The organism is Delftia sp. UME58, from assembly GCF_014170385.1.
In the GTDB taxonomy this organism is placed as follows: Bacteria; Pseudomonadota; Gammaproteobacteria; order Burkholderiales; family Burkholderiaceae_C; genus Comamonas; species Comamonas acidovorans.
The window spans coordinates 57672-173014 of sequence record NZ_LZZV01000013.1 but is presented as its reverse complement, the minus strand read 5'-3'; the positions used below and the strand labels follow the sequence as shown (position 1 = coordinate 173014).

At 67.0% G+C, this 115343-nt stretch carries 98 protein-coding genes, 1 pseudogene and 1 riboswitch (2 of these 100 cut by a window edge); of the genes and pseudogenes, 57 read left to right on the top strand and 42 right to left on the bottom strand.

The window, feature by feature from the left end; translation table 11 throughout:
- Nucleotides 1-1328: the 3' portion of an IPTL-CTERM sorting domain-containing protein gene (locus A9976_RS04235; RefSeq protein WP_232245825.1), read on the top strand. Its footprint begins 940 nt before the window's first position; 1328 of the gene's 2268 nt are visible here — the last part of the coding sequence; the start codon falls outside the window, past its left edge; its stop codon occupies nt 1326-1328.
- A gap of 82 nt (nt 1329-1410) precedes the next feature.
- Here the strand turns inward: A9976_RS04235 and A9976_RS04230 are convergent, their stop codons facing one another.
- A complete protein-coding gene (locus A9976_RS04230) occupies nt 1411-2169 on the bottom strand; it encodes a hypothetical protein (protein ID WP_183017949.1) in 759 nt (252 codons plus the stop codon).
- 186 nt (nt 2170-2355) lie between these two features.
- Between A9976_RS04230 and dusA the strand changes: the two genes are divergently transcribed.
- The 3 genes from dusA (at nt 2356) to rsxB (ending at nt 5651) form a co-directional block, all read left to right on the top strand.
- Complete coding sequence (dusA, locus tag A9976_RS04225) at nt 2356-3366, top strand: tRNA dihydrouridine(20/20a) synthase DusA (RefSeq protein ID WP_183017948.1); 1011 nt, start codon at nt 2356-2358, stop codon at nt 3364-3366.
- A 168-nt stretch (nt 3367-3534) separates the two neighbouring features.
- Nucleotides 3535-4908 carry a polyhydroxyalkanoate depolymerase gene (locus A9976_RS04220; RefSeq protein ID WP_183017947.1) on the top strand — a complete coding sequence of 458 codons (1374 nt, stop codon included), beginning with the start codon at nt 3535-3537 and terminating at the stop codon, nt 4906-4908.
- Between the two features lie 23 nt (nt 4909-4931).
- The gene (gene rsxB / locus A9976_RS04215) at nt 4932-5651 is read left to right on the top strand and encodes an electron transport complex subunit RsxB (protein ID WP_183017946.1); all 720 of its coding nucleotides are present in this window, start codon (nt 4932-4934) and stop codon (nt 5649-5651) included.
- A 64-nt stretch (nt 5652-5715) separates the two neighbouring features.
- Here the strand turns inward: rsxB and A9976_RS04210 are convergent, their stop codons facing one another.
- Nucleotides 5716-7254 carry a methyl-accepting chemotaxis protein gene (locus tag A9976_RS04210; protein WP_183017945.1) on the bottom strand — a complete coding sequence of 513 codons (1539 nt, stop codon included), beginning with the start codon at nt 7252-7254 and terminating at the stop codon, nt 5716-5718.
- A 188-nt stretch (nt 7255-7442) separates the two neighbouring features.
- Here A9976_RS04210 and dapC point away from each other — a divergent pair, with 188 nt between their 5' ends.
- From dapC to A9976_RS04155, 11 genes are all read left to right on the top strand, one after another.
- Nucleotides 7443-8648: a succinyldiaminopimelate transaminase gene (gene dapC / locus A9976_RS04205; protein ID WP_183017944.1), complete on the top strand. Its 1206-nt coding sequence runs from the start codon at nt 7443-7445 to the stop codon at nt 8646-8648.
- 51 nt (nt 8649-8699) lie between these two features.
- Entirely contained in the window at nt 8700-9524 is an 825-nt protein-coding gene (dapD, locus tag A9976_RS04200) for a 2,3,4,5-tetrahydropyridine-2,6-dicarboxylate N-succinyltransferase (protein WP_183017943.1), read from the top strand.
- A 180-nt stretch (nt 9525-9704) separates the two neighbouring features.
- Nucleotides 9705-10874, top strand: coding sequence for a PilT/PilU family type 4a pilus ATPase (locus A9976_RS04195; protein ID WP_183018162.1), 1170 nt, complete (start codon nt 9705-9707; stop codon nt 10872-10874).
- A gap of 86 nt (nt 10875-10960) precedes the next feature.
- Nucleotides 10961-12121 carry a succinyl-diaminopimelate desuccinylase gene (dapE, locus tag A9976_RS04190; RefSeq protein ID WP_183017942.1) on the top strand — a complete coding sequence of 387 codons (1161 nt, stop codon included), beginning with the start codon at nt 10961-10963 and terminating at the stop codon, nt 12119-12121.
- Nucleotides 12122-12141: 20 nt separating this feature from the next.
- On the top strand, nt 12142-13119 hold the full coding sequence (prmB, locus tag A9976_RS04185; RefSeq protein ID WP_183017941.1) for a 50S ribosomal protein L3 N(5)-glutamine methyltransferase: 978 nt from the start codon (nt 12142-12144) through the stop codon (nt 13117-13119).
- A 1-nt stretch (nt 13120) separates the two neighbouring features.
- Nucleotides 13121-14119 carry a LysR family transcriptional regulator gene (locus A9976_RS04180; protein ID WP_183017940.1) on the top strand — a complete coding sequence of 333 codons (999 nt, stop codon included), beginning with the start codon at nt 13121-13123 and terminating at the stop codon, nt 14117-14119.
- A gap of 183 nt (nt 14120-14302) precedes the next feature.
- Complete coding sequence (locus A9976_RS04175) at nt 14303-15907, top strand: class I adenylate-forming enzyme family protein (protein WP_183017939.1); 1605 nt, start codon at nt 14303-14305, stop codon at nt 15905-15907.
- A 1-nt stretch (nt 15908) separates the two neighbouring features.
- Nucleotides 15909-17132 (top strand): acyl-CoA dehydrogenase family protein, encoded by a 1224-nt coding sequence (locus A9976_RS04170; RefSeq protein ID WP_071955718.1) that lies wholly within the window; start codon nt 15909-15911, stop codon nt 17130-17132.
- A gap of 41 nt (nt 17133-17173) precedes the next feature.
- Complete coding sequence (locus A9976_RS04165) at nt 17174-18193, top strand: tripartite tricarboxylate transporter substrate binding protein (protein WP_183017938.1); 1020 nt, start codon at nt 17174-17176, stop codon at nt 18191-18193.
- Nucleotides 18194-18287: 94 nt separating this feature from the next.
- Nucleotides 18288-20351 (top strand): ABC-F family ATP-binding cassette domain-containing protein, encoded by a 2064-nt coding sequence (locus A9976_RS04160; protein ID WP_183017937.1) that lies wholly within the window; start codon nt 18288-18290, stop codon nt 20349-20351.
- Nucleotides 20352-20416: 65 nt separating this feature from the next.
- Nucleotides 20417-20566, top strand: coding sequence for a hypothetical protein (locus A9976_RS04155; protein ID WP_232245826.1), 150 nt, complete (start codon nt 20417-20419; stop codon nt 20564-20566).
- Between the two features lie 717 nt (nt 20567-21283).
- Here the strand turns inward: A9976_RS04155 and phbB are convergent.
- The 3 genes from phbB to A9976_RS04140 form a co-directional block, all read right to left on the bottom strand.
- Nucleotides 21284-22021 carry an acetoacetyl-CoA reductase gene (gene phbB / locus A9976_RS04150; protein ID WP_183017936.1) on the bottom strand — a complete coding sequence of 246 codons (738 nt, stop codon included), beginning with the start codon at nt 22019-22021 and terminating at the stop codon, nt 21284-21286.
- 212 nt (nt 22022-22233) lie between these two features.
- Complete coding sequence (locus A9976_RS04145; protein WP_013802555.1) at nt 22234-23415, bottom strand: acetyl-CoA C-acetyltransferase; 1182 nt, start codon at nt 23413-23415, stop codon at nt 22234-22236.
- A 123-nt stretch (nt 23416-23538) separates the two neighbouring features.
- Nucleotides 23539-25431, bottom strand: coding sequence for an alpha/beta hydrolase (locus A9976_RS04140; protein WP_183017935.1), 1893 nt, complete (start codon nt 25429-25431; stop codon nt 23539-23541).
- A 141-nt stretch (nt 25432-25572) separates the two neighbouring features.
- Between A9976_RS04140 and A9976_RS04135 the strand changes: the two genes are divergently transcribed.
- Nucleotides 25573-25908 carry a hypothetical protein gene (locus A9976_RS04135; protein ID WP_183018161.1) on the top strand — a complete coding sequence of 112 codons (336 nt, stop codon included), beginning with the start codon at nt 25573-25575 and terminating at the stop codon, nt 25906-25908.
- Here A9976_RS04135 and pgeF read toward each other — a convergent pair.
- Together pgeF and maiA are read right to left on the bottom strand one after the other, a co-directional pair.
- Nucleotides 25828-26685 (bottom strand): peptidoglycan editing factor PgeF, encoded by an 858-nt coding sequence (gene pgeF / locus A9976_RS04130; RefSeq protein ID WP_183017934.1) that lies wholly within the window; start codon nt 26683-26685, stop codon nt 25828-25830. The genes A9976_RS04135 and pgeF overlap by 81 nt on opposite strands.
- Nucleotides 26682-27347 (bottom strand): maleylacetoacetate isomerase, encoded by a 666-nt coding sequence (gene maiA / locus A9976_RS04125; RefSeq protein ID WP_013802559.1) that lies wholly within the window; start codon nt 27345-27347, stop codon nt 26682-26684. The genes pgeF and maiA overlap by 4 nt, the downstream gene beginning before the upstream one ends.
- A gap of 133 nt (nt 27348-27480) precedes the next feature.
- Between maiA and A9976_RS04120 the strand changes: the two genes are divergently transcribed.
- The 3 genes from A9976_RS04120 to A9976_RS04110 all read left to right on the top strand — a co-directional run bounded on the left by A9976_RS04120 (nt 27481) and on the right by A9976_RS04110 (nt 31986).
- Nucleotides 27481-28176, top strand: coding sequence for a fumarylacetoacetate hydrolase family protein (locus A9976_RS04120; protein ID WP_183017933.1), 696 nt, complete (start codon nt 27481-27483; stop codon nt 28174-28176).
- A gap of 147 nt (nt 28177-28323) precedes the next feature.
- Entirely contained in the window at nt 28324-28887 is a 564-nt protein-coding gene (locus A9976_RS04115; protein ID WP_183017932.1) for an NUDIX hydrolase, read from the top strand.
- A gap of 252 nt (nt 28888-29139) precedes the next feature.
- A complete protein-coding gene (locus A9976_RS04110; protein WP_183017931.1) occupies nt 29140-31986 on the top strand; it encodes a chemotaxis protein CheW in 2847 nt (948 codons plus the stop codon).
- A 53-nt stretch (nt 31987-32039) separates the two neighbouring features.
- Here the strand turns inward: A9976_RS04110 and A9976_RS04105 are convergent, their stop codons facing one another.
- The 5 genes from A9976_RS04105 to A9976_RS04085 form a co-directional block, all read right to left on the bottom strand.
- The gene (locus A9976_RS04105; RefSeq protein ID WP_183017930.1) at nt 32040-33047 is read right to left on the bottom strand and encodes a patatin-like phospholipase family protein; all 1008 of its coding nucleotides are present in this window, start codon (nt 33045-33047) and stop codon (nt 32040-32042) included.
- Nucleotides 33047-35158 (bottom strand): NAD-dependent DNA ligase LigA, encoded by a 2112-nt coding sequence (gene ligA / locus A9976_RS04100; RefSeq protein ID WP_183017929.1) that lies wholly within the window; start codon nt 35156-35158, stop codon nt 33047-33049. Before ligA ends, A9976_RS04105 begins: the two co-directional genes overlap by 1 nt.
- A gap of 47 nt (nt 35159-35205) precedes the next feature.
- A complete protein-coding gene (locus tag A9976_RS04095) occupies nt 35206-36552 on the bottom strand; it encodes a cell division protein ZipA C-terminal FtsZ-binding domain-containing protein (protein ID WP_183017928.1) in 1347 nt (448 codons plus the stop codon).
- A gap of 58 nt (nt 36553-36610) precedes the next feature.
- Complete coding sequence (smc, locus tag A9976_RS04090) at nt 36611-40138, bottom strand: chromosome segregation protein SMC (RefSeq protein ID WP_183017927.1); 3528 nt, start codon at nt 40136-40138, stop codon at nt 36611-36613.
- Between the two features lie 133 nt (nt 40139-40271).
- Entirely contained in the window at nt 40272-43529 is a 3258-nt protein-coding gene (locus A9976_RS04085; protein WP_259649098.1) for an EAL domain-containing protein, read from the bottom strand.
- A gap of 549 nt (nt 43530-44078) precedes the next feature.
- Here A9976_RS04085 and A9976_RS04080 point away from each other — a divergent pair.
- The 3 genes from A9976_RS04080 to prpF are packed head-to-tail and all read left to right on the top strand — an operon-like array spanning nt 44079 to nt 48988.
- Complete coding sequence (locus A9976_RS04080) at nt 44079-45059, top strand: tripartite tricarboxylate transporter substrate binding protein (RefSeq protein ID WP_183017925.1); 981 nt, start codon at nt 44079-44081, stop codon at nt 45057-45059.
- A 49-nt stretch (nt 45060-45108) separates the two neighbouring features.
- Nucleotides 45109-47775: a Fe/S-dependent 2-methylisocitrate dehydratase AcnD gene (gene acnD, locus A9976_RS04075; RefSeq protein WP_183017924.1), complete on the top strand. Its 2667-nt coding sequence runs from the start codon at nt 45109-45111 to the stop codon at nt 47773-47775.
- Nucleotide 47776: 1 nt separating this feature from the next.
- Nucleotides 47777-48988 (top strand): 2-methylaconitate cis-trans isomerase PrpF, encoded by a 1212-nt coding sequence (gene prpF / locus A9976_RS04070; protein WP_183017923.1) that lies wholly within the window; start codon nt 47777-47779, stop codon nt 48986-48988.
- 34 nt (nt 48989-49022) lie between these two features.
- On the opposite strand, the gene A9976_RS04065 is transcribed toward prpF, so the two are convergent.
- Nucleotides 49023-49955: a pyridoxal-phosphate dependent enzyme gene (locus A9976_RS04065; RefSeq protein WP_183017922.1), complete on the bottom strand. Its 933-nt coding sequence runs from the start codon at nt 49953-49955 to the stop codon at nt 49023-49025.
- 67 nt (nt 49956-50022) lie between these two features.
- Between A9976_RS04065 and A9976_RS04060 the strand changes: the two genes are divergently transcribed.
- Nucleotides 50023-50961 carry a LysR family transcriptional regulator gene (locus tag A9976_RS04060; protein WP_183017921.1) on the top strand — a complete coding sequence of 313 codons (939 nt, stop codon included), beginning with the start codon at nt 50023-50025 and terminating at the stop codon, nt 50959-50961.
- Nucleotides 50962-51069: 108 nt separating this feature from the next.
- Nucleotides 51070-51573 carry a GNAT family N-acetyltransferase gene (locus A9976_RS04055; protein WP_183017920.1) on the top strand — a complete coding sequence of 168 codons (504 nt, stop codon included), beginning with the start codon at nt 51070-51072 and terminating at the stop codon, nt 51571-51573.
- A gap of 34 nt (nt 51574-51607) precedes the next feature.
- Here the strand turns inward: A9976_RS04055 and A9976_RS04050 are convergent, their stop codons facing one another.
- A complete protein-coding gene (locus A9976_RS04050; protein WP_183017919.1) occupies nt 51608-52636 on the bottom strand; it encodes a hypothetical protein in 1029 nt (342 codons plus the stop codon).
- Nucleotides 52637-52991: 355 nt separating this feature from the next.
- On the opposite strand from A9976_RS04050, the gene A9976_RS04045 reads away from it, so the two are divergent.
- A complete protein-coding gene (locus tag A9976_RS04045; RefSeq protein ID WP_259649097.1) occupies nt 52992-53825 on the top strand; it encodes a hypothetical protein in 834 nt (277 codons plus the stop codon).
- A 15-nt stretch (nt 53826-53840) separates the two neighbouring features.
- Here the strand turns inward: A9976_RS04045 and prpR are convergent, their stop codons facing one another.
- Nucleotides 53841-55838 (bottom strand): propionate catabolism operon regulatory protein PrpR, encoded by a 1998-nt coding sequence (gene prpR / locus A9976_RS04040; RefSeq protein ID WP_183017918.1) that lies wholly within the window; start codon nt 55836-55838, stop codon nt 53841-53843.
- 219 nt (nt 55839-56057) lie between these two features.
- Between prpR and A9976_RS04035 the strand changes: the two genes are divergently transcribed.
- Genes A9976_RS04035 through A9976_RS04025 form a run of 3 tightly spaced genes read left to right on the top strand, consistent with a single transcriptional unit; the run spans nt 56058 to nt 59028 of the window.
- Complete coding sequence (locus tag A9976_RS04035) at nt 56058-57068, top strand: tripartite tricarboxylate transporter substrate binding protein (protein WP_183017917.1); 1011 nt, start codon at nt 56058-56060, stop codon at nt 57066-57068.
- 44 nt (nt 57069-57112) lie between these two features.
- Complete coding sequence (locus A9976_RS04030; protein ID WP_183017916.1) at nt 57113-58123, top strand: tripartite tricarboxylate transporter substrate binding protein; 1011 nt, start codon at nt 57113-57115, stop codon at nt 58121-58123.
- A gap of 44 nt (nt 58124-58167) precedes the next feature.
- A complete protein-coding gene (locus A9976_RS04025) occupies nt 58168-59028 on the top strand; it encodes an oxaloacetate decarboxylase (RefSeq protein ID WP_063326258.1) in 861 nt (286 codons plus the stop codon).
- Between the two features lie 63 nt (nt 59029-59091).
- Here A9976_RS04025 and A9976_RS04020 read toward each other — a convergent pair whose 3' ends face one another.
- Entirely contained in the window at nt 59092-59688 is a 597-nt protein-coding gene (locus tag A9976_RS04020; protein ID WP_183017915.1) for a TetR/AcrR family transcriptional regulator, read from the bottom strand.
- Between the two features lie 122 nt (nt 59689-59810).
- Here A9976_RS04020 and A9976_RS04015 point away from each other — a divergent pair, with 122 nt between their 5' ends.
- The gene (locus tag A9976_RS04015) at nt 59811-61031 is read left to right on the top strand and encodes an MFS transporter (protein WP_012205411.1); all 1221 of its coding nucleotides are present in this window, start codon (nt 59811-59813) and stop codon (nt 61029-61031) included.
- A 34-nt stretch (nt 61032-61065) separates the two neighbouring features.
- On the opposite strand, the gene A9976_RS04010 is transcribed toward A9976_RS04015, so the two are convergent.
- A complete protein-coding gene (locus tag A9976_RS04010) occupies nt 61066-61947 on the bottom strand; it encodes a LysR family transcriptional regulator (protein WP_183017914.1) in 882 nt (293 codons plus the stop codon).
- 113 nt (nt 61948-62060) lie between these two features.
- Here A9976_RS04010 and A9976_RS04005 point away from each other — a divergent pair, with 113 nt between their 5' ends.
- Nucleotides 62061-63605: an MFS transporter gene (locus tag A9976_RS04005; RefSeq protein ID WP_259649096.1), complete on the top strand. Its 1545-nt coding sequence runs from the start codon at nt 62061-62063 to the stop codon at nt 63603-63605.
- A 92-nt stretch (nt 63606-63697) separates the two neighbouring features.
- On the opposite strand, the gene A9976_RS04000 is transcribed toward A9976_RS04005, so the two are convergent.
- A complete protein-coding gene (locus tag A9976_RS04000; RefSeq protein ID WP_183017913.1) occupies nt 63698-64279 on the bottom strand; it encodes a Fe-Mn family superoxide dismutase in 582 nt (193 codons plus the stop codon).
- Between the two features lie 318 nt (nt 64280-64597).
- On the bottom strand, nt 64598-65935 hold the full coding sequence (xseA, locus tag A9976_RS03995) for an exodeoxyribonuclease VII large subunit (protein ID WP_183017912.1): 1338 nt from the start codon (nt 65933-65935) through the stop codon (nt 64598-64600).
- 395 nt (nt 65936-66330) lie between these two features.
- Between xseA and A9976_RS03990 the strand changes: the two genes are divergently transcribed.
- The 6 genes from A9976_RS03990 to adk all read left to right on the top strand — a co-directional run bounded on the left by A9976_RS03990 (nt 66331) and on the right by adk (nt 70481).
- A complete protein-coding gene (locus A9976_RS03990) occupies nt 66331-66963 on the top strand; it encodes a MotA/TolQ/ExbB proton channel family protein (RefSeq protein ID WP_012205406.1) in 633 nt (210 codons plus the stop codon).
- Nucleotides 66964-66994: 31 nt separating this feature from the next.
- The gene (locus A9976_RS03985) at nt 66995-67420 is read left to right on the top strand and encodes a biopolymer transporter ExbD (protein ID WP_183017911.1); all 426 of its coding nucleotides are present in this window, start codon (nt 66995-66997) and stop codon (nt 67418-67420) included.
- A gap of 13 nt (nt 67421-67433) precedes the next feature.
- Nucleotides 67434-68450 carry a tetraacyldisaccharide 4'-kinase gene (gene lpxK / locus A9976_RS03980; RefSeq protein WP_183017910.1) on the top strand — a complete coding sequence of 339 codons (1017 nt, stop codon included), beginning with the start codon at nt 67434-67436 and terminating at the stop codon, nt 68448-68450.
- 64 nt (nt 68451-68514) lie between these two features.
- On the top strand, nt 68515-68697 hold the full coding sequence (locus A9976_RS03975; protein WP_012205403.1) for a Trm112 family protein: 183 nt from the start codon (nt 68515-68517) through the stop codon (nt 68695-68697).
- A gap of 67 nt (nt 68698-68764) precedes the next feature.
- Nucleotides 68765-69562 carry a 3-deoxy-manno-octulosonate cytidylyltransferase gene (gene kdsB / locus A9976_RS03970; protein ID WP_183017909.1) on the top strand — a complete coding sequence of 266 codons (798 nt, stop codon included), beginning with the start codon at nt 68765-68767 and terminating at the stop codon, nt 69560-69562.
- A gap of 262 nt (nt 69563-69824) precedes the next feature.
- Nucleotides 69825-70481 carry an adenylate kinase gene (adk, locus tag A9976_RS03965; protein WP_012205401.1) on the top strand — a complete coding sequence of 219 codons (657 nt, stop codon included), beginning with the start codon at nt 69825-69827 and terminating at the stop codon, nt 70479-70481.
- Between the two features lie 92 nt (nt 70482-70573).
- Here the strand turns inward: adk and A9976_RS03960 are convergent, their stop codons facing one another.
- Complete coding sequence (locus A9976_RS03960; protein ID WP_183017908.1) at nt 70574-71569, bottom strand: asparaginase; 996 nt, start codon at nt 71567-71569, stop codon at nt 70574-70576.
- Between the two features lie 98 nt (nt 71570-71667).
- On the opposite strand from A9976_RS03960, the gene lexA reads away from it, so the two are divergent.
- From lexA to A9976_RS03945, 3 genes and pseudogenes are all read left to right on the top strand, one after another.
- The gene (lexA, locus tag A9976_RS03955; RefSeq protein ID WP_183017907.1) at nt 71668-72342 is read left to right on the top strand and encodes a transcriptional repressor LexA; all 675 of its coding nucleotides are present in this window, start codon (nt 71668-71670) and stop codon (nt 72340-72342) included.
- Nucleotides 72343-72504: 162 nt separating this feature from the next.
- A complete protein-coding gene (locus A9976_RS03950; protein WP_183017906.1) occupies nt 72505-72927 on the top strand; it encodes a hypothetical protein in 423 nt (140 codons plus the stop codon).
- A gap of 138 nt (nt 72928-73065) precedes the next feature.
- Nucleotides 73066-73224: pseudogene (locus A9976_RS03945) on the top strand (sigma factor); the annotation flags it as partial.
- 162 nt (nt 73225-73386) lie between these two features.
- On the opposite strand, the gene A9976_RS03940 reads toward A9976_RS03945, so the two are convergent.
- Both A9976_RS03940 and crcB read right to left on the bottom strand, forming a co-directional pair.
- On the bottom strand, nt 73387-73944 hold the full coding sequence (locus A9976_RS03940) for an ATP-binding protein (RefSeq protein ID WP_183017905.1): 558 nt from the start codon (nt 73942-73944) through the stop codon (nt 73387-73389).
- A gap of 178 nt (nt 73945-74122) precedes the next feature.
- A complete protein-coding gene (gene crcB, locus A9976_RS03935) occupies nt 74123-74509 on the bottom strand; it encodes a fluoride efflux transporter CrcB (RefSeq protein ID WP_183017904.1) in 387 nt (128 codons plus the stop codon).
- Between the two features lie 81 nt (nt 74510-74590).
- A riboswitch (Fluoride riboswitch) is annotated at nt 74591-74654 on the bottom strand.
- A 110-nt stretch (nt 74655-74764) separates the two neighbouring features.
- Between crcB and A9976_RS03930 the strand changes: the two genes are divergently transcribed.
- The 3 genes from A9976_RS03930 to A9976_RS03920 all read left to right on the top strand — a co-directional run bounded on the left by A9976_RS03930 (nt 74765) and on the right by A9976_RS03920 (nt 77339).
- Complete coding sequence (locus tag A9976_RS03930; protein WP_183017903.1) at nt 74765-74968, top strand: hypothetical protein; 204 nt, start codon at nt 74765-74767, stop codon at nt 74966-74968.
- A 107-nt stretch (nt 74969-75075) separates the two neighbouring features.
- Entirely contained in the window at nt 75076-75606 is a 531-nt protein-coding gene (locus A9976_RS03925; RefSeq protein WP_183017902.1) for a DUF4124 domain-containing protein, read from the top strand.
- A gap of 749 nt (nt 75607-76355) precedes the next feature.
- The gene (locus tag A9976_RS03920) at nt 76356-77339 is read left to right on the top strand and encodes a hypothetical protein (protein WP_183017901.1); all 984 of its coding nucleotides are present in this window, start codon (nt 76356-76358) and stop codon (nt 77337-77339) included.
- Nucleotides 77340-77424: 85 nt separating this feature from the next.
- Here the strand turns inward: A9976_RS03920 and A9976_RS03915 are convergent, their stop codons facing one another.
- The gene (locus tag A9976_RS03915) at nt 77425-77706 is read right to left on the bottom strand and encodes a hypothetical protein (RefSeq protein ID WP_183017900.1); all 282 of its coding nucleotides are present in this window, start codon (nt 77704-77706) and stop codon (nt 77425-77427) included.
- Between the two features lie 208 nt (nt 77707-77914).
- On the opposite strand from A9976_RS03915, the gene A9976_RS31840 reads away from it, so the two are divergent.
- Together A9976_RS31840 and A9976_RS03905 are read left to right on the top strand one after the other, a co-directional pair.
- The gene (locus A9976_RS31840) at nt 77915-78724 is read left to right on the top strand and encodes an IPTL-CTERM sorting domain-containing protein (protein ID WP_183017899.1); all 810 of its coding nucleotides are present in this window, start codon (nt 77915-77917) and stop codon (nt 78722-78724) included.
- Between the two features lie 512 nt (nt 78725-79236).
- Nucleotides 79237-79683, top strand: a complete 447-nt coding sequence (locus A9976_RS03905) for a hypothetical protein (RefSeq protein WP_183017898.1) — start codon at nt 79237-79239, stop codon at nt 79681-79683.
- A gap of 55 nt (nt 79684-79738) precedes the next feature.
- Here the strand turns inward: A9976_RS03905 and A9976_RS03900 are convergent, their stop codons facing one another.
- A complete protein-coding gene (locus A9976_RS03900; RefSeq protein WP_310889365.1) occupies nt 79739-80278 on the bottom strand; it encodes a hypothetical protein in 540 nt (179 codons plus the stop codon).
- Between the two features lie 799 nt (nt 80279-81077).
- Nucleotides 81078-81770 (bottom strand): Arm DNA-binding domain-containing protein, encoded by a 693-nt coding sequence (locus tag A9976_RS03895; protein ID WP_220808497.1) that lies wholly within the window; start codon nt 81768-81770, stop codon nt 81078-81080.
- 188 nt (nt 81771-81958) lie between these two features.
- Here A9976_RS03895 and A9976_RS03890 point away from each other — a divergent pair, with 188 nt between their 5' ends.
- A complete protein-coding gene (locus A9976_RS03890; protein ID WP_183017897.1) occupies nt 81959-82975 on the top strand; it encodes a D-2-hydroxyacid dehydrogenase family protein in 1017 nt (338 codons plus the stop codon).
- Between the two features lie 41 nt (nt 82976-83016).
- Here the strand turns inward: A9976_RS03890 and A9976_RS03885 are convergent, their stop codons facing one another.
- The 3 genes from A9976_RS03885 to A9976_RS03875 are packed head-to-tail and all read right to left on the bottom strand — an operon-like array spanning nt 83017 to nt 85908.
- Complete coding sequence (locus A9976_RS03885) at nt 83017-83850, bottom strand: hypothetical protein (protein WP_183017896.1); 834 nt, start codon at nt 83848-83850, stop codon at nt 83017-83019.
- Between the two features lie 3 nt (nt 83851-83853).
- On the bottom strand, nt 83854-84285 hold the full coding sequence (locus A9976_RS03880; protein WP_183017895.1) for a DNA polymerase III subunit chi: 432 nt from the start codon (nt 84283-84285) through the stop codon (nt 83854-83856).
- 45 nt (nt 84286-84330) lie between these two features.
- Entirely contained in the window at nt 84331-85908 is a 1578-nt protein-coding gene (locus tag A9976_RS03875; protein WP_183017894.1) for a leucyl aminopeptidase, read from the bottom strand.
- 23 nt (nt 85909-85931) lie between these two features.
- Between A9976_RS03875 and lptF the strand changes: the two genes are divergently transcribed.
- The 7 genes from lptF to A9976_RS03840 all read left to right on the top strand — a co-directional run bounded on the left by lptF (nt 85932) and on the right by A9976_RS03840 (nt 94152).
- Nucleotides 85932-87059, top strand: coding sequence for an LPS export ABC transporter permease LptF (lptF, locus tag A9976_RS03870; RefSeq protein WP_183017893.1), 1128 nt, complete (start codon nt 85932-85934; stop codon nt 87057-87059).
- Nucleotides 87059-88168, top strand: a complete 1110-nt coding sequence (gene lptG / locus A9976_RS03865; RefSeq protein WP_183017892.1) for an LPS export ABC transporter permease LptG — start codon at nt 87059-87061, stop codon at nt 88166-88168. Before lptF ends, lptG begins: the two co-directional genes overlap by 1 nt.
- 10 nt (nt 88169-88178) lie before the next feature.
- Nucleotides 88179-88592 carry a sirohydrochlorin chelatase gene (locus A9976_RS03860; protein ID WP_183017891.1) on the top strand — a complete coding sequence of 138 codons (414 nt, stop codon included), beginning with the start codon at nt 88179-88181 and terminating at the stop codon, nt 88590-88592.
- A gap of 64 nt (nt 88593-88656) precedes the next feature.
- Nucleotides 88657-89598: a CysB family HTH-type transcriptional regulator gene (locus A9976_RS03855; protein ID WP_183017890.1), complete on the top strand. Its 942-nt coding sequence runs from the start codon at nt 88657-88659 to the stop codon at nt 89596-89598.
- Nucleotides 89599-89656: 58 nt separating this feature from the next.
- Nucleotides 89657-90823, top strand: a complete 1167-nt coding sequence (locus A9976_RS03850; RefSeq protein WP_183017889.1) for a pyridoxal phosphate-dependent aminotransferase — start codon at nt 89657-89659, stop codon at nt 90821-90823.
- A gap of 84 nt (nt 90824-90907) precedes the next feature.
- Complete coding sequence (locus A9976_RS03845) at nt 90908-91855, top strand: helix-turn-helix transcriptional regulator (protein ID WP_183017888.1); 948 nt, start codon at nt 90908-90910, stop codon at nt 91853-91855.
- A 77-nt stretch (nt 91856-91932) separates the two neighbouring features.
- Nucleotides 91933-94152 (top strand): TonB-dependent siderophore receptor, encoded by a 2220-nt coding sequence (locus A9976_RS03840; RefSeq protein WP_259649095.1) that lies wholly within the window; start codon nt 91933-91935, stop codon nt 94150-94152.
- Here A9976_RS03840 and A9976_RS03835 read toward each other — a convergent pair.
- The 4 genes from A9976_RS03835 to A9976_RS03820 form a co-directional block, all read right to left on the bottom strand.
- Nucleotides 94149-95390 carry a RhtX/FptX family siderophore transporter gene (locus A9976_RS03835; RefSeq protein ID WP_409049532.1) on the bottom strand — a complete coding sequence of 414 codons (1242 nt, stop codon included), beginning with the start codon at nt 95388-95390 and terminating at the stop codon, nt 94149-94151. The genes A9976_RS03840 and A9976_RS03835 overlap by 4 nt on opposite strands.
- A gap of 65 nt (nt 95391-95455) precedes the next feature.
- Nucleotides 95456-95866, bottom strand: coding sequence for a cupin domain-containing protein (locus A9976_RS03830; RefSeq protein ID WP_183017885.1), 411 nt, complete (start codon nt 95864-95866; stop codon nt 95456-95458).
- Nucleotides 95867-95896: 30 nt separating this feature from the next.
- Nucleotides 95897-98110, bottom strand: coding sequence for a TonB-dependent siderophore receptor (locus A9976_RS03825; protein ID WP_183017884.1), 2214 nt, complete (start codon nt 98108-98110; stop codon nt 95897-95899).
- Between the two features lie 161 nt (nt 98111-98271).
- Complete coding sequence (locus tag A9976_RS03820; RefSeq protein ID WP_183017883.1) at nt 98272-99159, bottom strand: AraC family transcriptional regulator; 888 nt, start codon at nt 99157-99159, stop codon at nt 98272-98274.
- Nucleotides 99160-99394: 235 nt separating this feature from the next.
- Between A9976_RS03820 and A9976_RS03815 the strand changes: the two genes are divergently transcribed.
- The gene (locus A9976_RS03815; RefSeq protein WP_183017882.1) at nt 99395-100387 is read left to right on the top strand and encodes a tripartite tricarboxylate transporter substrate binding protein; all 993 of its coding nucleotides are present in this window, start codon (nt 99395-99397) and stop codon (nt 100385-100387) included.
- Here the strand turns inward: A9976_RS03815 and A9976_RS03810 are convergent.
- The 9 genes from A9976_RS03810 to A9976_RS03770 all read right to left on the bottom strand — a co-directional run bounded on the left by A9976_RS03810 (nt 100323) and on the right by A9976_RS03770 (nt 110570).
- Entirely contained in the window at nt 100323-101552 is a 1230-nt protein-coding gene (locus tag A9976_RS03810; RefSeq protein WP_183017881.1) for an NAD(P)/FAD-dependent oxidoreductase, read from the bottom strand. The two genes, A9976_RS03815 and A9976_RS03810, sit on opposite strands and share 65 nt — an antisense overlap.
- Nucleotides 101553-101561: 9 nt before the next feature.
- A complete protein-coding gene (locus tag A9976_RS03805) occupies nt 101562-103466 on the bottom strand; it encodes a LodA/GoxA family CTQ-dependent oxidase (RefSeq protein ID WP_183017880.1) in 1905 nt (634 codons plus the stop codon).
- Between the two features lie 180 nt (nt 103467-103646).
- Nucleotides 103647-105134, bottom strand: a complete 1488-nt coding sequence (gene rng, locus A9976_RS03800) for a ribonuclease G (protein ID WP_183017879.1) — start codon at nt 105132-105134, stop codon at nt 103647-103649.
- Nucleotides 105135-105295: 161 nt separating this feature from the next.
- Nucleotides 105296-105910: a nucleoside triphosphate pyrophosphatase gene (locus tag A9976_RS03795; RefSeq protein ID WP_183017878.1), complete on the bottom strand. Its 615-nt coding sequence runs from the start codon at nt 105908-105910 to the stop codon at nt 105296-105298.
- Between the two features lie 127 nt (nt 105911-106037).
- On the bottom strand, nt 106038-106505 hold the full coding sequence (gene rlmH, locus A9976_RS03790) for a 23S rRNA (pseudouridine(1915)-N(3))-methyltransferase RlmH (protein ID WP_012205361.1): 468 nt from the start codon (nt 106503-106505) through the stop codon (nt 106038-106040).
- Nucleotides 106506-106526: 21 nt separating this feature from the next.
- Nucleotides 106527-107327, bottom strand: coding sequence for a ribosome silencing factor (gene rsfS / locus A9976_RS03785; protein ID WP_183017877.1), 801 nt, complete (start codon nt 107325-107327; stop codon nt 106527-106529).
- Between the two features lie 249 nt (nt 107328-107576).
- A complete protein-coding gene (gene hemF, locus A9976_RS03780) occupies nt 107577-108566 on the bottom strand; it encodes an oxygen-dependent coproporphyrinogen oxidase (protein WP_183017876.1) in 990 nt (329 codons plus the stop codon).
- A 4-nt stretch (nt 108567-108570) separates the two neighbouring features.
- Entirely contained in the window at nt 108571-109854 is a 1284-nt protein-coding gene (gene purD / locus A9976_RS03775; protein WP_183017875.1) for a phosphoribosylamine--glycine ligase, read from the bottom strand.
- Nucleotides 109851-110570, bottom strand: coding sequence for a YebC/PmpR family DNA-binding transcriptional regulator (locus tag A9976_RS03770; RefSeq protein WP_012205357.1), 720 nt, complete (start codon nt 110568-110570; stop codon nt 109851-109853). The genes purD and A9976_RS03770 overlap by 4 nt, the downstream gene beginning before the upstream one ends.
- A 78-nt stretch (nt 110571-110648) precedes the next feature.
- Here A9976_RS03770 and A9976_RS03765 point away from each other — a divergent pair, with 78 nt between their 5' ends.
- From A9976_RS03765 to upp, 3 genes are all read left to right on the top strand, one after another.
- Nucleotides 110649-112175 carry a helicase HerA-like domain-containing protein gene (locus A9976_RS03765; protein ID WP_183017874.1) on the top strand — a complete coding sequence of 509 codons (1527 nt, stop codon included), beginning with the start codon at nt 110649-110651 and terminating at the stop codon, nt 112173-112175.
- A gap of 147 nt (nt 112176-112322) precedes the next feature.
- Nucleotides 112323-113300, top strand: coding sequence for a threo-3-hydroxy-L-aspartate ammonia-lyase (locus tag A9976_RS03760; RefSeq protein ID WP_232245829.1), 978 nt, complete (start codon nt 112323-112325; stop codon nt 113298-113300).
- A gap of 56 nt (nt 113301-113356) precedes the next feature.
- The gene (gene upp, locus A9976_RS03755) at nt 113357-113986 is read left to right on the top strand and encodes a uracil phosphoribosyltransferase (RefSeq protein ID WP_012205354.1); all 630 of its coding nucleotides are present in this window, start codon (nt 113357-113359) and stop codon (nt 113984-113986) included.
- A gap of 72 nt (nt 113987-114058) precedes the next feature.
- Here the strand turns inward: upp and A9976_RS03750 are convergent, their stop codons facing one another.
- Nucleotides 114059-114760, bottom strand: a complete 702-nt coding sequence (locus A9976_RS03750) for a YebC/PmpR family DNA-binding transcriptional regulator (RefSeq protein ID WP_012205353.1) — start codon at nt 114758-114760, stop codon at nt 114059-114061.
- Between the two features lie 227 nt (nt 114761-114987).
- On the opposite strand from A9976_RS03750, the gene A9976_RS03745 reads away from it, so the two are divergent.
- Nucleotides 114988-115343, top strand: partial view of a PQQ-dependent sugar dehydrogenase gene (locus tag A9976_RS03745; RefSeq protein ID WP_183017872.1) — the start only. Its footprint extends 790 nt past the window's final position; 356 of the gene's 1146 nt are visible here — the first part of the coding sequence; the start codon lies at nt 114988-114990; its stop codon lies beyond the right edge, outside the window.

Sequence of the window (115343 nt, the reverse complement as noted above, 5' to 3'; positions counted from 1 at the left end):
CGGTCAAACCCCCGACTATTGTATTTACCCCGACCAGCCTGCCCAACGGTACCGTCGGTTCAAGCTACAGCACCACCGTGTCTGCCTCCGGTGGCATGGCGCCCTACTCCTACACCATTACCGCCGGCACTCTTCCCATCGGGCTGAGCCTGAACACCTCCACCGGAGTGATCAGCAACACGCCCTACTCCAGTGGTACCACCGACCTGACCATCACGGCCACAGATACCAACGGTGCCACCGGATCAAGAGCCTACACATTTACAATCAATGCCCAAGCGCCCGTCGCCGGCGCCGTCAGCGCCACGGTTGCTGCCAACAGCAGTGCCAACCCCATCACATTGAACCTTAGCGGTGGCGCCGCCACTAGCGTGGCCATCGCCAGCGCAGCCAGCCACGGCACTGCCACGGCCAGCGGGACCAGCATCACTTACACACCCACGGCAGGTTATTCGGGCCCAGACAGCTTTACCTATACCGCCACCAATGCCACAGGCACCTCCAGCGCGGCCACGGTATCCATCAACGTCAGTGCCCCGACTTTGGCTGTGGCGCCTGCTTCCCTGAACGCAGGGCTCCAAGGCACCACATATAGCGCCACGGTCAGCGCGTCGGGTGGCACCGCTCCCTACAGCTACACCATCAGCTCAGGCAGCCTTCCAGCCGGTCTGACTCTCAATACATCGACCGGCAACATCAGCGGAATCCTTTCCGCCAGCGGCACCAGCAGCTTCACGGTCACGGCCACGGATGCCAACGGTGCCAAAGGCTCACGAGCCTATTCAGTAGCTGTGACAGCACCGGTCGCCGAAACCGTACCGCTGCCCGGCAACGCAGGCAATGCGTCCGTACTGGTCACCAGCACCCAGGCGGGTTGCACGGTGTCCCCCGGAACCCTTCGCATCAGTGCGTCGGGCATTCCCAGTTCACCGGCGAATGCATCCTTCCCAGTGGGTGCGCTGTTCTTCAGTACCACCGGCTGCGCAGGCGCCAAGCTCCAGGTGCAGGTGGACTACCCTGCCGGCAGCCTGGCGGGGTTGACGATGCAAAAATATGGCCCCCACGGCCAGCCGCCCATGCAGGTCGGCTGGTTCACCCCGCCGGACCTGGCTGTCAATGGCAATTCGGTGAGCTACAGCGTCACGGATGACGGCGAGGGCGACAACGAGACCACCGTGCCGGGCGTGATCACGGATCCTTTCGCGCCCATGTTGCTGGCGGCACCTGCAGCCTCGCACGCAATTCCCACGATTTCTGAGTGGGGCCTCATCGTGTTGTCGGCGCTGATGTCAATTTTCGGACTGGCAAGAATGCGGCGACAAGTCTGAAACACAAGCCACCTAAGGGTGGCTTTTCCTTTTGCCCGCCCGCGCGCTTGTCAACGCGACGTGTTGGGCCAGGAATCACTCATCAGGGCTGCATCAGCTGCATGCCCATCAGCCTTTGCTGCCATATCCGCATACGCTGCGCGGCAGTCTTCAAATATGACTCCGAGGGCAGTGGCGTACTCAAGGACGGCGGCGGGGGGAGCGTTGACACGTCGGCAGGCCGCATCTGCGGATTGCTCGCGCAGGCTGTCAGAGGCAGCGCGCAGTTGGTCCAGAGGTCCAGATCACGGCGCAGAATGGATGCCCGGCCGTCGCGGCTGGCAAAGTGCTCCAGCAGCTTGGACTCTTCTTCCGGCAGTAGCCGGCGCGAGCGCCGGGCCGGCTTTGCGATCACATGCGTGCGCAGCAGCTCGGACTTGGCACGGTCCAGCATCTGCAGCGGCGCATCGACGCCGCGCGCAGCCGAAGCATGCAGGAAGACCTGGCGCAGCCACACCATGTCATTGAGCACGGTGGCGGGGCCGGCCTCGTCTTCCATGCGCCGCTTCTTGGTGTAGCCCATCAGATCCTGCACCGTGAGCCTGGTGGCCTGTAGGTCGGCCCGACCAGAGGCCTGCAGGCGCGCGATGTCGGCCTTTTTGCTACGGCCCCACTCAGTCACGTTTTCAGCCGCACTGACATAATCCCGCAGTGGCTCCCCCACTGAAATTTTCTTGTACACAGCCTGACCGGAAGCGCGCTCCTGGTCCATTTCGTACTCGCGCCTGCGCAGCCACTCGTTGGCCAGCACTTTCCGACGGTAGGTCTGGCTTTCGCGGTGGACGAACGTGCCGTTCTCCATCAGCCGGATCTTTGCGGTGCAAGCAAGCGAGCAAGCAAGCCGTGTGCTCGCTTGCGTGAAGTGATGGTCCCATCTGTTTTGCTACCGGTGAAGGATGTAGCAAAGCCAGCGAGAAAATCAGCGAAAACGGGGTTGAATGGCGAAGAATCAGGCAGCGACGCCAGAGCAAAAAACCCAATCAGATCAATGACAAACGTAGAAAATCAAGCACCGGCCAGCATGTGGCGCATGTCCGTTGCGCCCATGATGGACTGGACCGACAAACACTGCCGCTACCTGCACCGGCTTCTGAGCCGCCACACCTTGCTCTACACAGAGATGGTGACGACGGGCGCGCTGCTGCATGGGGATGTGCCGCGGCATCTGCGTTTCGAGGCCGAGGAGCATCCGGTGGCGCTGCAGCTCGGTGGCAGCGAGCCTTCCGATCTGGCGCAGGCCGCGCGGCTGGGGGCGCAGTGGGGGTATGACGAGATCAACCTCAATTGCGGCTGCCCCAGCGAGCGGGTGCAGCGCGGCGCATTCGGCGCCTGCCTGATGAACGAGGCGCCGCTGGTGGCCGATTGCGTGAAGGCGATGGTCGATGTGGTGGATGTGCCCGTCACGGTGAAGCACCGCATCGGCATCGACAAGGATGAGAGCTACGGGTTCGTGCGCGATTTCGTGGGCACGGTGGCAGATGCGGGCTGCCGCGTGTTCATCGTGCATGCCCGCAATGCCTGGCTCAAGGGCCTGTCGCCCAAGGAAAACCGCGAGATCCCGCCGCTGCGCTACGAGATCGTGGCCCGGCTCAAGCAGGATTTTCCGGAACTGACCATTGCCATCAACGGCGGCATCAAGGCCGATGCCACGGTACAGGAACTGCTGCAGCAGGTCGATGGCGTGATGGTGGGCCGCGAGGCCTATCACAACCCCTGGTGGCTGGCCTCGTGGGATGCGCTGTACTACGGCGATGCGAGCGTGGAACGCACGCGCGAGTCCATCGAGGAGCAGATGGTGGCGTACATGGAGCGCGAGGCGCGCACGCATGGCACTCACTGGTACTCCATCGCGCGGCATATGTTGGGGTTGCGCAACGGGCTGGCGGGGGCGCGCCGCTGGCGCCAGGTATGGAGCAATCACCAGCTCAAGCTATTGCCGCCTTCAGAAGTGATGCGGCTTGCGCGCACCAAACCGGCCGAGGCGGCGCTTGCCGCCTAGTGCCGGGGACTGCATTGCAGGATGGCCAGGGCTGAGGCGACCGCCCACCCAGGCCTATCGGTGAAAACTATCACTTACGCGACAGCATCAGAGGGGTTTTACTACCAATTTTCTTAGCTTGCTGCTGATATATTGCACTGCAACATTTCCAAACAACCCCTTGTATCCATGCTCTATCAGCTCTACGAAATCCAGCGCGCCATGGTCGAGCCCTTTGCCGATTTCGCGCAAGCTGCAGCCAAGCTCTACAGCAACCCCCACTCGGTGCTGAGCCAAGGTCCGATGTCCCAGCGCATGGCCGCCGGGTTCGATCTGTTCTACCGCCTTGGCAAGGATTACGAGAAGCCCGAATTCAACCTGCACAGTGTGGATGTGGGCGGCGTTGACGTGACCATCCGCGAGCGCGTCGAAGTGGACAAGCCGTTTTGCGAGCTGCGCCGCTTCAAGCGCTTCTCCGACGACACCGACACGCTGCAGACCATGCTGAGCCAGCCCGTGGTGCTGATCGTGGCACCGCTGTCGGGCCACTACGCCACGCTGCTGCGCGATACGGTGCAAAGCATGCTGGGCGGCCACAAGGTCTACATCACCGACTGGAAGAACGCCCGCCTGGTGCCTCTGGCCGATGGCGAGTTCCACCTCGACGACTACGTGAACTATGTGCAGGAGTTCATCCGCTACCTGCAGGGCAAGTACGGCCAGTGCCACGTGGTCAGCGTCTGCCAGCCCACGGTGCCGGTGCTGGCTGCCGTGTCGCTGATGGCCAGCCGCGGCGAGACACCCCCGCTGTCCATGACCATGATGGGCGGCCCCATCGACGCGCGCCGCTCGCCGACCTCGGTGAACAACCTGGCGCAGAACCGCAGCTTCGAGTGGTTCGAGAACAACGTGATCTACCGCGTGCCCGAAGGCTATCCAGGCGTGGGACGCCGTGTGTACCCCGGCTTCCTGCAGTACTCGGGCTTCGTGGCCATGAACCCGGACCGCCACGCCAAGAGCCACTACGACTACTTCAAGGACCTGATCAAGGGTGACGACGCCAGCGCCGAGCACCACCGCAAGTTCTATGACGAGTACAACGCCGTGCTCGACATGGACGCCGACTACTACCTCGAGACCATCGCCACGGTGTTCCAGGACTACAAGCTGGTCCATGGCACCTGGGAAGTGCGTTCGCCCGAAGGCCAGGCCGAGCTGGTGCGCCCGCAGGACATCAAGGGCAGCGCCCTGCTGACCGTGGAAGGCGAGCTGGACGACATCTCCGGCTCGGGCCAGACGCGCGCAGCGCACGATCTGTGCACGGGCATCGCAGCCGAGCAGCGCAAGCACCTTGAAGTGCCGGGTGCGGGCCACTACGGGATTTTCAGCGGGCGCCGCTGGAGAGAGATCGTCTACCCGCAGGTGCGCGAGTTCATCAGTGCCCACCAGCCCGAAAGCGCCACGGCCGCCAGCGCGGCCGGTCACGCCAGCAGCCTGAGCGATGACGGGCCCTCGGCCGCCGAGCAGCCGCGCAAGCGCGGTGCCAAGGTGCAGGCAGGCTGAGCACCGAGCAAACCCGGCACGCCATGTCCGCCTTCGCAATCCTTGCCCGCGACGATCTGGCAGCACGCATAGACGCGGCGCTGCCGCAGACGCAGTGCACGCGTTGCGGCTACCCAGACTGCGCCAGCTATGCCCGGGCCGTGGCCTCGGGCGAGGCCGGCATCAACCAGTGCCCCCCGGGCGGCGCTGCGGGAGTGGAGCGGCTGGCTGCACTGACGGGCCGGCCCGCTGTTCCCCTGAGCGCCGAGCACGGCACGGAAGCCCCGCGCACCGTGGCCGTGATCGACGAGGCCTGGTGCATAGGTTGCACCCTGTGCATCAAGGCCTGCCCCACGGACGCCATCCTGGGCGCAAACAAGTTCATGCACACGGTGATCGCCGCCCACTGCACGGGCTGCGAGCTGTGCATTCCGGTTTGTCCCGTGGACTGCATCGAGCTGCACAATGCCAGCGGACCGGCCACAGGCTGGTCTGCCTGGAGCCCGCAGCAGGCCGAGCACGCGCGCCAGCGCTATGTGCTGCGCCGCGAGCGTGAACTGGAGCGCGAGCGTCTGGGTGCAAGCCGGGCGCAGGTGCCTCATGCATCGGCAGGGCAGGACGCCGCCGCCGACAATGCCAGCCCTTCCACACCCTGCCCCGCGCCACCCGTGGCCGACAACAGCAAGCAGGCCACCATCGCCGCCATCATGGCCCGCGCACGAGCCCAGCGCGCGGGCGGCGACGCATTGCCCAACACGCACTGAACAGTGTGCGTGCCAAGGCAGGCGAGCCACCTGTCGCATTTGCCCCCTGTGGGCCTGCGCAGGCCTACGCAGCCAGCGCCAGGCTTTTGTAAACGCCGCAGCCCCAGTACAGCCCGCCATGCTTGCAGACGAAGGACATCTTGGTCTGTACCTGTTGCGTGGCGGGGTTTCTGAAGTCGTACTCCACCCAGCCTGGGCCGCGCTCGGCCTGGGCAATGATGTCGCTCAGCAATTGCTCACCCCGCACGCCTGGCAGCTCCTGCACGCGCACGCCCACGCGCGCAGGGTTGCCGCCAAAGGCGCGGTAGCTGCCGTCGGCGGCCAGGGCGAACACATACATGTCACGGTCATGGAAGGGCTGGCCGGGGTCGTTCACGGCGGCCAGCAGTGCTTCGGTGGCCACGCCGCGCCGCGCCAGGCCCAGGGCGGATTCGACCAGCGCCACGGCCTCTTCTGCCGTACCCTGCTGCAGCCGAAAGCGCGACACCGCCCCCGACAGCATCTGCGCACGCTGCTGCAGCGCGCGCGCCTGGTCCAGCGCGTGGCCCACCATCTGCGCGTTGTGCTGGGTGATCTCGTCGATCTGGTGCACGGCGCGGCTGATCTCGGCCAGGCCCGTGCTCTGGCTGCCGGTCGATTGCGAGAGCTCGCCCATGTGCTCGGCCACCTGGCGGATGCCTTCGGTCACGCGCTCCATGCCGCGCCCGGCCGTGCGGATCAACTCGGTGCTGTGCTCCACCTGGGTCAGCGCATCGCCGATCAGGTGGCGAATCTCGCGCGCCGCCTCGGCCGAGCGGCCGGCCAGGGAGCGCACCTCGCTGGCCACCACGGCAAAGCCCCGGCCCTGCTCGCCAGCCCGTGCAGCCTCCACTGCGGCATTGAGCGCGAGGATATTGGTCTGGAAAGCAATGCCGTCGATCACGCCGATGATCTCCCGCATGCGTCCGGCGCTGCTTTCGATGGTCTCCACCGACTCCACGGCGCGGCCCATGGCCACCACGCCTTCATCGGCGGCGCCGCGCACGGCGCTGGCCTGGTGGTGGACCACGCCCACCACATCGGCGTTGTGCTGCACGGCGCTGCTCAACTGCTCCACGCTGACCACGGTCTGGGCCAGATTGGTGGCCTGCAGCTCGGTGCGGTCGGACAGCGCCTGGTGCTCGTTCACCAGTTGCTGCCCGGCCTGCGCCACCAGGGCCGCGTTGCTGCGCACATCGGCCACCATGCCCGACAGCGAGGTGACCATGCCTCCCAGCAGTGCCTTGGGCGTCTGGACGGCGCCAGCGCCCTCCTGCGAGGCGGCCGCCTCCACGGTCACGCGCTGGCTCAGGTCGCCCTGGGCGATGCCCTGCATGGCCTGCTGCAGCAATTCGCGCTCGCCGATCACCCGCGACCAGAGCCTGTGCATGCCGCCCAGCAGCAGCCCGGCCCACAGCAGCACGCCCCCCCAAACCCAGGGGCCCATGCCCGCCGAACCGGCCACCAGCGCCAGCGGCGGCCCGGCCAATGCCCACACCGCGCATACAAGGAAGCCGGCCCCGGGGCCGGATGTATGCTTACGATGCCTGTTTCCCACTTTTTCCATGCCAGCGCCTGCCTGCATAGCTGATTGCCTCTCTAGTCATTGGTATCTGGAATTCACCGTTCGCGAGGCCCCGCCACACGAGATGGCATGGCCCCAGTCGAGACCATGCCAGAATAGGTAACAGAATGCAAAAAAGCCAGCGTGCAGACCCGCAGTCCCCTGTGACAACGGCATGCCGAAAGCGCATCAATCCATAATGCGAGCCCATGAATCCCCTGCTCTCCCGACTCCAGCCCTACCCGTTTGAGCGTCTTCGCAAACTGTTCGCCGGGGTCCAGCCACCGGCGGGTGTGCGCCCCATCAGCCTTGGCATCGGAGAGCCCCGCCATGCCACGCCGGCGTTCATCGAACAGGCATTGAGCGCCGATCTCGGCGGCCTGGCCAAGTACCCGGCCACGGCCGGCGAGCCCGCGCTGCGCGAGGCCTGCGCCCAATGGGCTCGCCAGCGCTACGGCATTGCCCTGGACGCCGCCACCCAGGTGCTGCCAGTCAACGGCTCGCGCGAGGCACTGTTTGCCTTCACCCAGGTGGTGGTGGATGCCAGCCAGGACGGCGCGCGCGTGATCTGCCCCAACCCGTTCTATCAAATCTACGAAGGCGCCACCCTGCTGGCCGGCGCCCAGCCGTACTACGCGCCCAGCGACGCTGCGCGCAACTTTGCGGTGGACTGGGACAGCGTGCCCGCCGACGTGTGGGAAAGGACCCAGCTGATCTTCGTGTGCTCGCCCGGCAACCCCACGGGCGCGGTGATGCCGCTGGCCGAGTGGGAAAAGCTGTTTGCCCTGTCCGACCGCTACGGCTTCGTGATTGCCAGCGACGAGTGCTACAGCGAGATCTACTTCGACGGCACGCCCCCCCTGGGCGGACTGGAGGCCGCACAGCGCCTGGGCCGCACGGACTACAAGAACCTGCTGATGTTCACCAGCCTGTCCAAGCGCAGCAATGTGCCGGGCCTGCGCAGCGGTTTCGTGGCGGGCGATGCGGCCCTGATCAAGGCCTTCCTGCTGTACCGCACCTACCACGGCGGTGCCATGAGCCCCGTGGTGCAGACGGCCAGCATGGCGGCCTGGGCCGACGAGGCCCATGTCGAGGAAAACCGCCGCCTGTACCGCGAGAAGTTCAACCAGGTCACGCCCGTGCTGGCACGCGTGATGGATGTGCGCCTGCCCGATGCAAGCTTCTACCTCTGGGCCGGCATTCCCGAATCGCTGGGCCTGGACGACGCCGACTTTGCCCGCGAGCTGTATGCCGCCACCGGCGTGACCGTGCTGCCCGGCAGCTACCTGGCGCGCGAGGCCAATGGCCGCAACCCCGGCGCCGGGCGCGTGCGCATGGCCCTGGTGGCCGAGACCGCCGAATGCCTGGAAGCGGCCCAGCGCATTGCACAGTTCATAGAATCGCGCCAGCGCTGAGACAGCCCTGCGCTCCCCTTTCCTCACAAACCCTTTGATCACCAAAGCCATATGACGCAACAGCTGCAATCCATCATCGACACCGCATGGGACAACCGTGCCAGCCTCTCCCCCGCTGCCGCTCCCAAGGAAGTGACCGAGGCCGTGGACCACGTGATCGATGCCCTGAACAACGGCCAGCTGCGCGTGGCCACGCGCGAAGGCGTGGGCCAGTGGACCGTGCACCAGTGGATCAAGAAGGCCGTGCTGCTGTCCTTCCGTCTCAAGGACAACGTGCTGATGCAATCCGGCGACCTGAACTTCTTCGACAAGGTGCCCACCAAGTTCGCCGGCATGACCGAGGCCGAGATCGCCGCCACCGGCGTGCGCGTGGTGCCCCCGGCCGTGGCCCGCCGCGGCAGCTTCGTCGCCAAGGGCGCGATCCTGATGCCTTCCTACGTGAACATCGGCGCCTATGTGGACGAAGGCACCATGGTCGACACCTGGGCCACCGTGGGCTCCTGCGCCCAGGTCGGCAAGAACGTGCACCTGTCCGGCGGCGTGGGCCTGGGCGGCGTGCTGGAGCCGCTGCAGGCCAACCCGACCATCATCGAGGACAACTGCTTCATCGGCGCGCGCTCCGAGATCGTCGAAGGCGTGATCGTGGAAGAGAACTCCGTGATCTCCATGGGCGTGTACATCGGCCAGTCCACCCCCATCTATGACCGTGCGACCGGCGAGACCAGCTTTGGCCGCGTGCCTGCCGGCTCGGTGGTGGTGTCGGGCAACCTGCCCAAGGACAACGGCCGCTACAGCATGTACGCCGCCATCATCGTCAAGAAGGTCGATGCCAAGACCCGCTCCACCACGAGCCTGAACGACCTGCTGCGCGATTGACCCGCATCCGCACCGCGCCAAAGGCGTGGTTGCGGCGCCAAAACATCCCCTGTTCAGGGGATGGAGCAAGGCATACTCTCGAGGGCGTCCCCGGCCACCAGGCAGCGGACGCCCGTTTCACGTCACAAGAGCGTGCAAACGATCCAAGAACAGCGGCAGTACACGAATCTGGGGGAAAACATGGGCACGATGGAGAGGATTTTGCGCCTGATGGGCGAGAAGCAGGCGTCCGACGTCTACCTGGCGGTCAACGCGCCGGCGCTGATCAAGATCAACGGCGAATGCGTGCCCATCAACAACCAGCTGCTGCCGCCCGACGCGCCGCGCAGCCTGCTGGCCGAGATCGTGCCGGCCGAGCGCCTGCAGGAGCTGGACGAAACGGGTGAGCTCAACATGGGCGTGCCGCTGCGCGGCGTGGGCCGTTTCCGCGTCAGTGCCATGCACCAGCGCGGCAGCTGCGCCGTGGTGATCCGCTTCATCGCCCAGCACATTCCGGCCATGGACACGCTGAACCTGCCGCCCGTGCTGGGCGAGCTGATCATGCAAAAGCGCGGCCTGCTGCTGGTCGTGGGCTCAACGGGTTCGGGCAAGAGCACGACGCTGGCCTCGATGATCGATGCGCGCAACGAAAGGCTCACGGGCCACATCCTCACCATCGAGGACCCCATCGAATACCAGTTCCGCAACAAGCGCTCCATCGTCAACCAGCGCGAAGTGGGCTCGGACACGGCATCGCTGCAGATCGCGCTCAAGAACGCGCTGCGCCAGGCGCCCGACGTGATCCTGATCGGCGAAATCCGCGACCGCGAGACCATGTCCTCGGCCATGGGCTTTGCGCAGTCGGGCCACCTGTGCCTGGCCACGCTGCACGCCAACAACAGCTACCACGCGCTCAACCGCATCCTGTCCTTCTTCCCCGAGGAAATCCGCCCCACCATGCTGGGTGAGCTGTCGGCCGCGCTCAAGGGCGTGATCTCCCAGCGCCTGGTGCGCACCGTGGACGGCGGCCGCATGCCTGCCGTCGAGGTCATGCTCAACACCAAGCTGATCGCCGACCTCATCGAGCGCGGCAACTTCTCGGGCGTCAAGGAGGCCATGGAAAAATCCATGGCCGAAGGCTCGCAGACCTTTGAAGAGGCGCTGGCGCAGCTGGTCCGCTCCGGCCGCATCGACCGCGCCGAAGCCCTGGCCTTCGCCGATTCGCCCACCAACCTGATGTGGCGGCTGGAAAACGACGTGGTCAAGGCCAGTCATGCCGCGCCATCCAGCCAGTTCGCCGAACTGGCCACGCCCGGCGAGGACGACATGCCCTCGTTCACGGAAATCATGCTGGAAGTCAAGCCGAACTGATCGGCCAGCCCCGCAGCGTTCACAATGTCGGAGCACGCTGGCGGCAGCCGGCCCTCCGACTTTTTTGTTTTTTGATCCCACCCACCATGTCCCGCACCCTGCAACTGACCGAGCAGCTGATCAGCCTGCCCTCCGTCACTCCCGAAGACGCCGGCTGCCTTGAACTCCTGGCCGATGCCCTGCAGCCCATGGGCTTTGCCTGCGAGCGCATCGACAGCGGCCCCGGCAGCTTTCGCGTGCGCAACCTCTGGGCCCGGCGCTCCGGGACAGGCGCCGACCGGCCCGTACTGGTCTTTGCCGGCCATACCGACGTGGTGCCCACCGGCCCGCTGGAGCAGTGGAGCAGCCCGCCCTTCGTGCCCACGCACCGCGACGGCAAGCTGTACGGCCGCGGCGCCAGCGACATGAAGACCTCCATCGCCGCCTTCGTCGTGGCGCTGGAGGAATTCCTGGCCGAGACACCGGCCCCCTCCTTCGACATCGCCCTGCTGCTGACCAGCGACGAGGAAGGCCCTTCGGTGGACGGCACCAGGGTCGTGGTCGAGCTGCTGCGCGAGCGCGGCGAGCGCCTGGACTGGTGCATCGTCGGCGAGCCCACCTCGGTGGAGCGCACGGGCGACATGATCAAGAACGGCCGCCGGGGCACCATGAGCGGGCGCCTCACGGTCAAGGGCATCCAGGGCCACATCGCCTACCCGCAGCTGGCGCGCAACCCCATCCACCAGGCCCTGCCGGCCCTGGCCGAACTGGCCTCCACGCGCTGGGACGAGGGCAATGCCTTCTTCCCGCCCACCAGCTGGCAGATCAGCAACATGCATGGCGGCACGGGCGCATCCAACGTCATCCCCGGCCATGTGACCATCGACTTCAACTTCCGCTTCTGCACCGAGTCCACGGCCGAGTCGCTGCAGCAGCGCGTGCAGGCGGTGCTGGACCGCCACGGGCTGGAGTACGAGCTGGCCTGGACCATTGGCGGCCAGCCCTTCCTGACTACGCCGGGCACGCTGGTGAATGCCGTGCAGGCCGCCATCCGCACCGAGACCGGCCTGGAGACCGAGCTGTCCACCACGGGCGGCACCAGCGACGGCCGCTTCATCGCCCAGATCTGCAGCCAGGTCGTGGAAGTGGGCCCGCCCAACGCCAGCATCCACAAGATCGACGAGCACATCGTGGTGGCCGACATCGAGCCCATCAAGAACATTTACCGCCGCACGCTCCAGGAGCTGCAGCGCCAGCAGGCGGCCTGAACGCGACCAAGGAGCCGACGATGACATCCGCCCCCACCCCTGCCAATACTCCCGCCATCTCGGGCAGCACCATCGCCGACCTCGTGGCCTCGGGCGCCGCAGCGCTCACGGCGGCCGGCGTGGCCTTCGGCCACGGCACGGCCACGGCCGAAGACGAAGCGGCCTGGCTCACGCTGTGGAAGCTGGGCCTGCCGCTGGACAGCGAACTGGCGCCCGGCGCGCCCGAATCCCTGGCCGACCAGGCCGTCAGCGCCCAGCAGCAGGCCGAAGTGGCCGAGCTGTTCGCAGAGCGCATCCGCACGCGCAAGCCCGCCGCCTACCTCACGCGCGAGGCCTGGCTGCAGGGCGTGCCCTTCTACGTGGACGAGCGCGCCATCGTGCCGCGCAGCTTCATCGCCGAGCTGCTGGCCGACGGCAGCATCGACGGCTGGCTGTCCGACCGCACGCGCCGCGTGCTGGACCTGTGCACGGGCAACGGCAGCCTGGCCTGCCTGGCGGCCATGGCCTGGCCCGAGGTGGAGGTCACGGGCGCCGACATCTCGGCCGACGCGCTGGCCGTGGCACGCATCAACGTGGACCGCCATGAACTCGCCGAGCGCGTGCAGCTGCTGGAAAGCGACGGACTGGCCGCCCTGCCCGGCCCCTGGGACCTGGTGCTGTGCAACCCGCCCTATGTGAACGCCGACAGCATGTCGCGCCTGCCCGCCGAATACCAGGCCGAGCCCGAACTGGCGCTGGCCGGCGGTGCCGACGGCATGGACTTCATCCGCCGCCTGCTGCTGGACCTGCCGTCGCGCCTGGCCAAGGAAGGCGTGGTCGTGCTGGAAATCGGCAATGAAAAGGACTTCTTCGAAGCCGCCTTCCCCGACCTGCCCGTGTTCTGGCTGGACACCAGCTCGGGCGACGAGCAGGTGCTGCTGATCACCCAGGAGGCACTGCGCGCCTGGACCGAAGGCGACATCGAGGCCCTGCGCCCCACCTACCGCCCCCTGGGCTGAGATGGACCTGCGGGCGCTGCGCTACTTCATCGCGGTGCTGGAGGCGGGCAGCCTCTCGCGCGCCGCGCACTCGCTGTACGTGGCCCAGCCTGCGCTCACGGCGCAGATCAAGAAGCTGGAAGGCGAGCTGGGCGCCCAGTTGCTGGAGCGCAGCCACGCCGGCGTGACCCCCACGCCGGCCGGCGCCCAGCTGTACGAGGACGCACGCCGCCTGCTGTCCGACGCCGATGCCATGCGCGAGCGCATACAGCGCCTGCCGCAGGGCCCCGAAGGCTCGGTCACCCTCGCCCTGCCCTTTTTGCTGACCAGCCTGCTGGCCGGCCCCGTGATCGCCAGCCTGCGCAACAGCCACCCGCGCATACGCATCTTCGTGCTCGACGACCTCAGCCTCATGGTGCAAAAGGCCATGCTGGACCGGCGTGCCGACCTGGCCATCCTCGTGGACACGGCCAGCCTGCACGACATGCAGGTGCAGCCCATGGCCGAGGAATCCATCTACGTATGCGGCCAGGATGTCGATGGCAGCGTGGCCCCGCTGCTGCGCCCCGCGCCGGACGGCGGCCTGCCGCGCATGGACTTTGCCCACGCCTGCCAGCTGCCGCTGGTGCTGCAGTCGCGGCGCTTTTCCATCCGCCAGACCGTGGAGGCCGCGGCCGACGCACGGGACTTGCGGCTGAACATCGTCCACGAACACGATTCCGCCCGCGTCATCCGCTCGCTCTACCACTGCGGCGCGGGCTTCACCTTCACGCCCGCCTGCTCGCTGAGCGATGCGCCCGCCTGGCTGCGCGAGGAAGCCAAGGCTGCGCCCACGGCCATCCAGCATGGCTGGATCGTGGCCCAGGTCACGGCGCCCGAACTGCTGCGCCGCTACTTCCTGGCCGTGCAGGCCAACCGCAGCAGCGACCCGGCGCTGCAGGTGGTCCAGCAGGCGCTGATGGCACAGGCCCGGCAACTGATCACGGCCGGCATCTGGCAGGCACGCTGGCAGCAGGCATGACGGCATGACGGCATGACCGCAGGGGTCTGGGCACGGGCCATCAGCAAATACCGCAAGGGTTGATCTGGACATCAATTTTTCTGATGCGCCTGAATCACTAAACGGTATTTCCCCGCTCCAGGCCTCTTCTGCAACAGTGCATGGCACGCCGCGCAAAACGCGCGGCTTCAGCCAAGGAATGCCATGCACGAGACATCCCGGCCCACCGCAGGCCACCCCCATTCACCCCCCCACTCCCTTCCCATCCCCAATGTCGGCGAACTGGTCGCGCGCAGTTGCAAGGCCTACGGCGCGCAGCCGGCCGTGACCAGCGCCGCGCGCAGCATCAGCTATGCCGAGCTGGAGCAGCGCTCCAACCGGCTGGCCAATGCGCTGACGGCGCTGGGCCTGGCCCGTGGCGACCGCGTGGGCATCTACCTGCCCAACTGCGTGGAAATCGTCGAGATCGAGATCGCCTGCTACAAGGCCGGGCTCATCAAGGCGCCCTTCAACGCACGCCTTTCGCCGCGCGAGGTGGGCGATATCGCGGCCAACAGCGATGCCGCCGTCATCGTGACCACCGCAGCGCGCGCCGAGGCCTTCAAGCCGCACCTGCAGTCCGCCGATGTGCGCCTGCTGCTGCTGGACGGCCCCGCCGGCGAAAGCTACGAGGCCCTGCTCGCCCGCGCCAGCGACCGCTTCCAGCCCGTGGTCGTGCACGAGCACGAGGTGGCCGTGCTGCACTACACCTCGGGTTCTTCGGGCGTGCTCAAGGCCGCCATGCAGACCTTCGGCAACCGCCTGGCCCAGCTGCGCAAATTCCTGATGCGCGGCGAGGGCATGCAGGCCGGCCATGTGCTGGGCCTGGTGGGGCCGGTCACGCACGCCTCGGGCATGCAGATGGTGCCGGCGCTGTGCACGGGCGCCACCATCCACCTGTTCTCGGGCTTCGAGCCGGGCGCCTTCATGGCCGAGATGCAGGCGCGACGCGTGACCCACACCTTCATGGTGCCCACCATGATCAACATGCTGCTGGCCGAGATCGGCGGCCGCTACCGCCCCCTGCCCGACCTGCTGCGCCTGGGCTACGGCGCAGCGCCCATGGCGCCGGCGCGCATCCTGCAGGCCATGGACGTGTTCGGCCCCATCCTGTCCCAGGGCTACGGCGCGGGCGAGACCACCTCGGGCGTCTGCGGCCTGAGCGTGCAGGACCACCTGCAGGCGCGCGCGTCGCGCCCCGAGCGGCTGGCTTCCTGCGGACGGCCCTTCCTGGAATCCCTGGTCGAGGTGCTGGACGACGAGGGCCGCCCGGTGCCCGAGGGCGAGATCGGCGAGATCGTGGTCAGCGGCGCCGATGTCTTCGCGGGCTACTGGCGCGCGCCGGAGCTGACGGCCGAGGTGCTCAGGAACGGCCGCTACCACACGGGCGACCTGGCCCGCATGGACGAGCAGGGCTTTGTCTACATCGTGGACCGCAAGAAGGACATGGTCATCAGCGGCGGCTTCAACGTCTATCCGTCCGAGGTGGAGTCCGTGCTCTACGAACATGCCTCGGTGGCCGATGCCTGCGTGTTCGCCATCCCCGACGACAAATGGGGCGAGGCCGTGGCCGCCCACATCGTGCTCAAGCCCGGCCTGGCCGGCGACAGCGCCGCGCTGGACCGCTTTTGCGCGGAGCGCCTGGGCGGCTTCAAGCGCCCGCGCCACATCGAATTCGTGCAGCAGCTGCCCAAGAACCCCAACGGCAAGGTCATGCGCCGCGCCGTGCAGGCGCCCTACTGGGCCAACCACGCCCGCAAGGTGAACTGAGATGAACGCCAAAGACACTCTCCCCGCCGCCAACGCTGCCCTGCTGGAAATGCCTTTTGAAGGCTCCGAGCGCGCAGCCGGCCTGATCGACGCGCTCAACGCATTCATCCACGGCGAACTGGCCGACCTCGCCCGCGCACATGGCGTGGACCATGAAAACAGCGCCTCCACCGAACTGCTGCGCCAGGTCTGGAAGCTGTCGCATGCGCGCGGCTTCTACGGCATGACCCTGCCCGAGGCCATGGGCGGTGCCGGCCTGTCCGTGCTCGACCAGGTGCTGGTCAAGGAGGCCATCTACGCCACGGGCTCACCCTTCGCGCCCCATGTGCTGGGCGAACTCAGCGGCCCGCCGCGCATAGGCGCCTTGATCCGCAAGGCCACGCCGCTGCAGATGGAGCAGTTCATCCTGCCCGTGGCGCGCGCAGAGAAATCCATCTGCTTTGCGCTGACCGAGGCAGCGGCCGGCTCGGACGCGGGCGCGCTGGAGACTCGCGCCGTGCTGGAGGGCGACCACTACGTGCTCCACGGCCGCAAGCGCTTCATCTCGGGCTCGCCGTTCGCCGACTTGGCCGTGCTCATGGCTTCGACCGCGCCCGAGGGCAGCCCGCAGCGCGAGATCAGCGCCTTCTTCGTGGACCTGCATGCCCCGGGCGTGCAGGTGGTCAGCGGCTACAAGACCATGGCCGGGCAATCGAGCACGGGGGACATCGTGCTCGACGGCTGCCGCGTGCCCGCCGCCCAGTTGATCGGCGAGCCGGGCCGGGGCCTGGCCCTGGCGCTGGGCCGCATCACCGTCAACCGCCTGCTGCACTGTCCGGCCATGCTGGGCCTGGCCCAGGTGGCGCTGCGCGATGCGCGCGACTATGCGCTGGGGCGCCAGCAATTCGGCCGCAGCATTGCCCAGTTCCAGTCCATACAGCACATGCTGGCCGACATGGCCACCGAATGGATGGCGGCGCGCGCACTGATGGTGCAGACGGCCCGCGCCATCGACGCCGGCATCGATGCGCGCGCCCAGGCCTCGATGAGCAAGCTGTTCTGTTCGGAGACGGCGTTCCGCATTGCCGACCGCGCCGTGCAGATCCATGGCGGCGAAGGCATCGTCCAGGGCCGGCGCGTGGAATTCCTGTTCCGCATGCTGCGCATGTACCGCGTGCTCACGGGCACCAGCGAGATACAGCGCAACACCATCGCCAAGGAACTGCTGGAGCGGGCCGGCGCCTGAGGCTGGCCGGCATGAAAGCGAAAAGACAAGGAGACAACGCCATGCAAGACAATCCATCCCAAAGGCCGGACCGACGCCGATTCCTGCGCGCTGCGGGCGCCGCATCGCTTGCCGCAGGCCTGCCCTGGGCTGCCACAGCCGCCACAGCCACCGCGCACGACAGCGCCTGGCCCACGCGCCCCATCAAATGGGTGGTGCCCTACCTGGCCGGCACCAGCCCCGACACGGCCGCGCGCATCGTGGCCGAGGCGCTGTCGGCCCAGCTGGGCCAGCCCGTGGTGATAGACAACCGCGCCGGCGCGGGCGGCAACATCGGCGCACGCCAGGTGGCCAAGGCGCCGGCGGACGGCTACACCCTGCTGTACTCGGGCTCGCCCATGGCCGCCGCCATGCGCATGTACAAAAGCCCGGGCTACGACGTGTTCAAGGACTTCCGCCATGTGCTGGGCATGTCGCGCTCGGACATCCTGGTCGTCGTGCATGCCGACTCTGGCATGCGCACGTTGGACGACCTGGCCGCACGCGCCAAGGCCAGGCCCGGCGCGCTGGACTATGCCTCGGGCGGCGTGGGCACGCCATCGCACCTGGGCGTGGAGATGCTGGCCTCCAGCATGGGCCTGCAGGTCAACCATGTGCCCTACAAGGGCGCCTCGGAACTGGTCAATGCCGTGCTGGGCCAGCAGGTGGCCTTCGGCGCCCCGCTGTTTTCCGTGGCCTATCCCCAGGTGCTGGCCGGCAAACTGGTGCCACTGGCCATTGCCGGGCCGCAGCGCAATGCCAAGCTGCCCCAGGTGCAGACCCTGGCCGAGCTGGGTGTGCCCAACGTCAACCTCACGTCCTGGGGCGGCGTGTCCGTGCCGGCCGCCACGCCCGAGCCCATCGTCCAGCGGCTGCGCACGGCGCTGGAGGAGGTGCTCAGGCAGCCCAGGGTCATCGCCTTGCTGGAGCAGGAAGGCGGCAAGGTCGCCATCACCAGCGCCGACGCCTATGCCAAGGGCTTCGAGCGCGAGATCCAGTTCACCCAGTCCATGATGCAGCGCGTGGGCATACAGCCGATCTAGGGCCCGGCGCCAGGGCTTTGCACCGTGGCCGGGCACGGGCATGGCGGGCGGCAATCCTGCCCTGGCGCAATCGCTGGGATAATCCTGCCCATTCATGATCAGCCTTCGCAACATTACCCTGCGCCGCGGCACCCGCGTGCTGCTGGACAGCACCTCCGTCTCCATCAACCCCGGTGAAAAAGTCGGCCTTGTCGGACGCAATGGCGCCGGCAAGTCCAGCCTGTTCGCCCTGCTCAACGGCAGCCTGGCCGAGGACGGTGGAGAGTTCTCCATTCCTTCGCAGTGGCGCCTGGGCCAGGTCGCGCAGAACATGCCCGAGACCTCGGAGACGGCCACCCAGTTCGTGCTGGACGGCGACACCCGCCTGAGCGAGCTCAATGCCCAGCTCGCGGCCGCCGAGGCCAGCGAGGACGGCATGGCCATCGCCCATGCCCACGTGGACCTGGCCGATGCCGGTGCGCACGATGCCGTGCCGCGCGCCCAGGCCCTGATCCTGGGCCTGGGCTTCAAGGTCTCCGAGCTGGAGCACCCCGTCAACAGCTTCTCCGGCGGCTGGCGCATGCGCCTGCAGCTGGCGCGCGCGCTGATGTGCCCCTCCGACCTGCTGCTGCTGGACGAACCCACCAACCACTTGGACCTGGACGCCCTGGTCTGGCTGGAAGCCTGGCTCAAGCGCTACCCCGGCACCCTGGTCGTGATCAGCCATGACCGCGAATTCCTGGACGCCATCACCAACACCACGCTGCACATCGAAAACGCGCAGGTCACGCGCTATGGCGGCAACTACAGCAAGTTCGAGGAACTGCGCGCCCAGCAGATCCTGCTGCAGCAGGCCTCGTTCGAGCGCCAGCAGGACAAGATCGCCCACCTGCAGAAGTTCATCGACCGCTTCAAGGCCAAGGCCTCCAAGGCCAAGCAGGCGCAAAGCCGCGTCAAGCAGATCGAGCGCATGGAAAAGGTCGCACCCATGCTGGCCAGCGCCGATTTCACCTTCGAGTTCAAGCCGCCGGCCAACCTGCCCAACCCCATGCTGGCGATCACGGACGCCGCATTCGGCTACCGGGACGACGAAGGCCAGGCAACCACCATCCTGCGCGGCGTCAACCGCTCGGTGCTGGCGGGCCAGCGCATCGGCATCCTGGGTGCCAACGGCCAGGGCAAGTCCACCCTGGTCAAGACCATTGCGCGCGAGATGAAGGCCCTGGCCGGCACCGTGACCGAAGGCAAGGGCCTGAACATCGGCTACTTCGCACAGCAGGAACTGGATGTGCTGCGCCCCGGCGAGAACCCGATGGAGCACATGATCCGCCTGGCACGGGACACCGGCGCCACCGGCCCGCAGGCCCGCGAGCAGGACCTGCGCAGCTACCTGGGCACCTTCAATTTCAGCGGCGACATGGTCAAGCAGGCCGTGGGCAGCATGAGCGGCGGCGAAAAGGCCCGCCTGGTGCTGGCCATGATCGTCTGGCAGCGCCCCAACCTGCTGCTGCTGGACGAGCCCACCAACCACCTGGACCTGGCCACGCGCGAGGCCCTGGCCATGGCCATCAACGACTTCGACGGCACCGTCATGCTGGTCAGCCACGACCGCGCGCTGCTGCGCTCGGTCTGCGAGGACTTCTGGCTGGTCGGCCGTGGCGTGGTCGGCCCCTTCGACGGCGACCTGGACGACTACCAGCGCTACCTGCTGGAAGAATCCCGCCGCCTGCGCGAAGAGGCCCGCAAGGCCGAACAGGCGGCTGCGGCCACCAGCAAGGCGGCAGCGCAGGTGGAGCCTGCAGCACATGCAGCACCTGCAGTGCAGGCCCCCGTGGCTGCTGCGCTGGCCCCGGCTCCCGCTGCCCCGTCCACGCCGCCTGCCGCCAGCGCCGGAGACCAGCGCGAGCAACGGCGCCTGGCCGCCCTGGCCCGCCAGCAAATGGCCGAGAAGACCCGGCCGTTCAAGAAGGAACTGGAACAGCTGGACAAGCGCCTGCCCCAGCTGCAGGCCGAGCGCACGCGGCTCGAAGGCCTGCTGAGCCAGCCCATCTCGCCCGCCGACATGGCCGAGACGGGCCGCAGCCTCAAGGCCTGCAACGACGAGATCGACAGCCTGGAGGAGCGCTGGCTGGAACTCAGCGAGCAGATCGAGCAGTTGTCGGCCGCGATTTCCGACTGATTCCAGGCGTTGCCGAAAAGCACGCCTACCTGGAGCAAAGCCGGGAGCTCGCAGCCCACGCCACAGTGCAGGACACCCTGGCCCACATCGGCGGCCAGGGCGGCGTGGCGGCCGTGGACAGGCAGGTACGCGTGCACTGCCCCTTCAACAGCGCCGGCATGTACCGCGGCTGCATCGTGGACGATGCGCCTGCCGTGCCCCTGATCTTTGCCTGATCGGCATTTCGCCCCGGGTTGACCTGCGCCCATGCGTTGCGGGCAACGAGGCGTAACAGCCTCGTCCCCGGCTCGTCGCGCCCGCAAGCCTCTGTCAGGAAACGGATTTTTCCCCAACACGCCAGAAATCTGTCTTCAAACTGACAGGTCATCACCTCCAGGCTTGCAATTGCTTGCGTCCTGGGGCAATCCCTGAGTCAACCCGCAGCCACTCGCCCGCGTTGAACACGCAACAAAGGAGTGATTGCACATGACCGACATCTTTTCCCACACCGCCCTGCAGACCCGCTTTGCAGCCGCTGCGCTGGCCCAAGCTGTCTGGCCATGGGATGACCGTGACCGCAAGCGCGGCCCCCGCAAGGCCTGAAAACCGGGTCACGAAAAAGTTTCGACTTCCTTCGAAAATTTTTTGAAAACCTGTCAACCAGCTGAATCCGGCCCGCGTTAAGAGAGCAATACAGGAGAAAGTTTTCATGCAAACGACTGCCATCATGTCCATCTGGCCCGAAGACGAACGCGATCGCAAGCGCTGAGGCGCTGGCTGGCGCACACGGTGCCCCAGCCCCTGACACCACCGGTCTGACGGTCTTCCGTGCAGACCCCCTCTTCCACAAAACCCGCTTCGGTGGGTTTTGTCATTTCCGGGCCCCCTGCAATAGGGGGTTCTCAACGAAAAAGGGGCCCGAAGGCCCCTTTCCTGCGTGAACCCTTGCAGGCTCAGTGCATGTGCAGACCACCGTTGACCGAGAAATCGGCGCCGGTGGAATAGCCGCCTTCTTCCGAAGCCAGCCAGGCGATGATCGAGGCGATCTCGCTGGGCTCGCCCAGGCGCTTGACGGGGATGGTGCCCACGATCTTCTCCAGCACGTCGGGACGGATGGCCTTGACCATGTCGGTGCCGATGTAGCCGGGGCTGACGGTGTTCACGGTCACGCCCTTGGTAGCCATCTCCTGCGCCAGCGCCATGGTGAAGCCGTGCATGCCCGCCTTGGCGGCCGAGTAATTGGTCTGCCCTGCCTGGCCCTTGGCACCATTGACCGAGCTGATGTTGATGATGCGGCCCCAGCCCTTTTCCACCATGTCGCCCACGACCTGCTTGGTCACGTTGAACATGGAGTTGAGGTTGGTCTCGATGACGGCCTGCCAGTCTTCCGGCGTCATCTTGATGAACATGCGGTCACGCGTGATGCCGGCGTTGTTGACCAGCACATCGATGTTGCCGTGCTCGGCCTTGGTCTTGTTGAAGGCCTCGACGGTGGAAGCCCAGTCGCCCACATTGCCGACCGATGCATGGAAGGTGTAGCCCAACGCCTTTTGTTCGTCCAGCCACTTCTGGAAGTCGCGCGACGGACCGCAACCTGCGATGACCTTGAAGCCTTCCTTGTGCAGACGCTGGCAGATAGCCGTTCCGATGCCTCCCATTCCCCCTGTGACATACGCTACTTTTTGAGCCATTCTTCTCTCCTGTCAATCAATGGTTGCTTCAGATCAATCTATCCACGACAACCGGGACATTGACTCCGGTTATCACCAAGGGTGCCTGAACCTCTGGGCCCGGCATCCCCGTATGGCTAGTATGCAGCGCGTGCGCTGCGCCTCTCTTCGGGCAGGCCCTAGGCAGACCTAGGATCTACCCTGAAAGCTTGCTAACGTTTTCCCGGAGCCTTTCAGACGCGCTCCACCGCCATGGCCACGCCCATGCCGCCGCCGATGCACAGGCCGGCCAGGCCCTTCTTGGCGCCGCTGCGCTGCATCTCGTGCAGCAGGGTCACCAGGATGCGGGCGCCCGATGCGCCGATGGGGTGGCCGATGGCAATGGCGCCGCCGTTGACGTTGACCTTGGCCGGGTCGATGCCCAACTCCTGGTTCACCGCACAGGCCTGGGCCGCGAAGGCTTCGTTCAGCTCGAACAGGTCCACGTCCTGCGCGGTCCAGCCCGCACGCTCCAGCGCCTTGCGCGAGGCGAACACCGGGCCCAGGCCCATGGTGGCGGGGTCCAGGCCGCTGGTGGCGTAGGAGACGATGCGCGCCAGCGGCGTCAGGCCCAGGGCCTTGGCCTTGGAGGCGCTCATCACCACCACGGCGGCCGCGCCGTCGTTCAGGCCCGAGGCGTTGCCGGCCGTCACCGAGCCGGCCTTGTCGAAGGCCGGGCGCAGGCCTGCCAGGGCGTCGGCATTGGTCTTGCGGTTGATGTACTCGTCGGCAGCGAACACCACGGGATCGCCCTTGCGCTGGGGAATGCTGACGGGAACGATTTCGTCCACGAACTTGCCTGCGTCCTGTGCGGCCGTGGCCTTTTGCTGGCTGGCCAGGGCCAGGGCATCCTGCTGCTCGCGGCTGACGCTCTTTTCCTTGGCCACGTTCTCGGCCGTGATGCCCATGTGGTACTGGTTGTAGACGTCCCACAGGCCGTCCACGATCATGGTGTCGGCCATCTTCCAGTCGCCCATGCGCTGGCCGTCGCGCGAGCCCGGCAGCACGTGGGGCGACAGGCTCATGTTCTCCTGGCCGCCGGCCACGACGATCTCGCTGTCGCCCGTGGCCACGGCCTGGGCTGCCAGCATCACGGCCTTCAGGCCCGAGCCGCAGACGGCGTTGATGGTGAGGGCCGGGGTTTCCTTGGCAACGCCGGCCTTCATCATGGCCTGGCGTGCGGGGTTCTGGCCTGCGCCAGCGGCCAGCACCTGGCCCATGATGACTTCACCGACCTGGTCGGTGCCGACCTTGGCACGGTTCAGTGCCTCGCGGATCACGATGGAGCCCAGTTCGGTGGCGGGGATCTTGGCAAGGGTGCCGCCAAACTTGCCAACGGCAGTACGGACAGCGGAAACGATGACGATGTCTTCCATGATGACGGACCTTTCTTTGGACTCTTGAAGGGATGCCTGGGCGCACGCGGCCGCAGTCGCGGCAGCGGCACCCTGCATTCAAGCCACAGCGTTATTGCACTGCAGCATCGAAACGATTGTGCCTCAGGCCTTGACCAGTACGTAGCGGCCCGGGGCCGGCTCGATGGCCGTGTATTCCCTGCCCTTGCCGTACTGCTTTGGCGCCGCGACCAGCTTGCCGCCGTGCTCGGCCAGCCAGGGGCTCCAGTCGGCCCACCAGCTGCCCGGGTACTCGTCGGCGCCGGCCTGCCACTCCTTGAGCGTGGCGGGCAGCTGGCCGTCCTCGCGCAGCCAGTAGCTGCGCTTTTTCTTGGCCGGCGGATTGATCACGCCCGCGATGTGGCCCGACGCGCCCATCACAAAACGCTTGTCGCCGCCCAGCACCTGGGTGGACGCATAGGAGCCGCCCACGGGCACGATGTGGTCCTCGCGCGAGCCGTAGATATAGGCCGGCAGGCGCAGCTGGTGCATGTCGATGCGCTCGCCGCAGACGGTCAGCGCGCCGGGCTGGGCCAGCCTGTTTTCCAGGTAGAGGTTGCGCAGGTACCAGGCGTAGTAGGGGCCGGGCAGGTTGGTTGAGTCGCTGTTCCAGTACAGCAGGTCGAACGGCGGGGGCGTCTCGCCCTTGAGGTAGTTGCCCACCACGTAGTTCCAGACCAGGTCGTTGGGCCGCAGAAAGCTGAAGGTGGACGCCAGGTCCTGGCCCTTCATGAGGCCGCCCTCGCCCATTTGCATCTCACGGAAGCGCACCACGGATTCGTCGATGAAGACATCGAGGATGCCGGTGTCGCTGAAGTCGATGAAGGTGGTCAGCAGCGTGACGCTGGCCACGGGAAACGGCACGCCGGCCGGCGCCGTGGCGCGGGCTGTGGATGTGCGGGTGGCGCTGCGGCTGCCAGCCGCGCGCTTGGCCGCAGGCGCCTTGGCCGCCGGAGCAGCAGCTGCGCCATGCTCGCGGTCGTGGCGCGCCTGCAGCACCGCCAGCGCAGTGGACAGCATGGTGCCGCCCACGCAAAAGCCCAGCACATTGATCTGCTCGGCTCCCGCGATCTCGCGCGCCACGCGGATGCCGGTGAGCACTCCGTCCTCGATGTAGTTGTCCCAGGTCTTGCGCGCCAGGCTTTCGTCGGGGTTGCGCCAGCTCATCACGAAGGTGCGATGGCCCTGGCTGACGGCGTAGCGGATCAGCGAGTTGTCAGGCTGCAGGTCCAGGATGTAGAACTTGTTGATGCAGGGCGGCACCATGAGGAAGGGCCGTTCGTGCACCTTGTCCGTCAGCGGCTTGTATTCGATGAGCTGGAACAGCTCGTTCTCGAACACCACGGCGCCTTCGGTGGTGGCGACGTTCTTGCCCACGGTGAACAGGCTCTCGTCGGTCATGGACACATGGCCCTGGCGCATGTCGGCCAGCAGGTTGGCCACGCCCTGGGCCAGGCTCTCGCCCTGGGTTTCGATGGCTTTCTTCTGGGCCTCGGCATTGAGTGCCAGGAAGTTGCTGGGCGCCATGGCCGCCAGCCATTGCTCGATGGCGAAGCGCACGCGGTTGCGCGTCTTGTCATCGGCCTGCACGGCATCGGCCAGGCCCATGAGCATGCGGCTGTTGAGCAGATAGGTGGCGGCCGTGGCCGCCGTCAGCGGGTTGCCGGCCCACGATTCGGTGTTGAAGCGCTTGTCCTTGGCCAGCAGCGCCTGGGCGCCGCCCTGTTCGGCCATGGCCTTGGCGCCATCCAGGTACTGGCGCTGCAGCTCCAGCAGCTTTTCGGGGTCCAGCGACAGCGCGTTCTCGGGCAGGGCGCCGGGTTCGGGGACGGCCGCTTTCCAGGCCTGGGCCATGTCCGGCATGCCTGGCATGCCCTGGATTCCCGGAAGGCCTGGTTGCCCCATCTGCTGCAGTGTCTGCAGCGTGCGGCTCCATTGCTCGTTCCAGAATTGCTGGACGGATTGGCCTGACAGGCCAGCGAGTGGGTCAAAATTCATGCTGCATCCTTGTTCGTGGATGCCATGCAATAGCCTGGGGCTTGCGGGGCATCCGTTTTGATTGTGACCCAGGCGAGCCCCGCCTTGCCCGGCACAGACCTCCACGAAAACCCGTGCCCCGCTCGTTTTTTTGGTTCGACCATGTATCTCGTTGTTATCGCCTGGCTGTATGTCACTCTGATGATGGCAGTGGCCGAGGCCGCCAGCCCCACGGGCAGCATACTCGGCGCCGTGATCACGTTCGCACTCTACGGACTGCTGCCGCTGTCGATCGTGATCTACATCATGGGCACGCCCGCGCGCAAGCGAAAACGCCATGCACGCGAATTGGCCGAGCGCGAGGCCTGGCTGGCGCAGCAGCAGGCCTCGCAAAACGGCCCCGGCACGCAGGCGCGCTCAGTCCTTCCAGATGCAGGCGGCGAACCGCCCGCTGCTGCCCAGGCGGGCAGCGTCGCGCCGGTGCGAAAAGAACCGTGAGCCGTTGAGCACCGTGCACCATGCGTCGCCGCCGTCATTGCCGTAGATGGCGGTGATGCCCAGCGCCGCCAGGCGCTGGCGCGCAAGCCCGGCCAGGTTGGCCAGGTACTTGGGTGCGCCCCCGCCCTCTTGCGCCACGGCGGTGAAATGCGCCCCGGCCGCCGCGTCATGCGCGATGAAGGCCGCGCGCACCTCGGCTCCCACTTCGAAGGAGCGCGGACCGATGCAGGGTCCCAGCCAGGCCAGGGTCTGCTGCGCCGCTTGCCCGGGCGGTGTCTGGATCTGGCCTGCAAAGCGCTCGAACAGCGTCTCCAGCACCCCGCCCGCCAGCCCGCGCCAGCCCGCATGGGCCGCGCCCACCACGGCACCGCTGCGATGGGCCAGCAGCACGGGCAGGCAGTCGGCCACCATGATGGTGCAGACCACGCCCGAGGCGCTGGCCACGCAGGCATCGAAGGCCTGGCCCTGCGCGCTGCCTGCATCCAGGGCCACGACATCCACGCCATGCACCTGCTGCAGGAACACCGCGCAGGCGCCCGGCGTATGGGCACGCACGATCTCCTGCAGCCGCTGGCGGTTGGTGCGCACGGCCCGCGGGTCATCGCCCACATGGTCGCCCAGGTTCAGGCTGCCCCAGGGCGCCGTGCTGACGCCGCCTTCGCGCGAGGTGCACAGCGCGTGCACGCCGGGCGGCGCGGGCCACTCGGGCACCAGCCAGGATGCGGGGATGTTGCCGGGGAGGTTGCCGGGGATGGAGTCAGGCCGGGCCGCGCTCATTCCGCGTCGGGGCAGGCCGAGGGATGGGCCTTCTGGAAGGCCGGCAGCGCCTCGCAGCGATCGACGATGGCCGCCAGGCGTGGCAGGCCGTCCAGGCTCACGTTGAAGCGGCGGCCGTTGAAGATCTGCGGCACCAGGCAGCAGTCGGCCAGCGTGGGCGTGTCGCCCCAGCAAAACAGCGAAGGCGCCAGGCCGGCGGCCTCGCGCTCGGCGGCCAGCAGGTCCAGCTGGCGCTCGAAGGCTTCCAGGCCGGAGCGCACCCAATGCACGTACCAGCCGCTCTTGGCCTCGTCGGAGACACCCAGGTTGCGCACCAGGTACTTGAGCACGCGCAGGTTGTTCAGGGGATGGATCTCGCAGGCCACCATCTGGGCCAGCGCGCGCACATGGGCACGGCCCAGGGCGTCGCGCGGCAGCAGCGGTATTTCGGCATGGGTCTCATCGAGATATTCGATGATGGCCATGGACTGGGTCAGCCAGTGGCCGTCCTCGGTTTCCAGCGCCGGCACCAGTGCATCGCCGACATGCTGGGCATAGGCCGGTGCCCTGTGGTCGCCGCGCAGCAGGTGCACGGGTACGGATTCATAGTCCAGGCCCTTGATCTGCAGCGCAATGCGCACGCGGTAGGAGGCCGACGAGCGGAAGTAGGTGTGGAGCTTCATAGACCGCAAAGCATACCGTGCAGCCCGGGGTCTGTTCATGCTCGTGCGGCGATCGCGTTGCGCCGCTGCGGGGCCACAGGCATGGCACACTTGCGGCGGCGCCAACGAGACAAGGCGCCAGAGGAACACCGACATGAGCTACGTTTTCAACCCTCCCGCCGTGGCCAGCGTACCCGTCCTGGGCCGCCCCGAGCGCTTTCCCGTGCACCGCATCTACTGCGTGGGCCGCAACTACGAAGAGCACGCCAAGGAGATGGGCTTCACAGGCCGCGAGCCGCCCTTCTTCTTCCTCAAGCCTGCCGACGCCATCGTGCCCGTCGAGGCCGGCACCACGGGCACCATGCCCTACCCCACGCTGACCGCCAACCTGCACCACGAGATCGAGCTCGTCGTGGCCATCGGCAAGGCGGGCAAGAATATCAAGGCCGCCGACGCGCTGGACTACATCTGGGGCTACGCCGTGGGCCTGGACATGACGCGCCGCGACCTTCAGAACGACATGAAGAAGCAGGGCCGCCCCTGGTGCATAGGCAAGGCCTTCGAGCATGCCGCGCCAATCGGCTCCATCACCCCGGCAGCCGAGGCCGGCGACATCGCCAAGGCCACGATCTCGCTGCAGGTCAATGGCGCCGACCGCCAGCGCAGCGATATCGGCAAGCTGATCTGGAACATTGCCGAGACCATCGAGCACCTGTCGGCCGCCTGGGAACTGCAGCCCGGCGACCTGATCATGACGGGTACGCCCGAAGGCGTGGCCGCCGTGGTGCGCGGTGACCTGCTGGAAGGCCGCATCGATGGCCTGAGCCCCTTGAGCGTCAAGATCGCCTGAGATCCCTCTGCCTGGCGACAGGCCGGCAAGGCAGCGGGGAGCGCGTTCCCCGGCCTGCCGGCCTTCGTTTTTCTGAACCCACAGTCCGCTGCACGGAAAGCCTTCCTGCCTTCCGTCTGGCGGCGCTTTCACTTCCATGGTGTCGGCATGATTTTTCGCAGCCCCATCAAGTTCTGCCGAGCCTGCGGCACGGCCGTGGTCTACCGCATTCCCGACGATGGCGACACGCGCGAACGCGCCGTGTGCCCGCACTGCCACACCATCCATTACGAGAATCCGCTGAACGTGGTCGGCACCATCCCCGTCACCGACGACGGCCGCGTGCTGCTGTGCAAGCGCAACATCGAGCCGCGCCGGGGCCTGTGGACCCTGCCCGCAGGCTTCATGGAGCTGGCCGAGACCACGGCGCGCGGCGCCCAGCGCGAGACCGATGAGGAAGCCGGTGCCGACATCGAGATGGGGCCGCTGTTTTCCATCGTTGACGTGCCCAAGGTCAGCCAGGTCCACCTGTTCTACCGCGCCCGCCTGCGCAGCGAGCAGTTCTATCCAGGCCCCGAGACCATGGAGGCCGCTCTCTTTGCCGAGGCCGAGATTCCCTGGGAGGAACTGGCCTTCCGCACCGTGCGCGTGACGCTGGAGCGCTACTTCGAGGACCGTGCGGCCGGCCTGCTTGATGCGCACCGAGTGCACTCCATCGACCTGAGCCTGTAGGCACATGCACCGCCGTCCGGCACCACCGCGCTGCACGGTGCTGCCGGAAGCACCCCGGTGATGCCAGGCCATGCCGCGGCGTGGCGCCGATGGGGCTGCGGGTGGGGCTGTGGATGGGGGGCTGTCATCCATGTGTCACCCTGCAGACACATTTAGTCACAAGCTGGCCTCCTTCTTGCTCGTTGCATCAGGCTTTTCCCTGATCGGGGAAAGCGGGTTTCACCCAGCCTGAACCTGACTGCGGAGCGCTCCATGGCCACATCCCTGCCAACCGACCTGATTCTTCCCCACCTGCGGGAACTCAACCGCAACGCCGCCGACCTGCGCGAAATACGGCTCATGTGGCGGCTCATCGAAGCCTCGGCCCGCATGCAGGCCTCGCAGCAGGGGCAGGCCCTGGTGTCCATGCTCACCGACACGCGCCAGGGACTGGAGCAGCTGGAGCAAGGCCTGCTGCAGTCGCAGCTGGTGCAGTCCGCGCAGGAGGCCATGGCCCAGCTGGGCATGCAGTCCGCCCATGCCATCGACCTGCTGGTGCGAAGCCTGTACGAGCGCACGGCCGATGTCGGCTTTCTCGCCGCCGATACCGTGCTCTGCGAGGCCATGGCACGGCTTGACGATGGCGATGGCGATGACTGCGGCCTGCCCGACATGGCGGCCGGCGGCCTGCGCGCATGGCAGGCACCGCTGCAGGCCCACCTCCAGAGCTACCGAGCCAAGTACACGGTGTATGACGACATCCTGCTGCTGGACACGCAAGGCCAGGTCTGCGCCCGTGCCCAGGCACAGGCAGGCCGCAAGCAGCCACCGCCCTGTGCCGAGGCCTGGTTCCAGCAGTCCCTGCAACAGGCGGGCCATGTCAGCCATTTCGGCGCCAGCTGCGTACTGCCCGGCGCAGACCGCCTGATCTACGCGCAGCGCCTGCTGCACCCACGCACCATGGCGGTGCTCGGCGTGCTGTGCCTGAGCTTCGACTTTGCCGCCGAGATGCAGGCCATCTTTGCCTCGGGCGGGCCGCGCGCCCAGGTGGGGCTGCTGCTGGACGACGGCGGACTGGTCATCGCCAGCAGCGACGCCCACTGGATCGCCCCCGGCAGCCGCGTGCCCATGCACCATGGTGATGCCTTGCAGCCGCTGATCCATGCAGGACGCACCTACCTGGTGCGCACGGCGCGCGCCCTGCCCTACCAGGGCTATGCGGGGCCGCAAGGCTGGCAGACCCAGGTGATGGCACCGCTGGACCTGGCCTTCGCCGCGCAGCAAAGACCGCAGGTCCTGCAGGCGCTGGAGCCGGCCATTGCCGAGGGGCTGATGGCCCAGGCGCGCGGCTTTTGCCCGCCGCTGCACGCCATGGCCCGCGCGGCCGACGACATACGCCGCGTGGTCTGGAATGGCCAGGTGCTGGCGGCCAGCCAGGCACCGGAGTCCCCCGTGCAGGGCACGGCCCACCCGGACCCGCTGCAGGCCGTTCTGGAGCAGATGGGCGAGACCGGCGACCTCACCCATGCCGTGTTCACACGCGCCATTCACGGCCTGCACGAGACCGCGCTGTCCACCCGGCTGCAGGAACACAGCACGCTGAACCGGCTGCTGATGGACCTGCTGGAGCGCAATCTCTATGAACGTGCCAACGACTGCCGCTGGTGGGCCCTGACGCCCGGCCTGCAAAAGGTGCTGGCGGACAACAGCGGCTGCCTGGCCCTGTCGGTACAGGCCCACGACAGCGCGCAGCGGCTGCTGGAGCAGCTCAATGCGCTGTACACCGTCTATGCGCGCATTGCGCTGTACGACGCCCAGGGCCTGGTGCTGGCCTGCAGCCATGAGAGCGAGGCCGGCCTGCCCCTGGCTCCCGGCACGCGCGTGCAGGCATCGGCCCTGCAGGCCACCGTGCTGCTGCGCGATGCCCAGGCCTACCACGTGCAGGAGATGGACGATGGGGGCCTGCCCGTCCATGTCTACCATGCCGCGCTGCGCGCGCCATCGCCTGGGAGTGAACAGGCGCACGGACATGCACACGGCGGCGATCAGGGCCCCGTCATCGGCGGCATCGCCCTGCTGTTCCACACGCGGCGGGAGCTGCAGGCCATGCTGCAGGCCGCAGCGCCACAGCAGGCAGCAACGGCAGAGCAGGCCGCAGCCACCGATCCCGAAGACAGCGGCCTGCCGCGCCTGCCGATGGAAGCCTTCTACGTGGCGCGTGACGGGCGCATCGTCGCCGCCAGCCATGGCGGGCGCCCGCTGGGCAGTTGCATCGCAGGCGTGGCCGGCCTGGCATCGCTGGCCGATGGCGAGGTGCGCAGCAGCATCGAGGAGATCGAAGGCCACTACTGCATCGTCGGCATGGCCGCCGGGCGCGGCTACCGCGAGTTCCGGCTGGACCAGGGCGCGGCACGCGATGCAAAAGAAAGCGCAACGGACGACACGCTGGCCGGCCTCGTCAGCCTGAGCCTGCAGCGGCTGGGCCCCGTGCATGCCGATGCGCGCAACCGCGCGCTGCGCCTGGCGTCGGCCACCCGCCTGGATGGCGCCCGGCCCGCTACGCACGGGCATGGGCACGGGCGCGCCGTGCATGGCAGCGGCGACGCGCCTGTGGAACTGGCCAGCTTCTACGTGGGCGCCAGCCTGCTGGCCCTGCGCGCGGGCGATGTCTGCGAGGCCCTGCCCGCCAGCGCCATCTCGCCCGTGGCGGCAGGACGGCTGCCGTTTTGCGTGGGCGCGCTGGCACGGCGCAGCCAGGGCAGCGTCAGCGGCTATGTCTGGGTGTTCGACCTGGCCGCGCTGCTGCAGGACCAGCCCGGCGTGGTCACCGAGCAGTCACAGGTCATCGTGGTCCAGCATGGCGGCCTGCGCGTGGGCCTGCTGGTCAGCGCGCTGCAGGGCGTGCACCGGCTGCCAGCCAGCGCGCTGGTGGATTCGCCCATGCTGAACGCGGCCGACACCGCGACGGCCCTGGTGCGCAAGCTGGTGCATGCCGATTCGGGCCTGCCGCTGATCCAGTGCCTGGACCCCGCCGCGCTGATGCGCAGGCTGCAGCCTTCGCGCGTTGCCGCGGCCAATGCCGACCGCAATGCGGTCAGCGTGGAAAGGGAGGCGGCGTAGCCCGGGCCTATCAGGCATACAAGGCGTGCCGGGTGTGCCGCGCCTGTAACGCCTCAAAGGCCCCAGTGGCGCAGGCCCGGCAACGCGGCCTGCGCTGCCTCGTAGCCTTCGTCGATGGCCTCGCGGGCGCGGTGGAAGTCCAGCAGGCCCAGGTGGGACAGGCGCGGCGCGATCACCAGCTCGGGCGGGTCGCCCGCCATGCGGCTGCGCGTGATGCGCATCTGCATGATGTTGACGCTGGTCATCACCACGTCCAGCAGCGAGGGCGGCCGGGGCGGGGGCTCGGTCTCGCGGCCTGCCTCGTCGCGGTGGTGGCCGGGCATCCACCCCATCACGCCGCGCTGCAGCCTGCGCACCCAGGCCGTGCCGGCCACGGCGCTGGCCTGGCCGGCCAGGTCCTCGGGCGCCACGCCCTGCTCCGCGGCAGGCGGGGCTTCCTCCAGCGACGGCGCGGCAGCCATGGCGGCGGAGGGAGCCAGCGGCCGCATGTGGCGCCGCATGATGTCGGCATTGAGATCGACCGCGATCACGATGTCCGCGCCCATGGCACGTGCCAGCGAGGCGGGCACGGGGTTGACGATGCCGCCATCGACCAGCAGCCGCCCCTCGCGCTGCACGGGCGTGAACAGGCCGGGCAGCGCGATGGAGGCACGCACGGCATCGGCGATGGAGCCCTTGCGCAGCCAGACCTCGGCGCCCGAATGCAGGTCGGTGGCCACGGCGCCGAAGGGAATCTTCAGGTCCTCGATGGCCGAGTCCACGAAGTGCTCGCGCCAGAACGCGATCAGCTTCTCGCCCTTGAGCATGCCGCCCGTGATGTTGAAGTCCATGAAACCGAACACCTTGCGCATGCCCAGTCCCAGCACCCATTCCTCGAAGCGCTGCATCTCGCCAGCCGCATAGGAGGCACCGACCAGGGCGCCGATGGACGAGCCGCAGATGATGTCGGGCCGCAGGCCCGCATCCTCCAGCGCGCGCAGCACGCCGAAATGCGCCCAGCCGCGCGCCGACCCGCTGCCCAGCGCCAGGCCGACCACGGGTTTGCGCGGACTCAGCGCCATCAGCGGTCCCCGCCTGCCAGCAGGGCCAGCATGCCGGCCTCGTCCAGCACGGTCACGCCCAGCTCCTCGGCCTTGGCCAGCTTGCTGCCGGCCTCGGCACCGGCCACCACATAGCTGGTCTTCTTGCTGACCGAGCCGGAAACCTTGGCGCCTGCGGCCTCCAGCATCTCCTTGGCCTGGTCGCGGCCCAGCGTGGGCAGCGTGCCCGTGAGCACCACGGTCATGCCGGCCAGCGGCTGGGCGGTCTGCTCGCGCGCCGCGCCCTCTTCCCAGTGCACGCCGCAGGCACGCAGTTGCTCGACCACCTCGCGGTTGTGGGGCTGGGCGAAGAAGGTGTGGATGCTCTCGGCCACGATGGGCCCCACGTCGCGCACCTGCAGCAGTTGCTCGACGCTGGCGTCCATGATGGCGTCCAGCTGGCCGAAGTGGCGGGCCAGGTCCTTGGCCGTGGACTCGCCCACCTGGCGGATGCCCAGGCCGAAGAGAAAGCGCGCCAGCGTGGTCTTCTTGGATTTTTCCAGCGCGTCCAGCACGTTCTGGGCCGACTTCTCGGCCATGCGGTCCAGCGATGCCAGGGCCACCAGGCCCAGGCGGTAGAGGTCGGGCAGCGTGCGCACCACGTGGCCGTCCACCAACTGGTCCACGAGCTTGTCGCCCAGGCCCTCGATGTCCATGGCGCGCCGCGCGGCAAAGTGCAGGATGGCCTCCTTGCGCTGCGCCGGGCAGAACAGGCCGCCCGTGCAGCGGTGGTTGGCCTCGCCCTTGGGGCGCGACACCGCGCTGCCGCAGATGGGGCATGCAGCGGGCATGCGGAAGTTGGGCACATAGGCCGGCCGGTCGCCGGGCACGCGGCCCACGACCTCGGGGATCACGTCACCGGCGCGGCGCACGACCACGGTGTCGCCGGTGCGCACGCGTTTTTTGCGGATCTCGAACAGGTTGTGCAGCGTGGCATTGGTGACGATGACGCCGCCCACCGCCACGGGCGCCAGGCGCGCCACGGGCGTGAGCTTGCCCGTGCGGCCGACCTGTATGTCGATGCCTTCCATGCGCGTGGGCATTTCCTCGGCCGGGTACTTGTGGGCCACGGCCCAGCGCGGCTCGCGCGAGACAAAGCCCAGCTGGCGCTGCTGGGCCAGGCTGTTGACCTTGTAGACCACGCCGTCGATCTCGTAGGGCAGCGTGGCGCGCTCGGCGCCCATGCGCTGGTGGAAGGCCACCAGCTCGGCCGCGCCCTTGGCGATGCAGACCTGGGGCGCCACCGGAAAGCCCCAGTCGCGCAGCGCCTGCAGCATGGCGTAGTGGGTGACGAAGTCGGGGCCGCCCTGGGCAGCCGGCGTGATCTCGCCCAGGCCATAGGCGAAGAAGGACAGCGGGCGCTGCGCCGCAATGCCCGAGTCCAGTTGGCGCACCGAGCCTGCCGCCGCATTCCGCGGATTGGCAAAGCTCTTGCCGCCGGCGGCCTGCTGGCGCTCGTTGAGCTTGACGAAGTCGGCGCGGCCCATGTAGACCTCGCCGCGCACCTCGACCACGGGCGGCACGCCCTTGCCTTCGGGCAGGGACAGCGGAATCTTGCGGATGGTGCGGATGTTGTGGGTCACGTCCTCGCCCACCTCGCCGTCGCCGCGCGTGGTGGCCTGCACCAGGCGGCCGTTCTCGTAGCGCAGGTTCATGGCCAGGCCGTCGAACTTGGGCTCGGCCACGTACTCCACGGGCGGCGCGCCTTCGGCCAGTTCCAGCTCCTTGCGGATGCGTGCGTCGAAGGCCTCGGCTCCCGTGGCCTCGTTGTCGGTCTCGGTGCGGATGCTGAGCATGGGCACGGCATGGCGCACGGGCATCAGGCCGTCGAGCACGGCGCCGATCACGCGCTGCGTGGGCGAGTCCGGGGTGACCAGTTCGGGGTAGGCACCTTCCAATGCCTGCAATTGCTGGAAGACGCGGTCGTACTCGCCGTCGGGCACGGTGGGCGTGTCCAGCACGTAGTACTCATGCGCCCATTGGTTGAGCTGGGCGCGCAGCGCCTGCACCTTGGCCAGCACCTTGTCGGGGGCGGCCCCGGACTCCGGCGCCGCAGGGGCTGCGCCGGAGAAAAGATCCAGATTGTCATTCATGGGGTTGAGGCCAGGAGCCTGTTGTGCACCAGGGGCACCGCGCCGCGTCAGCTGAACAGTCGCCGCGCCAGCATGGAGCCCGCCGACAGCTCGCGGCTGTCGAGCTTGTCATAGAGATGTTCCAGGTCGTGCTGGATGGGGTCCAGCGCCATGGCCGGCAGCAGGTAGCCGTTCTGGTCGCAGAGCACGCCGTCCATGGTCTGGCACAGGCGCTCGGCCACCTGGCGCAGCTGCACGAAGGCCTGCTCGCCGCGCGGCACCTGGGGCACGTCCAGGCTCAGCAGGAACTCGCGCACCACCGAGGTGTCCAGGTCGTCGGCCATCGCCGCCTGCGGGTCGTAGTTGAGCACCAGCACCGGCGGCATGCCGGGCGTGGGCGAAGGCAAGGCCATGCGCCCGGGCATGGAGCCCGGCAGAAAGCCCTGGCGCGATGCGTTCTGCTGCACATAGCCCGCGCTCCAGGAGGCCTGGCGTGCACGCAGCATGAAGGTGAGCTGGGCGTCGTGCTCGCTGGCGAACTGGTCGAGCTCGCGCGCTCGCGCCACTTCCTGCAGCATGTCGGGCACGTCGGGCGTGGCGCCCAGCGCGTCGGCAAAGCGCTGCACCTTGGCAACGAACTCGGAGAACTCGATCTCGTTGAGCGCACCCGTGCGGTTGGCCAGTTGCACGCCGGCCTGAAAACCCAGGTAGCGCTGGCCGGGCTGCAGCGGCTCCCACTGGTGGGTGGACTGGTTCATGCCCTCGATCGCAAAGGGCTTGTTGCCCGCGCGCCGCGTGGCGGGCTGGGCCTGCAGCGCCAGTTCGCCGGGCACGGCCTGGCCGACCTGCACGGGGGCAATGGCGTCGATCAGCGCATCCAGACCCGGGCGGCTGGCGGCAGCGCTGGTCAGGGCCGCGTCGTTGAGGGAAGGCTCGATGGACTGCGGTGCCGACGGGGACGCCGCAGACGCGGACACAGATTCAGATGCGGGTGCCGAAGCGCTGGCGTCTTCGCCCGCCTGCAGGGCATGGGCTGCCTGCGCGGACTGCACTGCCTGGGCGGCCTTGGCCGCCAGCGCAGCCTGGGCCGCGGCCTGGCGCTGCTGCTCTTCGAGCTGGACCAGATGGGCCAGCTCGGCGTCGGTTTCGGCAAAGCGGTCCGCGGAGGCCGGGCTCTGGCCCGGCGCGGCGGTGCCGAAATCGCCCAGCACGGGCTCGCGCAGGCTGTGCGTCAGGTCCGGGCCGTGGCCCACGGTGTCCATGCCGGGCTCATGGCGCGAGGGATCGCGCTGCGCCTCTTCGACGGGGTCGGCGCGCTTGGGTGCATTGCGGCGCGCGGACCAGCTGTTGTAGGCAAGGATCAGGGCCAGCACCACAAAGCCCAGGACGGCCAGACTGATTTGCAGGTTACTCATGGAATGAAGGAGTGAAACGTCGTTCCAGCAAATGGGGTTCGGAAGGAGGCGGACATGCTCAGGATAGCTCAGCCATGGACAGCGCGGACTCCATGTCCACGGCCACGATGCGGGACACGCCCTGCTCCTGCATGGTCACGCCGATGAGCTGCTGCGCCATTTCCATGGCGATCTTGTTGTGGCTGATGAACAGGAACTGCGTGCTCTTGCTCATGCTGGCCACCAGCTTGGCATAGCGCTCGGTGTTGGCATCGTCCAGCGGCGCATCCACCTCGTCCAGCAGACAGAACGGGGCCGGGTTGAGCTGGAAGATGGCGAAGACCAGCGCGATCGCCGTCAGCGCCTTCTCGCCACCGGACAGCAGGTGGATGGTCTGGTTCTTCTTGCCGGGCGGCTGCGCGATCACCTGCACGCCCGAGTCGAGGATTTCATCGCCGGTGATCACCAGCTTGGCCTGGCCGCCACCGAACAGCTCCGGGAACATGCGCCCGAAATGCCCGTTCACGGTCTCGAAGGTGCCCGACAGCAGCTCGCGCGTTTCGGCATCGATCTTGCGGATGGCATCTTCCAGCGTGTTCATGGCCTGGGTCAGGTCCTCGGTCTGCGCGTCGAGGAAGGTCTTGCGCTCGCGCGCCAGCTTCAGCTCGTCCAGCGCCGCCAGGTTGACCGCGCCCAGGGCCGCGATCTCGCGGTGCAGGCGGTCGATCTCGCCCTGCAGGCCGTGCATGCGCACATTGGCCTCGGCAATGGACTGGGAGACGGCGGCCAGGTCGGCGCCGGCCTCCTCCAGCAAAGTGGAGTACTGCTCCAGGCCCAGGCGCGCGGCCTGCTCCTTGAGCTGGAATTCGGTGATGCGCTGGCGCAGCGGGTCCAGCGCCTTTTCCAGTTGCTGGCGGCGTTCGTCGCTGGCGCGCAGCTTGTTGGTCAGGTCGTCATATTCGCTGCGGCGCGCGGCCACGGCCTGCTCGCGCTGCATCTTCAAATCCAGCGCATCCTGCAGGCCGCCCTGGGCCGCGGCATCGGTCAGGCGCGTGAGTTCGTCCTGCGCGCGCTGCTGCTCATCGGCCAGGGAGCGGGCCTGCTGGCTGGCCGTCTCTATGGTGCGGCTGAGTTCGCCCCGGCGCGCCTCCAGGCTGCGCCGCGAGAACGTGGCCTCCTGGGCCTGGCGTTCCAGGGTGCGCAGTTGCTCGCGTGATTCGTTCAGGCGCCGCTCGGACTCCAGCACCTTGTCGCCGAGCTGGGCATGGCGCTCCTGGCTGTCGGCCAGTTGCATGTCCAGTTCTTCGAAGCGGGCCTCGGCCGCCACGCGGCGCTCCTCGATGTCGGACAGCTGGGCCTCGACCTCGGCCAGGTCGGCGCTGATCTGGGCATTGCGCGCGCGGGCCTGCTCGGCCAGCTGCGACAGGCGCAGGGTCTCGACCTGCAGCTCGTGGGCACGGCTTTGCGATTCGCTGGCCTCGCGCCGGGCGCCGACCAGGCGCTGCGAGGCCTCGGCATAGGCGCTTTCGGCACGCACCAGGGCCGTGCGCGATTCGTCGGAGATCAGCGCCTGGGCACGCACTTCCTTTTCAAGGTGCTCGATTTCCTGGGCGCGTGCCAGCAGGCCGGATTGCTCCGAATCCTGCGCATAAAAGCTCACGCTGTGGCTGCTGACGGCATGGCCCGTGGGCACGTAGACGGTTTCACCGGGCCGCAGTTCGCTGCGGCGCGACAGCGCCTCTTCCAGCGTGGGCGCCGTGTAGCAGTCCTGCAGCCAGTCGCCGAGCACGGCGCGCAGGCCGGCATCGTTCACGCGCAGCAGGTCCGACAGGTGTTGCCAGCGGCCGGCGGCCGGCGCGGGCGCGCCCTGCGGGGGGCTGAAGAAGGCCAGGCGCGCGGGCGGCGCATCGTGCCCGCCTGAGCCCAGAAAGCCACGCACCATGTCGAGCCGGCCCACTTCCAGCGCGCCCAGGCGCTCGCGCAGCGCGGCCTCCAGCGCGTTTTCCCAGCCGGGCTCGATGGCAATGCGGCTCCACAGGCCCTGCATGCCGTCCAGGCCGTGCTTGGCCAGCCAGGGCTGGAGCTTGCCGTCTGTCTTGACCTTCTCCTGCAGGGCCTTGAGCGCTTCCAGCCGCGCCGACAGGTCCGCGTGGCGCGCGGCCTCGGCATTGACGGCCTGCTGGCGCGTGCGGCGGTCCTCGTCGAGCTGGGGCACGGAGTCCTGCAGCTCGTTGAGCACGGCATCGGCCATTTCGGCCAGTTCGCGCGCCTCTTCCAGCTGGGACTGCAGATTGTTCAGGCGGGCCTCGTCGGGCGTCTCCAGCGCATTGCGGTCGGCGCGCAGGCGCTCGAAGCGGGTCTCGAACTGGCGGCGCTGCTCGTCCAGGCTGCGCTGCTCGGCGGCCAGCACCTGGATCTGCTGCTGCACCTGCACCACGCTGGCGCGCTGGTCGGCGTCGGCCTTCTGGGCATTGCGCAAGGCGTCCTCCAGGTCGGGCAGGCGCATGCCTTGCTCCTCGACCTGGGCGGCCAGCATCTCGGCCTGTTCCTCGGCGTCCATGCCGGCGCCTTCGAGGTTCTCGATCTCGGCTTCGGCTTCCTCGCGGCGGCTGTTCCACAGCAGCACCTGCTCGGACAGCTGCTGCAGCCGCTGCTGCACGCGCTGGCGACCTTCGAGCACGTAGCGTATCTCGGCCTCCAGCTTGCCGACCTCGGCCGTGGATTCGTAGAGCTTGGCCTGGGCCTGGTTGACCTGGTCGCTGGCGTCGTAGTGCGCCTGGCGCAGGGTTTCGAGTCCGCTTTCGTTGTTGCGGATGTCGGCCATGCGCTCTTCGAGCTCGTTGACGGCCTGCAGGCCCTCCACGCGCACGCGGTCCTGCTCGGCCTCGGCCTCGGCCCGCTTGAGGAACCACAGCTGCTGCTGCTTGAGCGTGACCTGGGACTGCAGCGCGTTGTACTGGGCCGCCACCTCGGCCTGCTTTTCCAGCCGGTCGAGGTTGTTGTTGAGCTCGCGCAGGATGTCTTCCACGCGCGTGAGGTTCTCGGTGGTGGCCGAGAGCCGGTTCTCGGTCTCGCGCCGGCGCTCCTTGTACTTGGACACGCCTGCGGCCTCTTCCAGGAACAGGCGCAGTTCCTCGGGGCGCGACTCGATGATGCGGCTGATCGTGCCCTGGCCGATGATGGCGTAGGCGCGCGGGCCCAGGCCCGTGCCCAGGAACACATCCTGCACATCGCGGCGGCGCACGGCCTGGTTGTTGATGAAGTAGCTGCTGTTGCCCTCGCGCGTGAGCACGCGCTTGACGGCGATCTCGCCGAACTGGCCCCACTGGCCGCCCGCGCGGTGGTCACTGTTGTCGAACACCAGCTCCACGCTGGAGCGGCTGGCCGGCTTGCGGTGCGTGGTGCCGTTGAAGATCACGTCCTGCATGGACTCGCCGCGCAGCTCGCTGGCCTTGCTCTCGCCCAGCACCCAGCGCACCGCATCCATGATGTTGGACTTGCCGCAGCCGTTGGGGCCCACCACGCCCACCAGTTGCCCCGGCAGCATGAAGTTGGTGGGCTCGGCGAAGGACTTGAAGCCGGACAGCTTGATGGAATTCAGGCGCACGATGCAGGCAGATGGCGGTCCGCGGCGAACGGACGAATGAGGACGTGGGGGAACAACAGGGAAGCTTGGGATGATACCGCGCGCCACCCCTGCTCAAGAATGGAAAGCGGCCCGCGCGGGGCCGGGTCGAATGTCAAGAATGGTTCGAGGGGGCGTCCGGCACCCCGCTGCCATCCGTGCACTCCACCACCACGGGCCGCTCTTGCGCCTCCTGCGGCAGGCTCGCCGGGCTCAGGGCCGGAGGGCGCGACACGATGGCCTGGCGCACCAGGGCCTCGAAGCTGCGCACGGGCACGGGCGGGCTGAGCAGGTAGCCCTGCCAGGCATGGCAGTGCTGGTCTTCGAGGAACTGGCGCTGCGCCTCGGTCTCCACGCCCTCGGCGATGACCTGCAGGCCCAGGCTGGTGCCCAGGGCGACGATGGTGCGCGCAATGGCCGCGTCGTTGGGGTCGCTGAGCACGTCGCGCACGAAGCTGCGATCGATCTTGAGCTGGTCCAGCGGCAGGCGCTTGAGATAGGCCAGCGAGGAGTAGCCGGTACCGAAGTCGTCCAGCGAGAACCCCACGCCGTGTGCCTTGAGCGTGGCCATCTTGGCCGCCGTGTCGTCCACGTCGGCCAGCAGCAGGCTTTCGGTCAGCTCCAGCTTGAGCAGGCGCGGGTTGGCACCGTGCTCCTTGAGCGCCTGCAGCACCTGCTCCACGAAGCGCGCCTGGTGGAACTGGCGCGGGCTGACGTTGACGGCCAGCACCAGGCAGGCCATGTCCGGCTCCGCCGCCCATTGCGCCAGTTGCCGGCAGGCCTCGCCCAGCACCCATTCGCCCAGTTGCTGGATCAGGCCCGTTTCCTCAGCCAGCGAGACGAAGAGCGACGGAGGCACCAGCCCTTCGCGCGGGTGGTTCCAGCGCAGCAGGCCCTCGGCGCCGACGATGCGCCCGTTCGCCACCTGCGGCTGGTAGTACAGGACGAATTGCGAGCGCACCAGGCCCTCGCGCATTTCCTGCTCCATGGCCGTGCGCGATCTGAGCACGGCCTGCAGTTGCGGATCGAAGAACTGCAGCGTGTTGCGCCCCATGCCCTTGGCCTGGTACATGGCCATCTCGGCACGGCGCAGCACCTCGTCGGCACTGAGTTCCTGCTCGCCGAACAGGCTGGCGCCTATGCTCAGCGTGATGTGGCAGGACTGGCCACTCAGTTGCAGCGGTTGCAGCAGCAGCGAACGCATGCGCTGGACCTCGCCTTCGAGCTTGGAGGCGGCGTGCATGGAGTCCTTGCCCAGGTCCTCCAGCAGCACGACGAAGTCATCGCCGCTGTGGCGGGCCAGCGTGGCTTCGCGGCCCAGGGATTGGGCCAGTCGCTCGGCAATCATGCGCAGCAGCACATCGCCCAGTTCCAGCCCCAGGCTGTCGTTGAAGGCCTTGAAGTTGTCCACGTCCAGCAGCATGACGGCGCCACAGCGCCCGCGACGGCGGCTGGAGGCCAGCGCCTGCTGCAGCCGGTCCACCAGCAGGCGGCGGTTGGGCAGGCCGGTGAGCGCGTCGTAGAAGGCCAGGCGGCGGATTTCCTCTTCGGCGGTCTTGCGCTGGCTCTGGTCCTGCAGGATCAGCAGGCAGCCTTCGTCCAGCAGCATCCCGCCGATGGATACGGAGCGCGTGCAGCCGTCGCTGCCTATGAGTTGGTACTCCTCGGAGTTGAGGGTACCGCAGCTGTCGGACTCGCTACCATGGGGGCTTTGGGCAACGCGCGCCCGCGCCTGCGCGGCTTCGAAGCGGCGCTGCATGCGCTGGCGGCGGGCTTCGTCCGGGCACATGTTGCGCCACCATCCGTCGCCATCCATGCCGGCCGTCGCGCCATGGCCTGCCAGGCGCATGAATTCCTCGTTCCAGTAGGCGAAGCGGCCATCCTCCTGCAGCATGGCCAGGCCCAGGGGCAGGCGCTGGATGACCATGCGCAGGTGGCGCGATCCGTCGCGCTGCATTTGCTGCAAGTGGCGGCGTGCGCTGATGTCCTGCACCAGGGCCATCAGCCGCAGCGACGGGCCTTGGCCCAGCGCGGAGATGTGCAGTTCCACCCAGACCAGGCTGCCGTTGCTGCGCCGCAGTTGCCGCTCGATCTGCAGGGCGCCGCGCTGGCCCGCAGCCAGCTCCTGCAGCAGCAGCCGGTCACCCTCCACCGTTTCGGCGGCGACCAGGGCCAGCAGGGGACGCTGGCACAGCTGCGGCGCCTCATGGCCGGTGATGTCGCAATACCTGCGGTTCACATGCAGGACATTGCCGCTGGCCGCGTCGATCTGCACCACGCCCACGGCGGCCTGCTCGAACAGTGCCTGAAAGCGGGCATCGCTCTCGCGCATGCTGCGGGAAGAGGCGCGCAGCTGGGCCCAGCTGGACGGATGGCGCCGCCACCAGGCTGCCGCCAGCGAGGCCAGCAGGGCCGACACCAGCATGCCCAGCGCAAACAGAACCAGAGGCTGGGCACGCTCCGCCCAGGACAGGGCCGTACTCACGGGAATGAAGTTCAGCCGCCACAGCCGGTCCTGGGCCTGCAGCGTCTGCTCCAGCACCACCTGGCCGGTATCGCCAAGGCCTGCTGCCTCGTGCCCGCGCTCGGGCCAGGCAGCGCCCAGATACAGCGGCAGCGGCGATACGCCTGCCGGTGGCAGGGGCGAGACCGGGCCTGCGTCATGCATGGCCAGCGCAAGCCGGCCCAGGAAGCCGCGCTCATGCAGGTCCTGCACCAGGTCGTGCACACGTATGCTGACGTCGGCCGTTCCAAGGAACAGCGGATGCGCGGCCGTGCCATCCGGGGACTGGTGGTCGGCAAGCGCAAAGACCGGCGCGCGCACCAGCACGGCGGTGGCATGCTCGCCGGGCTGCTTCATTGCAAATGGCGCCGATACCACGGCGGCCGCGCTGTCCCGGCTGCGCAGCATGCTGGCCATGAGACTGGGGCGGTCGTGCATGTCCAGGCCGGCGATGGATTCATTGCCTTCCAGCGGCCAGAGATAGTCGATGAAGAAATAGTGGGGATCGGGCCTGAACGAGGCTGGCGGATCCTGGCTGCCCGGGCCGCGCTCCGTTGCAGCCCGCGTAAAGGTCAGCGCCTGCATGCCGGGCTGTATCTGTATGCGCAGCGCCTGCGCAATGCGCGCAAAGGCCTGCTGTCCCATCTCGGGAGAGGCGGCCAGCTGGTTGGCCACATGCTGGACCATGACGGCATAGGCATCCAGGCGCATCTCCAGCGCCTGGCGGGCAGACTGGGCCTGTTGCGTGTGGCGTTGCAGGTCGATGCGCTCCAGCGCCCGCTGCTGCTGCAGAGCGAGCGCTGCGCTCAGGCACATGCCCACCGCCATGACGGTGGCGGCTGGCCAGGCGGTCCGGATGGCTACAAGCATGCGCTGGGCAAAAGCTGACATGGAGCGGCTAAGGCTGAATATGCAGTCACGGGGAATCGGTCCAGGAGCACGGAACCACTCGTTGCCAGCCCCATGGCCAGCCACCCGAAAAGGCCGGGCAGGCCATGTGGAGCAGAGAGCGAGGATAAATGGATTTCGGCACCCGGCCGGCAAATCATATGTAAGACCAATCCTACAAACGCCTTTGCTCTATCGTCGGGATACGCTCTTGCTGAAGACCTCCACGGGCAAACCCTAGACTGCAGGCGGCAAGGTGCTTGCACCCGAGCCCATGTGCCGGGCCTGCCGAGACTTGCCGCGCCAGGGGCGAAGGGCGAGGCATTGCACAAGCCCTCATCCATGAAATCAAAGGCAGCAGTTTTGAAACATCAGTGAAACGAATTGTGCGGCGGCAGACGGCGTCACAGTCTCCGGGCCTCTGGCAGCAGGCTGCGGGGCTTGCACGGGTTTCCCCTTGAGCCGGATGGCATGGTGCTTGCAACAAGCCTGGCGCACTGCCAACCATAACTCTGCAGGAGACACAAACCCATGAGCATCAACCGCCGCCGCTTTTGCGCCGCCCTGCCCGCCCCGCTGGCCGGCCTTGCGCTGCCGCACCCGGGCCTGGCCCAGGAGGCCTTTCCCAGCAAGTCGCTGAAGATCGTCTGCCCCTTCGCGCCCGGCGGCGGTTCGGACTTCATTGCGCGCGTGGCCTCCAATGTGCTCAACGACAGGCTGGGCCAGCCCGTGGTGGTGGAGAACCGGCCTGGCGCCGGTGGCACGCTGGGCACCGAGTACGCGCTGCGCTCGGCGGCCGATGGCTACACGCTGCTGCTGGTGGCGGGCAGCTATACGGTCAACCCTTCGCTGTACAAGCTGCGCTTCGACCCCGTGGCCGACATGACGCCCGTGATCCAGCTGTCCAAAGGCGCCTACGTGGTCTGCGTAAGCCCCCGCGTGCCCGCCAGAAACCTGCAGGAATTGCTGACCTATGCGCGTGAGAACCCGGGCAAGCTGACCTTTGCCTCGGCCGGCAATGGCAGCCATCTTCACATCGTGACCGAGTACCTGTTCGGCATGGCCAAGGTCAAGGCCACGCATGTGCCCTATCGCGGCACGGGCCCGGCCGTGACCGATCTGCTGTCGGGCAATGTGGACATGCTGGTGGCCGGCACCGAGGCGCTGATGCAGCATGTCAAGAGCGGCAAGCTGCACGCCCTGGCCGTGACCACGGCCCAGCGCCTGCCCGCCTATCCCGGGATTCCTTCGGTGGCCGAAAGCGGCCTGCCGGACTATGACGTGGTGGCCTGGCACGGCCTGCTCGCGCCCAAGGGCCTGCCGCCCGCCGTGCTGTCGCGCATCAATGCGGCGTTGGATACCGGCCTCAAGGCACCGGCACTACTGGCCCAGCTGGAGCCCACGGGCGTGTCCCCGGCAGGGGGCACACCGGCCCAGTTCGGCGCCCTGATCCAGTCCGAGATTCCACGCTACGCCAAGGTGGTGAAAGACAACGAAATCCGCGCACAGTAGTCCGCGCACAGTAATCGGCTCACCTCGGCCCGAGAATCCATCCGCCCCCATGACCCTTCGCTACAAGAAACCCCTGCCCGGCACCAAGCTGCACTACATCGACGCCCGCGCCGCCGTCGATGCCCTCTCGCCCGGTGCCTGGGCGCGCCTGCCCTACACCGCCCGCGTCCATGCCGAAAACCTCGTGCGCCGCGCCGATCCCGAGCAGCTGGACGGCTACCTGCTGCAGCTCATCGAGCGCCGCCGCGACATCGACTTCCCCTGGTACCCCGTGCGCGTGGTCTGCCACGACATCCTGGGCCAGACCGCCCTGGTGGACCTGGCCGGCCTGCGCGATGCCATTGCCGCCGAAGGCGGCGACCCCGCCCAGGTCAACCCTGTCGTTCCCGTGCAGCTCATCGTGGACCACTCGCTGGCCGTGGAGTGCGGCGGCTTCGATCCCGACGCCTTTGCGAAGAACCGCGCCATCGAGGACCGCCGCAACGAGGACCGCTTCCACTTCATCGAGTGGACGAAGAAGGCCTTTGCCAACGTGGATGTGATCCCTGCAGGGAACGGGATCATGCACCAGATCAATCTGGAGAAGATGTCCCCCGTGGTCACCGTGCAGGATGGCCTGGCCTTCCCGGACACCTGCGTCGGCACCGACTCGCACACGCCCCATGTCGATGCCCTGGGCGTGATCGCCGTGGGCGTGGGCGGGCTGGAGGCCGAGAACGTCATGCTGGGCCGTGCCTGCTGGATGCGCCTGCCCGACATCGTGGGCGTGCGCCTCACGGGCCGGCGCCAGGCGGGCATCACGGCCACCGACATCGTGCTGGCCCTGACCGAATTCCTGCGCCAGCAAAAAGTCGTCGGAGCCTATGTGGAATTCTTTGGCGAAGGCGCCGACAGCCTGAGCATCGGCGACCGCGCCACCATCTCCAACATGTGCCCCGAATACGGCGCCACGGCGGCCATGTTCTCCATTGACGACCAGACGCTGGCCTACCTGCGCCTGACCGGCCGCGACGAGGCCCAGGTGCGCCTGGTCGAGGCCTATGCGCGCACCGCAGGCCTGTGGAGCGACACCCTGGCCGGGGTGGAGTACGAGCGCGTGCTGCAGTTCGACCTGTCCACCGTGGTGCGCAACATGGCCGGCCCCTCGAATCCGCACCGGCGCCTGCCCACCTCGGCCCTGGCCGAGCGCGGCATTGCCGATGCCGCAAAACTGCAGGCCGCCCGCACCCAGGAGGCGCAAGGCCTGATGCCCGATGGGGCCGTCATCATCGCGGCCATCACCAGCTGCACCAACACCAGCAACCCGCGCAACGTCATCGCCGCCGCCTTGCTGGCGCGCAATGCCAATCGCCTGGGCCTGGCGCGCAAGCCCTGGGTCAAATCCTCGCTGGCGCCGGGCTCCAAGGCCGTGGAGCTGTATCTGAAGGAGGCCGGCCTGCTCAGCGAGCTGGAGCAGCTGGGCTTTGGCATCGTCGCCTTTGCCTGCACCACCTGCAACGGCATGAGCGGCGCGCTGGACCCCGCCATCCAGCAGGAGATCGTCGAGCGCGACCTCTACGCCACGGCCGTGCTCTCGGGCAACCGCAACTTCGACGGGCGCATCCATCCCCAGGCCAAACAGGCCTTCCTGGCCTCGCCGCCGCTGGTCGTGGCCTATGCGCTGGCGGGCACCATCCGCTTCGACATCGAGCAGGACGTGCTGGGCGTGGTGGACGGCCGGGAGATCCGCCTGAAGGACCTGTGGCCCGCCGACGAGGAGATCGACGCCATCGTTGAACAAGCGGTCAAACCTGCGCAGTTCCGCGCCGTCTACGAACCCATGTTCGCCATCCGCTGCGACGATGGCGAGCGGGTATCGCCCCAGTACGACTGGCGCCCCCAGTCCACCTACATACGCCGCCCGCCGTACTGGGATACCGAAGGCGTGGGCGCGCTGGCGGCCTTCCCGCGCACGCTGCGCAACATGCGACCGCTGGCCCTGCTGCCCGACAACATCACCACCGACCACCTCTCGCCCTCCAACGCCATCCTGGCCGACAGCGCGGCGGGCGAATACCTGGCGCGCATGGGCCTGCCCGAGGAAGACTTCAACTCCTACGCCACCCACCGCGGCGACCACCTCACCGCCATGCGCGCCACCTTCGCCAACCCGCAGCTGGTCAACGAGATGGCCGTCATCGACGGCGTGCAGCACAAGGGCTCGCTGGCGCGCATCGAGCCCGAAGGCCGCGTGGTGCGCATGTGGGAGGCCATGGAAACCTACCTGAACCGCCGCCAGCCGCTGATCATCATCGCGGGCGCCGACTACGGCCAGGGCTCCAGCCGCGACTGGGCCGCCAAGGGAGTGCGGCTGGCCGGAGTCGAGGCCGTGGTGGCCGAAGGCTTCGAGCGCATCCACCGCACCAACCTCATAGGCATGGGCGTGCTGCCGCTGCAGTTCCTGCCGGGCACCGACCGCAGAACCCTGGGGCTGGACGGCACGGAAGTCTATGGGGTGGAAGGCGAGCGCACGCCGGGCGCCCAACTCACGCTGGTGATCGAACGCCGCAACGGCCAGACGCTGCGCGTGGCCGTGACCTGCCGGCTGGACACGGCCGAGGAGGTGTCGGTGTACGAGGCCGGCGGGGTGCTGCAGCGCTTTGCGCAGGACTTCCTGGCGCAGTCACCGCAAAAACAGACACAGATACAAGCACAAGCAGCAACACAGGAGGCCTGAGATGGGCGCGATCCCCGAAACCTTTCTTCCCCAGATCCGCATTCCCGCCACCTACCTGCGCGGCGGCACCAGCAAGGGCGTGTTCTTTCGCCTGCAAGACCTTCCGGAGGCTGCGCAACAGCCGGGCCCCGTGCGCGACGCCATCCTGCTGCGCGCCCTGGGCAGCCCCGACCCTTACGGCAAGCAGATCGACGGCATGGGCAATGCATCGTCGAGCACCAGCAAGGCCGTGATTCTCTCGGCCAGCACGCGCGAAGGCCATGACGTGGACTACCTGTTCGGCCAGGTCGCCATCGACCAGCCCTTCGTGGACTGGAGCGGCAACTGCGGCAATCTCTCGGCCGCCGTGGGGCCCTGCGCCATCCACATGGGATTGATAGCCCCGGCGCGCATCCCGCGCAACGGCACGGCCACCCTCCGCATCTGGCAGGCCAATATTGCCAAGACCATCGTGGCCCATGTGCCCATCACGAACGGCCAAGTGCAGGAGACGGGCGACTTCGAGCTCGATGGCGTGACCTTTCCTGCGGCCGAGGTGGCGTTGGAGTTCCTGGACCCTGCCGATGAGGGAGAGGACGGAGGAGCCATGTTCCCGACGGGCCACCTCGTGGACCGGCTGGATGTTCCCGGAGTCGGCAGCTTTGCAGCCACGCTGATCAATGCGGGCATTCCGACCATCTTCCTGAACGCAAAGGAACTGGGCTACACGGGCTGCGAGCTGCAGGACGCCATCAACGGCGATGCCGAGGCGCTGGCGCGCTTCGAGGCCATACGCGCCCACGGCGCCCTGCAGATGGGCCTGATCCAGGAACTGTCCGAAGCCGCCAGGCGCCAGCACACGCCAAAAATCGCCTTTGTGGCACCGCCAGCGCCCTACACGGCCTCCAGCGGCAAGCGCATCGAGGCAGGCGATGTGGACCTGCTGGTGCGCGCCCTGTCCATGGGCAAGCTGCACCACGCCATGATGGGCACGGCGGCGGTGGCCATAGGCACGGCGGCAGCGGTGCCGGGCACGCTGGTGAATCTGGCGGCGGGCGGCGGCGAACGCGGCGCCGTTCGCTTCGGCCATCCCTCCGGCACGCTGCGCGTGGGCGCCGAGGCCCGGTTGGTGAATGGCCAGTGGCAGGTGACCAAGGCCTTGATGAGCCGCAGCGCGCGCATCCTGATGGAAGGCTGGATCAGGGTGCCTGGCGAGGTGCTGGACGCCGCGTGAATGCGCAGGGCCCGGCTTCAGGCCTGGGCCGTGCTCACGCCTGGGCTCTCAGCGCCGCTGCGTGCCACGTCTGCAGTTGCTCCAGCGTGTTCGTCGTGCCGCCGCAGGCCACCACCAGCACGCGATTGAAGCCCTGCAGCGCAGGTGCGCCTGCGTAGGCAAGGGCCAGCGCGGCACCGCAGGCAGGCTCCACATGCAGGCGATGGTCGTCAATGAAGCGCAGGCAGGCGTCCAGCGCCTGCGCGTCCGTCACCACGGCGCTGTGCACGGGGTGCACCTGCGCCAGATCGAAGGCCCGCTGGCAGACCTGGCGCGCGCCCAGCGAGGTGGCCACGCTGGTGATGCGGTCCAGCAGCACGCGGCGGCCCTGGGCCAGCGACTGCGCCAGGGAATCGGCACCGGCTGTCTCCGCTGCAATCACGGGCACATCGGTCCAGCCATGGCGCTCCAGGCCCTGCACCACGCCGGCCAGCAGGCCGCCGCCGCCCACGGCCAGCACCACAGCGTCGGGCTTGAAGTCGGCAGCGGCCAGCTCATCGACCAGGGTGGAATGCCCCGCCCACAGCAGCGGGTCGTCAAACGGATGGACAAAGGCATCCTCAGCCCCCAGCAGGGACTGGGCCAGGGCATTGGCTTCGTCCCAGACGCTGCCATGCACGATCAGCTCGGCACCCTGTGCACGGATCAGCGCCCGCGCGTGCTCGGTCGTGGTTTGCGGCACGACCACGGTGACGGGCATGGACAACTGCCGCCCGGCATAGGCCACGGCAATGCCCGCATTGCCGCCCGACGAGGCCACAAAGCGCTTCTTGCCCTGGCGCGCCAGGGTCTCGCAGGCATGGCCTATGCCGCGCAGCTTGAACGAGCCACAGGGCTGCAGCGCCTCCAGCTTGAGCCAGATTTCGGGACCACCGGCGTGGCTCAGGGCATGGGACGGAATAAGGGGTGTGAAGGTGTGCAAAGGCATGGGGTGGCAGTGTAGAACTGGCGCTCAGCCGCGATAATCCCTTGGCTTTTCAAATATTCTTTGCACTGTGAGCACAAATCAAGCCCTGCCCCTGCTCGGGGAAATGGCCATCTTCGTCAAGGTCGTGGACACGGGCAGCTTCTCCGAGGCCGCGCGCCAGCTGGGCAGCACGCCATCGGCCACCAGCCGGGGCGTGGCGCGGCTGGAAAAGGCTCTGGGCCTGCGCCTGCTGGAACGCACCACGCGCAAGCTGCGCCTGAGCGAGGCCGGCCGCGAGGTACATGCGCGCTGCCTGGACATGGTGGGCGCCGCCCAGGCCGTCATGGCCGCATCCCTGCTGCAGGACGCGCAGCCGCGCGGCCTGGTGCGCATCAGCGTGCCCAAGGCCGTGGGCCGTACCGTGGTCCATCCCCACATGCCCGACTTCCTGGCCCTGTATCCGGAGGTCGATGTACAGATGCGGCTGGAAGACCGCTACATGGACCTGATCGACGATCCCGTGGACCTGGCCATACGCATCACCAACCACCCGCCGCCAGGCCTCATGGGCCGCCACCTGATGGACATCGACCATCTGCTGTGCGCCTCGCCCCAATACCTGACCCGGAACGGCACGCCCGTGCATCCGCTGGACCTCAAGGCCCACAGCTGCATCTACCTGGGGGAGGAGCCCGGCGACGCGCACTGGAAGCTGCGCGGCCAAGGCAAGACCGTCACCGTGGCCGTGCGCGGGCGCTATGCCGCCAACCACACAGGCGTGCGGCTGGACGCCGTGCTGCAGCACCTAGGCATCGCCAGCCTGCCCCGCTTCACGGCGCGCGAGGCCCTTGCGGACGGGCGCATCGTGCAGGTGCTGCCGGACTGGAGCTTTCTGCCCAACTACAGCGGCCAGCTGTGGATTCTTCACTCCCCCACGCGCCACCTGCCGCTCAAACTGCGCGTGATGGTCGATTTCCTGGCCGAGCGGCTGGGCGGGGCTGGTGGGCCGCCGGTCCAGCGTGGCTAGCACCACAGCGGCAAGCGCTTGACAAACCTGTGGGGTGGCCGCGAGGCGTTGACCGGCAGCGCACGCACCTGCGTCGATACACTTTCGGCTTCACATCTGAGGGAGATCATGGACACGAACATCTATGTTTCGGAGCTGACAGCGGATCTGGAGACAGAGTTCATCAAAGGTGCCAGCCAAAGCCGCAAACTGCACGCGCCATGGGTGTCGCCCCCCAGCACACCGCAGGAATTTCAGAGCTACCTGGCACGCTTGCAGGAGCCGGCTGGAACCGCCTTTGTGATCTGGGAGTGGCACAGCGACGGTTTTGCCGGAATCGTTCAGATCACGAACATCGTGATGGATCCGTTTCGCTGTGGCCTGATCGATTTCTATGCGTTCTCGGGCTTTGAGGGAAAGGGCCTGATGAAGGAAGGCCTCGCGCATGTCGTGAAGCAGGCCTTCAGGACACTGAAGCTGCATCGACTGGAAGCCAACATCCAACCTGAGAACAAGGCAGCCATTGCACTGGCCAAGTCATGCGGCTTCAAGCTGGAGGGCTTCTCGCCGGCGTTCATGAAGGTTGGAACCCGCTGGCGAGACCATGAGCGCTGGGCGATGCTGGCCGCTTAGGTTGTGCCGCGCGGTCTTGGTCGCTTGCGGAATGTCAGCGGGGCAAGCTGCGAGATCTCAGTTTTGGCTCGTCGCTCCAGGGGTTTCGCACGGCAATGCCATCGTTTTTGGCCAGTTTGACCAGGGCTTGGAAGGACTCCGAGAATTGTCTCTCTGTCAACAATGACCGCATCCGCCGCACAAAGCGCGTGCGCGGACTTTCGTCGGGCTCGTTGTCAAGGTCGAACTGGAAGATCCGGTACAGACCAATCAGCACAGGTTCCAACCACCTCCCCTCGGGGGCTGCTGACTTGGCAACATCCTGGTACCAGAGATCCAGAGGCCTCTCGTACTGAAAGATCATGTCGTTGTAGCCCTGGCTGGATGTGGCAGGAAATGCCAGCCATTGGCCCATGGTCCACAGGTTATGCAGTTCAAAACGGAAGGATCTCAACGGGAGCTCTTCGTGGTCCCATGGGAAGTATCTGGGTGCTGTGCCGACGTAGGTGTCTCGGGTCACTGGCAACTGCACAGTGCTTTGAGACAGATCTGGGAGCATCAGGTTGAACAGCCGTTCGTTGTGCCCGTTGGTATGTATCTCCACACTTTTGCAATCTGCATAGGGCGCAGGGGCGTCAGGAAGCTGAGACACAGCGAGGGGCAATTCTTTTTCCAATCCGGACGTGCTGACTAGGCGCGTGCCCCCTGAAGTTGCATAGCCCTGCCCGATGCTGAAGAGCAAAGTGAAACCTCCGAGGCGATCTCCCGGTAGCGCCTGAGGGTTCTCCATGAACTGGTCTCGCAAAGGACGCAGCACCGTGTCATCCTGGGAAGGGTGCAGGTACAGGAACAGCAGCAGATTCAAATGGCGCACCGTGGAATCACGGTCCCAGTCGTGGAGCTTTTTCCAATGGGGGAGGGAGCCTTTGAGGAAGTACCTCTTGACGATCCCCCGGCCCTTCTTGGTCATTTCCAGCGCATAGAGCATTTGCTCGATCTCCGGCCACTGCTTCTCGCGCTCCTTCATCCAAGACTTGTCGCCGGTTTTCCAGTGACTGGTGTCGAAATTCTCCAGGGGATTCAAGGAACTCACTCTATTTCACTCCCAATGCTTCATGTTTGTTGGGGACGATGATAGACAGCCCGCAACGGTCGGTACTGGACATTTTGACCAGTGAAGAGGAGCCCTGGAAGGCGAGCGGCACCGCGAAGCAGGAACGTCTGCATCACGCAGGTCGTGCGCTCCTGCCTGGGTGCTGGCACTGGGCATGACACATCTGCCGACCCTCATACGAAAATCGCATTCAACCTGAAAAAGGTCAAATTCCTCCGGTGTGACGGGTCGCTCAATATGCCCAAGTGAATCGCGGTTAAAGTCGGCTTCCATTCGATTCACCTCTCACAACGGAGCAAGCATGTCAAAGCGACTGAATGGCCTCATGGCCGCGGCCCTTGCCGCCTTCATTTCCACGCCCGCGCTGGCCATTCTTCCGGATTCGGGCATGTGGAGCATTGGCGAGGAGCTCAATGGCAAGCCCGGGCGCGGCATTCAGATCGACAGGCAGGGTGGCTCCACGCTGATCCTGACCTATTTCGGCTACCGTGCCGATGGATCATCCCTGTTCCTGCAGACCGCAGGCACGCTCAAGGACGGCAAGCAGTTTGACGGCGTGCTCACGGAATATCGCAATGGCCGCGCGCTGGGTGGCCAGGCGCGAGATGGCGAGTTGGCGCAGGAGGCAGGGCCGGTACAGATCGTGTTTGACACTTCCACCACAGCCACGATCACCCTGCCCGGCGAGGCGCCACAGCGCCTGCAGCGCTTCCAGTTCGAGGATCTCAGGAAACGGCTCAATGGCAAATTCGTACACTCCAACTCCTCCGAATACGCCAGCCTGAGCCCGGGCAGGATCACCATCCAGGCAGGGGAAAATACGCTGACCATGACTGAGGCGCCCAGCAATTCTTCCGGCGGCTGCCAATACACCGGTGATTTGAAACCTGCCGGCGATGGATTCCACTCCAAGGGAAGCGCACGATGTGTCTGGGGCGAAAGAATCAATGATTTCGCATATGAAGCCAAGCATTTGAAGGTGGACGAATTCGGAAACCTCAGTGCCCGGCTCTACCTCGGGTCGCCGCAACAGCCCGGCGTCTACAACTTCAGGCAATTCATCACCGGCATCTGCGAGCACCGGGGAGCCATTTTCCTGGCTACACCCCGTTGCTATCCCGACGCCCTGCAGGTGGATCCCGCCTTGCAGCGGGAATAGGACGCAAGTGCGCGATCAACGGCTGTCGCGCAACCGCCGCCACAGCGTGGCCCGGCTGATGCCCAGGATCTCGCAGGCGCGGCGCTGGTCGCCCTGCACCTGCTCCAGCACTTCGCGCATGCGCTGGCGCTCGGCATCGCGCCGTGCCTCGCGCAACTGCAGTTGCCGCTGCTGTGCTGGCAAGGCTTGCATGGCACCCTGCCCAGCCCCGTCGCATTCAGGAAACAGCTCCCGCAACCGGCCCATGTCCACGCGGCCCGCGCTGTCGCGCAGGTCTTGGCGGCAGGCCAGCAGGCGTTCCACCCAGTTGTCCAGCTCTCGCGCATTGCCGGGCCAGCGGTGGCCGGATGCCAGCTCCAGCAAGGCCGCCAGCAAGGACTCCAGCGATGGGCCTTCCGCCTGCAGCGACTGCGTGTGCAAGCGCCGTGCCAGCATGGCGCGGGCCAGGGCCTGGACATCGCCCTGTCCGCGTTCGTGCAGTCCGGGCATGGACAGGCGCAGCACGGCCAGGCGGTAGAACAGGTCACGCCGGAATTCACCGCGCTCGACCAGGGCCGCCAGATCGGCATGCGTGGCGGCGATGACGCGCAGGTCCACCGGCACGGGCGTGGTGGAGCCCACGCGCAGCACTTCGCGCTCCTGCAGCACGCGCAGCAGGCGGGACTGCAGGGCCAGCGGCATGTCGCCGATCTCGTCCAGGAACAAGGTGCCCGTGTGGGCCGCCTCGATCAGCCCGGTCTTGCCGCCGCGCCGCGCGCCGGTGAAAGCGCCTTCGTCATAGCCGAAGAGTTCGCTCTCCAGCAGGCTTTCCCCCAGGGCCGCGCAGTTCACCGCCAGGAAAGGCTGGGCCGCGCGCCGGCTGGCGCGGTGCATGCCCTGGGCCAGCAGCTCCTTGCCCGTGCCGCTGTCGCCCTGGATGAGCACGGTGGCATCGCTGGCCGCGAACTGGCGCGCCAGGCGGCGCACGCGCTGGGCGGGCTCGCTGTCGCCCGCATAGTCTTCGATGCGCCAGCGCACGCCCGCGCCGCGCAGGCTGCGATTGGCGCGCAGGTGGCGGTCGGCGCGCTGGATGGTGGCGGGGTCGCGGCAGACCAGCAAGGCGCCCGTGAGCTGGCCGTTTTCCACGATGGGCGCGCGCCGCACCACCAGAGTGCGCATGGCCAGCTGGACCACGTCTTCACTGCCCTCGGGCTCCAGGGACTGCGACTGCAGCGCCTGTGCCAGCGCCAGCGCGGGCGCCACCTCGTCCAGCAGCCGGCCATGCAGCGCATTGGCAGGCGCTCCCAGCAGGGCCGCCATGGTGGGGTTCAGTGCCTGGATGCAGCCTTGCGTATCCACGGCGACCACGCCGTCCTGCAACTGGCCGAGCACGGTTTCCAGCCGCTGGTGGCGGGCGCGCTCGGCATGGCGGTGGCGGGCCAGCAGCACGGCGTCGCGCAGGGCCTGCAGCACGGCGCCGTCGGAGTACAGCAGCACGCTGGGAATGCCTGCCTGCTCGGCCAGATCTGCCACCAGGCCGGGCGCGACGACGGCGCCCACGCCGGCGGCCTGCAGCGCACGCACGCAGGCCTGGGCATCCTCGGGCCCGTGGTAGCTGAACTGGGCAATGCCGGCGCCGAACAGCGCGTCGAACTGGGCCAGGTGCGGCGAGGGATGGTCGAATGACACCAGCCCGATGCGCGGCGTGCCGCCGGACTGGGCCAGTGCACGCGCGCTGGCCAGCGCCTGCAGCAGGTCGAACCCGCGCACTTCGATCATGACGACGGGGATATCGACCCGCTCGCGCACCCAGGCGCCGCTGGCCCCGGCGGCCACCAGGGCGTCTACGGGCTCGACCGCCTGCAGCGCACGCACGGCCTGCACGGCATCGTCAAAGGCCGCGCTGACATGCTCCACGCGCACCTGATCGCCCACGGCCAGCGACATCCGCTCCAGCACGCGGCCGATACGATGGCGGCCCACGGTGACGACGCGCGGCCAGGCTGCACGGGGGCCGGCAGGGATTGCATGCATGGAAGGCACAACTGATTCATTCATGCAACCGATTATTTCATTCATGCAACATCGCACCGGGCGAATCGGTGAATGCGTGCAGAGCAGGCTTTTCAAGGATCACAAAACCCATTCATATCAACAACTTGCAAGAACAAGGGTTTACCCTTTGATCCAGTGGCATGCCACTTGCAAACAGGGCTGGCGTTTCAATCATTTCAAGTATTTCCAGGAGACCCCATGAACCAGCCATCCCGCCTGCCCCGCCGCACCGCCCTGGCCACCCTGCTTGCCGCCGCGCTGCCGCTGGCCGGCGTGACCTGCTCCTTCGCTGCACGGGCTGCTGGCGCCGCCGATGCCTGGCCCACCCGTCCCATCCGCCTGGTGGTGCCGTTTTCGGCAGGCGGCGCCAACGACCTGATGGCCCGCTCGGCCGCCGAAGGTGCGTCCAAAATCCTGGGCCAGCCCGTGGTCATCGACAACCGGCCCGGCGCAGGCGGCACCGTGGGCGCCGACATCGTGGCCAAGGCCCAGCCCGATGGCTACACCCTGCTGGTGAGCGCGGCCGGCGTGATCTCCAACAGCATGATCAAGAAGACCATGCCGTTCAAGGACGATGCGCTGGTGCCCGTGGCCATGATCGGGCTGGCGCCTTCGGTGATCGTGGTTCCCAAGAACGCGCCCTACCAGAATCTGCGCGATTTCGTCGAGGCATCGAAGAAGGGCCAGGGCTTCAATTTCGCCACGGCCGGCACGGGCAGCACGCCGCATTTCGTGGCCGAGATGCTGAACGTGAAGTACGGCGCACAGCTGCAGCCCGTGCCCTACAAGAGCGGATCGGAAAGCACGACGGCCGTGCTGGGCGGCCAGGTGGAGGGCACGTCGGAGGCCAGCATCATCGCCTTGCCCCACATCCTCAATGAGGGCAAGTTCAAGGCCCTGGCCACGACCTGGACGCAGCGCATCTCCGCCTATCCGCAACTGTCCACTGCCGTGGAGCAGGGCTTTGCCGAACTGCAGATCGCGCACTGGGCCGGCATCCATGCGCCCAAGGGGACGCCGCCCGCCATCCTGGACAAGCTGGCCGCCGCCGTGGACCAGGCCATGAAGGAGCCGGCCACCGTGGAGAAACTCAAGGGCCTGGGCATCGAGCCCATTGGCGGCACGCGCGCCGAGTTCGTGAAATTCACCGATTCCGAGCGCAAGCGCCTGGGCGAGATCGTCAAGGCCGCGAACATGCAGGAAAAGTGAGTCGCTCCCGCCACAACCACGGACTCCAACCGAGACAAGACACCATGAATACCCGCCGCAATACCCTCCGCCTGAGCCTGGGACTGGCCCTGAGCACCACCGCCGCCGCTGCGGCCCTGCTCGCCGCCCCCGCCACCGCCGTGGCCCAGGGCGCAGATGCCTGGCCCTCGCGCCCCATCAAGCTCATCGTGCCCTATGCGGCCGGCGGCTTTGCCGATACACGGGCCCGCAAGATCGCCGACAAGATCGGCCAGAGCCTGGGCCAGCCCATCGTGATCGACAACCGCGGCGGCGCGGGCGGCGTGACGGGCACGGATGCCATCGCCAAGGCCACGGACGGCCATACCTTCGGTTTCGGCTCGCCAGGCCCGCTGGTGACCAATCCCATGCTGATGAAAAAGCTGCCCTACAACGCCGCACGCGACCTGCAGCCCATCATCCTGATCGAAGAGGCGCCGCTGATCCTGACCACGGCGCCCAACCAGCCGTTCAAGACCGTGGCCGAGCTGGTGGCTGCAGCCAAGGCCAGGCCGGGCACGCTGACCTATGGATCGTCGGGCGTGGGCGGTGCCCACCACCTGTCGGGCGAGCTGCTGGCCTTCCAGACGCGCACGGACATGGTCCATGTGCCCTACAAGGGCGGCGCGCTGGCAGCCACCGACCTGATGGGCGGCCACCTGGCCTTCATGTTCGAGATGGGCTATGCGGCCCTGCCCGCCATCCAGGGCGACAAGGTCAAGGCCCTGGCCGTGTCCAGCAAACAGCGCCTGAAGGTGCTGCCCAGCGTGCCCACGCTGGATGAGGCGGGCATCAAGGGCTTCGAGTCATACAACTGGCTGGGCATGATCGCGCCGGCCAGCACGCCTCCGGCCGTGATCGAGCGCCTGAACAAGGCCGTGAACGAGGCACTCAAGGACGCCGAGGTGCGCGCCATGATCGAGAACACGGGCGGCATGGTCATGGGCGGCACGCCCCAGGCCTACGGCAAGTTCATCGAGGCCGAGCGCGCCAAGTGGGGCCCGGTGATCAAGAACGCCAACATCACGCTGGACTGAGCGTCCACCCGCGCAGCACTTTTCTTCATCCAACAGAACCCTCCATGAACACCAAGCAACAACTCAAGGCCCTGGCCGAAGCGCGCCGCGGCGTGCTCGTGCCCGGCGCATTCAACGCACTGTCCGCGCGCGTCGTGGCCGATCTCGGCTTCGAGGCCATCTATGTGACCGGAGCCGGCGTGACCAACATGTGGTTCGGCCTGCCCGACCAGGCCTTCATGGGCCTGACCGACATCGCCGACCACACGGCCCGAATCCGTGATGCCGTGGATCTGCCGCTGATCGTCGATGCCGACACCGGCTTCGGCAACGCGCTCAACACCTACCATGCGGTGCGCACGCTGGAGCGCGCGGGCGCCGACTGCATCCAGATCGAGGACCAGATCAGCCCCAAGCGCTGCGGCCATTTCAATGGCAAGGAAGTGATTTCCACCGACGAGATGCTGGGCAAGATCAAGGCCGCCGTGGACGCGCGCCGCGACCAGGGCACGCTGATCATGGCGCGCACCGATGCCTGCGCCACGCAGGGCTTCGAGGCCGCCGTCGAGCGCGCCCAGCGCTTTGCCGAGGCGGGAGCCGACATCCTCTTCGTGGAGGCCGTGACCCAGGCCGATGAGATCCGCGCCCTGCCCCAGCGCCTGTCCACGCCGCAGCTGATGAACATGGTGATCGGAGGCAAGACGCCCATCACCGACGCGGGCGAGCTGGCAGATCTGGGCTATGGCCTGGTGCTGTATGCCAATGCCGCGCTGCAAGGCGCCGTGGCCGGCATGCAAAAGGCGCTGGGCCAACTGCGCAACGAGCGCAGGGTGGACGAGAACCCCGCCGTGGTGGCCCCGTTTGCCGAGCGTCAGCGCCTGGTCAACAAGCCGTTCTGGGACGCGCTGGAAAAGAAGTACGAGTGAAGCACGAGTGAAGCGCGAGTGAAGTTCGAGCGAGGGCGGGCTGGCACAGCGCCGCTCAGCCGCTCAGCCCCTCGCAGGCGCCTTCCACCCCTTGAGCGTCAACTCCAGCGCCTGCAGCGCCTGCTGCAGGCGTTCGGGGGGTGCCCCTTCCTCGGCAATCCAGAACGCGGATTCCACCAGGCAGCCATTGAGCAGCCGCGACATGGCCAGCGGGCTGGCGCGCACGATCACGCCGCGCTCCATGAGCTGCTCCAGGTAGCCGGCCACGAAGGCGATGCAGGCGCGGTGCTGCTCGCCCTGGTCCGTGCCCGTGAGCACGGCGCGCGCATCCTGCAGCACGATGCGGCGTATCTCGCCCTCCTGCGCCATGGCCAGGTAGGCACGGCAGTAGGCCAGGAACCCCTCCCAGGGGTCTGCATGGTCGGCCAGCACCTGCTCCAGGCGTGCGTCCATCTCGGCATCCATCTGCGCCACCACGGCGGCCAGCAAGCCCGGCTTGCCACCGAAATGGTGGTACAGCGCGCCACGCGTCAGCCCGGCCTTGGCCGTCAATTCGTCCATGGAGGCCTGGGAATAGCCCTGGCTGCCGAAGGCCTCGCGCGCAGCCTCGATGAGCTTGGCGCGTGTCTCCTCGATCATGCTGGCCCGGCTTTTGCGCATGGCGCACTCCATTCACATACAAAACGTATGCCAATGATACGGTGCGTCATGGGCAACCCGTAGAATCGCTGACATACGCCGCGTATGTGATTGCAGCGGCCTGTCCGTTTTCCGAGGTTTCCATGTTCCACGCCTACCGCCAGCTGTTCACCCGGCCCGGCACGGCCGCCTTTGTGCTGGCCGGTCTCCTGGCCCGCCTGCCCCTGTCGATGACGGGTATCGGCCTGATCACCATGCTGTCCCAGCAGCGCGGCGCCTACACGCTTGCCGGTGCGGTGGCGGCCTGCTTTGCGCTGTCCATTGCGGTGCTGGCTCCACGCATCTCGGCCCTGGTGGACCGCCATGGCCAGCGCAAGGTCCTGCCCTGGGCAGCGGCCGTGAGTGCTGCCGCCATGTTTGCGCTGCTGGCCTGCGCGCATTGGCAGGGGCCGGATTGGCTGCTGCTGGTACTGGCAGCGCTGGTGGGCGCCCTGCCCAGCATGCCGGCCATGGTGCGTGCGCGCTGGACCGTGCTGCTGCGCGGCACGCCCCAGCTGCAGACGGCCTATGCGCTGGAGGCCGTGCTGGACGATGTCTGCTTCATCGTCGGCCCGCCGCTGTCGGTGGGCCTGAGCATGGTGCTGTTCCCCGAGGCCGGGCCGCTGGCCGCCTCCTTGCTGCTGCTGGTGGGCGTGGCCCTGTTCGTGGCCCAGCGCCGCACCGAGCCGCCGGTGGACACATCGCAGCAGCGCACGCGCCAGCAATCGCTGGCCCGCCATCCCGTGGTGCGCACGCTGGCGCTGTTCATGCTGGCCCAGGGCATCATCGTGGGCACCATCGACGTGGCCAGCGTGGCCTTTGCCACGCAGCAGGGCCAGCCGGCGGCGGCCAGCATCGTGCTGTCGTTCTATGCGCTGGGCTCCTGCGTGATGGGACTGGTGTTCGGCACGCTGCGCCTGAAGGCGCCGCTGCACCGCCAGATTGCCTGGGTGGGCGCCTCGGTGTGCATCACGGCCGTGCCCCTGCTGCTGGCCACCAATGTGTTCACGCTGACCCTGGCCGTGTTGCTGGCCGGCATTACCTTCGGGCCGACCATCACCGTGGCCATGGGCCTGGTGGAGCAGCAGGTGCCGCACCAGCGCCTGACCGAAGGCATGACCTGGCTGCTGACCGGCATTGCCATGGGCGTGGCCCTGGGCGCGGCCGCTGCAGGCTGGGCCACCGACCTGTGGGGCGCGCGCATTTCCTTCGTGGTGGCGCTGCTGGCCGGTGTCGCCATGTGGGCCCTGGGCGTGCTGGCCGCACGCCAGGCCCGTGCGAAAGAGAGCCCGCCTGCCGAAGACGCAGCCGCTGCCTGCACCTGAACACGGCCCCAACGCCCGCGCCAGCCCAGACCGCTCAGGCCGTGGCCATCAAGGCCAGCAGCTCGGCCAGGCGCTGGCGCATCCACAGCGCAGCGGCGCCGGGTGCCAGCCCTTCCAGCCAGAGCATCCGCACGGTCAGCGGCGGCAGCGCCAGATCCTCGCAGGCGCGTTGCCGCAGGTGCGGGCGCAGGTCACCGAACTCGGCAATGTTGACCGGCAGGATGGCCCAGCCCAGGCCATCGGCCACCATGTCGGCAATCACATAGAAACTGTTGGAGCGCCAGACGGCGGGGCTGATCACGGTGTCCTCCACGCCGTCGATATGCATGAGCAGTTGCCGGTGCGCGGCCAGCTGCCTGCGCGTCAACGGTGCCGCGCCATCGAGCACATGGCCACGCGCCACGCAGACGGTCTGCGGCACGCTGCCGATATGGCGCTGCGCACAGGCGGCAGGCGCGGGTGCGCGGTCGAACTGAAAGGCGATCTGGGCCCGCTGCGCAGCCACATGCCCGGCCACCTCGGACGCCGTGCCATTGAGCACGGTCAGCTCCATGGACGGAAAGCGCGCAGCCAGTTCCTTGAACAACTGGGCCAGCGGCACATAGGGCAGCGCCTCGTCCAGCGCCACGGCCATGCGTGCCTGCCCGCCGCCGGCCAATGCACGGGCGCGGTGGTCCATGGCCTGGGCCTGGCGCAGCAGGGACTGGGCCTCCAGCAGCATCACCTCTCCTGCCGCCGTCAACTGCACGCGGCGCCCCACGCGATCGAAAAGCTCCAGCCCCAGGTCGGCTTCCAGCAGGCCGATGGCCGTGCTCACGGCCGATTGCGCACGGCCCAGGCGGCGGGCGGCCTCGGTCATGGTGCCGGCTTCGGCCACCGCCACGAAATGCTTCAGCCTGTCGAGTGTCCATTCCATCCATCAATTTTATGGATTGAATCAAACTTTGATAAATCATTTCATTGATGGAAACTGTGGTTTTCATCAAGAAGGAAGCCCTGGCCCACAAGGCCGGGGCAAACAGGTGCCTTATGGCGTTCACAACGCAAACCCAGAACCCCGTTTCGGGGCATCTTCCAAAATCCCAGGCGGCCGATCCGCGCCGCTGGCTGGTGCTGGCCATCGTATCGGTGGCGCTGCTGCTCATCGTCATCGACATGACGGTGCTCTACACGGCGCTGCCGCGCCTGACGCATGACCTGGCGGCCACGGCATCGGCCAAGCTATGGATCGTCAATATCTATGCCCTGGTGGTCTCCGGCCTGTTGCTGGGCATGGGCACGCTGGGCGACAGGCTCGGCCACAAGCGGCTGTTCATGGCGGGGCTGTGCGTGTTCGGCCTGGCCTCGCTGTGTGCAGCCTTTGCTCCCTCGCCCGCCCTGCTGATTGCGGCGCGCGCGCTGCTGGGCGTAGGCGCGGCCATGATGATGCCGGCCACGCTGTCCCTGATCCGCCTGAGCTTTGCCGATGAGCGCGAGCGCGCGCTGGCCATCGGCATCTGGGCCTCGGTGGCCTCGGGCGGTGCGGCCTTCGGGCCGGTGGTGGGCGGGCTGCTGCTCGAGTATTTCTGGTGGGGCTCGGTGTTCCTGATCAATGTGCCCATCGTGCTGCTCGCCCTGCCCCTGGCGGGCTGGCTGATTCCCCCAGGCACGGCCACCTCGCAGCGCCCCTGGGACTTCATCGGCTCATTGCAGGTCATGGCAGGCCTGGTGGGCAGCACCTATGCCATCAAGGAAGCCGGCAAGCAATCGCCCGACTGGGCCCTGGCCGCCGTGGTCCTGGTGCTGGGCCTGGGATTTCTGGCCCTGTTCGTGCGGCGCCAGCGCCGCAGCAGCGACCCGCTGCTGGACTTCGCGCTGTTCCGCAACCCGGCGTTTGCCACGGCCGTGGCCTCGGCCCTGGTGGCAGCGGCCGCGCTGATCGGCATGGAGCTGGTGTTCAGCCAGCGCCTGCAGCTGGTGCAGGGACTGTCACCACTGCAGGCAGGCCTGGCCGTGCTGCCGCTGCCGCTGGCCGCCTTTGTGGCCGGCCCCGTGGCAGGCCACTGGCTGCCACGCCTGGGCGGCGCGCGCATGTTGCCGGCAGCGCTGCTGCTGTCGGGCCTGGGCATGGGCGGCTATCTGCTGGTCCACGACATGGGCTGGTGGCCGCAGGCGGCGGCGCTGGCCGTGCTGGGCCTGGGCATAGGCGCGGCCATGACCACGGCGTCGAGCACCATCATGCAAAGCGCTCCCGCGGACCGTGCCGGCATGGCGGCCTCGGTCGAGGAGGTGTCATACGAGCTGGGCGGCGCCCTGGGCGTGACGCTGATGGGCAGCCTGCTGTCGGCCGTCTACGCAGGCTCATTGCGCCTGCCGGAGGGCCTGGGCCTGGCCCTGCCCGATTCCGTGCGCGACAGCCTGGACGAAGCCCTGCTGGCCGCCGATCGGCTGATGCCCCAGGCCGCGCACCAGTTGACCGAGCTGGCACGCACGGCCTTCGGCCAGGGTTTCAGCGCCGTGATCGCCAGCGCCACGCTGCTGCTGGTCTGCACGGCACTGTGGACGGGTTGGCGGCTGCGCGCCCAGCGCCGCTGAGCCGTCGCCTTCCTCTCAAAAAGCAAAAAGCCCCGTCCGGGGCTTTTTGCGTTGCGTGCACATGGCGTGCACACGTCGTACCTGCGCTTCGATCAGGCGAAGTTCTGCTCGGCAAACTTCCAGTTCACCAGTTGGCCGAGGAAGGTCTCGACGAACTTGGGACGCAGGTTGCGGTAGTCGATGTAGTAGGCGTGTTCCCAGACGTCCACGGTCAGCAGGGCCTTGTCTTCCGTGGTCAGGGGCGTGCCGGCGGCGCCGGTGTTGACGATGTCCACCGAACCGTCGGCCTTCTTGACCAGCCAGGTCCAGCCAGAGCCGAAGTTGCCCACGGCCGACTTCACGAAGGCTTCCTTGAAGGCGGCGTAGCTGCCCCACTTCTTGTTGATGGCATCGGCCAGTGCGCCGGTGGGCTCGCCGCCACCGTTGGGGGCCATGCAGTTCCAGAAGAAGGTGTGGTTCCAGATCTGGGCTGCGTTGTTGTAGATGCCGCCGGAAGACTTCTTGACGATCTCTTCCAGGGTCATGCTTTCGAATTCGGTGCCCTTTTGCAGGTTGTTCAGGTTCACCACATAGGCGTTGTGGTGCTTGCCATGGTGGTACTCCAGCGTTTCCTGGCTGTAGTGGGGTGCCAGCGCGTCAATCGCATAGGGCAGAGGGGGCAAGGTATGTTCCATGGTGTTTCCTTCGTGGTTGAAATCTTTTAGGACGGGCCAGCACCTGTTGCGCAGAGCGCCTGCAGCGCCTGCCGTGACCGTCGCGCGGGGCCTGCACTGCGCGCATTGCTGCGAGCCCTGGCCCTCACGCACCCGAACGGGCATTGTAGGAACAAGTTCGTGACCCTGCGGCGAAAGCGCGCGCCAAATCGGCCATCTTGGCCCGCTGCCGCGAGGGTGGATGTGAATTGACCTCAATCCGGCCAATCGGCCTACACGGATACCGCCTGCCGCCCGCCACTTCCTGCACGCAGCACGCTGCACCCAGTGCGCCGCAGTTCAGAGCAGGCGCGGCTGCGTCACCACCAGGTCCAGGCTGCCGCCCGCCAGCTGCGCCTGCAGCGCCGTGCCCGGTGGCGCACGGTGCGCCTCGGTCACGGGATGGCCTTCGGTATCGGTGAGCAGGGCGTAGCCGCGCTGCAGCACCAGGCGCGGGTCCAGCAGCTGCAGGCGAAGCTCCATGCGTGCCAGGTGATCCGCACGCCGGTCCAGGCCGCGACGCATGCCGGCAGGCAACTGCGCCTGCAGCCCCTGCCCCGCATGGCCCATGCGCTGCAGCCGCAATTGCATGGCATGGCGCAGGCGCTGGGCCTGGCGGCTGAGCTGCAGCCGGCTGCGGGCCAATTGCTCGCTGGGCCGGCCCAGGCGCTGCGCTGCCAGGTCAAGGCGCTGCTGCTGGCGGTCCAGCAGCCGCTGCACGGAATCCTCCAGGCGGCCCTGCATGAGCTGCAGCGCACCCATCCAGACCTCGCGCGGCTGGCTCACCAGTTCGGCCGCCGCCGTGGGCGTGGGCGCGCGCAGGTCGGCGCAGAAGTCGGCAATGGTGAAATCGGTCTCGTGCCCCACGCCGCAGATCAGGGGCACCGGGCTTTGCACGATGGTGCGGGCCAGGCGCTCGTCATTGAAGGCCCAAAGGTCTTCAATGGAGCCTCCTCCGCGCACCAGCAAGATGGTGTCGATGGGCGGCGCGCCAGCCACCGAGCCATCGGCCGAGCCCGCGCCTTCCCGCGCCAGGCCATAAAGCCTTTGCAGCGCATCGATCAGGGAAGCCGGCGCCTGCGCGCCCTGCACCAGGGCAGGCACCAGCACCACGGGGATATGGGGCACGCGGCGGCGCAGCGCCGTGATCACGTCGTGCAGCGCAGCAGCCCCCGGCGAAGTCACTACGCCAATGCCGCGCGGCAGCGGCGGCAGGCCGCGCTTTCGGGCCGCGTCGAAAAGGCCTTCGGCCTCCAGTTGCGCCTTGAGCCGCAGGAACTGCTCGAACAGGGCGCCCTGGCCCGCGCGCTGCATGCTCTCGACGACCAGTTGCAGGTCGCCACGCTGCTCGTAGACGCCCAGCCGGCCCCGCAACTCGACCAGTTCGCCGTCGCGCGGCGAAAAATCCATGAGCTGGGCCGCACGCCGGAACATGGCGCAGCGGATCTGCCCGCCCGCGTCCTTGATGCTGAAGTAGCAATGCCCGCTGGCCGCGCGCGAAAAGCCGCTGATCTCCCCGCGCACGGCCACCGGATTGAAGCGTGCCTGCAAGGCGTCGCTCACGGCGCGGCACAGCGCCCCGACTTCCCAGACCAGCGGCGCCGCTGCTGGGTTCATTGCGCCGAATGCACCACTCATGCGGCCTCCCGGTCTGCATGCAGTGCAACATTCTCCACAGGCAGGCGGATGCAGACCCGGGCAGGCACTTTGGCGGCAATTTGCAGAAGCACTCTCAAAAACACCTCGCAAGCAATTGATTCATAAAGATTTTTTTACTGCAACAAAGAATTCACATTTGTCACAGTGTCCATTCGCCGCCGCAGCGGCGTTTGCGCAACCCGCTTGATAACAAAGTTATCCACAGAAATCTGTGCTATAGCGACCAACCCAAAATTCCGAACAGGGGAGCCGCCCGTTGCCTGGATGCTGCGCCGGGTCACAGTTTTCAGCCGATCGCGGGCACGGGACGCCTGGACCGGCCATATGGCTGGGCCATAATCGTCGGCTGCAGTTAAACGCGGGGGGAAAACAACTTGCTGTCGATCATACAAGCCGCAGGCTGGCCGATCTGGCCACTGATTGCCTGCTCCATCCTGGCTCTGGCCCTGGTCTTTGAACGTTTCGTGGCGCTGAAAACGGCCCGCGTTGCGCCGCCCGCCCTGCTGGGCGAGGCGATTTCCGTGTCCTCGCGCGGCCTGCCCAGCCAGGAAGTCGTGCAGCAGCTGTCCCAGAACTCCACGCTGGGCGAAGTCCTGGCAAGCGGACTGCGCGCCCTGCAGGCCCATCCGGACAGCAGCGAAGAAGAGCTTCGCGCCTCCATGGAAGGCGCCGGCCGCGCTGCCGCCCACACGCTGGAAAAGCACCTGAGCGCGCTAGCCACCATCGCCTCTGCCGCGCCTTTGCTGGGCCTGCTGGGCACGGTGATCGGCATGATCGAGATCTTCGGCTCGCAAGGCGGCGCATCGGCCACCGGCGGCGGCAACCCGGCGCAGCTGGCGGCCGGCATCTCCATCGCCCTGTACAACACGGCCTTCGGCCTGATCGTCGCCATTCCGGCCCTGATCTTCTGGCGCTACTTCCGCGCCCGCGTCGATGGCTACCTGCTGGGCATGGAGCTGGCTTCCGAGCAGTTCGTGCGCCACCTGGTGCGCGTCGGCGGCAAGTGAACCCGCAGAACCCGCACGCGAGAGACCTGCCATGAACTTCCGTCCCCGCCGCCGTGACGAGCCCGAGATCAACCTGATCCCGTTCATCGATGTGCTGCTGGTGGTGCTGATCTTTCTGATGCTGTCCACCACCTACAGCAAGTTCACCGAGCTGCAGCTGACCCTTCCCGTGGCCGATGTCGAGCAGCAGCGCGACCGGCCCCGCGAAATCATCGTCGCCATCGCCGCCGACGGCCGCTACGCCATCAACAAGACCGCCGTGGAAGACCGCAGCGTCACCGGCCTGACCCAGGCACTGGCCGCAGCGGCCAGTGCCGGCAAGGACAGCGTGGTCATCATCAGCGCCGACGCCACCGCGCCGCACCAGTCCGTGGTGTCGGTGATGGAGGCCTCGCGCCGCGCCGGACTGTCCCAGATCACCTTCGCCACGCAGACCTCGGCCAGCGCCGGGCGCTGAAGGCAAGGCCGCCATGCCCGGGAATGGTCCCGCCCCCGCACCCCGGGGGCTTCGCGCGGCCTGGCGCCACCGCGGCCCGCTGGCCTGCGCCCTCTTTCCCCTGTCCCTGCTGTACCGTGCCCTGCTGGGCCTGCATCGGCTGCCCTATGCACTGGGTTTCAGGCGTGCAGGCCAGGCCGGCATTCCGGTCATCGTCGTCGGCAACGTGATTGCGGGCGGCGCCGGGAAGACCCCCGTCACGCTCGCCCTGGCCCGCCATCTGCGGGACAGCGGCTGGAGCCCCGGCATCGTCTCGCGCGGCTATGGCCGCAGCACGGACGACTGCCGAGAAGCCCTGCCCGAAAGCGCCCCCGCCGACGTGGGCGACGAACCCGCGCTTCTGGCGCGCGCCAGCGGCGTGCCGGTCTTCGTGGCGCGCAAGCGCATCGAGGCCGTCCAGGCCCTGCGCGTCCGCCATCCGCAGGTGGATGTGGTCATCAGCGACGACGGCCTGCAGCACCTGGCCCTGGCCCGCGACATCGAGCTGTGCGTCTTCAACGACGACGGCATCGGCAATGGCTGGCTGCTGCCGGCAGGCCCGCTGCGCGAATCCTGGCCGCGCCCCGTCACCGCCGTGCTGCATGCGGGCGCCTGTCCGCCAACGGATGCGCCCGCCTTTGCCATGCAGCGCCAACTGGCCGCGGAAGGCGTCAATGCGCACGGTGAGCGCATCCCCTTGGCGGCCCTGCGCGGACGGCCCGTGGAGGCCGTGGCCGCCGTGGCCCGGCCCGAGGGCTTTTTCTCCATGCTGGCCAGTGAACAGGGCCTGGCGCTGGGGCACGCCCAGGCGCTGCCGGATCACTATAATTTTGAGAGCTTCCAGCGCCTGGGACGCGATGAAGACCCGCTGGTCTGCACCGAAAAGGATGCAGTCAAGCTGTGGCGTACCCATCCCCAGGCCTGGTCTGTTGCGCTGCAATTGCAGCTGCCGCCAGATTTCTGGGCGCTGCTGGATCAGCGGCTGCAGGCGCTGCGCAGGCCACGCGCCTGACTATCATCACCGTCTTGGCTGGCCGCCACGGCCCGCCCTCCCCCTCCAAAACACAGGATCCGCCATGGACGCCAAACTTCTCGAACTGCTGGTCTGCCCCGTCACCAAAGGCCCGCTGCGCTTTGACCGCGAGCACCAGGAACTGGTCTCGCGCAGCGCCCGCCTGGCCTACCCCGTGCGCGACGGCATCCCGGTGCTGCTGGAGGCCGAAGCCCGCACGCTGGACGACGACGAGCTCGAGGACTGATCGCGCCGCAAGGCCCGATTTCCGACGCCGCCCGCGCCCGCACTTTCGACCACCTCCGCAACGCACCATGTCCAACGCGCCCTTCACGGTTCTGATTCCTGCCCGCCTTGCCTCCAGCCGCCTGCCGGGCAAGCCCCTTGCAGACATTGCAGGCCTTCCCATGGTCGTGCGCGTGGCACAGCGCGCCGGCCTCAGCGGCGCCACGCGCTGCGTGGTCGCGGCCGATGACGAAAGCATCGTCGCCGCCTGCGCCGCGCACGGCGTTGCGGCCGTGCTCACCCGCAACGACCACGCCAGCGGCAGCGACCGCCTGGCCGAGGCCTGCGAACTGCTGGGCCTGGATGGCGACGACATCGTCGTCAACGTCCAGGGCGACGAACCGTTGATCGCTCCCGACCTCATCGATGCCGTGGCCGCCCTGCTGCCGCAGCGGCCCTCGGCCAGCATGGGCACAGCTGCACATGCCATCGACAGCCTGGCCGACTTCACCAACCCGAACGTGGTCAAGGTCGTCTGCGATGCCCAGGGCATGGCCCACTATTTCAGCCGCGCCCCCATCCCCTTTGCGCGTGAACATGCAGGCCAGGCATGGTGGGAGGCGGCATCTGCAGCGGCATCGGCAGCGCCGGGCCACCCCGGCTTCGCACCACTGCGCCACATCGGCATCTACAGCTACCGTGCCGGTTTCCTGCGCAGCTTCCCGCAGCTTTCTCCCGCCCCCACCGAGGTGCTGGAGGCGCTGGAGCAGTTGCGTGCGCTGTGGCACGGCCACCGCATCGCCGTCCACCTCACGCCCCATGCACCAGGCCCCGGCGTGGACACCCCCGAAGACCTGGAACGGGTGCGCGCCCGGTTGTCCGCCTGAATCCGATCCCGCGCACGCTGACAGATGCGCCAATGGCGATGCCCGGCATCGCCATTCACAACACAACGGCACATGCGGTTTTGTCGGACAGCAAAACGCAGTTTTTGGAGATTGCACAGGCGACAGTTTTGCCCTCTGCGTGTAAGCCAGTGTTAGCCCTGTGCGTGCTATCCTTGCCCGCGACAAAAATATGACGCATGGACTGTCCGCCCCGGTGGGCCGATCCGGCAGACAAGAATTTCTACTCTCCTCAAGGACTTCCATGAAACTGATTTTGTTGGGCGCACCCGGCGCCGGCAAAGGCACGCAAGCCGCTTTCATCTGCCAGAAGTACGGCATCCCCCAGATTTCCACCGGTGACATGCTGCGTGCCGCCGTCAAGGCCGGAACGCCCCTGGGCCAGCAGGCCAAGGCCGTGATGGACGCCGGCCAACTGGTCAGCGACGACCTGATCATCAATCTGGTCAAGGAACGCATCGCCCAGGCCGACTGCGCCAACGGCTTCCTGTTTGATGGATTCCCCCGCACCATTCCCCAGGCCGACGCCATGAAGGCCGCTGGCGTGAAGCTGGACTATGTGCTCGAGATCGACGTGCCCTTCGACGCCATCATCGAACGCATGAGCGGCCGCCGCTCCCACCCCGCCTCGGGCCGCACCTACCACGTCAAGTTCAACCCGCCCAAGGTCGAAGGCCAGGACGACGTGACCGGCGAGCCGCTGGTGCAGCGCGAAGACGACAAGGAAGAAACCGTCAAGAAGCGCCTGGACGTCTACAGCAGCCAGACCCGCCCCCTGGTGGACTACTACCGCGCATGGGCCGAAAAGGAAGCCGCAGCGGCACCCAAGTACCGCGCCATCAGCGGCCTGGGCTCGGTCGAGGACATCACCCAACGCGCACTGGCTGCACTGGCTGAGTGAGGCAGGCCATGTGCCGCAACGAAAAAAGCACCCGCCGGGTGCTTTTTTGTTGACCGCCAGCAACTGAAGAAATGCCGGCGGCGCCGCCCGGCTCAGTCGCGCGGCTGCGCGGCCAGCGCCAGCATCATCGCAATCCGGGCTTTTGCCACGGGCAGCTGCGCCAGATCGGCCTCTGCCGGGTTGGCCCCAAGGCCGGAGGCCACGGGCAGGCCTTCGGCACAGCGCGTGCCCCGCCAGATCCAGACGCCCTTGCCGCGGGCGCGCTGCAGGGCCGCTTCCATGCCTTCGTGAACCGTCGCGTTGCCCGTGCCAGCCACGACGATGCCACGCACGCCTGCCGCCACCAGCGCATCCACGCCGCTGGCACGCGCCAAGGCGCCACTGAACACCACCTCGACCCAGGGCAGTTCATCCAGCGCCAGCAGATCCGATGACATGGACGCAGGCACCACGGCCAGCGCGGACAGCGCCGGCGCGGAGGGGGAGGACGGCGCATCGGGCACCAGCCAGCGCACACGCCCTTCCTCCACCAACGCCTGCGGCCCGCCTTCCACGGAGCGCATTGCCTGCAGCCGGTAGGGGTGGACCTTCTGCACCTGGGCTGCCGCATGCACCTCGCCGCCCGCCACAACCCATACACCGCTGCGCCCGCCGCTGGCAGCCACGGTCACGGCATCGCGCAGATTCTGCGGCCCGTCGGCCAACAGGGCCGTGGCCGGGCGCATGGCGCAGGTCAGCACAATGGGCTTGGTGGCCGGCAACAGGCTGTGCAGCAGCCAGGCTGTCTCTTCCAGCGTGTCCGTTCCATGCGTAATCACCACGGCGCGCGTGTCCGCATCCTCCAGCGCCTGCACGCAAGCGTGCAGCAACGCGCGCCACACGGGCCAGTCCATATCCTTGCTGTCCACCTGCGCGATCTGCTGCGTCTGCACGGGGCCCAGCGCCTGCTGCTCCAGGTCCGGTACAGCATCCAGCAGCGACTGCACCGTGATCTGCCCGGCCTTGTACCCGACTCCCTGCGACTGCGAATCCGCCCGGCCGGCGATGGTCCCGCCCGTGCCCAGAATCACCAACTTTGACTGCCCCACTTGCACCTCTTGGAAAACTGGTTAAAAATACAGATACTGTATAAATCATCAGATGACCTGCCAGCCCGCCATCTGCTCTCAAGGACCGGACGCACGCCATGCTCGACCATCCCAAGCTCACCGCCCGCCAGCAACAGATCCTGGACCTGATCCAGGCCGCCATCTCCCGCACGGGCGCGCCCCCCACACGCGCGGAAATCGCCAACACGCTGGGCTTCAAGTCCGCCAACGCTGCAGAGGAACACCTGCAAGCCCTGGCCCGCAAAGGCGTGATCGAACTGGTCAGCGGCACCTCGCGCGGCATTCGCCTGCGTACCGACACAGTGCGCAACATCAATGCCGCGCGCGGAACCAGCTTCGGACTGCCGCTGTCGGCCCTGGCACCGCTGATGCTGCCCCTGGTGGGCCGCGTTGCGGCGGGCTCACCCATTCTCGCCCAGGAACATATCGACCAAACCTATTCCGTCGAGCCCAGCCTGTTCCAGATCCGCCCCGACTATCTGCTGCGTGTGCGTGGCATGTCCATGCGCGACGCGGGCATCATGGACGGCGACCTGCTGGCCGTGCAGTCTGCGCACGAAGCACGCAACGGCCAGATCGTCGTGGCGCGCCTGGGCGATGAAGTCACCGTCAAGCGCCTGCGCCGCACCACGCAGGGCGTGGAACTTCTGCCGGAAAACCCCGATTACCCGGTGATCCGCGTCGCCCCCGAAGAGGCCTTTGCCATTGAAGGCCTGGCCGTGGGGCTGATCCGCAACAGCATGTCCATGTAAGCCGGACGGGCAGCCCTGCACGGGTTGCCACCCCCTATTTCATGCACCGTCCAGGTGGTAGGCGCGAAGCCTTGCAGCTTCGCCCTGGGCGGAGCTTTGCCCGAAAACCGCAATCCTGCCTGTGTCCATGCCTCTTTGAAACACGCCAACAGGAGTCGTCACATGGGATTCGCTCTGCCAACACTGTCCTCTCTTTCCTTCCTGCGCCTGGCACATGGCATCCGCCTGACTGCGACCGCCATGGAGTCGGCCATGCCTCTTGCACAAGCCCCTGCGGGCCAGCCAACACCTGCCACAGCACCCGAGCCCGCCAACGTGATCTCTTTCAGCAAGGCACGCCGGCGCAGCCAGCAGCGCCGCGGCAAGGCTGCACGCGCTGCAGACCCTGGAGATGCCCAGCTGATCCTGCCCTTGCTGCCGACGCAGCCCGCCCTGCAAGCCGCACCTGAGCAGTCTTCAGGCCTGCGCATCATTCAGCGGTCGCCACAGGAACAGCCTGAATGCCTGTTCATCTCCGGGCGAATGGCCGATGTCTGCGCTGCGCTGGAGCGCCTGGAGGCGCATGGCGGAGCCGCAGCCAACTGAGGCCCGATGCAAGGTGTGCGACACACCTTGCACGACACAAACATGGGCGGCGCGGACCACGCGCCGCACGAGGAATCGGCCTGTGCGAAGCTGGCGCAGGCTTGCGGCCACCACCACCCTGTAGCGCACGTGCAACAAATGGATGCCCTCTGTCTGCTGCGCAAACACCTGGGCAACCGTGACGATGCCGCCGACCTGGCCCATGACACCTTTGTGCGCCTGCCGCGCTCGCCCCTGCCGAAGCAAGACATCCGCGAACCCAGGCGCTATCTGGCCACCATCGCCCGGGGCTTGGTCGTCACCTGGTCCTGGCATAGCCGCATGGGCGAGAGACATCTGGAAAGCAACGACCGCCGCGCCTTGCATGAGGCCGCCGCCTGGCACGTGAAACTGCGTGGCGCCTTTGCCACAGCGGCCCTGCGACAGGACTGGCAGAAGTGTCTCGTCCAGACCGGCGCTTCAGGCGGGCGCATACGGGTGATGCACCACGTCGAAGCCCTCCTCGTCGGAGGGCGCGACAAAGTAGCTCGTGATCAGGTCGAACTGCTCATCGCTGGCCTGAAACGGATGCTCGCCTGCCGCATTGCGCGCCCGCAGGCGCTGCCTGCAGACCTCGTCAGGCACATCCAGGAAATGCAGGCGGTGCGAGGCGCCCACTTTCTCGAACACGCTGCGCGCCCAGCCCCGCCCCTCCAGGGTATTGGCCGGAAAGTCCAGCACCACCGACACGCCAGTGCTCAACAGCGCCTGCACATGTGCGCCCATCAACCCCTTGAGCCGCGCGCTGCAACGCACGTAATCGGCCACCGACTGCATCTCGCCGGGGTACAGGCCGGCCAGCCAGGAATCCTCGCTGACCAGCACCGTTCCGGGCCCGGACGCCAATTGCCGCGCCAGCGTTGACTTGCCCGATCCGATCTTGCCGCAGACCATGTGCAGCGTGGCAAGCCGCGCGTTGGCGACAGTGGCATCGGCATGTTTTGCACAACGGGGCCGGGACTGTTCGGAAACCTGCATATCCATCTCCTGAAAGGCATGAGAAAACCCCGGAGGCGGAATGAAAAAACCCGCCTCGTCTGGGCGGGTTGCATGGCGTTGAAGGCCGCTGGCTAACCCACCATCCAATGGATGGTGCGAATAATCTGCGTTGCGTTCATACGGGCCATGGCGCACAGCATAGCGCAATCACAGTGCCTCAATGGGCCACCATGCGCACCAGCCCCAACCCCGCAAACAGCGCGGCCACGCCCAGTACCAGCGAGCCCAGCGCATACAGCACGGAGGCCAGCCAATCGCCACGCTCATACAGCATGCCGACCTCCAGCGCGTACGTCGAAAACGTGGTGAAGCCACCCAGAATGCCCGTGGTGATGAACAGCCGCGCACTCTGCGGCAGCGATGTCTTGAGCGCAAACCACTCCACCACCACCCCCATCATGAAGGCACCCAGCACATTGATCGCCAACGTACCCAGCGGATACGCACTGCCCACCAGCCGCAGCGCGAGCAAGTTCGTGCCATGCCTGAGCGCAGACCCCAGACCACCTCCAACGAACACCAGAATGAATCCGTAGAACCCCATGACCGTCCTTTCATCGAATAACCGGGACGGGCGTGCCGGGCAGGATCAAGACATGGCCCCGCCACCGGCAGGACACATCCCACCAAGGCAGGAGCCATCAGCCCTTTGCAAGGCGGTTTCGGGAAGCTCCATTCCCATCGTGCAGCGAGTGCTGGCCGCCGGGGCGAGTTTACTCTGGACCTGTCAAGCGGCAGAGGTGTGAGATTGCTCCGCAGATGCCGGCCATTCCCAAAGGACCAGCGGCACAATGCAACAATGAAATTCATCGCGCTCCTGATCATTGCAGCGGCTTTGCTGTACGGCACAGCAAGGCTTTCCAACATTCACATCGGTGAGCGCGCCGCGGGCGGCCATGACGGCACATCGGCCACGGCACAAGAACGTTTCAGGCAAGCCGAGAAGCAAGCTCAGGAGACCGCCGAAGCAGCCCGCCGCGCTGCCTTGCGGGACGCCGAGTGAAGCGGGCGCTTGGAGCCAAGGTGCGAATTGTCAGGAATACGGATCAAAGCACAATTCTTCGTCTGCAATTCGGATCCGATCAGGTCCATCAATTCATCGATATACATATGCGACTCTTGACCACAGCAATCTTTACAGCACTTTTCGCATTGCCTGCAGCAGCCCAGGTCTTTCAATGCAAGGACGCTTCTGGAAAATCGACTTTCTCAGACAGCCCTTGCAGCAGCACTGACACTGGCTCACTGATACAGCGCAAAAAATCGGACGATGAGGTCTTCCGTGAACGGGCTGATGCAGCGCAGGCGAATGGACAAAAGTATCAGCGCCAGATGAACGAAATGCAGCAGCGCCAGATCGAGAGCCAGCAGCGTGTTATCGAGCAGCAAGCCCGCCAGACGGCTGCTCCTGCGCCGGAGCAGCTCGGCGCCTCCCTTCAGTGCAAGGAGGCGCGCAAGGAACTGGAATTCGTCTCCAGCATTCGCACCATTTCCCAGGACGAAAAACGGATGCGGACCAATGCCGCGATCAGTGGTGTCAATGCTGCATGCGGTTCAAATACGCCCCTGATGCAGGAGCCGCCGAAAGTGATTGGGACACCGCGAGCGCCCCACTCCATTCAGCACCCAATTTCTCAATGAAAACCAGGCGCGGAGCTGCCAGATACCGAGCGAAATCATGACTCCTCTCGCGCCACTCATCAGCGGGGAACATGTTCGGGAGTTCTCTCCATGCCATGCAGCCTCTTCAGACCGCCGCCAACCCGGTCTTCACCGCCTTCGCCAACAGGCGGCCATCGGCCAAGCCTTCCCGGCATAGTCGTCTCCAAGACGTTGCAGCGTGCAAGCCACTGATACGGTTGCGCGGAGCCGACCTTGGCCTGCAGAAGCCTTCTCCCTCTGATTATCAGAGTAATCTCCAAAAGCCACACCAGAACCTACACCTTATTCAGCGGGTGTCAGGTTCTGTTTCCGCTCATTCCTGAATTTTAAAAGCGAGCAGCTGCTCTGCGGGCAAGGCTCTCCTCCCCCGGCTTCTCCGCGCCCGACCGTAGCGCACCAAGCGGCGGCAGCTTCATCAGTGCATCAGCGAGAGCACTGGGTGCCCGTCTGCGGGCCAGGTGATCGCCGTGTAGTTCGGCACCAGTTCGCCCGCCTCAGGGTCAATCCACCCGCTGTCGAGGCCAGCCAACGCCGCAGGCGTGCCTGTCCCGCGCCATTCGCGGACGCACAGTCAATTTTTCCCAAGCACAGAGTCAATAGCCATGCAATCCTGGCGCCTAGTATTTACGGGTTGCCCGCGGCAATGCGCCGGAAGGAATGACTTTCCGGCATTTCTGCGGCCGGCCTGGGAATCTCCTGCTTCTTACCTACCATTTCAAAAGGGCACTATGTCTCAACTGCCACAAGCCACTCCTTGCGCAACGCAGGTCTTTAATATGTACGCGGATGATTCCAATGGAGAGACGCTGTATAACGCATGGCCTGCAAGGAAATACGAAGCAAAATGGCTTCAAGTCACGCTGCTGGACCAGGCCAAGCGAGATGCCGGCTACGTGCCCAATTGCAGAATCAATGCCAGCATCGATGTCTATCGCAGCACGGCGCTGAACAAGTGCTTCGTCCTCGTGAACATGGACGGCAGCCACGCTGCCGCATCGAAGAACGGCAAGATGTTCACCGATAAGTATGTGAGCACCCTTTCGCTGCACGAGGACACCAGGGTGAAGGGGCTGTTCCTGCGCGAGGTCCAGGTGGAAATCGATGTCGAAGGCATTTCGCGCAGCGAGTACGAAAAAGCGCTCCAGGGCAAGCCGGGCAAAGGGGTCCGGTTCGACATATGCAAGGACACCCCGGGGTCTACGCTCGAGGACGGCACCGTCAGCAGTTCCATTGCGTACAACATCAATCCGGGCGTGGATCCTTCGGGGCCGTCGCTCAGCGGCGGCGTCAGCATCACCAGCAGCTTTTCCAAGACCATCAAGGATATTTCCATCAACAATCTCAGCGATGGAAAATTCGTGAGGCATGTCTATCGGTTGACCAAGACGGACTCCGCAGTTTTCAACAAGGATGACGATCTTGTGGACAAGGGGCCCGATGCCATGGCACGAGGTTTTCCGATCCGCGACTTCTCATCGGTGGCCTCCGCCAACTGGGACATTCTGTCGCAGGCGCTTTTCGTATGCGATACGAGTGATATTTTCCAGATTGGCGTCGGATTGAGGATAACAAGCAAGTCCGGCCTGATCATTTCACACACCAATCTGTTCGATGCCGATTGCAAGGTCTATGACTTCGATTTTGGTGCATACCAGGGCGTCAGTGTGCGCCTTTCCCAGGACACGGAACTGGATGCGGGCGTGCGCAAGTGAAGGAAGACGTCAGCGGAATTCTGGAAATCGCCTACCCAGGCTGACATCGAGCTGTCAACTTGCTCGGATTTCAGGTCCGACCAAGCTAGCTCGGGCTGCGCTCCCCCTTCCCGCCGAACTGGGAATCCAGGGCCACTAGCCGCTGCGCCAGCGTCTCGGCCTCGTAGCGCATGGCGTAGAGCGGCGTCGTGCCGATGACGATATGGCCGTACCAGATGCGGAAGCCGTCGAGGCCTGGGAGCGTGCAGACAACGCAGTCCCTGATGGCTCCAGAAATGGTGGCCGCCTGAAACTCTGCGACCTCGTCGCGGCCACAGAGCACACGCATCCCGTGCAGGCCCGGCTCTTCCTTGTCGATGTGGAGCATAGCTTGGCCAGCATGCTTGAAACACCGTTAGGCAGGGAGATCCAACCGCGCAAAGTCGTTCCCACAGTCGCAGCGGCTAGTCTCGGATGCGTCATCTCGAATACCAGTTTTCAATAAAAGACACGCCACGCATTAGCGTGCATCGTTCACACCGCCCAAAAACCATTACTATACGTTACAGAAAACACAAACAGAAGGAAAATAACCAATGATTCTTCAGCGAAAAATTCAAACCATAGGGCTTGTTGCGCTACTGGCAGCTGGCTTTTCGGCTCACGCGGCAGTCTGCATAAATGGCGAAAACGTGACAGGAACCTGTGAGGTGCCGGCCAATGTGACAGGCGTCACAATCGAAGCGTGGGGCGGAGGCGGAGGCGGAGGCGGTGCAGGTTTGTCGGGCGGTGGAGGTGGCGGGGGTGGTGCGTACTGCCGCGCAACCTTTGCGGTTACTGCGGGTAGTACGCTGACAGTGAGTGTCGGTGTTGGCGGGGCCTTCGGAGCGCCCGGAACCAGCGGAGGCAATGGTGGCTCTTCCTCCGTCACTGGCAGCGGCATCTCAGGCCTTAATGCGGACGGAGGCCGACAAGGTATTTCGGCGGGCGTAGGCGGGCTTGGAGGCGCTCCCGGTAGTTGCACTGCAACCGCAGCAACAGCATTTTCAGGCGGAAATGGCGCGTTGAACCTCAGAGGCGGCGGCGGTGGTGGGTCGGGAACCAGTGGTGCAAATGGCGCCAGTGCAGTGGTAGGCACTGGAGGGGGCAACGGCGGCAATGGAGGCGAGACAGTGGGTACTGGCATAGGAGCTGCAGGAGGCTTTCCGGGCGGCGGGGGCGGCGGTGGCTCCAACGTAGCTGGCTTTACAGGGGGCGTCGGCGGCGCTGGCCGTGTCACGATGACCTTTGTTGCAGCACAACCTGTAACTGCACCTGTCCCCACCCTCTCTGAATGGGGCATCATTGCTCTGTCGTCTCTTCTGGCCATGTTCGGTACCGCAAGGATACGCAGCCGTCAATACTGAAGCAAAAGCCACCCAAAGGTGGCTTTTTTCATTTCTACGGGATCACAGACCAGACATCCCGCATTAGCGCTGCGTCAACGGCGTGGCCATCAGTCGCTCGTGCGATGTCTGCACCTCGGTCTGCCAACTTCTGGAGTACGGCTGTGCAGGTTGAGGCGTACTGAGCTCTCGTGCCTCGTGCTGTCGGCCGGCCACAAATTGCCCTGCCGGCAGTTCGATGCACTGAAACGTCAAGCCCCTCGGCGCCCTCATAGGTGCTGAGGGTTTTTGTTGCGTTTGGGCGCCTACATCGGCCCTGGAAAAAATCAACATCGCCGAGGGCGGACAGACGCTCTACCCCTCGGCCTTCAGTTCGGCCAGCTGCTCGGCTGGAAGCAGGCCACATCGGTCGCGGAACAGGCCTTGGTGTCGGCTCCTTGGTTAAGTACGACGGAAATCACCAAGCACTAAGGGTTGGGCGGTACGTCGCAGGAGGGCTACGACTGCGCTTCCTGCTGAACGGCCAACACGAAATGAACAGCATCTCAACCTGCATTTTTGCAACCCTAGGCCAGGGGCTGCAGAGCTTGCCAATGCCGCAGTATGGCGACACTGTTCTGAAGAATGACATTTGGATCGGCGATGAGGCCATGTTCATGGGGGGCAGCCACATCGAGAACGGCTGCGTGATCGGTGCTCGCACTCTCATTCCCCCGAACTTTAAGACCGAAGCCTATGGCATCTACGCGGGCTCACCCGCGCGCCTGATCCGCTTCCGTTTCCCTGAAAAAGTACGGGAGGCACTCCAAGAATTGGCATGGTGGGAACTCCCGCTGGCTTGGGTAAAAGAGCACAACCAGGCTTTCCTTCTGCGGATAGCCGAAATGGAGGAAGGTCAAGTTCTGGAAGCTATACAAGAATTGCAAATCAGCAAGAATCGCGTACTCTCGCCGGTCCAAAGTCCGGCACTGACCTCCTGATGGCCCATCAGTAATGAAGGGCTGCCTCCTGTCACTGACCAGCTGGCAGCATGAATCACAGGCCAGGCGTCCCGGTGGGTTTGGACATCAGCTGCGTGCCCTGCAGCTTTTGCTGCCATGTCCGCATACGCTGCGCGGCAGTCGTCGTATACGGCGTTGACGGCAGTGGCGTACTCAAGGACGTCGGCGGGGGGAGCGCTGGCAAGTCGGCGGGCGGCATCTGCGGATTGCTCGCGCAGGCCGTCAGAAACAGCACGCAACTGGTCAAGATCACGGCGCAGCAGCGCCTCGCGGTCACGGGCGGCATGAGGGCTCCTTGGTATTTGGTGTTCATGGTCTGCTCAGCGCTGCGCACGCGGGCGTCGGCCGCGCGCTGCGCGGTGCTGGTGGCCAACTGCTGGGTGGTGGTTTCCAGCCGGGCCTCGGCCAGCTCGGCGCCCAGGCGCGCGCCCTGGTAGCTCCAGGCGAGGAAGGCAGCCACTGCTGCGGCGGCCAGATGGGTGTAGAGCCCGGGGATCACCGCCCACCCCTCCACCAGTACCACCACATGGCAATCCAGATCGGGCTCATGGCTGACCCTCCAGGCAAAGCGCACGCTCGGCCTGGCGCCGGTTCTGCATGAATGCTGCACCCGGCCTCGCGCCGGGGCCATCAAGAATGCTGACTGGTGGACACGCGCCTTGGAGTGGCCCGCCCCGAAAGTGCGCTGCGGGCGGTATCTGCAGGGGCCAGCCAGCACCCTTGATGGCAAATCGTGACAGGCATTTGCCCGCCTGCAAGCAGTGAAAGTCTAGCCACCGTCGATAGAGGAAAGCCGGGGCTTACACGGCATGCCATCATCCACCCCCTGGCCACGGGGTCGCAGAGGCCTCGCAAGCCGCAGCAGGTGGAAGCCCTGCACTTTCTTTACAAGCCGTAAAGCATTTCTTAAGAATCAGCCCCCATACTGCATCTCCAGATTCCGCCGAGCCCGGGAGACTTCTCCTCCCTCCCTCTCAAATCCCTTCCCCGGGCACGCCAACAAGGCATCGGCATTTTTCTTCCAAGGCCCTGCAGCTTCACCAGTTGCAGGGCCTTTTTCATTCCCGGCCCGCAGCGGCCCCAACCATCACCACAGGAGATTCAGCCATGCTGATGACCGCCAACCCCTGCGCGGATGCGGAGCGCTGGGAGAACGAGATGGGCCGCCGCTCCGCTGCGGCAGATGAAGACAGGGCACGCGCAATGCAGAAGCTGCAGCGCGCCGCTGTCTTCACGACGCCCACGGACTGGTTCCACGAGCGCACGCCCGGTCCGCTCGGCCTTCGACACCCGCGCCACATTCTCCAGCATCGACGTCATCGTCAAGCCCGACGGCTGGACCATCCCCGACGAAGTGGCCGACATCCACGGCATCACCACCGAGAAGGCGCTGGACCTGGGCGTGCCCGAACGCGTTTGCTGGTGCCTTTGTGTTTTCCATCTCGCACTGCCCCTTTGCTGCGAAGCTTGTGGGACGTGCGTTCCGCCCACCAGTTGGGCATGCCGTCCGGAATTCGCCCCGACTCCAGCCCCACGCGCCATGCAGCTGCCATCTCCGTCTTCACGGACTTTGCCAACACGGGGCGGTCGGCCAGACCTTCAATGACGCCGTAGACGAAAGAGCGGCCCACCTCGGCCACGGATGTCGACTCCCGTCCCGAGATCGCATTGCGCAGACGCTGCTCGATGTTGCGGGCACCCCTGGCCTCCCGGCTGACCATGAGATACCGGGCGGCATAGTCGTCCACCAGCCTGGCCAATGTGTAAACCTGTGCAACCGGTTGCGCCAAAGCCTTGCGCGCCAGCTTTCGCTCGTCTGCTGGATCTCTTCCCTGCTCAAGCAGGTCGCGTGCTGCCTGCCATTCGGCTGAAGCCTGGGCTGGCGATATGGCTGGCCACTGGCCAAGCTTGACCTGCTTGAGCTTTGCGGAATCCGCCAAGCTTCTGTAACGATAGGTCCATGATTTCGTGCTGGCAGTTGCTTCGAGCCCCAAGCCTGGGCAACCTTGTACGACAATGTGTTCGCCCTGCTTTAGGGCCTTGGCTGCACGCGCGTCAAATAACATCTGAAGCTACGCCTTGAATACCGGAAGAACCTACACAAAACCTATACCTAGCGGTGAAGTGCAGACGAGTCCAGGCAAGTGCAGATGATGCACCCAGGCCAGCGCAGGAATGGAATAAATCGTTTGCCGACAACATCTTGCGCGGCAAACCGGAGATAAATCAAAGGCTTATGACAGATTCACAGGCAATGAACATCATCATTCTTGACGACTACCAGGATGCCGTGCGCAAGCTGGACTGTGCTCGTCTGCTGGAGCCCTTCAACGCCAAGGTCTTCACCAATACCGTCAAGGGCGTGGGCCAGTTGTCGGTGCGGTTGCGCGATGCGGACATCATCGTGCTGACCCGCGAGCGCACGCAGATCAGCCGGCAGCTGCTGGAAAAGCTTCCGCGCCTGAAGCTGATCGCGCAGACCGGCAAGGCCGGCGCCCATATCGATGTTCAGGCCTGTACCGACCAGGGCGTTGCGATTGCCGAGGGCGTGGGTTCGCCCATTGCGCCGGCCGAGCTGACTTGGTCGCTGATCATGGCGGCCACGCGGCGGCTGCCGCAGTACATCGCCAACCTCAAGCACGGCGCATGGCAGCAATCGGGCTTCAAGGCTGCGTCCATGCCTGCGAATTTCGGACTGGGCAGCGTGTTGCACGGGCGCACGCTGGGCATCTGGGGCTATGGCCGCATTGGACGGCTGGTGGCGCACTACGGCCATGCCTTCGGCATGCAGGTTCTGGTCTGGGGCAGCGAAAGCTCGCGCCAGAAGGCGCAGGCCGATGGCTTCGCGGCGGCGGACTCGCGCGAGGCTTTCTTTGCCGAATCGGACGTGCTGTCCGTGCATCTGCGCCTGCATGAGGCCACACGCGGCATCGTCACGGCGCAGGATCTGGCACGCATGAAGCCCACCGCCCTGTTCGTGAACACCTCGCGCGCAGAGCTGGTGGAGGCCGATGCCCTGCTGGGCGCGCTCAACCGAGGCCGGCCAGGCCTGGCGGCCGTGGACGTGTTCGAGAGCGAGCCCATTCTCCAGGGCCATGCGCTGCTGCGGCTGGAAAACTGCATCTGCACGCCGCACATCGGCTACGTGGAGCAGGACAGCTACGAACTGTACTTTCGCGCAGCCTTCGACAATGTGGTGAACTTCGTTGCGGGGCAGCCCAGCAACATCCTCAATCCCGAGGTGTTCTCAGGGCCGGCTCGCGCAGGCTGACGACCGGATCAGGCGGGGGCTGGCGTCACCCACCCCTCCACTCAACGGCCGCCCTGGCCCGAATCACCGCGTGCTGCCGTGGCGCGAAAGGCCAATTCATCGGCCACCGCCTCATAGACGGCCTGGCGCACGACGGATTCCACCTCCTCGCGCAGACGCACGACGATGGACCGTGTCTGCTGCTGAACCACGGTGGCAATGGCGTCGCGCAGGCGCTGGTCCAGCACCAGGTCCACACGCTGCATGAGGCGATGGACCAGATATTCCTCGGTGACCTGCTGCGCATGGCTGTCCCAGATGGACTCCATGGTGGGGGCTGCTGCCGGCATGGCGGGGGAAGCCGGCGTCGGCCCGGCAGCCGCCTCTGCCACGACGGCCTGCACCACCGGGGCCACCAGGTCGGCTGGGACCACTTCCCGGGCCGGTGCCATGTCGCCCGCTGAGGCCACACCTGCCACACCTGCCGCACCTGCCACATCAGCCACTTCGGCCAGACGGCCTTCCTGGGCCAGTTGCATTTCCACGGACGGGGCGCTGGGCGGCAGATAGTCCGAGAGCACGGGCTGCATTGCAGGCGTCGGCATTTCCTCGGGTGCAGCCTGCCCGGTGGTGACCATGGGCCGCTGGGGCTCCAGGTCCTGCGGCAGCGGCGGCAGGGACGCAGGCAGGGTGACCACGCCACGCCGTGGCGCCAGCATGCCTTCGCTGGCCCAGGGCGTCGCTTCGCCCGTCAGCGGCAGTTCGGACACCGGGGGTGCCGGGGACTCGATCGCCTGAACCTGTGCCTGAGCCGGCACCTGCACCGCATCCACCGCAACGACATCGGTGAGCGTGGGAACAAAGCGCGGCGGGGTTTTGGAGGGAGGAGCGCTCATGGCTTACTCCTTGAGGACGAGGTCATGGCGCTTGATGGAAATGCCCTGGGCCGCATAGTGCCTCCAGCGCTGCCGGGCCAGGTGCCGGTCTTCCTCGTCGGTGGCGGAAACCACTTCGACGACACGCGCGAAGTGCTCGAATCCTTCGGGTACTTCGCCGCACAGGTTGACCAGCATGTCGTGGTGCGGCGCGCCGTCCAGTCGCTCCAGCAGCACGATGGGAGAGAAGGCCATGATGCCAGCCCCATCGCCTTCGCCGGCATGGGCCAGAAAGTCGGTGGGAGAGACACTCCACAGCCTGGGCGACAAGGCCTTGAGCAGCGGCGGCGCCCCCAGCACCACCAGTTGCGTGCGGTGCCTGAGCGCCTTGCGCGCCAGACGGCAGACGTAGGCCAGCTTGTCGGGCGCGTTGAAATGGAACGCCACTTCAGTCAAGCGATGCTCCCTTCAAACAGGCCCGGGCTGACGGGGACGATGCGCTCATGCCTGCTCCGGCTGGACAGCAACTGCAGCCTTGCGGCGGCCGGCAGATCCTGCCTTGGGTGGCGCAGGCTTCTTGGGTGCAGCAGCTTTATTGGGTGCGGCAGCCCTGGCCTGCGCCTTGCCGGCATCGATGCCGGCCAGCAGATAGTGCAGCAGCAGGCCCACCGGGCGGCCTGTACCGCCCTTGGCTGCGCCGCTCTTCCAGGCCGTGCCGGCAATATCCAGGTGGGCCCAGGGGATGTCGCCCACAAAGCGCTGCAGGAACTTGGCTGCCGTGACCGCGCCACCCGCGCGGCCAGCCACATTGCCCATGTCGGCGAAATTGCTCTTGAGGCCTTCGCCGTACTCCTCGTCCAGCGGCATGCGCCAGCAGGGGTCCAGCGCCGCATCGCCGGCCTGCTCCAGCGCGCGGGCCAGTTCGTCGCTGGGCGAGAACATGCCGCTGCGCAGCCCGCCCAGGGCGATGACGCAGGCGCCGGTCAGCGTGGCGATATCCACCATGGCGCGGGGCTTGAAGCGGGCGGCGTAGGTCAGCGCATCGCAGAGAACAAGGCGGCCTTCGGCATCGGTGTTGAGGATTTCTATGGTCTGGCCGCTCATGCTGGTGACCACGTCGCCCGGCTTGACGGCAGCGCCGCCGGGCATGTTCTCGGACGCAGGAATGAGGCCGACGACATTGACGGCCGGCTGCAGCCGGGACAGCGCATGGAACACGCCCAGCACGCTGGCGGCGCCGCCCATGTCGAACTTCATCTCGTCCATTTCAGCGGCAGGCTTGAGCGAGATGCCGCCGGTATCGAAAGTGATGCCCTTGCCGACCAGCACCACGGGCGCGGCGCCCTTGGTGCCGCCGTTGTAGTGCAGTTCGATGAAGCGCAGCGGCTGCTCCGATCCCTGGGCCACGGCCATGAAGGCGCCCATGCCGAGCTTGGCGACTTCGGCGGGGCCGTGGATCTTGCAGCTGATGCCGGGCAGCTTGGCCAGGGCGCGGGCCGCGTCAGCCAGCAAGGTGGGCGTGGCGTGGTTGGCGGGGCGATTGGCCCATTCGCGTGCCAGGGTCATGCCTTCGGCCTGGGCCACGGCGGTCTTGAAAGCGTCGGCAACGGCATTCTTGTCGCCCGCCTTGACGGCTGCGGCAATCACCAGCTTCTTGAGCGCCACGGGCTTGGCCTGCGGCTTGGTGTGGGTATAGCTGTAGCAGGCATCGGCCGCCGCCAGAACGGCGGCCGCAACGGCAGGACCTGCCGCATCGAAGCCAAAGCACAGCAAGGCCTTGCCAACGCCGGTCGCCTTGAGCGCGGCACCTGCGCCGGCCACGGCCTGGCGCACTTCCCGCGCCGAGCCGCTGCCCGCGCCCAGCAGCACGACGCGGCGGGCGGCGACGGCCGGCAGGCCGTACAGTGCCAGCTGTTTGCCGGCTGCCGTTTCGAAATCTCCGGCCTTGACCGCGTGTGCGACCAGGGTGGACAGCGCGTCGCTGCCCGTGGCCGTGGCTTCGGTCACCAGCACCAACAACAGGTCACACTTTTCACGTACTGCTGCGGCAGTCGTCAACGGCTTCAGTTCAAAGTTCATAATCGGCGTTTTCCTTTCAGCCAATGTTATTCGATTCATCCATACGCAAAGAGCTGGCCCGCAGCTTCGGTGCCACGGTCGTGGTGCTGATCACGGTCGTCATGACCATGATGCTGATCCGCACGCTGGGCCAGGCTTACAAGGGCAATGTCAGCCCTTCCGACGTTCTGCTGGTCATGGGCTATACGGTGCTTGGCCAGTTGCCCACGATTTTGGGCCTGGGGCTTTTCGTGGCCGTGGTCGGCTCGCTGTCTCGCATGTACCGCGACAGCGAGATGGTGATCTGGTTCGCCGCAGGCCAGGGCCTGGCCAGCCTGCTGCGCCCGCTGCTGCGCTTTGCCTGGCCGGTGCTGGCCGTGATCGCCGTGCTGGGCCTGGGCATCCTGCCCTGGGCCAACCAGCAGATCGAGCAGATCAAGACCCAGTTCGAGCAACGCAGCGATATCGATCGCATCGCCCCCGGCGAGTTCCAGGAGTCTGCGGGCGGATCGCGCGTGTTCTTCATCGACAAGGACGTGCCCAGCGCCACCGCTGCCAACAATGTGTTCATCGTGGCCAATGAGCGCGGGCGCGAGTCCGTGACCTCGGCACGCGGCGCGCGGCTGGAAGTGATAAAGGGCGAGCGCATGGCCGTGCTCACCGATGGCCAGCGCATGGAGACGCAGACCAGCGACAGCTCGGTGAAGATCAGCGAATTCAAGGAGTACGGCACGCAGATCGGCAGCGGCAGCAACCTGGCGGCTGCCGAGGAAATGGCCGCGCGCAGCACCTACACGCATGAGCTGCTGCCGCGCACCGAACCCATCTACCGCGCGGAGCTGGGCTGGCGCATAGGCCTGCCGCTGGCGGCACTGAACTTTGTGATCCTGGGCCTGGCCGTGGCCAGCGTGAACCCGCGCGCTGGTGGCAGCGGCAGCCTCATGCTCGCGCTGTTCGCCTTCATCGTGTACTACAACCTGATGACGCTGGGCGAGAACTGGGTGGCCTCGGGCAAACTGAGCATGCCCGCCATGACGGCCCTGCTGCATGGTGGAACATTGCTGCTGGCACTGCTGGTGCTGTTGGCCCGGCACAAGCGCTGGTCGCCGCGCGACCTGTGGCGCAGGCCCTGCAAGCCGACTGCCCTGGACGACGCAAAGGCGGTGCCCTGATGAGAGTTCTGAGAAACCTGCTGTACCGCGACATCATCGCGGCCGTCAGCTATGTGACGCTGGCCTTCCTGGCGCTGTTCTTCTTCTTCGATCTGGTCGATGAGCTGCGCTGGGTCGGGCGCGGCGGCGACAACGGCTACCAGATCACGCACGCCCTGCTCTTCGTGGTGCTGCGCATCCCCAGCCACCTGTACGAGTTGATGCCCATCACCGTGCTGATCGGCACCATCTACGTGATGGCGCGCTTTGCCCAGAGTTCGGAGTTCACCATCATGCGCACCAGCGGCATGGGCCCCTGGCTGGCGCTGCGCACGCTGATGGTGCTGGGCCTGGGCTTTGTGCTGGCCACCTTCGGCACGGGCGACTACCTGGCGCCGGCGGCCGAGAACGCGGGCCAGAATATCCGCGCCATCCACCTGGCCCAGCTGTCACGCGGTGCCACGGGTGCCTGGCTGAAGGAGCGCCAGGGCGATCATTCCATCGCCATCAATGTGCGCGCCATCCGCGGGCCCGGCGATTTCTCCAATGTGCGCATCTTCGACTTTGACGGCCAGGGCCGCATCTCGGCCCAGATCCATGCACAGGCGGCACAGGTCAGCGAGGATGGCGAATCCTGGATGCTCCAGGACGTTGAGGCCAGTCGCCTGACGGCCAAGGCCGACGGAGGCATGGTGCTGCTGCGCGAGAAGAAGGACAGCCTGGCCTGGAAGACCGGCATCAGCGCCGAAATGGTCTCGGCCGCGCTGCTCAAGCCCGACCGCATGTCCACCATCTCGCTGTTCCAGTACGTGCGCCACCTGGAGGCCAACGGCCAGGCCGCGCAGAAGTACGAGATCGAGTTCTGGCGCAAGGTCTTCTATCCCATGAGTTGCCTGGTGATGGTGGTGCTGGCCCTGCCCTTCGCCTATCTGCACTTCCGCTCGGGCGGCATCGCGGCCTATGTGTTCGGCGGTGTGATGGCCGGCATCAGCTTCTTCCTGCTGAACAACGTGTTCGGCTACATCGGGACGCTGCAGACCTGGTCGCCCTGGCTGACGGCTGCGGCGCCGGGCCTGCTCTACAGCCTTCTTTCATTGACCGCCTTCACCTGGCTTGTGCTGCGCCGCTAGGACCGTTGCCATGCAAAACGAGACAACATCTGCCGGCAGGACCGGACTGATCCTGCTGGCACACGGCTCGCGCGACGCCTTGTGGCGCCAGCCCATCGAGGCCGTGCTGAAGGCCGTCCAGCAGACGCATCCCCAATCCCTGGCCGCCTGCGCCTACCTGGAAGCCTGTGCGCCCGACCTGCCCACCGCCGCGCGCGGACTGGTCGAGGCGGGCGCCACGCGCATCACCGTGCTGCCCCTGTTCCTGGGCACGGGCAAGCATGCGCGCGAGGACATCCCGAAGCTGGTGCAGGAGATCCGCGACACCCACCCGCAGGTGGCCGTGGACCTGGAGCCGGCCGTCGGCGAGCATCCACGTGTCACGGCCCTGCTGGCAGAGCTGGCGCTAGGGGCCATGGAACCTTCCGGCAGGCCAGGAGGCTGAAATAACGAATCGCTTCTTTATATAAATGCAGCATAATGGCGCGCTGCACCCAGCTGTCATCGCCATGAACCTGCACCAATTCCGATTCGTCCAAGAAGCGGCGCGCCGCAACCTCAACCTCACCGAGGCGGCCAAGGCCCTGCACACCTCGCAGCCCGGCGTCTCCAAGGCCATCATCGAGCTGGAGGAGGAGCTGGGCATCGACATCTTCGCGCGCCACGGCAAGCGCCTCAAGCGCATCACCGAGCCCGGCCTGGAGGTGCTCAAGAGCATCGAACTCATCATGCGCGAGATCGGCAACCTCAAGCGCATCGGCGAGCAGTACAGCGCCCAGGACAGCGGCACGCTGTCGATTGCCACCACCCACACCCAGGCCCGCTACGTGCTGCCGCCCGCCGTGGCACGGCTGCGCGACCTGTACCCCAAGGTCACCATCAGCCTGCACCAGGCCACGCCGGCCGAGGTGGCGCGCATGGTCATAGACGAAGTGGCCGACATCGGCATGGCCACCGAGTCCCTGGCCGACTATCCCGATCTCGTCACCCTGCCCTGCTACGAATGGCAGCATGTGCTGGTCATGCCCACGGGCCATCCGCTGGCGCAGAAAGAGCGCATCACGCTGGACGACATCGCCCATGAGTCGCTGATCACCTACCACCCCTCGTTCACCGGGCGCGGCAAGATCGACCAGGCCTTCGCCACGCGCCGGCTGCGTCCGCGCATCGTGCTGGAGGCCATTGACTCCGACGTGATCAAGACCTATGTGCGCCTGGGCCTGGGCATCGGCATCGTGGCCGAGATGGCCATGCGCGACGATCCGGTCAACGATCTTGTGGTGCGCCCCATGGGCCATCTGTTCGGCCAGAGCGTGGCGCGCGTGGCCATCAAGCGCGGCGCCTATCTGCGCAACTTCGTCTACCGATTCGCCGAACTGCTCAGCGACCGCCTGACGCGTGACCTGATCATGCGCGCCATGACCGGCCACGTGCACGACTACGAACTCTGATCCTCCGCCCCAACGGGCCCGTAGCGCGGGCCCGTTCCCGCTTTCCGCCGCCTACGCCATGACCTCTGCCACGCCCCGCACGCCCGCCTTCCCCAGCCGCCTGCCCCATGTGGGAACGACCATCTTCACCACCATGTCGGCGCTGGCCGCCGAACACCAGGCGGTGAACCTGGGCCAGGGCTTCCCCGACTTCGGCTGCGACAACAGGCTGGTCGATGCCGTCACGGCCGCCATGCAGGCCGGCCACAACCAGTACCCGCCCATGCCCGGCCTGCCGCAGCTGCGCCAGGCCATGGCCGACAAGATGGAGGCGCTGTACGGCCGCCGCTACGACGCGGGCACCGAGATCACGGTCACGGCAGGCGCCACGCAGGCCATCCTCACCGCCATCCTGGCCACCGTGCATGCGGGCGACGAGGTCATCGTGCTCGACCCCTGCTACGACAGCTACGTGCCCAATATCGAGCTGGCCGGCGGCGTGCCCGTGCGCGTGCCGCTGACGCCGGGCAGCTTCAAGCCCGACTTCGCCAAAATTGCCGCCGCCATCACGCCTCGCACCCGGCTGCTGATCATCAACAGCCCGCACAACCCCAGCGCCACCATCTGGAGCGATGCCGAGATGCTGCAGCTGCAGGAACTGCTGGCGCCCACCGACGTGCTGCTGATCAGCGACGAAGTCTACGAACACATGGTCTACGACGGCCGCCAGCACCAGAGCGCCGCGCGCTTTGCCGGCCTGGCGGCGCGCGCCTTCATCGTCTCCAGCTTCGGCAAGACCTACCATGTCACGGGCTGGAAGGTGGGCACCGTCGCCGCGCCGGCCGCGCTCACGGCCGAGTTCCGCAAGGTCCACCAGTTCAACGTCTTCACCGTCAACACGCCCATGCAGGCGGGCCTGGCCAGCTACATGGCCGACCCTGCGCCCTACCTGCAGCTGCCCGCCTTCTACCAGGCCAAGCGCGACCTGTTCTGCCAGGGCCTGGAAGGCTCGCGCCTGCGCCTGCTGCCCACGGCGGGGACCTACTTCGTCTGCGCCGACATCTCGGCCGTGTCGGACCTGGACGAAGCCGCGTTCTGCCAATGGCTGGTCCGGGAGCATGGCGTGGCTGCCATCCCTCTGTCGGCCTTCTATGGCGACGGCTTCGACCAGCGCGTGGTGCGCTTTTGCTTTGCCAAGCAGGACAGCACGCTGCGCGCGGCACTGGATCGGCTGCGCAGACTCTGAGGCCTCTCGGCGAGCGGGCCTGCAGAGCCTGGATAATGAGAAGCATTCTCGAATCCGGCTGCGGGCCTTTTACTCCGCTCACCCATGCCCTCCTCTTCCCAGCACTACACCGCGGTGCAGCTCGACGCCATGCGCCAGCGCCACGGTTTCAGCGTGCGCTTTCTCTCCGCCGTCTCCGAAAACGATTGCATCTTCGAAGGCCAGGTGCAGGAGCACCAGCTGCCCTCGGGCCTGCAACTGGTCAGCTCCGACATCCGCATCAACCACGGCTATGAATCCACGTCCGAGCACCCGCGGCGCTTTACCGCCGTGGTCCTGCTCGACGGCCAGGCCGAGCTGCAGCTGCCGGGCGCCCGCCGGGCGCTGAACGTGACGCGCCATGCCGCAGCGGCATTCTCCTGCGGCGACACCGAGGTTCTCAAGGCCACCCACGCGGCAGGCCAGAGGGTGCGCGGCTTCAACCTGTCCATCGAGGCGCCCGAGGCCTGCGCCGATGCAGAGCTGGCCGCGCTGCTGCACCAGGCCATGCGGCAGTCCGGTTCGCCGCTGCATGCCTGGGCGCTGCCCGAGCATCTGGCGGTCTCGCTGCGCCAGCTGCTCGATGGTGTCTGGGGCGGCAGCCTGGCCCGGCTGCACCGCGAAGGCATTGCGCTGCAGGTGCTGGCCTGTGCGCTGCAGCGGCCTGCGCCCTCGCCGCGCATCCACCCCCGGGACAGGCGCGGGCTGGAGCGCGTGCGCGAGTGCATGGATGCAGCGCCAGGCCAGGCGCACAGCCTGGAAGACCTGGCGCGCCTGGCCTGCATGAGCCCGACCACGCTGCGCGAAAAATTCCAGGCCGCCTACGGCCAGACCGTGTTCGGCTGGCTGCGCGAACGCCGCATGCAGCTGGCGCGCGAACGGCTGGCGCAGGGCTGGAGCGTGCAGGAAGCCGCCGACTGCGTGGGCTTTCAGCACGCCAGCAATTTCGCCACGGCCTTTCGCCAGCGCTTCGGCCACGCGCCCAGCCAAGGCAGCCTGCGTCGCAAGGCATAGGCTTCGCGTCGCCGGGAACAGGCGGCAACAGCACACATTTCCCACAATCCGGACTCTCGCCCAGGATTATGGAAATGATGAGCATTCGCATTCAAAACCCCGCACTGCGCCACCACCAAGGTGCGCGGAACCCGCTTTCCCTGCTGATCTGCGCCCTGTGTGCTGCCCCTGCACCAGCAGCCTGGGCCACCGATGAGGACACGCATCCCACCACCACCAGCGGCACCGAACTCGGCACGGTCACCGTGCGTGCCACCGCCGATGCCGGCGCCACCGAAGGCACGGCCCGCTACACCAGCGCCGCCACAGGCACCGCTACGGGTCTGCAGTTGTCGGCGCGCGAGACACCGCAGTCGGTCAGCGTGATCACGCGCCAGCTGATGGACGATGCCGGCCAGCTCACCGTCTCGCAGACGCTGGAGGCTTCCGCCCCCGGCCTGTCGGTGAGCCGCAGCGACAGCAACCGCTACCAGTTTTCCTCACGCGGCTTTGGCGTCAGCAACTTCCAGTTCGACGGGCTGGCCTCGCCCATCAACAGCCTGTGGAACTTCGGCGCCACCGACATGGACACGGCCTTCTACGACCGCGTCGAAATCGTGCGCGGCGCCACGGGCCTGCTCAATGGCTCGGGCGATCCGTCGGCCACGGTGAACTTCGTGCGCAAGCAGCCGCGCGAGACGGCGGGCGGCCATGCCTCGCTGACGCTGGGCCGCTGGAACCTGCGCCGCGCCGAGGCCGATCTGTCCCTGCCGCTGGACCGCGAAGGCCGCGTGCGCGGCCGCGTCGTGGCCGTGCAATCGGACAGCGACAGCTACGTCAGCCACTTCGGCCAGCGCAAACAGGGCCTGTACGCCGTGGTCAGCGCGGCCCTGACGCCCGCCACCCGGCTCGTGACCAGCCTCGAATACCAGAAGAACACCAGCCCCGGCATGGGCGCCGGCTTTCCGCTGTTCCATGCGGACGGCAGCCGCACGGACTTCGACCGCTCGGTGTCCAACAACACGCGCTGGTCGCATTTCGGCACGGAGAACACCACGGCCACGCTGGACCTGACCCACCGCCTGGACAACCGCTGGCTGCTGCGCGCCGCCTACAGCCGCAACAATGGCAACTACGACATGCGCTACGTCTACCGGGGCGGCGCGCCGGACGCCACAACCGGCCTGGGCATGGCCAACTCCTTCATCAAATACCGGGGCGACCGCTCGCGCGACAGCCTCCACCTCACGGCCAGCGGCCCGGTCGCGCTGTTCGGGCGCCAGCATGAAATCGCCGTGGGCTGGAACCATGTGCGCGACGACATCGACATCCGCCGCTACGCACCGCTGGGCACGCCGCCTGCCACGGACAACTTCCTCGACTGGCGCAACGGCAGCCTGGCCGAGCCCGGCTGGTCCGACGTCACCAACGGCGGCGACGACAGCCGCATGCGCCAAAGCGGCGGCTATGCCGTGGGGCGTTTCTCGCTGGCCGATGGCTGGACGGCCGTGGCCGGCGCCCGCCTGAGCCGCTGGTCCACGCGCCAGAACTACTTCGGCAGCCTGCGCGACTACCGCTACAGCAGCCAGGTCACGCCCTACGCCGGCCTGCTGTGGGACATCGATACCCGGCACACGGCCTACCTGAGCTACACCGAAATCTTCACGCCCCAGAACTACCGCGACAAGCAAGGCAGCATCCTGGACCCCGTCACCGGCCAGGCCTTCGAGCTGGGCCTCAAGGGCTCCTGGCTGCAGGACCGGCTGCAGGGCTCGGCCGCGCTGTTCCAGACCCGCCAGGACAATCTGGCGCAGGACACGGGCGAGTTCATCGACGGCACCACGGACCAGAAGGCCTATCGCGGCGTCAAGGGCGCCCAGGTGCGCGGCATCGATCTGGAACTCAGCGGGGAGCCGGCGCGAGGCTGGCGCCTGGGCGCCAGCTACACCCACTACACGGCGCGCAGCGCCAGCGGCGCCGCCTTCAACACCACGCACCCGCGCAGCCTGGTCAAGCTCACGGCCATGCGCAGCTTCGAGGGTGCGCTGCAGGGGCTGAGCCTGGGCGGCAATCTGCGCTGGCAAAGCCGCATCTGGCAGAACGTGACCAACCCGCTGCGCCAGAGCGTGCAGGTCGGCCAGGGCAGCTACCTGGTGGTCAACCTCTCGGCCCACTACCGCATCGACCCCACCTGGTCGGCCAGCGTTCAGCTCAACAACCTGCTGGACCGCCAGTACTACAGCCAGATCGGCTTCTACAACCAGGGCTGGTGGGGCGAGCCGCGCAATCTGACGGTGAGCCTGAAGGCGGATTTCTAGGAGGACTTCGCCACCGGATCGGCGCCGGCATCGGCAACGATGCTCTGCGCCCCACCCAGGTGCCCCAGCATGCGCCAGCAGACGGCCAGCGTCACCGCCGCAGCCAGCAATCCGGCAGCAAAGCCACCGCCGTAGCCCACGCCCGCCGCCAGCGATGTCACCAGGGTGGAGGCCAGAATCTCCCCCGTGTCGCGGGCGCTTTGCACGGCGGTCATGTCGGTGCCGGCCTGCGGGCCGGCACCGGCAAAGCGCATGGCCAGCGTCATTACGGCCACCGAAGATGCACCCGTTCCAAACGCCCCCAGCGCCTGGGCCGCAAAGGCAGTGCCCATGTCCAGCGGCAGCAGGCCTGCGGCCAGGGCCATCCAGCCCAGCGCCGAGGCGGCGCAGGCCACCAGCCCGCAGGCCAGCGCCGGCCTGGCGCCCAGCCGTGCCACCAGCCAGGCGCCGCCGCCACAGCCCAGCAGCACGGTCACCGCACCGCCCGCCATGCCCACGCGCCCCACGGCCTCGACCGGCCAGCCTGCGTCCACGAGAAACAGCTTGGCCAGGCCAAAGCCGCTGACGGCCGTGATGGACGACAGCACGGCTGCCGCCACCAGCGGCCAGGCGCCGGAGCGCTGCACAAAGGCCTTGAGACGGGCTGGCGGCCGGCGAACGCCCGGCCGGCTGCACAGGCCCTGCAGCGCAGCCGACTCACGCCACAGCGCCACCAGCAGCAGGCTGAAGGCCACGGGCAGGCATAGGGCCGCCAGCGCCAGACGCTGGCCCAGCAAGCCCGCCAGCACCATGCTGCCGGCCCCGCCCACGAAGAAGCCCACCATGGTGCCGCCCACCTGCAGCGCATTGGCGCCAGCCAGACCACGGCCCCTGAAATGCTCGGCCACCAGCCCGTCCGTGGCAATGTCCTGCGTGGCACTGGCCAGGGAACCCAGGGCCGCCAGCGCCACGATGGCCGGCGCCGTCTGCAGCGTGATGCCCAGCGCAGCCGATGCCGCCAGGCACAGCAGCACCAGGGCCTGCATGGGTAGGATCCAGCTGCGACGGCGCCCCAGGCGGGCCGACCATCGGTTGTCCACGCGTGTGGCCCACAGGAATTTCAGCACCCAGGGCAGGCCCACCAGGGGCAGGAAGGCCAACGCCCCCAGCTGGGCGCCTTCGCTGCGCAGCAGCGTGGGTACGGCGTCCATGGCCAGACCCAGGGGCATGCCCTGGGTCAGGTACAGGCCGGCAACCATCAGCCAGGCATGCAGACCCGGCGGCTGGACCACAGGGGCACTGCCGGCATGATTCATGGGGACGCTCATGGCTGCACCTTCTCGTGCTCGCTGCCACGCGCGGGCGTGATGAACATCAGGCGGCCCGGCTGCACCGCTTCCAGCCGGTGCCAGCAGCCGCGCGGCACGACCAGCATCTGGCCTGCCGAGAGTTCCAGAACCGGCGCCTCCTGCCCGCGCCGCTGCGGGCGCAGCAGCACGCGCACTTCGCCGTCCAGCAGGCACAGCACTTCGTCGCCGACGGGATGGCGCTCCCAGTGCCCGTCATGCAGCGAGGCTCCGTCGCTGAAAGGCTTGATGCCGATGATCCAGTCGCTGGCCGGGTCCAGCTTTTCGTGCGGGCCCAGCACGCGCACCTGCGAAGGGGCGCACAGGCCGATGAGGTGGCTGGCCTGCGCCAGCGGCCGGGCGATGAGGGAATGGGCGTTCTTGTCCATGGTGTGTTCCATCGATGGTGAAGCGGGGTCTCAGAACTGGGCGCGCAGGCTGAGCGTGGCGCTGCGCGGCTCGCCATAGCGGTTGTTCCAGCCCGTGCCGGACAGGCTCTGGTAGTAGCGGCGGTCCGTCAGGTTGTCCACCTGCAGGGCCGCCGTGAGCTGGCGGTTGATGCGCCAGCCCAGGCGCAGGCTGGCCAGCGCGTAGCCGCCCTGCCGCAGCGTCACGCCCTGCGCCTGGTTGTAGAAGTCGCTTTGCGCACGCAGGCCCAGGCCGATGCTGAAGCGGCGCTCGGCCACGGGCACCTGGTAGTTGGCCCACAGGCGCAGGATGTGGCGCGGCGTGAAGCTGGCGAAGGGCAGGCCCTGGTTCTGCGCGTCCCGCAGGTACTGCGTGCGGTTCCAGGTGTAGGAGGCGCTCAGGCGCAGGTCGCGGTGGAGCTGGCCTTCGATCTCGGCCTCCAGTCCCCGGCTGCGCACCTCGCCGGTGGCGATGTACCAGCAGGCATTGCCCACGCAGGGATGGGCCGGATCGGCCTGGGCGCGGTTCTTCTGCCGGATCTCGAACAGCGCCAGGCCCAGGTTCAGGCGGCCGCCCAGCAGTGCGCCCTTGATGCCGGCCTCCAGGTTGTTGCCCTGTACCGGGTCCAGCAGTTCACCGGCATAGGTGTAGCTGCTCTGCGGCTGGAGGATGCGCGCATGGCTGGCATAGGCGTTCCACTGCGGGCTGAGCGCGTACACCAGGCCTGCATAGGGGGTGAACTGTGTGCCCATGCGCGTGCGCACGCGGCTGGCGGCTCCGCCTGCGCCGCCCGCCTCTTGCTCCCAGCGCGTGAAGCGCCCGCCCAGCACCAGCTTCAAGGGGTCGGCCAGCTGCAGCCGCGCCATGCCGTACAGGCCGCTCTGCCGCGTCTCGGTGGGGCCGCGCGTGGAATAGCTGCCGACCAGGGGCTGCGGCACGCCGTGCGGATTCCAGTTCCAGACATCGACCGGGCTTTGCGGCAGATTGAGGATGGAGGCGGCCCATTGCGTGCTGCGCGTGCGCTGGTGGTTGAAGCCGGCCAGCAGCTCGTGCGTGCGCCCCCACAGCTGCACCGGGCCGCTGGCAAAGGCATCGACGCTGGTCTGGCTGTCATCGAAGCGGTAGGCCGCACCCGTGAGTCGCCCGCCCAGGCCCGTGGCGGGATTGACGGCGCCGTTGGCCCCGGCATAGAGCAACTCGGAATCGCCGGAGAGGTGATTGAGGTTGAGCCTGGCCTGCCACCCGTTGCCCCAGGCATGCTCGATGCCGGCAAAGCTGCGCGTGGTGTTCCAGTCGAAGCGGTCCCAGGCCGCGTCCAGATAGGTGCTGCGCGGCAGGCCCACATCGCGGCCGTCTGCATAGAAAGGCACGCCCGCCATGTTGGTGGTGGAGCGTATGCGCTGGTGGTGCACCCCGGCGTGCACCGTGGTGCCGTGCGCCAGGTCCAGCTCGGCAATGGCGTAGAGATTGCCGGTGCGCTCGCCAGCCACGTCGTAGAAGAAGTCACGCTCCTCCTGCGTGGCCACCACGCGGGCACGCAGGCTGCCCGAGGCATTGAGCGGGCCGCCGACATCGGCCTCGGCGCGGCGCCGGCCCCAGCTTCCCAGGGTCAGCCCCGCGCTGCCGGCAAACTCCCGCGTGGGCCGCTTGGGCACGAGGTTGACGGTGGCGGCAGGATTGCCCGTGCCATGCAGCAGGCCTGCCGCGCCGCGCACGATCTCCACGCGCTCGTACATGGCCATGTCCATGCGCGGGCTGGCCGTGTTGCCCATGAGAATGGGCACGCCGTCCTGCTGGAACGAATCGATCTTGAAGCCGCGCTGGTAGTAGCCCGTGGTCAGCAGCTGGAAGGGCTGCACGGTGACACCGGGGGCGTTCTGCATCACGTCGTCCAGGCTGTAGAGGTTTTGCTCGCGCATGCGCTCCTGCCCGATCACCGTGACCGACTGGGCGATTTCCCGCAGGCTCTGGCCCAGCTTGTCCACCCCCGTGCCGGTGACTGCGCTGGCGCGGACCGTGACCCCCGGCAGTGCGGCTGCTTCAGGCGCGCTGCCTGCATCGCGTACTTCGCGTACTTCGCGCAGTGCGCGTGCTTCGCCTGCATCAACGGCCTGCGTTTCCGCATGCAGCCGGGCCGACCCGCCCGCGGCAAAGGCCAGGCACAGGGCCAGTGGCAAGGGGCGCAACACCAGGGGCCGCGCCGCTTTCATTGACGATGAATCCATCACTCCTCCCGAATTTCAAATGAGAACCAATCTCATCCAAATTCTGAAAGAAGTGGGCAGCTTCCATGCGCGATTGCGTCACGGCCTGCCGCGATCGCGGCACGATCGCGGCACGCTTGCAGCGCGGCAAAGCGGCAGTGCAGCCTGAACTGGGACGGAGACTATCCGCGCCGCAAGGCGCTTGGCAGCACGCCATGGTGGCGCTGGAAGACCTTGCTGAAATGCGAGGGGCTGTAGCCGCTGAGCGCCGCCGCCTGGGCCACATCCATACGCGCAGAAGCCAGCAGCTCGTAGGCGCGCGCCATGCGCTGGGCCTGCAGCCATTCGGCCACCGTGCAGCCAAAGCACTGGCGAAAGCCCTGGGTGAGCTTGTTCACGTTGAGCCCCACCTCACGCGCCAGAGCGCGCAGGCCCGGTGGATCATCCAGGCGCTCGCGCAGCAGCTGCGCCGCGCGCTCCAGCTGCTGGCGTCCGCGCCCGGACAGGTCTTCTTCCCCGGGCCGGGGCATGCACAGGGCCAGCAGCTCCAGCCCCTTGCCCGCCAGGTAGAGCTGGCGCGCCGCGCCCTGCAGCGGACAGTGCAGGATCTGCTGCGCCACCGCGCGCTGGGCAGCGCTGGCCCGGGCATCGCGGATGAGCGAGCCGCAGGCGCCGGAGGCACCGCAATCTCCTGGAGCGCCTGCCTCCATCGCATCGGCCAGTCCCTGCGGCGTCAGGCCCAGGCTGGACGCCAGGCCCGACATGGGCAGGCTGGCCGACACGTACTCCAGATCCGCGCCCTGCTCCATGCCATGCAGCACATCATGGGGTGCGTCGCGCAGGCGCAGGTGTACGGAGGGACCGCACAGCCGCACGGGCGCCGAGCGTTCCAGCTGGTAGCTGATGCTGCCGGACAGCACCAGCACGAGCTTAACCCCGGCCTGCTCGCTCTCGCTGAACCACTGCGTGCGGTCAAAGCGCAGCCGGCCTGCCGACAGGCTGAGCATGGGCGTGGGCATTTGAACGGCGCCGCCGGGGGGAGAAGCAGGAAGGGTGCGGTCCTTGTTCATGGGCGGGTCCGGGCAGCTTGCGCCGTGGTGGCAGGGATCATGAGGGGCGCATGTTAATGCAATCCATTCTCATTTGCCGAGCAAGGCCGAACAGGTCATTCGCCCGCCGCATGACGTCCTGCCAAAACATTGATTGACGTCAAGACAGCCACCGCCCAGCATTGGCCCGCCTGAAAAATCCGCTGCCGCCAAAGGCCGCCGCGTCCCCAAAAACACCGACAAGGAGACATCCCCCATGCCCCGCACCCTTTCACGCAAGCAATTCCTGCGCGCTGCCGCGCTGCTCGGCGCCACGCTGCTGCCCCTGCCCCAGGCCTGGGCGGATGCCTATCCCACCCGGCCCGTCAAGCTGGTCGTGCCCTTCGCCCCTGGCGGCAATACCGATGTGCTGGCGCGCATGGTGGCGCAGGGCCTGTCCGAGTCGCTGGGCCAGCCCGTGATCGTGGAAAACATCTCCGGCGCCAACGGCTCCATCGGCGCCAGCCGCGTGGCTTCGGCGGCCAATGATGGCTATACGCTGCTGTTCGGCACGGCCGGCACCCAGGCCATCAACCAGAGCCTGTACAAGAACCTGAGCGAGAAGAGCCTGGGCGATTTCGAGTACGTGGCCCTGGTGACCACCATTCCCAATGTGCTGGTCGTCAACGAGACGCGCACGCCCGCCAGGACGGTGAAGGACCTGGTGGCACGCGCCGCCGCGCAAAAGACCGGCATGAGCTATGGCTCGCCGGGCAGCGGCTCCACGGTCCATCTGTCGGGCGAGCTGTTCAAGAGCGCCACCCAGCTGGACATGGTGCATGTGCCCTACAAGGGCAGCGCGCCAGCCCTGACCGACCTGCTGGGCGGCCAGATCGACTTCATCTTCGAGAACGTGACGCCCGCCCTGCCCTTCGTGCAGTCGGGCAAGCTCAAGGCCCTGGCCGTGACCTCGGAGCAGCGCCTGCCCGCCCTGCCCGATGTGCCGACCATGAAGGAAAGCGGCTACCCCACCTTCGTGACCGGCACCTGGAACGGCGTGCTGGCACCCAAGGGCACGCCGGCCGCCATCGTCAAGCGCCTGGAAGAGGCCACGCTCAAGGTGGCGGGCCATGCCGACTTCAAGTCCAAGGTGACGGCACTGGGCGGCGAAGTGCGCCTGCTGGAGTCCAAGGCCTTCCGCGAATTCACGCGGGCCGAGTACCAGCGCTGGAATGCGATCGTGCAGACGGCAAAGCTGGAGCGGCAATAACGTCGACCCCGGCCCCGGCCTCCGGCGTCCGCTGGCGGCGGGCCCAGAACGTCTCGTTCGCCCAGCGCTGCTCCAGCGCGTAGTAGTGCCGGTGATGGGTGCGGTACGCGGCGCGTATCGTGCCGATCCACGCATTCCAGGGCGGCAGCGCATCGGCATCCCCTGCCAGGCTGCGGCGCACGGCCGTGGCGGCCTCGCTGCCGGTGACCAGGCTGTTGAGCAGGCCCTGCGATGCCAGGGGATCGAAGGACAGGCCTGCATCGCCAACGGCCAGCCAGTCCGGCCCGCTGGCTGCATCCAGCCATTGCTCGTGGGCGGCGGCCACCCGCAACGGCTCCAGCACCCGGCTGCCCCTGCTGCGCGCGCCCACCAGGGCCGTGTGTTGCGCCATTTCCAACAGATCGGCCGTGCTGCGCAGGCGCCGGGCTTCAGGCAGATCGATGTCGGTCTGCCAGGCAATCACGCAACTGCCATCGGGCAGGTCGGCGCTGTACCACCAGCCTTCGGCGTCGGACTCGATCATGGTGGTGCCTGCATGCCCATGCGATGGCGGCTCCACCCAGGCGTGAAAGCAGACCAGGCGGCCATCACGGCGGACCTGGGCGCCCGCCTGCCGGGCCACGCGGGCTGCGCGGCCCGTGGCATCGACCACGATGCGGCAGGACAGCTCCAACGGGCCGTGCGCCGGGTCGCCCTGCGCCCTATCGATCAGGCAGCGCCAGCGCATGGGTGCGCCTGGCGGCTGGCGCTGCAGGCTGCGCAGCGTGGCGGGCACCAGGCTGGGCACGCCACGGCTGCGCGCAGCCTCCAGCAGCATGGCGTCGAAGCGCGCACGGTCCAGATGCCAGCCCGCACCCTGCGGGTCGAACAGCGCGTCCTGAAAGATGACCTCGGAGCTTCCCCACAATGACCGCCGCGACCAGGCAGGACGGTGGCCCTGTGCCGCGAACGCATCCCACACGCCCAGGTCGGACAGGATCACCCGGGCCGCAGCGGGCAGGGTTTCGCCAATGGCCCGCCCAGCCTGCACGGCACGCCCTATCAGCGCCACGCGGCAGTGCCCTGCCAGTTGCGCGGCAACGGCCGCGCCCGCCGGTCCCGCGCCCACGACGAGCACATCCAGTTCATCGGGCAGCGGCGCGGCGGCCATGGCGTACGACGGCATGGCCGGCACTCAGCGCGGCAGCACCGGGCCGCGCTGCGTCATGGCGCGCAACTGCTGCTCGTTGTCTGCGTCGAAGGGCTCGATGCGGGGAGGCGCCTCCTGCCCGGCCGGCTGCTGCGCAGCCGCCTTCAGCATGTGAGACGGCGCCGGGGCGATGCGGTTTTCCACCTGCATCACCGGCGGGAAGTCCTTGTCGCCCCGCACGCCGGGCCGACTCTCGATGACGCCCATGTCACCGAAGTGGCTGATCATGCGGTTGATCTCGCTCTCATAGCCTTCCTCACCCAGTGTGCGGAACCACGACTCGCGCCGGTTGAAGGCGGCAACGCGCTGCTCGCGCGGCAGCTCCGTGTCGATGACCCTTTCATAGGCCTCCTGCGTCAGCACCTGGTTGGGCACGCGGGCCGGCCAGAACGTGGGCAGGTAGGGGTCGTAGCGTGGGCCATAGCCGGCGTAATAGCCGCTGCGGCAGCTGGCGGTGTCGGTCTGCCAGGGGACCGCCATCCAGCGCGTGAGGTCGCCGGCCACCTGCGCATACAGCGGCCCGCTCTCGGACAGGGCCACCGCAGGCGTGAGCCGGGAGCCGTAGAGCTGCAGCTCGGGCGGGTTCACTGCCGCCTCGCGGATGCGGAACGGCGCCCGGTACATGCTGGCGTGCCGCATGGGCCAGGTGATCTCGCAGCCCGGGTGGAAGGCGTCGGCCAGGCAGTCGTCCATGGCGGCATGGTCGAGCATGGCCGGCTGCTCCTGCAGCGGCACGTCGGCCAGCTGGGCAGGGTACTGCTGGCCAGGCTTCCAGTCGGAGAGGAAATGGCCGCCGGCCCACAGGTCCAGCATTCTCAGCTGCGTGGGGGTCAGCGCCGCATGCTGGCGCGGTGTGTCGGCGGGCGGCACGGCCATGGCGTCGCCATACAGCCAGGGCCAGGGCTGGGGAGATGCGCCATCACGGTCGAAGCGGCGGAAGGCATTGGCCACCTGCTGGCGCAGCTCGGCCCAGGTCGTGCCCGGGCTGTTGAGCCTGGCGATCCACGCCTCGTCATCCGCACTGGCCGCCCCGCCCCAGCCGAACTGGGATGCAAAGCCCTTGTTCGCCCACTGCAGGCTGCTCTGGCGCTGGAGTATGGGCAGGATGTGCCGGCTGAAGGAGACGTGCAGCGGGAAGGCGGCCATGCCCGAGTGGATGTACACATCCTCCATCAGGTCCTTCATGGTGCGCACCGACTTCATCTGCGGGCCGTAGTTGGGCGGCGCAACCGTGACCCATGCCGCATCCACCGGCACGGAAACGCCGGCCACGACGACCTTGGCGCGCACGGGGCCGTCGGCCACATCGTCATGCCAGCCCTCGTTGTTCGCAAACGTGGTGGCCTTGGAGCCATCCACGGAGGCAGAGACGCCACGGCCTCCCAGCACGAGAAGCTGGCCCGTCTTTTCAATGCGCAATTCGCCCAGATAAACCGGCTTGCCGCAGAAACTGCCGCTGTCGAATGCCACCGGGGCCGAGCCTTTGGCAATGCGCCGCGCTCCGGGCCGAATGGCCAGGCTTTTCCGGTCCTTCACCGTGGCATTGCGCAAAATGGTGGGATCGGCCGTTGCGGCTTCAGGCACGTCCAGCGCCAACTGGAATTGATACCAGGCTGCCTTGGTATTGGCCAGTTCGACTTCCCATTCGATCCGGTCCTGGTCGGCCGTGAGTTCACGCACCACCTCGCCCGCAGCGTTGTAGCCGTAGATGCGAAAGCGTGCCGCCTGCCGCTTGAGCGCGCCCTGCGCATCACGCAGGCTGCCCGGCGCCATGGGCGGCACATGCATCAGCTCGGGGCCGACATAGTACTCATCCGGACTATTGCCAATACGCGCCACACCAATTCCCGGGTGTATGGCTGCACGCACAATGGTGGAGTCGATTCCCATTCGTCGCCCTTTTCAGTTGCTGAGGCACTGATTGCAACAAACAGTATCAAAAAAGCCGAGACAAAGTTAATTATCGGGAATCCACAATCCATAGAGGCGCAAGAATGATTCCAGTCGAACCCATTCATGCCCCAATAAATTAGCTGCTATTGATAATGAATTAGCAGGAGAAAGACCGACTCACAGCAGCACGATGTCGTATTGCTCCTGCGCCATGGCTGTCTCGGCCTGCAGCGAGATGGGCTTCTTGATGAAGTCGGACAGGCCGGCCAGGTGCTGGCTTTCCTCGTCCAGGAACATCTCCACCACCTTGGGCGAGGCCACGATGCGGAACTCGCGCGGGTTGAACTGGCGCGCCTCGCGCAGGATTTCGCGCAGCACCTCGTAGCAGACGCTGCGCACGGTCTTCACATGGCCCTTGCCCTGGCAGACCGGGCAGGATTCGCACAGCATGTGGGCCAGCGATTCGCGCGTGCGCTTGCGCGTCATCTCCACCAGGCCCAGCTGCGAGAAGCCGCCCGCCATGGTCTTGACGCGGTCGCGCCCGAGCTGGCGCTTGAATTCGGACAGCACCTCGGCCTGGTGGTCGTCCCGCACCATGTCGATGAAGTCCACGATGATGATGCCGCCCAGGTTGCGCAGGCGCAGCTGGCGCGCGATCTGCTGGGCCGCCTCCAGGTTGGTCTTGAAGATGGTGTCGTCGAAGTTGCGCGCCCCCACGTAGCCGCCGGTGTTGACGTCCACCGTGGTCAGCGCCTCGGTCTGGTCCACGATCAGGTAGCCGCCGGACTTGAGGTCCACGCGGCGGCCCAGCGCGCGGGCGATTTCCTCGTCGATGGCGAACAGGTCGAAGATGGGCCGCTCGCCGCGGTAGTGCTGCAGCTTGGGCACGGCCGCCGGCATGTATTCCTGGCCGAAGGTCATGAGCAGGGCGAACTGCTCCTTGGAGTCGATGCGGATGCTCTGCGTGCCCTCGCCCACCAGATCGCGCAGCACGCGCTGCAGCAGGTTCAGGTCCTGGTGCAGCAGCGACATGGGCGGCAGGCGCACCGAGGCGTCCTTGATGCGGCTCCAGGTCTTGCGCAGGTAGCGGATGTCGTCGGCCAGCTCGGCGTCGCTGGAGTCCTCGCCATTGGTGCGCAGGATGAAGCCGCCGCCCCCGCCGGTTTCCTTGGTGCCCACCAGGCCCTGCAGGCGGGCGCGCAGCGCGTCGCGTTCGCACTGCGGGATTTTCTGCGAGATGCCGATATGGTCATCCTGGGGCAGCAGCACCAGCAATCGCCCCGCAATGCTGATCTGCGTGGACAGGCGCGCACCCTTGGTGCCGATCGGGTCCTTGATGACCTGCACCATGATGGTCTGGCCTTCGAAAACCTGCTTTTCGATGGGCACGACAGGCATGTCCTTGCGCGCGAACATGGGGGCCTCGCCCCCTTCCTGCCGCTGCCAGACATCGGCCACGTGCAGGAAGGCCGCCCGCTCCAGCCCGATGTCGATGAAGGCCGACTGCATGCCCGGCAGCACGCGCGAGACCTTGCCCAGATAGACGTTGCCGACCAGGCCGCGCTCCAGCGGGCGCTCCATGTGCAGCTCCTGGACGGCGCCGTTCTCGATGATGGCCACGCGCGTTTCCTGTGGCGACCAATTGATCAGAATGTCTTGCTGCATGCTGTGCCTGTGGTGTGCTTTGTCGTTTGTATTTCTCGGCCATGGCGGCCCGGCAATCATTGCGCCGGTGGCCGCTTGCCACTATCTTGCCGCGCCATCCGCTGCCATCGGCGGTCTGCGCATGCCTGCACGCCCCTGCGGGCCCAGGTCGGGGAGCCGGCCTACAGTGCCCAGCCCAGCTCGCGCAGCAGCGCCGCCGTCTCGAACAGTGGCAGGCCCATGATGCCCGAGTAGCTGCCGTGCAGCCACTGCACATGGGCCGCCGCGCGGCCCTGTATGCCATAGGCGCCGGCCTTGCCCATGGGCTCGCCCGAGGCCACATACGCGTCGATCTGCTGCGCGCTCATGGCCGAGAAGCAGACCTGGGACACCGACAGCGCAGCCAGGCGCCGCGTGCCGTGCTGTATGGCGACGGCGGTCAGCACCTCGTGCTCGCGGCCCGCAAGCGCGGCCAGCATGCGGCGGGCATCGTCGGCATCGGCAGGCTTGCCCAGAATGCGGCCATCCAGCGCCACCGTGGTGTCCGAGCACAGCACGGGGGCAACAGCCAGGGCGCGGCGCGCATGGCGGGCCACGGCGGCATCGAGCTTGAGCGCGGTGACGCGCTGCACATAGACGCGCGCTGCCTCGCCTGCCAGTTCGGCCTCTATGGCCTCGGCATCTTCGGCAATGTCGCCCTCGGCGTTGGGCAGCAAAAGCTCATGGGCCACACCCAGCTGCTCCAGCAGCTGGCGGCGGCGGGGGCTTTGGGAGGCAAGGTAGATGAATGGCGGCATGATAAGAATGAGAAATGCCTTCAGCCCTTTGTTGCAAAGCGCTGAAGGCTATCAAAATCATAGTATCACGAGATCCTCGGATCCGCGTGACAGGGCCGCTGGCAGAGGCTGGGAGCCGGGACAGGCCCTATTCCCGGTGGTAGGGATGGCCGGCGTTGACCGACCAGGCACGGTACAGCTGCTCGATGAGCAGCACCCGCACCATGGCATGCGGCAGGGTCAGGTCCGACAGGCGGATGCGCTCGTGCGCGGCCTGCCTGAAGGCGGGGTCCAGTCCGTCCGGGCCGCCGATGATCAGGGCCACGTCATCGCCCTCCAGCTGCCAGCCCTGCAGGCGCTGGGCCAGCGCCTTGGTCGTCAGATTGGTGCCGCGCTCATCGAGCACGACGATGCGCGTGCCGCGCGGAATGGCGGCTTCGATGCGCTTGCGCTCGGCCGCGTACAGGGTCTCGACCGTCTTGGAGCCACGCGGCTCGGTCTTGACGGCCTTGAGCTCCACCTTGAGTTCCGGGGGAAAGCGCTTGGCATAGTCGTCGTAGGCCGTCTGCGCCCAGTCGGGCACATGCTGGCCCACGGCCACGATCAACAGCTTCATGCAGCGTCAGTCCCGAACCGTTCAGGCCTTGGCGCGGGGAGCGCGCTTGGCGGCCGGCTTGGCAGCGGCACCTGCCTTGGGCTTGGCGGGAGCGCGGTTGACCACCACGGTCTTGATGGCCTTGGGCGCTGCCGTCTTGCGGGCCGGCGCCTTGGCGGCGGCAGACTTCACGGCGGCGGACTTGGGAGCGGCCGACTTTGCAGCAGCCGGCTTGGCGGCCACCGTACGGGATGCGGCCGGCTTGGCAGCCGCGGAACGGGGCGCAGCGGCCTTGGCAGGAGCTGCCTTCTTGGCAGCGGGCTTCTTGCCTGCAGCAGGTGCAGCGGCAGAAGCGGCCTTCTTGGCAGCAGGCTTGGCGGCCGTTGCAGCAGCCTTCTTGGAAGCGGCCTTCTTGGCCTTTTCCTCGGCCTTGTCGGTGGCGGCCGAGCGCGTGGGCTTGGGAGCACCCAGCTTCAGGCGCACAGGCGTCTCGCCCCAGATCTCTTCCAGGCGGTAGTACTGGCGGATGGCTGGCTGCATGACATGGACCACGGCCTGGCCGCAGTCCACGATGATCCACTCGCCGTTTTCTTCGCCTTCCTGGCGTGGCACGGGAAAACCGGCCTGCTTGACGGCGTCGCGCACGCTGGAGGCCAGCGCCTTGGTCTGGCGGTTGGAGGTGCCAGCAGCCACGATCACGCGCTCGAACAGCGGCGAGAGCTTTTCGGTATTGAAGACCTGGATGTCTTGGGCCTTGACGTTTTCGAGGCCGTCAACAATGGCGCGTTGCAGCTTGGTCACGTCGCGCTTGGCTGCGGAATCCGATTTGGTGGAAGTGGTCATCAGGCGGTGATCAGTGGAATAGAAATGGGATCAATATAGCGCGAGCGCCGTGCGGCCCGTAGAGGGCTTGGCTGTAGCGGCGCTCCAAAATGCATGGAGTTCGCCCACAGATCGCCGGAAGATTTCGCGCCGAAGAAAGTGGAGAACGCAGCCAACGCTGCGCCTCAAGCTATTGAAATTATAGTTTTGCCGCCTATTCCCTTGCACGCGCGGATTTCGCCACGCGGCCGGGGCTGGCGGCAATGGAACTCAAAGCCAGTCGCGGCGCACCAGGAATTGCTCCAGCAGCGCGCGCTCGGGCGTGCCGGGCGCGTCCTCGCGCTGGTAGCTCCAGCTCGCATGCGGGGGCATGGACAGCAAGATGGATTCCGTGCGCCCGCCGGACTGCAGGCCGAAGTGCGTTCCCCGGTCCCAGACCAGGTTGAACTCCACGTAGCGGCCGCGCCGGTAGCGCTGGAAATCGACCTGCTGCTGCCCGTAGTCCATGGCCTGGCGGCGCTCGACGATGGGCAGGTAGGACTCCAGAAAGGAATCTCCCACCGAACGCAGCATGTCGAAGCTGCGCGCCTGGCCCAGCTCAGAGAAGTCGTCGAAGAAGATGCCGCCGATGCCGCGCTGCTCGTTGCGGTGCCTGAGGCAGAAGTACTCGTCGCACCAGGTCTTGAAGCGCGGGTAGAGCGTGTCGCCAAAAGGCGCCAGCGCATCGCGGCAGACGCGGTGAAAGTGCCGTGCATCTTCCTCGAAGCCGTAGACCGGTGTCAGGTCCATGCCGCCGCCGAACCAGCAGGTGGGCTCGTTGCCCGGATGCCCTGCCGCACCTGAGCCGGCCGCACCTGAGCCGGCCGCACCTAAGCCGGCCGCAATCATTCGCACATTCATGTGTACCGTAGGCACAAAAGGATTGCGCGGATGGAAGACCAGGGACACGCCCATGGCCTCGAAAGGAGCCCCCGCCAATTCAGGCCGGTGCTGCGTGGCCGAGGGCGGCAGCTGCGGCCCGCGCACATGCGAGAAACCGCAGCCCGCGCGCTCGAACACGCGGCCGCCCTCCATGATGCGGGTGATGCCATCGCCCTGCAGGCGCTCGCCGGGGCCCTTGCTCCAGGCGTCGGACAGAAAGCGTGCACCGCCCTCGCCCTCCACCTGCTCCAACGCCTGCGTGATGCGGGCCTGCAGGCCCGTCAGGTACTCGCGCACCTGCGCCACGGGCAGCGCCTGCCCGGTCGATTGCTCTGCCATGGACTCAGTTCTTCACAGCACGGAAGCCGATGTCGCGGCGGTACTGGGCACCATCGAAATGGATGCCGCGCGCCACGTCATAGACTTTTTGCTGGGCCTGCTTGACGCTGTCGGCCAGCACGGTGACGCACAGCACGCGGCCACCGCTGGTGACGGGCACGCCGTCCTTGAGCTGGGTGCCGGCATGGAAGACCATGGCATCGGCGGCATCCTGCGGCAGCCCGCTGATGGCATCGCCCTTGCGCGGGTCCTCGGGGTAGCCGGCCGCAGCCATGACCACGCCCAGCGCCGTGCGGCGGTCCCATTGCAGCTCGACCTGGTCGAGCTTGGCATCGGTGGCCGCCAGCATGACGTCCACCAGATCGCTCTTGAGGCGCATCATGATGGGCTGGGTCTCGGGGTCGCCCATGCGGCAGTTGAACTCCAGCGTCTTGGGATGGCCGGATGCATCGATCATCAGGCCCGCATACAGGAAGCCGGTGTAGGGAATGCCGTCCTTTTCCATGCCGCGGATGGTCGGCAGGATGATCTCGCGCATGGCGCGGGCATGCACGTCGGCCGTGACCACGGGCGCGGGCGAGTAGGCGCCCATGCCGCCCGTGTTCGGGCCCTGGTCGCCGTCCTTCAGGCGCTTGTGGTCCTGGCTGGTTGCCAGGGCCAGGACGTTCTTGCCGTCGCACAGCACGATGAAGCTGGCCTCCTCGCCGGCGAGGAATTCCTCGATCACCACGCGGGCGCCGCCGTCGTTGTGGGCCACACCGTACTTGTTGTCCACGAGCATGAAGTCCACGGCGTCGTGGGCTTCCTGCAGCGTTGTCGCAACCACCACGCCCTTGCCTGCGGCCAGGCCGTCGGCCTTGACCACGATGGGCGCACCCAGGCGGTCCACGTAGGCATGGGCCGCCACCGGGTCGGTGAAGGTTTCATAGAGCGCCGTGGGGATGCCGTGGCGCGCCATGAAGTCCTTGGAGAAGGCCTTGGAGCTTTCCAGCTGGGCGGCCGCCCTGGAGGGGCCGAAGATGCGCAGGCCGTGGGCGCGGAACTCATCGACCACGCCGGCAGCCAGCGGAGCCTCGGGGCCGACCACGGTCAGCGCGACCTTCTCGGCCTGCGCCCACTCGCGCAGCGCCTGCGGGTCGGTGATGTTGAGGTTTTCCACCTTGCCGCCGGCCAGGCCCGTGCCACCGTTGCCGGGGGCCACATAGACCTTGGTCGATTTCGGCGATTCAGCCAGTTTCCACGCCAGGGCGTGCTCGCGGCCTCCGCCACCAATCACAAGAATTTTCATAGTTCAGCGTTGTGGTAGACGTCCTGTACGTCATCCAGGTCTTCGATCATGTCCAGCAGCTTTTGCATGCGGGCTGCGTCATCGCCTTGCAGGGCGATGGTGTTTTCCGGGCGCATGGTGACTTCGGCCACCTCCGGCGTCAGGCCCTTGGCCTGCAGCGCGTCGCGCACGGTTTCGAACTCTGCGGGTGCGGTCAGCACCTCGATGGCGCCTTCGTCATCGGTGATCACGTCCTCGGCGCCGGCCTCCAGCGCCACTTCCATGATCTGGTCCTCGTCGCTTCCGGGAGCGAAGATCAGTTGTCCGACATGCTTGAACTGGAAGGAAACGGAACCCTCCGTGCCCATGTTGCCACCGTACTTGCTGAAGGCGTGACGCACATCCGCCACAGTGCGCACGCGATTGTCGGTCATGGTGTCCACGATGATGGCCGCGCCGCCAATGCCGTAGCCTTCGTAGCGGATTTCCTCGTAGGTCACGCCTTCGAGGTTGCCCGTGGCCTTGTCGATGTTGCGCTTGATATTGTCGGCCGGCATGTTGGCCGCCTTGGCCTTTTCCACCGCCAGGCGCAGGCGCGGGTTGGCGCTGAGATCGCCCCCTCCCGTGCGCGCCGCCACCATGATTTCACGGATGATGCGGGTCCAGACCTTGCCACGCTTTTCGTCCTGGCGGCCTTTGCGGTGCTGGATATTGGCCCATTTACTGTGTCCTGCCACAGGCTGTCCTTTGATATTGATTTAACCTTGCGGCTGGGATTTTACTTTTGACCGCAAGCTCCCCCGAGGAAACCCGAAATGGCCGCTCCACTTCTGATCGCCCGCCACTCTGCCACAGAATGCCTGCTGCTGCCCGCACTGGCCAATCGACATGGCCTGATCACCGGCGCCACCGGCACCGGCAAGACCGTGACGCTGCAGAAAATGGCCGAGGGATTCTCCGAGATCGGCGTGCCGGTGTTCATGGCCGACATCAAGGGAGACCTGTCCGGCATCAGCCAGGCCGGCAGCACGGGCGCCAAGATGGCGGCCTCCCTGCAGGAGCGCGGCATCGAGATTCCCCAGCCCCTGGCCTGCCCCACCACGCTGTGGGACGTGTTCGGCGAGCTGGGCCACCCGGTGCGCGCCACGGTCTCGGACATGGGTCCGCTGCTGATCGGCCGCATGCTGGCCTTGAACGACACGCAGATGGGCGTGCTCAACCTGGTCTTCAAGATTGCCGACGACAACGGCTTGCTGCTGCTGGACCTCAAGGACCTGCGCGCCATGCTCCAGCATGTGGGCGACAACGCCAAGCAGTTCACCACCGAGTACGGCAACATCAGCGCGGCCAGCGTGGGCGCCATACAGCGCGGGCTGGTGGCCATCGAGTCGCAGGGCGGTGACAAGTTCTTTGGCGAGCCCATGCTCGACATCAACGACCTGATGCAGACCGATGCCGGCGGCAAGGGCGTGGTCAACATCCTGGCCGCCGAGAAGCTGATGAATTCGCCGCGCCTGTACTCCACCTTCCTGCTGTGGATGCTGTCCGAGCTGTTCGAGCGCCTGCCCGAGATCGGCGACCCCGACAAGCCCAAGCTGGTCTTCTTCTTCGACGAGGCCCACCTGCTGTTCAACGACGCGCCCAAGGTGCTGCTCGAACGCATCGAACTGGTGGTGCGCCTGGTGCGCTCCAAGGGCGTGGGCGTGTACTTCGTCACGCAAAACCCCATGGACGTGCCCGACACCGTGCTGGCCCAGCTGGGCAACCGCGTGCAGCATGCGCTGCGCGCCTTCACGCCGCGCGACCAGAAGGCCGTCAAGGCCACGGCCACCACCATGCGGCCCAAGCCCGGCCTGGATATCGAAGCCGCCATCACCGAGCTGGCCGTGGGCGAGGCCCTGGTGAGCTTCCTCGACGACAAGGGACGCCCCGGCATCACCGAGCGTGCCTACGTGATCCCGCCCGGCAGCCAGATCGGCCCCATCAACGAGGAGCAGCGCAAGACCCTGCTGGCACAGTCGCTGGTGGCCGGCGTCTATGAAAAGGCAGTGGACCGCGAATCGGCCTACGAGGTGCTGCGCGACCGCACGGCAGCGACCGGCGACGGCGCAGCGCCAACCGGCACGGGCCCGGCAGGGGCCACGCCCGCGGCGAGCGAAGGTGGCGCCATGATGGACGGGCTCAAGGACCTGCTGTTCGGCACCACCGGCCCACGCGGCGGCAAGCACGACGGCCTGGTGCAGACCATGGCCAAGTCCACCATGCGCACCATGGGCAATTCGCTGGGCAAGGAAATCCTGCGCGGCGTGCTCGGCGGCATCCTTGGCAACAAGAAGCGCTGAAGCGCTGGCGCACCGGCCCTGCGCCGCATCAAACACCATAGCACCCAGCCGTTGCCATGCAACGGCTGGCGCATTTCAGGGCTCTGAAAGCCCGCGCATGCGGCTATGATCGAAAGTGCCTCCATCCACTTTGCGGAACCGCACGCCATGACGACGAACAGCCCTCCCTCGCTGCCCACCTATGACGATGTCGCCGCCGCCGCTCGCCGGCTGGAAGGCGTGGCCCACCGCACACCCATACTGCGCAGCCGCACCGCCGACGAGCTGCTGGGCGCCCAGCTGTTCTTCAAGTGCGAGAACCTGCAGCGCACGGGCGCCTTCAAGATACGCGGCGCCTACAACGCGCTGTCGCAGTTCACGCCCGAGCAGCGCAAGCGCGGCGCACTGGCCTTCTCCTCGGGCAACCATGCCCAGGCCGTGGCCCTGGCCGCGCAGATGCTGGACATGCCCGCGCTCATCGTCATGCCCGAGGATGCCCCCGCCTCCAAGATGGCGGCCACGCGCTCCTACGGCGCCCAGGTGGTGACCTATGACCGCTTCACGGAGGACCGCGAGGCCATCTCCCGCCGCCTGGCCGACGAGCGCGGCATGACGCTGATCCCGCCGTTCAACCACCGCGACGTGATCGCCGGCCAGGGCACGGCAGCCAAGGAACTGTTCGAAGAGGTGCCCGACCTGGACTACCTGTTCGTCTGCCTGGGCGGCGGCGGCCTGCTGTCGGGCAGCCTGCTGGCGTCCGGACAACTGGCGCCGCGCTGCAAGGTCTACGGCGTCGAGCCCCAGGCCGGCGACGATGCCCGCCAGTCGCTGCGGGCTGGCCAGATCGTGCAGATCCCCACGCCCCACACCATTGCCGATGGTGCCCAGACCCAGTCCATCGGCGATATCACATTCGCCATCATCCGCGAGCATGTGGAAGATATCCTGGCCGTGGCGGACGAGCATCTGGTGCAGGCCATGCGCTTTTACGCGGAACGCAAGAAAATCGTGGTCGAACCCACGGGAGCGCTCTCGCTGGCGGGCGCCCTGCATGGCGGGGTTGCGCTGTCGGGCGCGCGCGTGGGCATCCTGATCAGCGGCGGCAATGTGGACCTGGCGCGCTACGCACGCTTTCTGCACGACTGAACCGCCCCCTGGCGCCGGCCGCAAATGCCGGCGCCCCTTTTTTCCAGAAGAAAACCATGAGTACTCTGCACCTGATCGACCACCCGCTGGTCCAACACAAGCTCACGCTGATGCGCCGCAAGGAAGCCAGCACCAACAGCTTTCGCCGCATGCTGGGCGAGCTGTCCACGCTGATGGCCTACGAGATCACGCGCGACATGCCGCTGCAGGACATCGAGATCGAGACCCCGCTGGAGACCATGACCGGCAAGGTCATCGACGGCAAGAAGCTGGTGCTCGTGTCCATCCTGCGCGCCGGCAACGGTTTCCTCGACGGCATGCTCAACGTCGTGCCCGGCGCGCGCATCGGCCACATCGGCCTGTACCGCGACCCCGAGACGCTGCAGCCCGTCGAGTACTACTTCAAGATGCCCTCCGAGATGGAAGAGCGCGACGTGCTGGTCGTCGATCCCATGCTGGCCACGGGCAATTCGGCCGCCGCCGCCGTGGCGCGCCTGAAGCAGCTGAACCCGAAGTCCATCAAGTTCATGTGCCTGCTGGCCGCGCCCGAAGGCGTGGCCACCATGCAAAAGGCCCATCCCGACGTGGACATCTACACGGCCGCCGTGGACCGCCAGCTGGACGCGCACGGCTACATCTTGCCGGGCCTGGGCGACGCGGGCGACCGCATCTTCGGCACCAAGTAGGCTTGGTGCCCGCACCCACAAAAAAGCCGCACATCGTGCGGCTTTTTTGCTGGGGAGCGGGGGGCAGCGGGATCAATCCACCAGGCCCGCGTAGACGTGCTGCACGTCATCGTCGTTCTCGATGCCGGCCAGGAAGTCCTGCACTTCCTCCTGCTGCTCGGCCGACAGGCTGGCCATGCTGACCGGCGTCTTGGCCTTGTAGCCCAACTTGGCCGACAGCACCTTGAAGCCCTGGGCCGGCAGCGCCTTGCTCACGGTATCCAGGTCCGTCGGGTCGGTGATGAACAGCGTCGTGCCCTCTTCCTCGCCGGGCTCGAAGTCCTGTGCGCCGGCCTCGATGGCGGCCAGCTCGGCATCGGCACCGCCTTCGGGCTCGCCCTCGATCATGCCCACATGGTCGAAGTCCCAGGCCACGGCCGTCATCTGGCCCTTGCGGAAACATACGCGCATGTTGGGCGCCGTGCGGTTCACGTTGTCGGTCAGGCATTCGATCATCACGGGCACGCGGTTGGGGCCGTAGCCTTCATAGACCACGCGTTCGTAGTTGACGGCATCGGCCCCCACGCCCGAACCCTTCTTGATCGCACGCTCGAGCGTGTCCTTGGGCATGGAGGCCTTGCGGGCTGCTTCCACGGCCATGCGCAGGCGCGAGTTGCCTGCCGGATCGGCGCCGGCGCGCGCCGCGACGATGATTTCCTTGGCCAGCTTGCCAAACAGCTTTCCCTTGGCATCGGCGACCAGCGCCTTGCCCTTTGCTTTCCATTGCGCGCCCATGGCTGCTTTCCCTTGCGGATTCTCTGGTGGGTAGGAGGCGCCGCCGACCGCCCCACGCAGGGACCCGGCCCGGCGCCGAAAGAGCGCTGTTTATACACCCGCGCAAGTGGCTGCGCGGGCTTTTTGCGCAGTGGTTGACAGGGCGCCGCAGGCTCTGGCAGCGTCGTGCATGATGCTTGCCTGACAAAGCCTCCCGACTCTTGCCCCCTCTTCACAGGAACATCGGCATGCCGCCATCCCTATCCGCCGCAATCGCCATTAGCACCCTGGGCCTGTCCGCTGCACTGTGGGCCGCCGGCAGCCACAACCTCTCCACCGAAATCGTCGCCGACGGCCTGGAGCATCCCTGGGCGGTGGCTTTCCTGCCGGATGGGCGCTACCTGGTGACCGAGCGGCCGGGCCGCATGCGCATCGTGCAGGGCGACGGAAGGCTGGGCGCTCCCCTGGCAGGCCTTCCGGCCGTGGAGGCCGCAGGCCAGGGCGGGCTGCTGGACGTGGTGCTGGACAGCGATTTCGCGCGCAACCGCCAGCTGTACTTCTGCTACTCCGAGCCCGGCAGCGGCGCCGACAGCAGCAAGAACAG

Bases quoted from the DNA above. Each gene is read 5' to 3' on its own strand.
- A9976_RS04230 (WP_183017949.1), bottom strand. From the start codon at position 2,169: ATGGAGAACGGCACGTTCGTCCACCGCGAAAGCCAGACCTACCGTCGG.
- dusA (WP_183017948.1), top strand. From the start codon at position 2,356: ATGACAAACGTAGAAAATCAAGCACCGGCCAGCATGTGGCGCATGTCC.
- A9976_RS04220 (WP_183017947.1), top strand. From the start codon at position 3,535: ATGCTCTATCAGCTCTACGAAATCCAGCGCGCCATGGTCGAGCCCTTT.
- rsxB (WP_183017946.1), top strand. From the start codon at position 4,932: ATGTCCGCCTTCGCAATCCTTGCCCGCGACGATCTGGCAGCACGCATA.
- A9976_RS04210 (WP_183017945.1), bottom strand. From the start codon at position 7,254: ATGCAGGCAGGCGCTGGCATGGAAAAAGTGGGAAACAGGCATCGTAAG.
- dapC (WP_183017944.1), top strand. From the start codon at position 7,443: ATGAATCCCCTGCTCTCCCGACTCCAGCCCTACCCGTTTGAGCGTCTT.
- dapD (WP_183017943.1), top strand. From the start codon at position 8,700: ATGACGCAACAGCTGCAATCCATCATCGACACCGCATGGGACAACCGT.
- A9976_RS04195 (WP_183018162.1), top strand. From the start codon at position 9,705: ATGGGCACGATGGAGAGGATTTTGCGCCTGATGGGCGAGAAGCAGGCG.
- dapE (WP_183017942.1), top strand. From the start codon at position 10,961: ATGTCCCGCACCCTGCAACTGACCGAGCAGCTGATCAGCCTGCCCTCC.
- prmB (WP_183017941.1), top strand. From the start codon at position 12,142: ATGACATCCGCCCCCACCCCTGCCAATACTCCCGCCATCTCGGGCAGC.
- A9976_RS04180 (WP_183017940.1), top strand. From the start codon at position 13,121: ATGGACCTGCGGGCGCTGCGCTACTTCATCGCGGTGCTGGAGGCGGGC.
- A9976_RS04175 (WP_183017939.1), top strand. From the start codon at position 14,303: ATGCACGAGACATCCCGGCCCACCGCAGGCCACCCCCATTCACCCCCC.
- A9976_RS04170 (WP_071955718.1), top strand. From the start codon at position 15,909: ATGAACGCCAAAGACACTCTCCCCGCCGCCAACGCTGCCCTGCTGGAA.
- A9976_RS04165 (WP_183017938.1), top strand. From the start codon at position 17,174: ATGCAAGACAATCCATCCCAAAGGCCGGACCGACGCCGATTCCTGCGC.
- A9976_RS04160 (WP_183017937.1), top strand. From the start codon at position 18,288: ATGATCAGCCTTCGCAACATTACCCTGCGCCGCGGCACCCGCGTGCTG.
- phbB (WP_183017936.1), bottom strand. From the start codon at position 22,021: ATGGCTCAAAAAGTAGCGTATGTCACAGGGGGAATGGGAGGCATCGGA.
- A9976_RS04145 (WP_013802555.1), bottom strand. From the start codon at position 23,415: ATGGAAGACATCGTCATCGTTTCCGCTGTCCGTACTGCCGTTGGCAAG.
- A9976_RS04140 (WP_183017935.1), bottom strand. From the start codon at position 25,431: ATGAATTTTGACCCACTCGCTGGCCTGTCAGGCCAATCCGTCCAGCAA.
- A9976_RS04135 (WP_183018161.1), top strand. From the start codon at position 25,573: ATGTATCTCGTTGTTATCGCCTGGCTGTATGTCACTCTGATGATGGCA.
- pgeF (WP_183017934.1), bottom strand. From the start codon at position 26,685: ATGAGCGCGGCCCGGCCTGACTCCATCCCCGGCAACCTCCCCGGCAAC.
- maiA (WP_013802559.1), bottom strand. From the start codon at position 27,347: ATGAAGCTCCACACCTACTTCCGCTCGTCGGCCTCCTACCGCGTGCGC.
- A9976_RS04120 (WP_183017933.1), top strand. From the start codon at position 27,481: ATGAGCTACGTTTTCAACCCTCCCGCCGTGGCCAGCGTACCCGTCCTG.
- A9976_RS04115 (WP_183017932.1), top strand. From the start codon at position 28,324: ATGATTTTTCGCAGCCCCATCAAGTTCTGCCGAGCCTGCGGCACGGCC.
- A9976_RS04110 (WP_183017931.1), top strand. From the start codon at position 29,140: ATGGCCACATCCCTGCCAACCGACCTGATTCTTCCCCACCTGCGGGAA.
- A9976_RS04105 (WP_183017930.1), bottom strand. From the start codon at position 33,047: ATGGCGCTGAGTCCGCGCAAACCCGTGGTCGGCCTGGCGCTGGGCAGC.
- ligA (WP_183017929.1), bottom strand. From the start codon at position 35,158: ATGAATGACAATCTGGATCTTTTCTCCGGCGCAGCCCCTGCGGCGCCG.
- A9976_RS04095 (WP_183017928.1), bottom strand. From the start codon at position 36,552: ATGAGTAACCTGCAAATCAGTCTGGCCGTCCTGGGCTTTGTGGTGCTG.
- A9976_RS04085 (WP_259649098.1), bottom strand. From the start codon at position 43,529: ATGCTTGTAGCCATCCGGACCGCCTGGCCAGCCGCCACCGTCATGGCG.
- A9976_RS04080 (WP_183017925.1), top strand. From the start codon at position 44,079: ATGAGCATCAACCGCCGCCGCTTTTGCGCCGCCCTGCCCGCCCCGCTG.
- acnD (WP_183017924.1), top strand. From the start codon at position 45,109: ATGACCCTTCGCTACAAGAAACCCCTGCCCGGCACCAAGCTGCACTAC.
- prpF (WP_183017923.1), top strand. From the start codon at position 47,777: ATGGGCGCGATCCCCGAAACCTTTCTTCCCCAGATCCGCATTCCCGCC.
- A9976_RS04065 (WP_183017922.1), bottom strand. From the start codon at position 49,955: ATGCCTTTGCACACCTTCACACCCCTTATTCCGTCCCATGCCCTGAGC.
- A9976_RS04055 (WP_183017920.1), top strand. From the start codon at position 51,070: ATGGACACGAACATCTATGTTTCGGAGCTGACAGCGGATCTGGAGACA.
- A9976_RS04045 (WP_259649097.1), top strand. From the start codon at position 52,992: ATGGCCGCGGCCCTTGCCGCCTTCATTTCCACGCCCGCGCTGGCCATT.
- prpR (WP_183017918.1), bottom strand. From the start codon at position 55,838: ATGCATGCAATCCCTGCCGGCCCCCGTGCAGCCTGGCCGCGCGTCGTC.
- A9976_RS04035 (WP_183017917.1), top strand. From the start codon at position 56,058: ATGAACCAGCCATCCCGCCTGCCCCGCCGCACCGCCCTGGCCACCCTG.
- A9976_RS04030 (WP_183017916.1), top strand. From the start codon at position 57,113: ATGAATACCCGCCGCAATACCCTCCGCCTGAGCCTGGGACTGGCCCTG.
- A9976_RS04025 (WP_063326258.1), top strand. From the start codon at position 58,168: ATGAACACCAAGCAACAACTCAAGGCCCTGGCCGAAGCGCGCCGCGGC.
- A9976_RS04020 (WP_183017915.1), bottom strand. From the start codon at position 59,688: ATGCGCAAAAGCCGGGCCAGCATGATCGAGGAGACACGCGCCAAGCTC.
- A9976_RS04015 (WP_012205411.1), top strand. From the start codon at position 59,811: ATGTTCCACGCCTACCGCCAGCTGTTCACCCGGCCCGGCACGGCCGCC.
- A9976_RS04010 (WP_183017914.1), bottom strand. From the start codon at position 61,947: ATGGAATGGACACTCGACAGGCTGAAGCATTTCGTGGCGGTGGCCGAA.
- A9976_RS04005 (WP_259649096.1), top strand. From the start codon at position 62,061: ATGGCGTTCACAACGCAAACCCAGAACCCCGTTTCGGGGCATCTTCCA.
- A9976_RS04000 (WP_183017913.1), bottom strand. From the start codon at position 64,279: ATGGAACATACCTTGCCCCCTCTGCCCTATGCGATTGACGCGCTGGCA.
- xseA (WP_183017912.1), bottom strand. From the start codon at position 65,935: ATGAGTGGTGCATTCGGCGCAATGAACCCAGCAGCGGCGCCGCTGGTC.
- A9976_RS03985 (WP_183017911.1), top strand. From the start codon at position 66,995: ATGAACTTCCGTCCCCGCCGCCGTGACGAGCCCGAGATCAACCTGATC.
- lpxK (WP_183017910.1), top strand. From the start codon at position 67,434: ATGCCCGGGAATGGTCCCGCCCCCGCACCCCGGGGGCTTCGCGCGGCC.
- A9976_RS03975 (WP_012205403.1), top strand. From the start codon at position 68,515: ATGGACGCCAAACTTCTCGAACTGCTGGTCTGCCCCGTCACCAAAGGC.
- kdsB (WP_183017909.1), top strand. From the start codon at position 68,765: ATGTCCAACGCGCCCTTCACGGTTCTGATTCCTGCCCGCCTTGCCTCC.
- adk (WP_012205401.1), top strand. From the start codon at position 69,825: ATGAAACTGATTTTGTTGGGCGCACCCGGCGCCGGCAAAGGCACGCAA.
- lexA (WP_183017907.1), top strand. From the start codon at position 71,668: ATGCTCGACCATCCCAAGCTCACCGCCCGCCAGCAACAGATCCTGGAC.
- A9976_RS03950 (WP_183017906.1), top strand. From the start codon at position 72,505: ATGGGATTCGCTCTGCCAACACTGTCCTCTCTTTCCTTCCTGCGCCTG.
- A9976_RS03940 (WP_183017905.1), bottom strand. From the start codon at position 73,944: ATGCAGGTTTCCGAACAGTCCCGGCCCCGTTGTGCAAAACATGCCGAT.
- crcB (WP_183017904.1), bottom strand. From the start codon at position 74,509: ATGGGGTTCTACGGATTCATTCTGGTGTTCGTTGGAGGTGGTCTGGGG.
- A9976_RS03930 (WP_183017903.1), top strand. From the start codon at position 74,765: ATGAAATTCATCGCGCTCCTGATCATTGCAGCGGCTTTGCTGTACGGC.
- A9976_RS03925 (WP_183017902.1), top strand. From the start codon at position 75,076: ATGCGACTCTTGACCACAGCAATCTTTACAGCACTTTTCGCATTGCCT.
- A9976_RS03920 (WP_183017901.1), top strand. From the start codon at position 76,356: ATGTCTCAACTGCCACAAGCCACTCCTTGCGCAACGCAGGTCTTTAAT.
- A9976_RS03915 (WP_183017900.1), bottom strand. From the start codon at position 77,706: ATGCTCCACATCGACAAGGAAGAGCCGGGCCTGCACGGGATGCGTGTG.
- A9976_RS31840 (WP_183017899.1), top strand. From the start codon at position 77,915: ATGATTCTTCAGCGAAAAATTCAAACCATAGGGCTTGTTGCGCTACTG.
- A9976_RS03905 (WP_183017898.1), top strand. From the start codon at position 79,237: ATGAACAGCATCTCAACCTGCATTTTTGCAACCCTAGGCCAGGGGCTG.
- A9976_RS03895 (WP_220808497.1), bottom strand. From the start codon at position 81,770: ATGTTATTTGACGCGCGTGCAGCCAAGGCCCTAAAGCAGGGCGAACAC.
- A9976_RS03890 (WP_183017897.1), top strand. From the start codon at position 81,959: ATGAACATCATCATTCTTGACGACTACCAGGATGCCGTGCGCAAGCTG.
- A9976_RS03885 (WP_183017896.1), bottom strand. From the start codon at position 83,850: ATGAGCGCTCCTCCCTCCAAAACCCCGCCGCGCTTTGTTCCCACGCTC.
- A9976_RS03875 (WP_183017894.1), bottom strand. From the start codon at position 85,908: ATGAACTTTGAACTGAAGCCGTTGACGACTGCCGCAGCAGTACGTGAA.
- lptF (WP_183017893.1), top strand. From the start codon at position 85,932: ATGTTATTCGATTCATCCATACGCAAAGAGCTGGCCCGCAGCTTCGGT.
- lptG (WP_183017892.1), top strand. From the start codon at position 87,059: ATGAGAGTTCTGAGAAACCTGCTGTACCGCGACATCATCGCGGCCGTC.
- A9976_RS03860 (WP_183017891.1), top strand. From the start codon at position 88,179: ATGCAAAACGAGACAACATCTGCCGGCAGGACCGGACTGATCCTGCTG.
- A9976_RS03855 (WP_183017890.1), top strand. From the start codon at position 88,657: ATGAACCTGCACCAATTCCGATTCGTCCAAGAAGCGGCGCGCCGCAAC.
- A9976_RS03850 (WP_183017889.1), top strand. From the start codon at position 89,657: ATGACCTCTGCCACGCCCCGCACGCCCGCCTTCCCCAGCCGCCTGCCC.
- A9976_RS03845 (WP_183017888.1), top strand. From the start codon at position 90,908: ATGCCCTCCTCTTCCCAGCACTACACCGCGGTGCAGCTCGACGCCATG.
- A9976_RS03840 (WP_259649095.1), top strand. From the start codon at position 91,933: ATGAGCATTCGCATTCAAAACCCCGCACTGCGCCACCACCAAGGTGCG.
- A9976_RS03835 (WP_409049532.1), bottom strand. From the start codon at position 95,390: ATGGTTGCCGGCCTGTACCTGACCCAGGGCATGCCCCTGGGTCTGGCC.
- A9976_RS03830 (WP_183017885.1), bottom strand. From the start codon at position 95,866: ATGGACAAGAACGCCCATTCCCTCATCGCCCGGCCGCTGGCGCAGGCC.
- A9976_RS03825 (WP_183017884.1), bottom strand. From the start codon at position 98,110: ATGGATTCATCGTCAATGAAAGCGGCGCGGCCCCTGGTGTTGCGCCCC.
- A9976_RS03820 (WP_183017883.1), bottom strand. From the start codon at position 99,159: ATGAACAAGGACCGCACCCTTCCTGCTTCTCCCCCCGGCGGCGCCGTT.
- A9976_RS03815 (WP_183017882.1), top strand. From the start codon at position 99,395: ATGCCCCGCACCCTTTCACGCAAGCAATTCCTGCGCGCTGCCGCGCTG.
- A9976_RS03810 (WP_183017881.1), bottom strand. From the start codon at position 101,552: ATGCCGTCGTACGCCATGGCCGCCGCGCCGCTGCCCGATGAACTGGAT.
- A9976_RS03805 (WP_183017880.1), bottom strand. From the start codon at position 103,466: ATGGGAATCGACTCCACCATTGTGCGTGCAGCCATACACCCGGGAATT.
- rng (WP_183017879.1), bottom strand. From the start codon at position 105,134: ATGCAGCAAGACATTCTGATCAATTGGTCGCCACAGGAAACGCGCGTG.
- A9976_RS03795 (WP_183017878.1), bottom strand. From the start codon at position 105,910: ATGCCGCCATTCATCTACCTTGCCTCCCAAAGCCCCCGCCGCCGCCAG.
- rlmH (WP_012205361.1), bottom strand. From the start codon at position 106,505: ATGAAGCTGTTGATCGTGGCCGTGGGCCAGCATGTGCCCGACTGGGCG.
- rsfS (WP_183017877.1), bottom strand. From the start codon at position 107,327: ATGACCACTTCCACCAAATCGGATTCCGCAGCCAAGCGCGACGTGACC.
- hemF (WP_183017876.1), bottom strand. From the start codon at position 108,566: ATGGCAGAGCAATCGACCGGGCAGGCGCTGCCCGTGGCGCAGGTGCGC.
- purD (WP_183017875.1), bottom strand. From the start codon at position 109,854: ATGAAAATTCTTGTGATTGGTGGCGGAGGCCGCGAGCACGCCCTGGCG.
- A9976_RS03765 (WP_183017874.1), top strand. From the start codon at position 110,649: ATGGCCGCTCCACTTCTGATCGCCCGCCACTCTGCCACAGAATGCCTG.
- A9976_RS03760 (WP_232245829.1), top strand. From the start codon at position 112,323: ATGACGACGAACAGCCCTCCCTCGCTGCCCACCTATGACGATGTCGCC.
- upp (WP_012205354.1), top strand. From the start codon at position 113,357: ATGAGTACTCTGCACCTGATCGACCACCCGCTGGTCCAACACAAGCTC.
- A9976_RS03750 (WP_012205353.1), bottom strand. From the start codon at position 114,760: ATGGGCGCGCAATGGAAAGCAAAGGGCAAGGCGCTGGTCGCCGATGCC.